General features: G+C 72.4%; 88 protein-coding genes, 2 pseudogenes and 1 riboswitch. Of the genes and pseudogenes, 53 read left to right on the top strand and 37 right to left on the bottom strand.

Annotation, left to right across the window (positions count from 1 at the left end; all coding sequences use genetic code 11):
- A pseudogene (locus RWK90_RS16115) lies at positions 1 to 305 on the bottom strand (hypothetical protein); the annotation flags it as partial.
- A gap of 157 nt (positions 306 to 462) precedes the next feature.
- On the opposite strand from RWK90_RS16115, the gene RWK90_RS16110 reads away from it, so the two are divergent.
- On the top strand, positions 463 to 1035 hold the full coding sequence (locus RWK90_RS16110; RefSeq protein ID WP_314038634.1) for a DUF6512 family protein: 573 nt from the start codon (positions 463 to 465) through the stop codon (positions 1033 to 1035).
- An 89-nt stretch (positions 1036 to 1124) separates the two neighbouring features.
- On the opposite strand, the gene RWK90_RS16105 is transcribed toward RWK90_RS16110, so the two are convergent.
- Both RWK90_RS16105 and RWK90_RS16100 read right to left on the bottom strand, forming a co-directional pair.
- Positions 1125 to 2282 (bottom strand): acyl-CoA dehydrogenase family protein, encoded by a 1158-nt coding sequence (locus RWK90_RS16105; RefSeq protein WP_314038633.1) that lies wholly within the window; start codon positions 2280 to 2282, stop codon positions 1125 to 1127.
- A gap of 133 nt (positions 2283 to 2415) precedes the next feature.
- A complete protein-coding gene (locus tag RWK90_RS16100) occupies positions 2416 to 2958 on the bottom strand; it encodes a DUF3253 domain-containing protein (protein ID WP_314038632.1) in 543 nt (180 codons plus the stop codon).
- A gap of 150 nt (positions 2959 to 3108) precedes the next feature.
- Here RWK90_RS16100 and RWK90_RS16095 point away from each other — a divergent pair, with 150 nt between their 5' ends.
- A complete protein-coding gene (locus RWK90_RS16095) occupies positions 3109 to 4677 on the top strand; it encodes an FAD-dependent oxidoreductase (RefSeq protein WP_314038631.1) in 1569 nt (522 codons plus the stop codon).
- 58 nt (positions 4678 to 4735) lie between these two features.
- Here RWK90_RS16095 and RWK90_RS16090 read toward each other — a convergent pair whose 3' ends face one another.
- From RWK90_RS16090 to RWK90_RS16070, 5 genes are all read right to left on the bottom strand, one after another.
- Positions 4736 to 7180 carry an AAA family ATPase gene (locus RWK90_RS16090; protein WP_314038630.1) on the bottom strand — a complete coding sequence of 815 codons (2445 nt, stop codon included), beginning with the start codon at positions 7178 to 7180 and terminating at the stop codon, positions 4736 to 4738.
- 93 nt (positions 7181 to 7273) lie between these two features.
- Positions 7274 to 8896, bottom strand: coding sequence for a cytochrome bc complex cytochrome b subunit (locus RWK90_RS16085; RefSeq protein WP_314038629.1), 1623 nt, complete (start codon positions 8894 to 8896; stop codon positions 7274 to 7276).
- Positions 8893 to 10083 carry a ubiquinol-cytochrome c reductase iron-sulfur subunit gene (locus RWK90_RS16080; RefSeq protein WP_314038628.1) on the bottom strand — a complete coding sequence of 397 codons (1191 nt, stop codon included), beginning with the start codon at positions 10081 to 10083 and terminating at the stop codon, positions 8893 to 8895. Before RWK90_RS16080 ends, RWK90_RS16085 begins: the two co-directional genes overlap by 4 nt.
- Complete coding sequence (locus tag RWK90_RS16075; protein ID WP_314038627.1) at positions 10080 to 10964, bottom strand: cytochrome c; 885 nt, start codon at positions 10962 to 10964, stop codon at positions 10080 to 10082. The genes RWK90_RS16080 and RWK90_RS16075 overlap by 4 nt, the downstream gene beginning before the upstream one ends.
- Positions 10965 to 11020: 56 nt before the next feature.
- Positions 11021 to 11632 (bottom strand): heme-copper oxidase subunit III, encoded by a 612-nt coding sequence (locus tag RWK90_RS16070; RefSeq protein WP_314038626.1) that lies wholly within the window; start codon positions 11630 to 11632, stop codon positions 11021 to 11023.
- Positions 11633 to 11926: 294 nt separating this feature from the next.
- On the opposite strand from RWK90_RS16070, the gene trpD reads away from it, so the two are divergent.
- Positions 11927 to 12988 carry an anthranilate phosphoribosyltransferase gene (gene trpD, locus RWK90_RS16065; protein ID WP_314038625.1) on the top strand — a complete coding sequence of 354 codons (1062 nt, stop codon included), beginning with the start codon at positions 11927 to 11929 and terminating at the stop codon, positions 12986 to 12988.
- Here the strand turns inward: trpD and RWK90_RS16060 are convergent, their stop codons facing one another.
- On the bottom strand, positions 12989 to 14596 hold the full coding sequence (locus tag RWK90_RS16060) for a DEDD exonuclease domain-containing protein (RefSeq protein WP_314038624.1): 1608 nt from the start codon (positions 14594 to 14596) through the stop codon (positions 12989 to 12991).
- 178 nt (positions 14597 to 14774) lie between these two features.
- On the opposite strand from RWK90_RS16060, the gene RWK90_RS16055 reads away from it, so the two are divergent.
- From RWK90_RS16055 to RWK90_RS16040, 4 genes are all read left to right on the top strand, one after another.
- Positions 14775 to 14993 (top strand): hypothetical protein, encoded by a 219-nt coding sequence (locus RWK90_RS16055; RefSeq protein ID WP_314038623.1) that lies wholly within the window; start codon positions 14775 to 14777, stop codon positions 14991 to 14993.
- 79 nt (positions 14994 to 15072) lie between these two features.
- Positions 15073 to 15222, top strand: a riboswitch (cyclic di-AMP (ydaO/yuaA leader).
- A gap of 12 nt (positions 15223 to 15234) precedes the next feature.
- On the top strand, positions 15235 to 15849 hold the full coding sequence (locus RWK90_RS16050; protein WP_314038622.1) for a C40 family peptidase: 615 nt from the start codon (positions 15235 to 15237) through the stop codon (positions 15847 to 15849).
- Positions 15850 to 16018: 169 nt separating this feature from the next.
- Entirely contained in the window at positions 16019 to 17158 is a 1140-nt protein-coding gene (locus RWK90_RS16045) for an NlpC/P60 family protein (RefSeq protein ID WP_314038621.1), read from the top strand.
- A 99-nt stretch (positions 17159 to 17257) separates the two neighbouring features.
- Positions 17258 to 18391: a glycosyltransferase family 4 protein gene (locus RWK90_RS16040; RefSeq protein WP_314038620.1), complete on the top strand. Its 1134-nt coding sequence runs from the start codon at positions 17258 to 17260 to the stop codon at positions 18389 to 18391.
- A gap of 48 nt (positions 18392 to 18439) precedes the next feature.
- Here RWK90_RS16040 and RWK90_RS16035 read toward each other — a convergent pair whose 3' ends face one another.
- Positions 18440 to 20239 (bottom strand): long-chain fatty acid--CoA ligase, encoded by a 1800-nt coding sequence (locus RWK90_RS16035; RefSeq protein ID WP_314038619.1) that lies wholly within the window; start codon positions 20237 to 20239, stop codon positions 18440 to 18442.
- A 138-nt stretch (positions 20240 to 20377) separates the two neighbouring features.
- Between RWK90_RS16035 and RWK90_RS16030 the strand changes: the two genes are divergently transcribed.
- Genes RWK90_RS16030 through RWK90_RS16010 form a run of 5 tightly spaced genes read left to right on the top strand, consistent with a single transcriptional unit; the run spans position 20378 to position 24454 of the window.
- The gene (locus RWK90_RS16030; RefSeq protein WP_314038618.1) at positions 20378 to 20839 is read left to right on the top strand and encodes an SRPBCC family protein; all 462 of its coding nucleotides are present in this window, start codon (positions 20378 to 20380) and stop codon (positions 20837 to 20839) included.
- Positions 20836 to 21723 (top strand): hypothetical protein, encoded by an 888-nt coding sequence (locus tag RWK90_RS16025; protein ID WP_314038617.1) that lies wholly within the window; start codon positions 20836 to 20838, stop codon positions 21721 to 21723. The genes RWK90_RS16030 and RWK90_RS16025 overlap by 4 nt, the downstream gene beginning before the upstream one ends.
- Before the next feature lie 45 nt (positions 21724 to 21768).
- The gene (locus RWK90_RS16020; RefSeq protein WP_314038616.1) at positions 21769 to 22509 is read left to right on the top strand and encodes a lysophospholipid acyltransferase family protein; all 741 of its coding nucleotides are present in this window, start codon (positions 21769 to 21771) and stop codon (positions 22507 to 22509) included.
- 4 nt (positions 22510 to 22513) lie between these two features.
- Positions 22514 to 23011 (top strand): polyadenylate-specific 3'-exoribonuclease AS, encoded by a 498-nt coding sequence (locus RWK90_RS16015; protein WP_314038615.1) that lies wholly within the window; start codon positions 22514 to 22516, stop codon positions 23009 to 23011.
- A 36-nt stretch (positions 23012 to 23047) separates the two neighbouring features.
- Positions 23048 to 24454 carry a class II 3-deoxy-7-phosphoheptulonate synthase gene (locus RWK90_RS16010; RefSeq protein WP_314038614.1) on the top strand — a complete coding sequence of 469 codons (1407 nt, stop codon included), beginning with the start codon at positions 23048 to 23050 and terminating at the stop codon, positions 24452 to 24454.
- 91 nt (positions 24455 to 24545) lie between these two features.
- Here RWK90_RS16010 and pknB read toward each other — a convergent pair whose 3' ends face one another.
- Positions 24546 to 26735 carry a Stk1 family PASTA domain-containing Ser/Thr kinase gene (gene pknB / locus RWK90_RS16005; RefSeq protein ID WP_314038613.1) on the bottom strand — a complete coding sequence of 730 codons (2190 nt, stop codon included), beginning with the start codon at positions 26733 to 26735 and terminating at the stop codon, positions 24546 to 24548.
- A 71-nt stretch (positions 26736 to 26806) separates the two neighbouring features.
- On the opposite strand from pknB, the gene RWK90_RS16000 reads away from it, so the two are divergent.
- A complete protein-coding gene (locus tag RWK90_RS16000) occupies positions 26807 to 27172 on the top strand; it encodes an Rv2175c family DNA-binding protein (protein ID WP_314038612.1) in 366 nt (121 codons plus the stop codon).
- Here RWK90_RS16000 and mptB read toward each other — a convergent pair.
- Both mptB and RWK90_RS15990 read right to left on the bottom strand, forming a co-directional pair.
- Positions 27141 to 28655, bottom strand: coding sequence for a polyprenol phosphomannose-dependent alpha 1,6 mannosyltransferase MptB (gene mptB, locus RWK90_RS15995; protein ID WP_314038611.1), 1515 nt, complete (start codon positions 28653 to 28655; stop codon positions 27141 to 27143). The two genes, RWK90_RS16000 and mptB, sit on opposite strands and share 32 nt — an antisense overlap.
- 81 nt (positions 28656 to 28736) lie before the next feature.
- Entirely contained in the window at positions 28737 to 29816 is a 1080-nt protein-coding gene (locus RWK90_RS15990; RefSeq protein ID WP_396230351.1) for a polyprenyl synthetase family protein, read from the bottom strand.
- Between the two features lie 95 nt (positions 29817 to 29911).
- Here RWK90_RS15990 and metF point away from each other — a divergent pair, with 95 nt between their 5' ends.
- Positions 29912 to 30889, top strand: coding sequence for a methylenetetrahydrofolate reductase [NAD(P)H] (gene metF, locus RWK90_RS15985; protein WP_314038609.1), 978 nt, complete (start codon positions 29912 to 29914; stop codon positions 30887 to 30889).
- 54 nt (positions 30890 to 30943) lie between these two features.
- On the opposite strand, the gene RWK90_RS15980 is transcribed toward metF, so the two are convergent.
- Genes RWK90_RS15980 through RWK90_RS15970 form a run of 3 tightly spaced genes read right to left on the bottom strand, consistent with a single transcriptional unit; the run spans position 30944 to position 33860 of the window.
- Positions 30944 to 31693, bottom strand: a complete 750-nt coding sequence (locus tag RWK90_RS15980; RefSeq protein ID WP_314038608.1) for an LppM family (lipo)protein — start codon at positions 31691 to 31693, stop codon at positions 30944 to 30946.
- On the bottom strand, positions 31690 to 33276 hold the full coding sequence (locus RWK90_RS15975) for an NAD(P)/FAD-dependent oxidoreductase (RefSeq protein ID WP_314038607.1): 1587 nt from the start codon (positions 33274 to 33276) through the stop codon (positions 31690 to 31692). The genes RWK90_RS15980 and RWK90_RS15975 overlap by 4 nt, the downstream gene beginning before the upstream one ends.
- Positions 33273 to 33860, bottom strand: a complete 588-nt coding sequence (locus RWK90_RS15970; protein ID WP_314038606.1) for a GNAT family N-acetyltransferase — start codon at positions 33858 to 33860, stop codon at positions 33273 to 33275. Before RWK90_RS15970 ends, RWK90_RS15975 begins: the two co-directional genes overlap by 4 nt.
- Before the next feature lie 63 nt (positions 33861 to 33923).
- Between RWK90_RS15970 and RWK90_RS15965 the strand changes: the two genes are divergently transcribed.
- The 23 genes from RWK90_RS15965 to RWK90_RS15855 all read left to right on the top strand — a co-directional run bounded on the left by RWK90_RS15965 (position 33924) and on the right by RWK90_RS15855 (position 61899).
- Positions 33924 to 34385, top strand: a complete 462-nt coding sequence (locus tag RWK90_RS15965) for an SAV_6107 family HEPN domain-containing protein (protein ID WP_314038605.1) — start codon at positions 33924 to 33926, stop codon at positions 34383 to 34385.
- A 176-nt stretch (positions 34386 to 34561) separates the two neighbouring features.
- On the top strand, positions 34562 to 34978 hold the full coding sequence (locus RWK90_RS15960; RefSeq protein ID WP_314038604.1) for a DUF3040 domain-containing protein: 417 nt from the start codon (positions 34562 to 34564) through the stop codon (positions 34976 to 34978).
- Positions 34979 to 35805: 827 nt separating this feature from the next.
- Positions 35806 to 36282: a division/cell wall cluster transcriptional repressor MraZ gene (gene mraZ / locus RWK90_RS15955; protein ID WP_007629002.1), complete on the top strand. Its 477-nt coding sequence runs from the start codon at positions 35806 to 35808 to the stop codon at positions 36280 to 36282.
- Between the two features lie 172 nt (positions 36283 to 36454).
- Complete coding sequence (rsmH, locus tag RWK90_RS15950; RefSeq protein ID WP_314038603.1) at positions 36455 to 37477, top strand: 16S rRNA (cytosine(1402)-N(4))-methyltransferase RsmH; 1023 nt, start codon at positions 36455 to 36457, stop codon at positions 37475 to 37477.
- A complete protein-coding gene (locus RWK90_RS15945) occupies positions 37474 to 38274 on the top strand; it encodes a hypothetical protein (RefSeq protein ID WP_314038602.1) in 801 nt (266 codons plus the stop codon). Before rsmH ends, RWK90_RS15945 begins: the two co-directional genes overlap by 4 nt.
- Positions 38275 to 38298: 24 nt before the next feature.
- A complete protein-coding gene (locus tag RWK90_RS15940; protein WP_314038601.1) occupies positions 38299 to 40212 on the top strand; it encodes a penicillin-binding protein 2 in 1914 nt (637 codons plus the stop codon).
- Positions 40213 to 40286: 74 nt separating this feature from the next.
- Positions 40287 to 41858: a UDP-N-acetylmuramoyl-L-alanyl-D-glutamate--2,6-diaminopimelate ligase gene (locus RWK90_RS15935; RefSeq protein WP_314038600.1), complete on the top strand. Its 1572-nt coding sequence runs from the start codon at positions 40287 to 40289 to the stop codon at positions 41856 to 41858.
- The gene (gene murF, locus RWK90_RS15930) at positions 41855 to 43357 is read left to right on the top strand and encodes a UDP-N-acetylmuramoyl-tripeptide--D-alanyl-D-alanine ligase (protein WP_314038599.1); all 1503 of its coding nucleotides are present in this window, start codon (positions 41855 to 41857) and stop codon (positions 43355 to 43357) included. The genes RWK90_RS15935 and murF overlap by 4 nt, the downstream gene beginning before the upstream one ends.
- A 3-nt stretch (positions 43358 to 43360) precedes the next feature.
- Complete coding sequence (mraY, locus tag RWK90_RS15925; protein ID WP_314038598.1) at positions 43361 to 44455, top strand: phospho-N-acetylmuramoyl-pentapeptide-transferase; 1095 nt, start codon at positions 43361 to 43363, stop codon at positions 44453 to 44455.
- 23 nt (positions 44456 to 44478) lie between these two features.
- On the top strand, positions 44479 to 46059 hold the full coding sequence (gene murD, locus RWK90_RS15920; RefSeq protein WP_314038638.1) for a UDP-N-acetylmuramoyl-L-alanine--D-glutamate ligase: 1581 nt from the start codon (positions 44479 to 44481) through the stop codon (positions 46057 to 46059).
- A gap of 5 nt (positions 46060 to 46064) precedes the next feature.
- Positions 46065 to 47747 carry a putative lipid II flippase FtsW gene (gene ftsW, locus RWK90_RS15915; protein WP_314038597.1) on the top strand — a complete coding sequence of 561 codons (1683 nt, stop codon included), beginning with the start codon at positions 46065 to 46067 and terminating at the stop codon, positions 47745 to 47747.
- Positions 47744 to 48886, top strand: a complete 1143-nt coding sequence (murG, locus tag RWK90_RS15910) for an undecaprenyldiphospho-muramoylpentapeptide beta-N-acetylglucosaminyltransferase (RefSeq protein ID WP_314038596.1) — start codon at positions 47744 to 47746, stop codon at positions 48884 to 48886. The genes ftsW and murG overlap by 4 nt, the downstream gene beginning before the upstream one ends.
- A gap of 56 nt (positions 48887 to 48942) precedes the next feature.
- Entirely contained in the window at positions 48943 to 50349 is a 1407-nt protein-coding gene (murC, locus tag RWK90_RS15905) for a UDP-N-acetylmuramate--L-alanine ligase (protein WP_314038637.1), read from the top strand.
- Between the two features lie 13 nt (positions 50350 to 50362).
- Complete coding sequence (locus RWK90_RS15900; RefSeq protein ID WP_314038595.1) at positions 50363 to 51352, top strand: FtsQ-type POTRA domain-containing protein; 990 nt, start codon at positions 50363 to 50365, stop codon at positions 51350 to 51352.
- 212 nt (positions 51353 to 51564) lie between these two features.
- Positions 51565 to 52761: a cell division protein FtsZ gene (gene ftsZ / locus RWK90_RS15895; protein WP_314038594.1), complete on the top strand. Its 1197-nt coding sequence runs from the start codon at positions 51565 to 51567 to the stop codon at positions 52759 to 52761.
- 11 nt (positions 52762 to 52772) lie between these two features.
- Positions 52773 to 53495, top strand: coding sequence for a peptidoglycan editing factor PgeF (gene pgeF, locus RWK90_RS15890; protein WP_314038593.1), 723 nt, complete (start codon positions 52773 to 52775; stop codon positions 53493 to 53495).
- Between the two features lie 48 nt (positions 53496 to 53543).
- Entirely contained in the window at positions 53544 to 54272 is a 729-nt protein-coding gene (locus tag RWK90_RS15885) for a YggS family pyridoxal phosphate-dependent enzyme (RefSeq protein ID WP_314038592.1), read from the top strand.
- Positions 54273 to 54347: 75 nt separating this feature from the next.
- Entirely contained in the window at positions 54348 to 55040 is a 693-nt protein-coding gene (locus RWK90_RS15880) for a cell division protein SepF (RefSeq protein WP_314038591.1), read from the top strand.
- 70 nt (positions 55041 to 55110) lie between these two features.
- Positions 55111 to 55398 carry a YggT family protein gene (locus RWK90_RS15875; protein ID WP_314038590.1) on the top strand — a complete coding sequence of 96 codons (288 nt, stop codon included), beginning with the start codon at positions 55111 to 55113 and terminating at the stop codon, positions 55396 to 55398.
- Positions 55399 to 55576: 178 nt separating this feature from the next.
- Positions 55577 to 56527, top strand: coding sequence for a DivIVA domain-containing protein (locus RWK90_RS15870; RefSeq protein ID WP_314038589.1), 951 nt, complete (start codon positions 55577 to 55579; stop codon positions 56525 to 56527).
- Positions 56528 to 56679: 152 nt separating this feature from the next.
- Entirely contained in the window at positions 56680 to 56892 is a 213-nt protein-coding gene (locus RWK90_RS15865; protein WP_314038588.1) for a hypothetical protein, read from the top strand.
- A gap of 287 nt (positions 56893 to 57179) precedes the next feature.
- A complete protein-coding gene (ileS, locus tag RWK90_RS15860; RefSeq protein WP_314038587.1) occupies positions 57180 to 60401 on the top strand; it encodes an isoleucine--tRNA ligase in 3222 nt (1073 codons plus the stop codon).
- 37 nt (positions 60402 to 60438) lie between these two features.
- Positions 60439 to 61899: a DNA polymerase IV gene (locus RWK90_RS15855; protein WP_314038586.1), complete on the top strand. Its 1461-nt coding sequence runs from the start codon at positions 60439 to 60441 to the stop codon at positions 61897 to 61899.
- A 411-nt stretch (positions 61900 to 62310) separates the two neighbouring features.
- On the opposite strand, the gene RWK90_RS15850 is transcribed toward RWK90_RS15855, so the two are convergent.
- Complete coding sequence (locus RWK90_RS15850) at positions 62311 to 63342, bottom strand: asparaginase (RefSeq protein WP_314038585.1); 1032 nt, start codon at positions 63340 to 63342, stop codon at positions 62311 to 62313.
- Between the two features lie 164 nt (positions 63343 to 63506).
- Here RWK90_RS15850 and RWK90_RS15845 point away from each other — a divergent pair, with 164 nt between their 5' ends.
- Positions 63507 to 63998 (top strand): hypothetical protein, encoded by a 492-nt coding sequence (locus RWK90_RS15845; RefSeq protein ID WP_314038584.1) that lies wholly within the window; start codon positions 63507 to 63509, stop codon positions 63996 to 63998.
- Between the two features lie 65 nt (positions 63999 to 64063).
- Here the strand turns inward: RWK90_RS15845 and RWK90_RS15840 are convergent, their stop codons facing one another.
- Complete coding sequence (locus RWK90_RS15840; protein WP_314038583.1) at positions 64064 to 65182, bottom strand: DUF6263 family protein; 1119 nt, start codon at positions 65180 to 65182, stop codon at positions 64064 to 64066.
- Between the two features lie 116 nt (positions 65183 to 65298).
- Between RWK90_RS15840 and lspA the strand changes: the two genes are divergently transcribed.
- From lspA to ilvA, 6 genes are all read left to right on the top strand, one after another.
- Positions 65299 to 65901: a signal peptidase II gene (lspA, locus tag RWK90_RS15835; RefSeq protein ID WP_314038582.1), complete on the top strand. Its 603-nt coding sequence runs from the start codon at positions 65299 to 65301 to the stop codon at positions 65899 to 65901.
- On the top strand, positions 65894 to 66820 hold the full coding sequence (locus RWK90_RS15830) for an RluA family pseudouridine synthase (protein WP_314038581.1): 927 nt from the start codon (positions 65894 to 65896) through the stop codon (positions 66818 to 66820). The genes lspA and RWK90_RS15830 overlap by 8 nt, the downstream gene beginning before the upstream one ends.
- A complete protein-coding gene (locus RWK90_RS15825; RefSeq protein ID WP_314038580.1) occupies positions 66817 to 67689 on the top strand; it encodes a hypothetical protein in 873 nt (290 codons plus the stop codon). Before RWK90_RS15830 ends, RWK90_RS15825 begins: the two co-directional genes overlap by 4 nt.
- A gap of 169 nt (positions 67690 to 67858) precedes the next feature.
- Positions 67859 to 68791, top strand: a complete 933-nt coding sequence (rarD, locus tag RWK90_RS15820) for an EamA family transporter RarD (RefSeq protein ID WP_314038579.1) — start codon at positions 67859 to 67861, stop codon at positions 68789 to 68791.
- A 35-nt stretch (positions 68792 to 68826) separates the two neighbouring features.
- Positions 68827 to 72372, top strand: a complete 3546-nt coding sequence (gene dnaE / locus RWK90_RS15815) for a DNA polymerase III subunit alpha (protein ID WP_314038577.1) — start codon at positions 68827 to 68829, stop codon at positions 72370 to 72372.
- Positions 72373 to 73437: 1065 nt separating this feature from the next.
- Positions 73438 to 74712 (top strand): threonine ammonia-lyase IlvA, encoded by a 1275-nt coding sequence (ilvA, locus tag RWK90_RS15810; RefSeq protein WP_314038576.1) that lies wholly within the window; start codon positions 73438 to 73440, stop codon positions 74710 to 74712.
- Positions 74713 to 74850: 138 nt separating this feature from the next.
- Here ilvA and RWK90_RS15805 read toward each other — a convergent pair whose 3' ends face one another.
- Entirely contained in the window at positions 74851 to 75324 is a 474-nt protein-coding gene (locus tag RWK90_RS15805) for a hypothetical protein (RefSeq protein WP_314038575.1), read from the bottom strand.
- A 287-nt stretch (positions 75325 to 75611) separates the two neighbouring features.
- A complete protein-coding gene (gene treZ / locus RWK90_RS15800) occupies positions 75612 to 77357 on the bottom strand; it encodes a malto-oligosyltrehalose trehalohydrolase (protein ID WP_314038636.1) in 1746 nt (581 codons plus the stop codon).
- 185 nt (positions 77358 to 77542) lie between these two features.
- On the opposite strand from treZ, the gene RWK90_RS15795 reads away from it, so the two are divergent.
- Together RWK90_RS15795 and RWK90_RS15790 are read left to right on the top strand one after the other, a co-directional pair.
- A complete protein-coding gene (locus tag RWK90_RS15795) occupies positions 77543 to 78217 on the top strand; it encodes a YigZ family protein (RefSeq protein ID WP_314038574.1) in 675 nt (224 codons plus the stop codon).
- Positions 78218 to 78221: 4 nt separating this feature from the next.
- A complete protein-coding gene (locus tag RWK90_RS15790) occupies positions 78222 to 78461 on the top strand; it encodes a hypothetical protein (RefSeq protein WP_063973324.1) in 240 nt (79 codons plus the stop codon).
- Between the two features lie 31 nt (positions 78462 to 78492).
- Here RWK90_RS15790 and RWK90_RS15785 read toward each other — a convergent pair whose 3' ends face one another.
- Positions 78493 to 79200: a nitroreductase gene (locus RWK90_RS15785; RefSeq protein ID WP_314038573.1), complete on the bottom strand. Its 708-nt coding sequence runs from the start codon at positions 79198 to 79200 to the stop codon at positions 78493 to 78495.
- A gap of 389 nt (positions 79201 to 79589) precedes the next feature.
- On the opposite strand from RWK90_RS15785, the gene RWK90_RS15780 reads away from it, so the two are divergent.
- Complete coding sequence (locus RWK90_RS15780; protein WP_314038572.1) at positions 79590 to 80519, top strand: type IV toxin-antitoxin system AbiEi family antitoxin domain-containing protein; 930 nt, start codon at positions 79590 to 79592, stop codon at positions 80517 to 80519.
- 202 nt (positions 80520 to 80721) lie between these two features.
- Positions 80722 to 81087: an RNA-binding S4 domain-containing protein gene (locus RWK90_RS15775; protein ID WP_108847143.1), complete on the top strand. Its 366-nt coding sequence runs from the start codon at positions 80722 to 80724 to the stop codon at positions 81085 to 81087.
- A 123-nt stretch (positions 81088 to 81210) separates the two neighbouring features.
- On the opposite strand, the gene treY is transcribed toward RWK90_RS15775, so the two are convergent.
- From treY to RWK90_RS15760, 3 genes are read right to left on the bottom strand one after another with little or no spacing between them, the layout of a single operon-like run.
- Entirely contained in the window at positions 81211 to 83607 is a 2397-nt protein-coding gene (treY, locus tag RWK90_RS15770; RefSeq protein WP_314038571.1) for a malto-oligosyltrehalose synthase, read from the bottom strand.
- A 1-nt stretch (position 83608) separates the two neighbouring features.
- Entirely contained in the window at positions 83609 to 85753 is a 2145-nt protein-coding gene (glgX, locus tag RWK90_RS15765) for a glycogen debranching protein GlgX (protein WP_314038570.1), read from the bottom strand.
- Between the two features lie 58 nt (positions 85754 to 85811).
- A complete protein-coding gene (locus tag RWK90_RS15760) occupies positions 85812 to 87971 on the bottom strand; it encodes an acyltransferase family protein (RefSeq protein ID WP_314038569.1) in 2160 nt (719 codons plus the stop codon).
- A gap of 141 nt (positions 87972 to 88112) precedes the next feature.
- Here RWK90_RS15760 and RWK90_RS15755 point away from each other — a divergent pair, with 141 nt between their 5' ends.
- Entirely contained in the window at positions 88113 to 88718 is a 606-nt protein-coding gene (locus tag RWK90_RS15755) for a hypothetical protein (RefSeq protein WP_314038568.1), read from the top strand.
- A gap of 6 nt (positions 88719 to 88724) precedes the next feature.
- On the opposite strand, the gene RWK90_RS15750 is transcribed toward RWK90_RS15755, so the two are convergent.
- Positions 88725 to 89432, bottom strand: coding sequence for an NrtR DNA-binding winged helix domain-containing protein (locus tag RWK90_RS15750; protein ID WP_314038567.1), 708 nt, complete (start codon positions 89430 to 89432; stop codon positions 88725 to 88727).
- A 141-nt stretch (positions 89433 to 89573) separates the two neighbouring features.
- On the opposite strand from RWK90_RS15750, the gene nadA reads away from it, so the two are divergent.
- The 3 genes from nadA (at position 89574) to RWK90_RS15735 (ending at position 92159) form a co-directional block, all read left to right on the top strand.
- Positions 89574 to 90596, top strand: a complete 1023-nt coding sequence (gene nadA, locus RWK90_RS15745) for a quinolinate synthase NadA (protein ID WP_314038635.1) — start codon at positions 89574 to 89576, stop codon at positions 90594 to 90596.
- Complete coding sequence (gene nadC, locus RWK90_RS15740) at positions 90593 to 91528, top strand: carboxylating nicotinate-nucleotide diphosphorylase (protein ID WP_314038566.1); 936 nt, start codon at positions 90593 to 90595, stop codon at positions 91526 to 91528. Before nadA ends, nadC begins: the two co-directional genes overlap by 4 nt.
- Before the next feature lie 109 nt (positions 91529 to 91637).
- A complete protein-coding gene (locus RWK90_RS15735; RefSeq protein WP_314038565.1) occupies positions 91638 to 92159 on the top strand; it encodes a hypothetical protein in 522 nt (173 codons plus the stop codon).
- A gap of 65 nt (positions 92160 to 92224) precedes the next feature.
- On the opposite strand, the gene RWK90_RS15730 is transcribed toward RWK90_RS15735, so the two are convergent.
- From RWK90_RS15730 to RWK90_RS15685, 10 genes are all read right to left on the bottom strand, one after another.
- A complete protein-coding gene (locus RWK90_RS15730; protein WP_314038564.1) occupies positions 92225 to 92725 on the bottom strand; it encodes a hypothetical protein in 501 nt (166 codons plus the stop codon).
- Between the two features lie 82 nt (positions 92726 to 92807).
- Complete coding sequence (locus tag RWK90_RS15725; RefSeq protein ID WP_314038563.1) at positions 92808 to 93782, bottom strand: cation transporter; 975 nt, start codon at positions 93780 to 93782, stop codon at positions 92808 to 92810.
- Positions 93779 to 94321, bottom strand: a complete 543-nt coding sequence (locus tag RWK90_RS15720) for a transporter substrate-binding domain-containing protein (protein WP_314038562.1) — start codon at positions 94319 to 94321, stop codon at positions 93779 to 93781. The genes RWK90_RS15725 and RWK90_RS15720 overlap by 4 nt, the downstream gene beginning before the upstream one ends.
- 25 nt (positions 94322 to 94346) lie before the next feature.
- Positions 94347 to 95249, bottom strand: a complete 903-nt coding sequence (locus RWK90_RS15715; RefSeq protein ID WP_314038561.1) for an NAD(P)H-hydrate dehydratase — start codon at positions 95247 to 95249, stop codon at positions 94347 to 94349.
- Positions 95246 to 96034: a histidine phosphatase family protein gene (locus tag RWK90_RS15710; protein ID WP_314038560.1), complete on the bottom strand. Its 789-nt coding sequence runs from the start codon at positions 96032 to 96034 to the stop codon at positions 95246 to 95248. The genes RWK90_RS15715 and RWK90_RS15710 overlap by 4 nt, the downstream gene beginning before the upstream one ends.
- Positions 96031 to 97212: a zinc-dependent alcohol dehydrogenase gene (locus RWK90_RS15705; protein ID WP_314038559.1), complete on the bottom strand. Its 1182-nt coding sequence runs from the start codon at positions 97210 to 97212 to the stop codon at positions 96031 to 96033. Before RWK90_RS15705 ends, RWK90_RS15710 begins: the two co-directional genes overlap by 4 nt.
- A 91-nt stretch (positions 97213 to 97303) precedes the next feature.
- Positions 97304 to 97789: a hypothetical protein gene (locus RWK90_RS15700; RefSeq protein ID WP_314038558.1), complete on the bottom strand. Its 486-nt coding sequence runs from the start codon at positions 97787 to 97789 to the stop codon at positions 97304 to 97306.
- Positions 97786 to 98766, bottom strand: a complete 981-nt coding sequence (locus RWK90_RS15695) for a hypothetical protein (protein ID WP_314038557.1) — start codon at positions 98764 to 98766, stop codon at positions 97786 to 97788. The genes RWK90_RS15700 and RWK90_RS15695 overlap by 4 nt, the downstream gene beginning before the upstream one ends.
- A gap of 5 nt (positions 98767 to 98771) precedes the next feature.
- Positions 98772 to 99674 (bottom strand): hypothetical protein, encoded by a 903-nt coding sequence (locus tag RWK90_RS15690; protein WP_314038555.1) that lies wholly within the window; start codon positions 99672 to 99674, stop codon positions 98772 to 98774.
- 4 nt (positions 99675 to 99678) lie between these two features.
- Entirely contained in the window at positions 99679 to 99972 is a 294-nt protein-coding gene (locus RWK90_RS15685; RefSeq protein WP_314038554.1) for a hypothetical protein, read from the bottom strand.
- Between the two features lie 304 nt (positions 99973 to 100276).
- On the opposite strand from RWK90_RS15685, the gene RWK90_RS15680 reads away from it, so the two are divergent.
- Positions 100277 to 100489 carry a hypothetical protein gene (locus tag RWK90_RS15680; protein WP_314038553.1) on the top strand — a complete coding sequence of 71 codons (213 nt, stop codon included), beginning with the start codon at positions 100277 to 100279 and terminating at the stop codon, positions 100487 to 100489.
- A 16-nt stretch (positions 100490 to 100505) separates the two neighbouring features.
- On the opposite strand, the gene RWK90_RS15675 is transcribed toward RWK90_RS15680, so the two are convergent.
- Both RWK90_RS15675 and RWK90_RS15670 read right to left on the bottom strand, forming a co-directional pair.
- Positions 100506 to 101651, bottom strand: coding sequence for an alkaline phosphatase family protein (locus RWK90_RS15675; RefSeq protein WP_314038552.1), 1146 nt, complete (start codon positions 101649 to 101651; stop codon positions 100506 to 100508).
- A gap of 91 nt (positions 101652 to 101742) precedes the next feature.
- Positions 101743 to 101978 (bottom strand): annotated as a pseudogene (locus tag RWK90_RS15670) (HNH endonuclease); the annotation flags it as partial.

The following is a 101978-nucleotide window of genomic DNA, read 5'->3' as shown; positions in this document are numbered from 1 at the left end:
ACGCCGTAGGCGGCGACGATCTCGGCGCAGGCGATGTGGAAGGGGTCGATGACGGCGTGTTCGGGGCGTTGGTCCAGGCCGGGGCCGTAGCCGGCGGCGATGTCGCGGCGTAGTTGTTCCTCGCGGCAGATGTCCCAGAATCGGTGGCAGGCGCGGATCCGGGCCGCTGCCGCCCGGTTCTCGGCGTGCAGTGCCTGCAGCGCGGCCGAGCTGGCGGCCCGCAGGTCGGCGCAGGGATCGCCGGCCCGCAGGTCAGCGGTGGCATCGCCAGTGGGGGAGCTGTCCTCGCCGCGTGACCCTCGCATCCCGGCCCCCCTTTTTTTCGGTCGGAGGTCGCATTCCCGCGCTCCACCCGATAATCGCTCGTGCGTTCGATACGGAACCCGCTAGCAACGGGGTACGACACGGACCCTCCACCAGCGCAAACGGGCCGAATCGCCGAATCGGTGGGAGGATGACCCCGTGCTGGACATCGATGCGTTGGTCTCGGTCAGTTGGTGGGCGGTTATTCCGCTGATCGCCGTCGGTTCGGTGCTGCACTTCGCCTTCGACTGGACAGGCCAGAACAGGCTCGTGGCCGTGTTCAGCGCGGTCAACGAGAGCTACTGGGAACACATCAAGATCGCCGCCTGGCCGACCATGGCGCTGTACGCGGGACTGTTCGTTCTCGGCGGCCACGAGTACCCCTCGTTCGTTCCCGCGGCCACGGTCGCCCTCTACTCACTCCCGGTGACGATGATCGGGGCGGTATTCGCATACAAGGCAGTCATCGGACGCAATGTCCTATGGCTCGACATCGCCGTGTTCGCGCTGTGTATCGCACTGGCCCAGGCGATATTCGTGAGCCTGCTGCGGGGGCTGGAGGCCGGTTTCCTCGTCGTCGTCCTCTCGATCTTCTACCTGGCCGGCATCATCGTGGCCTACATGGTCTTCACGCTTCGGCCGCCAGCCGAGCCCGACGTCTTCGTCGACCCCATCACCAACCGGTACGGGCTCGAGGGGCACGCGGACTATGGGGGCGGGAGCACGGACTGAGCGGTGCCCTGGTCGCACGACAGGCGAACGCAACGGGCCCCGTCCGCGGTGCGCGGTCGGGGCCCGTTCGATGCGGCGCGGGGCGCGGGTTACAGGCCCATGTCCTTGGCGATGATGGTCTTCATGACCTCGTTGGTGCCGCCGTAGATCCGGTTCACGCGGTTGTCGGAGTAGAGGCGCGCGATCGGGTACTCGTTGATGAAGCCGTAGCCGCCGTGCAGCTGGAGGCACCGGTCGATGACCTCGGCCGCGACCTCGGTGCAGAACAGCTTGGCGGAGGCGGCCTCGGCCGCCGTGAGCTCGCCCGCGTCGAGGGCCTCGAGGGCGCGATCGGCGACGGCCTGGGCGGCGTCGACCTTCGCCTGGCACGCGGCGAGCTCGAACTTGGTGTTCTGGAACGCGGCGACGGGCTGGCCGAAGACCTCGCGCTGCTGGGTGTATTCCTTGGCGAAACGCACCGCGGCCGCGGCCTGGGCGTAGGCGCCGAAGGCGATGCCCCACCGCTCGGACGGCAGGTTCTGGCCGAGGTAGGAGAAGCCCTTGTTCTCCTCGCCGAGCAGATCCTCGACGGGCACCTTCACGTCCGTGAAGGACAGCTCGGCGGTATCGGACGTCTTGAGGCCGACCTTGTCCAACTTCCGGCCCACGGAATAGCCCTCGAGGGAGGTCTGGACGGCGAGAAGGGAGATGCCGAAACGGCGGTCGTCCTCACGCGGGGGAGCGGTCCGGGCGCAGACGATGACACGGTCCGCCTGGACGCCTCCGGTGATGAAGGTCTTGGCTCCGTTGAGGATGTAGTGCGTGCCGTCCTCGGAGAGCTTGGCGGTGGTCTTCATGCCCGCCAGGTCGGACCCGGTGCCAGGCTCGGTCATGGCGATCGCCCACATCTCCTCACCGGAGACGAACTTGGGGTAGTACCGGGCCTTCTGCTCGTCGGTGGCGAGCATCTTGAGGTACGGCAGGCAGAGCCCGACGTGGACGTTGGAGCCGCCGAAGCTCACGCCCGCTCGCATGACCTCCTCGGACTGGATGGCCTCGAACTTGTGTGAATCGATCCCGGCGCCGCCGTACTCCTCGTCCACCGGGATGCCGAACAGGCCGAGGTCCGCGAGCTTGTAGTAGAAGTCGCGGGGGACGATCCCCGCTGCGTACCACTCGTCGTAGTGCGGGACGACCTCCGTCTCGATGAAGTCGCGGAGGGTCTGGCGGAAGGCTTCGTGGTCGTCGTTGAACACAGTGCGGCGCAAGAGGGTGCCTTTCCATCGGGTGCCCGCCCTGGTCGGCGGAGCGATCGTGCCGGAGGGGAGCGGACATCGGGTAGTGGTGCGTTACTGGTGAGTAGCTTACTGGAAACCGACTGCGCTCCGCGGCGTCTACGACTCATCCATCGGCATTATCGGACTGTTCGCCGGGGACGAATTCCAGGCCGTCGTCCGCGATGACCCGGATCGGACCACGAACGTCGGATCCGGCGACCCGCCGGCCCTTCTGCGTCACCGCGACCTGGCCCCGGTCACGGAGTTCGAACGCGACCTCCCGGGCTGTCGCCATATGGTCGCGCCAGCGCTCACCGCCGACCACCCGAGCCGCGTCCGAGGGGCAGATCGACCCGGGGGCGCGGGAGCGGAGAAGCGTTCTTATCGTCGCCACGAGCCGGTTCCGGGTTCCCTCGTCGGTCGGAGCCCACCAGGGGTCGCCACGCTCCCCGAGGGCGACTTTCGCGTCGTGCACCATCACCCGCGCTGCGTCCCCGTGCGCCTTGACCTCTCGACGCCCGGTCATCAAGGCACGTACCAGTTCGGTGCGCAGGGCCTCGGGGATCGCCGGATCGGTGGCCCGCCACCGTCTGCCGCCGACCACGATGTAGCGGCCGTCGTCCGTGTGCTCCACACCGGGGTCCGAACCGTGTCGCTTGTCGCTCACCCCGTCGATCATGCCCGTCCGGATCGGTCGGCGTCGTGCGGTTCACGTCGTGGATCGCATCCCTCGGGCCGGTGTCCGAGTCCGGTGTTATCGTCACGGCAGGGAACTGAAACGTGTTCCAGAACTTGAGACGGAAGACGAGGGACTGCCGTGGCGGCGCAGGACAACACATTCGATGAACAGTTCGACGTGGTCGTGGTCGGATCGGGGGTGGCCGCACTCTTCGGCGCCGCCGCCGCGGCATCTCGGGGCCTGTCGACCTGCCTGATCGAGAAGACCGACCGGTTCGGCGGCACCTCGGCGTACTCGGGTGGCGCGGTGTGGCTGCCCGGGAACTCCGTGCTCCTCAGGGACGGCGTCGAGGATTCGGTCGAGAAGGGGCGGACCTACTTCCGCGCGGTAGTCGGCGAGCGGACTGACCGGGATGTCCAGGACGCCTTCCTCAACACCGGCCCGGCGGTCGTCGACTTCCTGCAGGAGCGGCTGGGCATCTCCACCCGTTTCCAGGCGTTCCCGGACTACTTCGACGCGCCCGGCCGGCAGGAGCTGGGGCGCAGCATCTACCCGAAGCCCATCAAGGGCGAGGAGGTCGGTGCCCGGGTGTCCGACGTCAGGCCACCCGTACCGGCGGACCAGTTCGGCGCGCCCGAGGACACCGGCCGTCTCGAGGGCGGGCGGGCGTGGGTGGCCCGGCTGGTCCTGGCCCTCGACTCGATGGAGTGCGCCGAGACTCGCCTGAACACGGGGGCGAGCGAGCTGGTGCGTGACAGCGACGGGCGCGTGACCGGCGTCGTGGCAGAGGGGCCGGACGGCCGACGGGTGATCGGCGCCCGCCGGGGTGTCCTGGTCGCCGCCGGTGGATTCGAACGCTCAGGGGACCTCCGCCGCCGGTGGCAGCAGATGCCCACCGCCGACTGGTCGTCCTCGCACCCCGATACGGGCTCGGGCGACGCGGTACGGATGTTCGAGCAGGTGGGGGCGAAGCTGGACCTGCTCGACCAGTCCTGGTGGTGTCCCGCCACCCTGTTCCCGAACGGCCACGCGGCGTTCACACTGGGATTCCGCGCCGGGTTCATGGTCGACGGAACCGGCCGCCGGTTCGCCAACGAGCTCCTGCCCTACGACCAGATGGGTCGGCAGATGCACGCGCGGATGGTAGCAGGCGCCGGCGACGACTTCTGGCTGATCTTCGACGACGCCGAGGCCGGCGCGTTCCCGGCGATCTGCATCCCCGCACCCGATCCCGACGAGCTGCGCGAGGCGGGGCTGTGGCACACCGCGGGGTCCGTTGAGGAGCTGGCGGCCGCGACCGGACTGGACCCGGCCGCGCTGCAGGAGAGCCTGGAGCGCTTCAACGGCTTCGCAGACCAGGGGAGGGACGCTGATTTCGCGCGAGGGGAGGACCCGTACGGCCGGTTCTTCCTGGGCGCCTCGACGGCCGAGCAGTGCCTGCGACCGGTGGGCGGCGAGCGTCTCCACGCGGTCCGCCTCGTCCTCGGCGACCTCGGCACCAAGGGCGGCGCCGTGATCGACGCCAACGGTGCCGTCCTCGGCACGGACGGCGAGCCGATCCCCGGCCTGTACGCGGCGGGCAACTCGTCGGCGTCCGTGTCCGGGGAGGCCTACCCGGGCCCGGGCGTCCCGCTGGGATCGGGCATGACCATGGCGTTCCGGGCCGTGGCCGACATGGCCGGGCACCCGATGCCGATCGCACCCTGAGCTCGGGACACCCAGAGCCCGTGACCTCCTGAGCCCGTGACCCGCTGGGCCGGCGCGATCAGCGACCGGCCCAGCGGAGGAACTCCGCGACAGGGATGACGGGGGTACCCCACTTCCGCGCCGCGCGTGACTTCGTCGACTGACTGCCGGGGTCCGCCAGCACGAGGACGTCGCACCGGGACCGGGTCACCGCCGCGACCGCGACCAGCCCGTGCCGCGACGCGAGCGACTCCAGCTCCGGCCTCCCGAGTTCGTCGCCGTCGGCGTCGACCGCGTTCCCGCTGAAACACACCCGCGCCCCGGGCTGCAGAACCCCGGCGACGTCGACCGCCGGCGGGGCCTGAAGCCCCCGGGTGAGATCCGACCCCACCACCTCCGAGGCCCGCCGCAGCCGGTCCAGCAGCACTGCGGTCACCGGTGCGGCCCCAGCCGTGCGACGGATCTCCTCGGCCACGAGCGCTCGCGCCCCCACCACGAGATCGTGATCGCCGGCGGTGACCACCTCGTCGTCGTCACCCCGACCCGGGAGACCACCGCGGCGCGGGAGGTCGAGCAGCACCGCCGACACGTCCAGACTCACCCGCAGCAACGCCGACAGCTGGGGCAGGGCGGCGGGGGACGGTGGGCGGACGTCCCCGTCGCGGGTGAGGAGATACCCGCCCGCAGGGTTCCCCACCGGGTCGCCACCGAACGTCCCGGCCGCGGCCTCGTCGGTCCACAGACGCTCCCGGGCCTCGAGTGCCACGCGCGCCCGGCGGAGGGCCGAACCCGCGCGGTGGCGGGCCCGCTCCCCGGGGATGAGGGCCGCGGAGGGGATGTCGACCCCCGGGGGCATCGGCTCGGCCGCGCCCAACCGTTCGAGCTCCGTCTCGAGACACCCCAGGGTCGCATCCAGATTCACGCCGATCGGCGTGTGCCCGTCGACCAACGGGGCGAGCAGAGTCCACGCCTCGGCGAGCGTCGGCGCGAGGAGCACGTCGGAGGCGGTGATCCCGTAGTCGGCCCGGGCCTCACCCACGTCACGTTGCGGGTTGACGAGAGTCGTCACGGCCGTGCCGTCCGGGAACGCGACCGCGATCTCGACCGGGCGGGGGCGGGAGCGGGGCCCGCGCTCGCCGACGGTGAGAGCGGCAATCGCACAGTAGCGGCGTCGGTGGACGTCGCCGTCGGTGTCGCGGAGAAACCTCAGGATGCGTCGGTCGGTGCCGAGGTCGCGCGCCCTGACGGGCCTGGTGAGGACGAGACCGTCCAGGGTCCGCGCGCGGCTCAACGCGACGTACAACTGGCCGGGCGCGAACGTGCCACCGCCGAGGTCCACCACGAGCCTGTCCAGGGTCTGCCCCTGACTTTTGTGGATCGTGATCGCCCACGCGAGCGTGAAGGGGAACTGGGTGAAGGTGCCGACCACCTCGTGCCGGACGGAGCCGTCCGAGCCGACGGGACGGGTGACGTCCCAGGTGTGGGGCGAGACCTCCGCCGCCTCGCCCCCGGGGAATCCGACGACGACGACGGGGGACCGCCCGCCCCGGTCGTCGACTCCTCCCGGGGTCACCTCGAGTACGCGCCCGATGGAGCCGTTGACCCAGCGGTCCGCCGGGTCGTTGGTGAGCATCATGACCTGGGCGCCCACCTTGAACGTGAGTCGCGCCTCGGTGGGTGGTTCGAATCCGGTGAGGTCCCCCGTGGCGGTCGCCTCCATCGACGTCTCCGCCCCGGGCAGGCGATCCAGACGGCGCCGGTTGTGGGATGTGGCCATCCGGTTGGTCGTGGTGAGAGTCAGCCAGGGCTCGTCGGACGGGGGCTCGAAGTGCGGGTCGGTGCGGGAGTTGAGACGGTCGAGCGCCCGGCCGGCGAGCGAGCCCTCGCGGATGGAGTTGAGGATGGCGGTGAGTTCGGGGTCGCCGGACTGACGGAAGACGTGGGTGAGGTCGACGGTGGGGAAGTGGTCGCGGTCGAACCGGTGCGCGGAGAAGAAGTAGGGGGTCGCGTACTCCCCGTCGAAGGCCGGTCGCTCCGCCTCGGTGACGACCGGCGGCAGTTGGAAGAGGTCTCCCACGAGCACGAGTTGAACGCCGCCGAACGGCAGCGTCGGGTCGGGCCCGAATCGCTCGAGTGCGACGGCCATCATGTCGAACAGATCGGCGCGGATCATCGACGCCTCGTCCACGATCAGCGTGCGGAGGCCGGCGAGCGTCGCGGCGAATCTCCCCGGTCGGTATGAGGGACCCCGGATGTGCTCGACGGTGTGGCCGGGGTGGAATCCGAAGAGCCGGTGGATCGTGAGGCCGCCCACGTTGAGGGCGGCGATCCCGGTCGGCGCGGCCACCAGTGTTGGTCGGCGGGTCTCGTCGAGGAAGCGTCGCACGAGGGTCGACTTGCCGGTGCCGGCGCGACCGGTCAGGAACAGGTCGTGTCCGGAGTGGAGGAGATCCAGGGCCCGGTCGAACTCGTCGGTGAGGATGATCCCGCGGTCGGTGGCGGGGACGGGTGCCTGGTCGCTCATTGCCGCCTCGCGGGTCGATGGTGGGGGGACGACGAACGCGGGCCGGATCTCCTTGTCAGGGGATCCGGCCCGCGTCGCGGTGCTACCGGGAGATCAGTGCTCGTCGTTGTGACGGGCGCGGTTCTCCTCCTGCAGCGTCGTGAGCATCGAGTGCTCGCGGTGGTGCTTGTCGTGATCGGCGTCGTCGAGCAGACGGGCCTCCTCGACCGGGTCCGGGCTGAGCGCGCCCCGCGGGGGACGACCCGCGACACCGAGCTGGTTCATCTTGCTGGGCACCTTGGCCCCGGCGTACTCGAGCGGGACGGCGTGGCCGTGCTCGTCGATCTCGCCGAGAGGCTGGTGGACCTCGATGAACTCGCCCTGCGGCATCCGCATGATGATGCCGGTCTCGATGCCGTGCTCGAGCACCTCGCGGTCCGCACGCTGGAGGCCCAGGCACAGGCGGTAGGTGAAGAAGTACACCAGCGGCGGGAGCAGGATGAGCCCGATGCGTCCGGCCCACGTGGTCGCGTTGAGCGAGATGTCGAAGTGGTACGCGATGAGGTCGTTGGACCCCATCAGGACCAGGATCACGTAGAAGGTGATCGCCATCATGCCGGAGGCGGTGCGCACCGGCACGTCACGCGGACGCTGGAGCAGGTTGTGGTGCGCCTTGTCGCCGGTGAGCTTGGCCTCGATCTGCGGGTACAGGAACATCAGCGCGACCATGCCGCCGAGCATCACGGCCACCCAGGTGGTCGCCGGGATCGTGTACGGGCCGAGGTAGAGCTCCCAGGCCGGCATCACACGGGCGCCGCCCTCCGTCCACAGCATGTACCAGTCGGGCTGCGAGCCGGCGGAGATGTGTGACGGGTTGTAGGGCCCGAGGTTCCATATCGCGTTGATGGTGAACAATCCCGAGAACAGCATCAGCATGCCGACCGTGATGGCACCGAAGGCGATCGACTTCACCGCGAAGACCGGCAGGATCCGGACGCCGACGACGTTGTTCTCCGTGCGACCGGGCCCGGGGAACTGGGTGTGCTTCTGGTACCAGACGAGCGCCAGGTGCGCGGCGATCAGCGCGAGGATGATGGCCGGGATGATCAGCACGTGCAGGACGTAGAACCGCGGGATCATGATCTCGCCCGGGAAGTCCCCGCCGAAGATCATCCAGTGCATCCAGGTCCCGATCACCGGCAGACCCACGATGATCGCCGAGGTGATGCGGAGGCCGGTGCCCGAGAGGACGTCGTCCGGCAGACCGTAGCCGAGGAAGCCCTCGACGATGCCCAGGAGCAGCAGCACGCAACCGATGGTCCAGTTGGCCTCACGCGGGCGTCGGAACGCACCCGTGAAGAAGATGCGGATCATGTGCACGACCATCGAGGCCACGAACAGCAGGGCGGCCCAGTGGTGGATCTGACGCACGAAGAGCCCGCCGCGCACCTCGAAGGAGATGTCCAGCGCGGTCTCGTAGGCCCGCGACATCTCGATACCGTTGAGCGGCGCGTAGGCACCCTGGTAGATCACCTTCGACATGGAGGGGTCGAAGAACAGGGTGAGGTACACACCCGAGATCAGCAGGATGATGAAGCTGTACAGGGCGATCTCGCCCAGCAGGAAGGACCAGTGGGTCGGGAAGACCTTGTTGATCTGCCGACGCAGGCCCTTGGCCATGGTGTACCGCGCGTCGAGGCCGTCGCCCAGAGACGCGAGTCTTGTGTTGTTGCTCATGAACGACGCTCCCAGAAGGCAGGTCCGACCGGCTCGATGAAGTCACCGTTGGCGACGAGGTAACCCTCGCTGTCCACGGCGATGGGCAGCTGCGGAAGCGCGCGGGCGGCGGGGCCGAAGACCGGCTTCGCGTACTCGAGCGCGTCGAACTGCGACTGGTGGCACGGGCAGAGGAATCGATGGGTCTGCTGCTCGTACAGCGAGGTGGGGCAGCCGAGGTGGGTGCAGATCTTCGAGTAGGCGTACAGGTCGCCGTAGTTGAAGTTCTCCTGGCCCTTGCGCTTGACGACGCGAGCGGAGTCCTCGGGACGGAAGCGGATCAGCATGACCGAGTTCCGCGACCCGTGGATCGAGTGCATGTGCTCCTCGAAGTTGCCCAGCGCGCTCTCGGGGAGCGGGAAGACGGACTCGAGGCCACCGGCCGCGAGATCGTCGACACGGATGCGCTCCAGGCGGCCCTCACCGGCCGGCGGGTGGCCGTCCGGGTAGACCTTGCCGGTGTCCCGGCCGAGGTAGACCTTCTCGGGCGGCAGGCCGTCGGGGCGGTTCTCCGAGGCGAGCGTCCACCCGGTGGTGTGCAGCGTCCCGTCGCCGGACAGGGTCATCTCGCCGCGCTTCCACGGGTTCTTGATCATGCCGCCGAGGGGGAGGATCGCGGACAGGCCGATGAGCCCCACGCCCGCACCCAGGAAGCCGCCCATGACCTTGCGACGACCGATGGTGGAGGTCTTCCACGAGTCGTTGAGCTCGGCGACGATGGTGCGCCGGTCGAGATCATCGGACGGGCCGTCGTGGCGCGTCTGGACCGAGATCTCCTCGGGGACGAACTTCTTGGTGAACTGCACGGCGCCGAATCCGAGGAACAGGATCGACAGACCGATCGTGCCGCCCAGGAGCGGCGTGTACGCCATGTACAGCCAGTAGCCGTCCTCGCCCTCGCCGCGGTACTCCCACGGCCAGAAGATGTAGACGACGGCGAACGCGAGCGCGAACAGAGCCGACAGCGCGAACCAGGTCGTGACGGTCCGGGCGGCACGCTTCTCGGCGCGCGTGGTCACTCCCTCGGGCCAGCGGCTCTCGCGGTGGCGGACCTCCACCTCGTCCAGCTCGGTGCCCAGGCGGACGAGCTCGGCCTCGCTCATGCGGTCGAGGTCCGCCTGCGACGGGTTCTTCGGGGTCTCACTCATGAACGGGATCCGATCCACAGGGTCGCACCGATGAGGGCGACGATGCCGACAAGCCAGATTGCCACGCCCTCGGTGACGGGGCCCAGGCCGCCGAGGCCGTAACCACCGGGCGAGACCTTGCTGTCCGAGGCCTTGATGTAGGCGATGATGTCCTTCTTCTCGTCAGGCGTGAGCTGGCGGTCCGAGAACTTGGGCATGTTCTGGGGGCCGGTGAGCATGGCCTGGTAGATCTCCTGCTCGTTGGCAGGGTCGAGAACCGGCGCGTACTTACCGCCGGACAGCGCGCCGCCGCGGCCGGTGAAGTTGTGGCAGGAGGCGCAGTTCAGGCGGAACAGCTCGGAACCGCGGGCGATCTCCTCGGCGCGGCTCTCGCCGGAGGCGCCGCGCAGCGACTCCTGGGAGATGGTGCCGTCGGCGTCGGTGATGATGCCCGGCCCGCCGCCGTGGAGGTCGACGTAGGCGGCGAGCGCCATGATCTGGTGCTCGCTGTAGCGCGGCTTCTTCCGCTCGGCCTGCGCCTCGTTGTCGGCCGCCGGCATACGTCCCGAGTGCACCTGGAAGTAGGTGGACCCGGCGCCCACGCCCACCAGGGAGGGACCACGGTCCTCGACCCCCTGGAGGTTCTGGCCGTGGCAGGTGATGCAGGCGATGTCGTAGATCGACTTGCCCTCGGCGATGAGTGCGGCCTGATCCTGCTGGGCCGTCGCCACCTGCGGCTCCGGGACGACGGCGGTGGCGATGGCTCCCGCTCCGAGGAGGCCGGCAGCGATGACGAGCGCGCCGGTCGCCTTACGACGCCGCTTGGTGGAGGCCGGCCGCGACGGGGTCGGCGCCGTGTCCGGCGACGGCGTGTCCGCAGCGGGTGGGTGAGGTGAGTTCATTGTGAGTTCCCTTTGGTGTTGGGACCTGCTGGACACAGCGTCCTGCGGCCAGCTGACTACTGAATGAAGTAGATGGTGACGAAGAGGCCGATCCAGACCACGTCGACGAAGTGCCAGTAGTAGGACACCACGATGGCGGCGGTCGCCTGCGCCGGGGTGAAGCGCGACATCGTCGTGCGCATCACGAGGATGACGAAGGCGATGACACCCGCCGCGACGTGGAGGCCGTGGAAGCCGGTGGTGATGAAGAAGACGGACCCGTACACGCTGGAGGAGATGGTGGTCCCCTCCAGGTACAGGAGCACGTACTCGTACACCTGGCCGATGAGGAATACCGTGCCCATGACCGCGGAGATGACGTACCACCGCCGCAGACCGAAGACGTCGCCCTGCTCGGCGGCGAAGACGCCCATCTGACAGGTGAACGACGACGCCACGAGGATGACGGTGATCGTCAGGGCGAACGGCACGTTCAGGTGCACCGGGTAAGAGGGCCAGTCACCTCCCGAGTTCGCCTTGGAGACGAAGTACATCGCGAACAGACCCGCGAAGAACATCAGCTCCTGGGACAGCCAGATGATGGTGCCCACACTGACCATGTTCGGCCGGTTCAGCGAATGAACGCGCTGGGCCATGGCCGATCCTGAGTTATCTACTGCGCTCGTCACGTGGCCAAGTATGACCCCTGAGGTGGGTCGAGTTCGCATGGACCCCCGAAATCGGCGTGTCTGCTCAGCGTTTCCGCAGGTCGACTCAGAAACGCCACGTTCCAGGGTCGAAAATCGCCCCCCTTGCAGGGGCTATCAGCACGCTCTCAGGCTGACTCGCCGCGGGCGGTCACTCCCGCCGGGACAGGGGAGGGGTTCGGGCGGCGGGGCCCCAGGGGTGGCACGATTGACCCGTGCGGCCGGTCCCCGTGGGGTGCCGGCTCCGTTCTATGACACCAGAGGAGGTCGGGACACGTGGGCAGTTCGGCGGTGATCGACGGGGGCCGGTCCTGGCCCGGGGTACTCGGCACCCTGACGGCGGGGGAGGACCTCGATCCGGCGGACGCCCGGTGGGCGATGTCCCGGATCATGGAGGGTGTCGCCACCGACGCGCAGATCGCCGCGTTCGGGGTGGCGTTGAAGATGAAAGGCGTCACCGGACACGAGCTCGAGGCGCTCGCCTCGACGATGCTCGACTACTCGCGTCGGGTGCCCACCGACCGGGCGTGCGTGGACATCGTCGGCACCGGGGGTGACCGGCAGGGCACGGTGAACATCTCCACGATGTCGTCGTTGGTCGTGAGCGCGTGCGGGGTGCCGGTGGTCAAGCACGGCAACCGCGCGGCGTCCTCGAAGAGCGGTGGGGCCGACGTGCTCGAGGCGCTCGGTGTGGCCATCGACCTCGGTCCCGAGGACGTGGGACGGTGTCTCGACGAGGTGGGGGTGGCGTTCTGCTTCGCGCCGGTCTTCCATCCCGCCCTGCGGTTCGCCGCGACGCCGCGGCGGGAGATCGGCATCCCGACCGTGTTCAACATCCTGGGGCCCCTGACGAACCCCGCGGCACCCACCGCGAACCTCATCGGGTGCGCCTTCGAACACCTCATCACGGTGATGGCCGAGGTGTTCGCGTTGCGGGGCCGGTCCGCTCTGGTCGTCCGTGGCTCGGACGGTCTGGACGAGATCACGATGACCGGTCCCACGCGGGTCCTGCGGGTGGCGGACGGTCACGTCGACGAGGACCGGATCGAACCGGCGGACTTCGGGATGAGCACCTGTTCGATCGAGGAGCTGCGTGGGGGGGACGGAGAGCACAACGCCGGCGTCGCACGGGACCTCCTGGCGGGAGCGACCGGGCCGGTGCGTGACGCGGTGCTGTTGAACTCCGCGGCGGCGCTGGTGGCGTTCGAGGGACTGGAGCGGGGCGCGGACCTCGTGACGGCGATGCGGGCTGCGGTGGACCGGGCTGCCGCGGTGATCGATGACGGCGGGGCGGCGCGCCTCCTCGAGCGGTGGGTCGGTTTCAGCGCGAACAGGTGATCAGGGGCCGCGGTCGGCGGCAGCGCGTTCAGCCCGGTCCGCCCAGTCGGTCAGGGTGTGCGCGCCCTTCACGGGCAAGGTCCAACAGCCCTCGATCGAGACGATGCGGGTGGGGGTGGAGTCGATCCACCGGTGGACGTTGCGGATCTGAGCCCGGGTCGCGCCGGCGAACGGGCCCGGCTCGGGTCGCACGGTCGACGCGGCGGCCCGCAGCCCGTCGATGACCGGTATCGGAGCGGCCCCCGGCGGAACCGTGCCGGATCCCGCGAGCCGTCCGTGGCGGATCACGGCGACCGTCCACGCCCGCCGGGGAGCCGGCTGGACCAGGACGAGCTCGGCGAGCGCGGCCGTCGAGGCCAGCTCCTGACGGTCGGCCAGGACCCGGACGAGCGCAGCGGTCCGGTCGCGCAGCCTGGCGGCGCGCTCGAAGGCGCCGTCCGCGGCGAGCCGGTCGATCTGCGCCACCAGGGTGTGCAGAGGTGCCGAGTCGCGCCCGTCCGCCAGTGCCTCCCAACGGTCGGGCGTGAGCCCGCCGTCGAACGCGCCGACGAGGTCCTCCCACGCGACGCGGGCGTCCTCGGACCTCCGGAAGGGCCCGATCGCCGCGTGGTCGTCCGCGACCCTGACGATCCGGGGTCGACGCGCGCGGCCGACGGGCGGGGAGAGCCACCACCCGCGCCGGGGGTTCCGGGAGCGCCTGTTGAACGGGGGCTGCAGGGAGTCGATGAGCTGTTCCTCGACCGTCCACGCCTCGAGGAGGTGGGAGCACGGTACCGAGTCCACCGAGGCCGCCAGCCCGACCATGGTGCGCATCCGTCCGCGCGAATCCCCTCCGGAGTAATAGGAGCGCGCCCGACGCCGCACCGAGCCCGACGAACCGACATACAGCGGACCGCCGGCCTCGTCCCGGAACACGTAGACCCCGGGCCCGTCGGTGAGCGACTCGGTGAGGCGGGCGCGCCGCCGGACCTCCGGGGCGAGGCGCCCGTCGTACGACAACAGTTCGGAGAGGGTGGAGACCCCGCAGTCGCCCACCCGGGAGATGAGGGCGTGCAACACGTCGACCGTGGCGCGCGCGTCCTGCAACGCCCGGTGGTTGGGCTCGACCGTGGCGCCCAGATGGGCCGCGAGCACCCCGAGCCGGTGTCCCCGGGTCTCGCCGCGGTGGAGCACTCGCCGGGCGAGCGCGAGGGTGCAGACCGACGGTGGGTCCGGCCACCGGTGGCCCGTCGCTGCGGCGGCCGCGCGGAGGAAGCCGAGGTCGAAGCGCGCGTTGTGCGCCACGAGGACGGCTCCCCGGGAGAACTCGAGGAAGGTCGCCATCACCTCGCCGAGGGACGGGGCACCGACGAGATCCTCGGGTGCGATGCCCGTCAGCCGGCTGATGTGGCCGGGAAGCGACCCCGTGATGGCGACGAAGGTGGACAGTTCGGACTGGACCTCGCCGCCGCGCACCCGGACGGCCCCGATCTCGGTGATCTCGTCGCCGCCGGGCCTGGTGCCCGTGGTCTCGAGATCGACCACGACGAACGTCAACTCGGAGAGCAGCGGTTCGAGTTCGTCGAACGCGGCCTGCACGCCGGGCGCGAGCGAGGTGGGACGGGGCATGGCGCAGACGGTAGCCCCGGGGTCCGACACCGCGGCGCGGGGGCGATGGCCGGAGGGTGGACGTCGATGTGTGTCGTACCCGGCTCCTACAGTGCCGGCCAGGCGGGCCGCCGAGGGGAGCGGATCGCAGGTCGATAACGAACGGGCAACACGCCCAGGACGAAATGTGAGGTAGATCATGGTCTCGATGGACTGCGCCTGGTGCCCGGCGAGCCCGGCGACCTGCGAGGGCTGCATCGTCTCCGTGCTCTGGGGAGAAAACCCGCTGGTAGATGACCTGTCTCCAGAGTCGTGCGGCTATGTTCTGGACCCGGAGGTCCGGTCGGCGATCGATGTCCTGAGGGCCGCCGGGATGGTGTCCTCGATCGAGATTCTGGCCGCGGACACCGCCGCGTGAGCACGGAACTGGACTTCGACGAGACGGTTTCGTAACCTTTTCGAGACCTCGGAAGTCATTCCCCGCCCGCCGGTGGGGAGCCGGGGTCACGCCTAAGCGCCCTGAGGCGCGCCGGGGAACCACGTTCCACTGGGGTGAATCGCTCGCCGACTCGGAGGTCGGGGAGCGTAGGACAGACTTCCGTGTCCGAACCCGTCAGCTAACCCGGTCGGTGACGCAGGAAGAAAGAGGAAAGTCTCTCGTGGGAGCCCACAGCATCAAGACCAGCTCGACCGGCCGCCGCGTGGCCGCCGCCGGACTGCTCGCCGCCGGAGCCGCTGTCGCCGGCTCCGGAACCGCGTCCGCCGCGCCCGTGACCGTCGACGTCCCCGTCGAGCTGCGTCTGCCTGGTGTGCCGGCCCAGGTCACCATCGACGTCCCGGAGGGCATCGCGCTGCCGGCGGGTCTCCAGGCCCAGGTCGAGGCCCAGGCGGCCCCGGTCGAGTTCGCCGCCCCGGCACCGCAGATCTCCACCGGACAGCGGATCCTCGACGCCGCCACCACCCGTGTGGGCTCGCCCTACGCCTGGGGCGCCACCGGGCCCAGCTCGTTCGACTGCTCCGGCCTGACCTCGTGGGCCTACAAGGAGGCGGGCATCTCGATCCCGCGCACCAGCCAGGCCCAGATCGGCGGCGGCACCCAGGTCGCCAAGTCGGACCTGCAGCCCGGTGACATCGTCGCCTTCTACAGCGGCGCGAGCCACGTCGGCATCTACGCCGGTAACGGCCAGGTCGTCCACGCCCCGTACTCCGGCACCACCGTGAGCTACGCGCCGCTGGACTCCATGCCGTTCTACGGAGCCACCCGCTACTACTGAGCCGGGTCGCACCCCCTCCCACCCACCCCGTCGCTGACCGGTCACGAACCGGTCACCGGCGGGGTGTGTCGTCTGTAACATCCCGTCTCGGGTGCCCGATTCCGTTGAGAGGCGTCGGGCTCGACGCCGATCCAGGTGCACCCCGGAATCGAGAGACCGACGACAGCAGATGAGGCCCTGTACCCGCGCGACCACGATCGCCGCCGTCGCGGCCGCGTCCGTGCTGCTGTGCCTCCCGGCGGTCGCCCAGCCGCACGGCGACGAGCCCGCGGCGGTGACCGCGACGCCACCCGCCACGACCGCGCCGCCCGCCGTCACTCCTTCCGCCGCGGACACCGCGGTGCCCGCGGACGCCGAGGTGCCTGCGGACGCCGAGGTGGCCGCGGCACGGGAGGATCTGGCGGAGCTCGCGCGGTTGGCCGAGGAGGCGGGGGCTCTCGGCGAGGAGCTCCACCTGGCGCGGGAGGAACTCGCAACGGCGGTCCGCGAGCGGGACCGCCTCGAGCGCGACGCCGGCGTGGCCGCCGGCCGCGCCGCGGTGGCCGACGGGGTCGCGGTGCGGGATCAGTCCCTCGTCGACCGCCTCGCGGCCATGCGGTACCGGGGTGGGGATCCGGGGGCCACACGAGCCGCGGTGCTCGCCGAGAGCCCCGACGACCTCCTCCGCAGACTCGACGCACTGAGGCGCCTGTCCGGCGCCACCACGAACGCGCTGGACGCCTCCCGTGAGGCCTCCGAGACGGCGAGACGTCTACGCGATGACGCCGACCGGGCTGCGGCGCAGGCCCGCGACTCGGCGCGTGAGGCGCAGGAGCGCGCCGATTCCCTCGACCGGCGCACCGCCGAGATGCGGGAACGGATGGCCGAGGTCAGCCGCCGCGTCGACGCACTCTCGGCCGAGCAGCGTGCCCGGTGGGTCGGCGGGCCGCTCGTGCCCGCCGGGTACGTCGCGCCCCCCGGGGACGACACGAACGCGGCCGCGCTACGGGTGGCGCTGACCCGGCTCGGGGCACCGTACTCGTGGGGCGCCACGGGCCCGGAGGAGTTCGACTGCTCAGGGCTCATGGTGTGGGCGTACGCCCGCGAGGGCAAGACCCTGCCCCGGTCCAGCCAGGCCCAGGCCACCTCGGGGTCGCCGGTGGCGATGCGGGACGTCAGGCCCGGTGATCTCGTCATCTACTACCCGGAGGCGACCCACGTGGGGATGTACGCCGGCGACGGACTGGTTCTCCACGCGCCCACGTACGGCATCCCGGTGCGTCTCGAGCGGGTCGACGCGATGCCGGTGCACTCGATCCGTCGGTACTGACTCCGCACCGCCACCCGCACCGCCACTCCGCACCGCCACCCGGGCTGTCGCGCCGGGTGGCGGGGGCCCGCGCCGGTCGCTGTGGCAGGCTCGGAGCCGATGACCAAGACCCTGCTGATCACCAACGACTACCCGCCCCGCCCCGGCGGTATCCAGTCCTACCTCGAGACGTACCTGAGCCACCTCGACCCGTCCGATGTCGCGGTGCTCGCGTCGACGTTCCGTGGCGCCGAGTCCGCCGAGTACGACGCGTCGAAGCCCTACCTGGTCGAGCGGGTGCCCACCGAGATGCTGCTGCCGACGCCGGACGTCGCCGCCCGCGCGCGACGCCTCGCCTCCGACTTCGGGGCGACGACGATCTGGTTCGGCGCCGCGGCGCCGCTCGCGGCCATGGCGCCGGTCCTGCGTGACGGCCCCGTCGAGCGGATCGTCGCCAGCACCCACGGGCACGAGGTGGGATGGTCGATGCTCCCCGGCTCCCGGCAGGTCCTCCGGGTGATCGGGGAGTCCACGGACGCGATCACCTACGTCAGCGACTACACGCGCAGGCGCGTGGCCGCGGCCTTCGGCCCCCGCGCCCGCCTGGTCCACCAACCCGGCGGGGTCGACACGGAGAGGTTCCGCCCCGACCCCGTCAGGCGACGGGCCATCCGTGACCGCTACGGGGTGGCGGACCGCGCGGTGATCGTGTGTCTGTCCCGGCTCGTGCCCAGGAAGGGCCAGGATGCGCTCATCCGTGCGATGCCGGAGATCGCACGACGCGTGCCGGGGGCGGTCCTCGTCGTCGTCGGCGGGGGTCCCTACAGGAAGACGCTGGAGGGGCTGGCCCGTCGGCACGCAGTGGCGGACAGGGTCATCTTCACCGGCCGGATCCCGGCGGACGAGATCGTCGACCACCACCGCATGGCCGACGTGTTCGCGATGCCGTGCCGTACGCGCGGCGGCGGGCTGGACGTCGAGGGCCTGGGGATCGTCTATCTCGAGGCGTCGGCATGCGGGGTGCCGGTCGTGGCCGGGCGCAGCGGGGGAGCCCCGGAGACGGTGCGCGACGGACGGACCGGCCTCGTCGTGGACGGGACATCGCGGGGCGAGATCGTCGACGCGGTCGCCGGCCTGCTCGAGGACCGGCCGCGTGCGTCGGCGATGGGGCACCGGGGTCGGCGCTGGGTCCTGGAGAACTGGCGCTGGGAGGACCTCGCGCGAGACATGGAACGCGTGCTCTCGGGGGAGTGACCCGCGAGAGCACGCGTTCAGGTGGGCGTCACCCGCCCCTCCGCGCCGTCAGGCGTAGAGCGCCTCGATCTGATCGGCGTACTTCTCGTGCACCACGTTGCGCTTGACCTTGAGCGACGCGGTGAGCTCACCGGTCTCCTCGGTGAACTGGTCCGGCAGGACGTGGTACTTCTTGATGGACTCCGAGTGCGAGACGCTGCGGTTGGCCCGGGCCAGAGCCTGGTCCAGGTGCTGGATCATGTCGGCGTCCTTGAGGAGCTCGTACAGCGAGCCGGACTTACCGTGGTTGGTCTTCCACCGCTCCAGCGCCTCCGGGTCCAGGGTGAGCAGGACGGAGACGAACGGCTTGCCGTCGCCCACGCAGACCGCCTCCGCGACCAGCGGATCGGCGCGCAGTGCGTCCTCGAGCTGGTTGGGCGCCACGTTCTTGCCGCCCGCCGTGACGATGATCTCCTTCTTGCGCCCGGTGATCGACAGGTAGCCGTCCTCGTCCAGTGAACCGAGGTCACCCGTGCGGAACCACCCGTCCACGAAGGACTCGGCGGTCGCCTCCTCGTTCTGCCAGTAGCCGGTGGCCACGACGGGGCCGCTCACCTCGACCTCGCCGTCCTTGGCGATCCGGACGGCACACCCGGGCAGCGGCTGACCGACGCTGCCGATCCGCATGTGGCCGGGGGTGTTGACCGTGATCGCGGCGCAGGTCTCGGTGAGGCCGTAGCCCTCGAAGATGTTGACCCCGATGCCGTCGAAGAAGTGGGTGAGCCGATCGCCGAGGGCCGCGCCGCCGGAGATGGCGACCTCGCAACGACCACCGAGGGCGTTGACGAGTTTGGCGTAGACGAGCTTGGAGAACAGGGCGTGGCGCAGCTTCAGGAGCGGCCCGACCCGCCCGTCGCCCCGGTTGGCCTTGGAGTACGCCACAGCGGTGTCCGCGGCCTTGTCGAACATCCAGGCCTTGACCGCGCCGCCGTCCTGAGCGGTCGCCTGGGCCTTGTTGAACACCTTCTGGAAGACCCGCGGCACCGCGAGGATGTAGTGCGGCTTCATCTCCCCGAAGGTGTCGACCAGGTTGGTCAGGTCGGCGGAGTGCGCGATCGTCACCCCGGCGTGGAAACCGGCGTAGGTGATCGCGCGGGCCAGCACATGCGCCAGCGGCAGGAACATCACGGAGGTGGCGTCGTCGCGCAGGATCCGGCTGAACGGGGTCTCGAGCACGGCGAGCGTCTCGGACATGAAGTTGTGGTGGCTGAGCATGACGCCCTTGGGGCGACCCGTCGTGCCGGACGTGTAGATGAGGGTGGCGGGGGAGTCCGCTCGCACCGACGCGCGTCGCTCGTCCAGGACCGAGACGTCGACGGGTCCGGCCTTCGCCGCCAGGGTCTCCAGGACCGGCTCCGCGCCGTCGATCACCATGACGTCGGAGACGCCGAGCCCCTCGATGCCCTCCCGCGCGGTGGCCGCGTGGGTGTCGTTCTCGACGATGATCAGCGTGGCGCCGGAGTCCTCCATGATCCACCGGATCTGGTCGGCGCTGGAGCTGTCGTAGACCGGGACCGTGACGGCGCCGACCGCCCAGATGGCGAAGTCGATCAGGTTCCACTCGTACCGGGTGGCGCTGAGCAGGGCGACCCTGTCACCGGCCTCGACCCCCAGGGCGACGAGGCCACGGGCGGCCGTGCGGACCTCCTCGGCGAACTCACTATTGGTGACATCCGTCCACCGACCGTCGACGGGCCGGAGGAACGCCACGTTGTCCGGGGTCTGATCCGCCCGGTCATAGGCCGACTGTACGCAGGACCAGTCGTCCGGAACGGTGAAGGTGGCGGGTGCCGCGACGTATTCGCGCAAAGGGTCCTCCCGGTGTGACTGTCGTCGTATGTCGTCGACCACACACTATCGCCGGGCCCCGGCCGCGGCCACGGCGACCGGCACCGACGGGACTCGGCCCGGGCGCATCGCCGGTCGGGATGTGTGAAGCTTGAGGGTATGAGCGAGCACGACGGTGCCCCCGAGGTGTGGCCGACCAGAGACTCCACGGTTGTCGACGCGCCGGTGGACGACGTCATGGCGGTCATCGCGGATTTCGCCGCCTACCCGCGGTGGTCGGCGTCGATCCACGCCGCCGAGGTCCTGTCGACGGGTGCGGACGGACGCCCGGACAGGGTGCGGTTCGAGCTCCGGGCGGGCGCGATCGCGGACGAGTACGTCCTCGCCTACTCCTGGTCGGCCGACCACCGCGCGGTGGAGTGGCGGCTCGAGAGCTCGAACCTCCAGCGCGACCAGCGGGGGTCCTACCGTCTGGAACCCGTGGAGGACGGGACCCGGGTGGACTACGAACTCGAGATCGAGTTGACGGTGCCGGTGATCGGCAGCCTGCGCAGTCGCGCCCAGCGGCGGATCCTCGGAGACGCACTCAGTGAACTGAAGCGACGGGCCGAGTCCCGGTGACCCGGACCCGAGTGGCCGTCGTCCTCGGTGGCGACCCGGCCGACCGCGCGGCGATCACGTCCGGCCTGCTCGCCGACGCCGGGCTCACCGCTCTCGTGCTCACCGGCCACCCCGAGGCCGTCGATCCGCGCCTCGACACCTCGGACGCGGGCCCGGTCGAGGTCCGCCCCGACGACCCGGCGGCCCGGGTGGAGGCCTACCGGTCCGGGGCCGCCGATCCGGACGACGACGTCCTGGCCGCCCTCTCCGCCGGGGGAGACTCGCCCCTGGCGGCCGTACTGGGCTGGGAGTACGCCCGGCGCGCCGCGGCGTCCGGTTACTGGGACCTCGTGGTGGTGGAGGTGGACGGCGACCTGGCCGCGGTGCGCCGGATCGCGGCGGCGGGGGAGCTCGCCGCCTTCGTCGAGACGCGGTGGCCGGCCAACGTGCGCTTCGCGTCCATGGCCGCCGGGACCCGGGCGGATTCCCGGGTCCGTGAGGCGCACCGGCTGGCCCTGCTCGCCGGCGACGTGGCCGACTTCCTCGCGGGGCCGCTCGAGGTGATCGTGGCGGGTCGCTCGTCGGAGCGGACGGCCGCGATGGCGGCGCTGGCGCGCGGCGCGGTCCGTCCCGAGGTGGTGGCCGACGGACACGGCGGTTACCGCGTCGAGTACCCGGTCCCGACCGCGCCGTCCGCCCCGCCCTCGGTGGAGGGGGACCGGCTCCGCCTCGAGCACGACGGGTTCCGTGCCGTCCTGGGCCTGCCGTCGCTGCTGACGCGGTGCGTTCTCGTGGACTCGGCTTTCGACGCGGGTGCGGGCCTCGTCCGGCTGCGTTTCCTCCCGGACCCCGATCTGTGGCCGGAGAACCTCGTGCCGACCGGCTCCGCGGGCGGCGCCGGGTAGTATCCGCATTCGTCGAGTGCCACCACGAGAGGACCGGGGACCGCGTTGCTGTACTACCTGTTCAAATACGTGCTGATCGGCCCGTTCCTCCGGGCCACGAGTCGGCACGTCGTGACGGGGCGTGAGCATTTCCCGGACCGGGGTGCCGCGCTGCTCGTCGGCAACCACCAGTCCGTCGCGGACTGGCTGTTCACCCCGCTGCTCCTGCCCCGGCGGGTGACGTTCCTGGCCAAGAGCGACTACTTCACCGGCACCGGCATCCGCGGGATGCTCAGCCGGTGGTTCTTCGCCGGCTCCGGGCAGTACCCCATCGACCGCACCAACGCCGACACCGCCCAGGCGGCCCTCGACGCCGGTCTGGAGGTCCTGTCGTCCGGGCAGATCCTGTGCATCTACCCGGAGGGCACCCGCTCCCCGGACGGGCGGCTCTACCGGGGCAAGACCGGTCCCGCCCGGCTGGCGCTTCGCGCCGGCGTGCCGATCATCCCGGTGGGGGTGACGGGTACCGCCGAGTACGTCCGCAGACTCGCCCGGTTCCGGCCCTTCCCGCGGACCCGGATCAGGGTCATGCTCGGCGAGCCGCTCGACCTGACCCCCTGGGCCGGGCGGGAGAACGACCGTGCGGCCGAGCGGGAGATCACCGACGAGCTGATGCGGCGTATCCAGGCCCTCACCGGGCAGGAGTACGTCCACGACATCTACGGGGCGGACATGAAGAAGCGCTACCAGGCGGTGAGGGAGTCCGGGCACAACCTGCTCGACCAGCCCGTCGACGGGCAGCGCTGACCAGGTGCGGTACTTCTACGACTGCGAGTTCATCGAGGACGGCACGACCATCGACCTGGTGTCGGTGGGGGTCGTCGCCGAGGACGGTCGCGAGTTCTACGCGGTCTCCACGGAGTTCGACTCGTCGACCGCCGGACCGTGGGTGCGGCGCAACGTCCTGCCGAAACTGCCCAACCCGTCCTCGAGTGCGTGGATGTCGAGGGCCCGGATCCGCGACGAGCTCTACGACTTCGTCACCGCCCCGCCCACCGGCCCGGTGGAGATGTGGGCCTGGATCGGCGCCTACGACCACGTCGCCGTGTGCCAGCTGTGGGGCGACATGACCAAGCTGCCGGCGGCGATGCCCAAGTTCACCCGGGACGTCCGTCAGCTCTGGGAGCTCGCCGGCCGTCCGGAGCTCCCGACACATCCCGGGGGAGCGCACGATGCGCTCGGTGACGCCCGGCACGCCCTGATGCGGTTCCGTGCCATCGCCGCGCAGGCGCCCCACCTGGGTCTCTGACGGCCCGCCCGCCCACGGTGGCGTATCGTCGCCGGGGTGAGCAACTGGACAGTCGACGTCGACATCGCGCATCTCCCCGACCTGCCGCCGCTCTCCGCGGATCTCGACCGGCAGCTGACCGATGCCCTCTCCCGGCCGGCGCTGCAGCAGCCGTCGTGGGACCCGCAGCACGCCGCCGCGATGCGCAAGGTCCTCGAGAGCGTCCCGCCCATCTGCGTGGCCTCCGAGGTCGAGCACCTTTCGGACCGTCTCGCCGACGTGGCGCACGGTCGGGCGTTCCTCCTGCAGGGCGGTGACTGCGCCGAGACCTTCGAGGCCAACACCGAGCCCCACATCAAGGGCGTCATCCGCACCCTGCTGCAGATGTCGGTCGTGCTGACCTACGGCGCGTCGATGCCCGTGGTCAAGGTCGGTCGCATCGCCGGCCAGTACGCCAAGCCCCGCTCGGCCGACCGCGACGGCACCGGCCTGCTGTCCTACCGCGGTGACATGGTCAACAGCCTCGAGGCGGACGAGTCCGCCCGCGAGCACGACCCCTCGCGTCTGGTGCGCGCCTACGCCAACGCCGCCGCGGCGATGAACCTGGTCCGCTCCCTGACCGCGTCGGGAACCGCGGACCTGCACCGGGTCCACGAGTGGAACATGGAGTTCGTCGCCGGGTCCCCGGCCGGGGCCCGCTACGAGGCGCTGGCCGCGGAGGTCGACCGCGGCCTGCGCTTCATGGACGCCTGTGGTGTCTCCGACGCCAACCTGCGCTCCGCCGACATCTTCTCCTCGCACGAGGCGCTCGTGCTGGACTACGAACGAGCGATGCTGCGGCTCGCCGACGACGGCACCGGGCTCACCGGCGACGCCGAGCCGGGGCTGTACGACCTGTCCGCGCACTTCCTGTGGATCGGGGAGCGCACGCGGGGGATCGACGACGCCCACGTGGCGTTCGCCTCGCTCATCCAGAACCCGATCGGGCTGAAGATCGGCCCCACCACGACGCCCGAGCTGGCGGTCGAGTACGTGAAGAAGCTGGACCCGAACAACCGTCCGGGCCGCCTCACCCTGGTCTCCCGCATGGGTAACGACAAGGTCCGCGAGGCACTGCCCCCGATCGTGCGCGCGGTCGAGGAGACCGGGCACAAGGTCATCTGGCAGTGCGATCCGATGCACGGCAACACGCACTCGACGTCCAACGGGTACAAGACCCGCCACTTCGACCGGATCATCGACGAGGTCCAGGGCTTCTTCGAGGTCCACCACGCCCTCGGCTCGCACCCGGGCGGCATCCACATCGAGCTGACCGGCGAGGACGTCACCGAGTGTCTCGGGGGCGCGCAGGACATCTCCGACCTGGACCTGGCGGGTCGGTACGAGACGGCGTGCGACCCGCGGCTCAACACGCAGCAGTCGCTGGAGCTCGCCTACCTGGTCGCGGAGATGCTGCGCCACTGACGGACAGCGCCGGCGCGCCACTGACGCACGGCGCCGGCTGCGCCACTGACGTACAGCGCCGGCGCGCCACCACCGGCGCGCCGGCCCCACGTCAGCCCAGGGCGTCGATCTCGACCTCGCTGCCCCGCGCCACCACCCGGCCGGGCAGCGGGTTCTGGCCGTAGACGATGCCGCTCGCCGTCCCCGCGTCGATCGTGGCGCGCAGTCCGGCCTCCTGCAGCCGCTGGCGGGCGTCCGACGCCCGCGACCCCAACACCACGGGGACGGTCACCGCATCGGACGGGACGATCCGCAGCACGGCGCCCGCCGGGTCGAGACGGGTCCCCGCCGGGGGCTCGGTGCGGACGACCCGACCGTCCGCGATCTGCCGGTCGGTCACGGGCGGTTCGCGGACGATCGTGAACCCGGCCTCCTCGAGGACGTCGGTCGCCTCGTCGACGGGGACGTCCCGGATGTCGGGCACGGTCAGCGCGTTGGAGACGAGCAGGGTCACGCCGTCACCGCGGGACACGTCCGTTCCGCCCGCCGGGTCGGTGCCCACGGCCAGACCGCCGTCCACCTCGTCGTCGTACACCCTCCTGACCTGCGACACGGCCAGCCCCGCACCTTCCAGGGCGGCCCGCGCCTGGTCCTCCTCCAGCCCCACCACGTCGGGCACGGCCACCGGTGCCGGCCCCGAGCTCGTGACCATGGCCACCCGCGTACCCACGTCGACCGTCGTGCCCGCGCCCGGCTGCAGCGACACCACCTGACCCACCGGCACCGAGTCGGAGTACTCGGTGCCGCCGCGGACCGGCTCCAGGGAGTGCTCGCGCAGGGCGGCCGAGACCGCGTCGACCGACCGGTCGGCCCCCACCTCGGGCACCACCGGGCGTCCCACCGAGACCAACACCGCGACGGTGTCGCCCCGCGGCACCTTCTCGCCGGCGCCCGGGTCCGTCCCCACCAGCCCGGACGGGGGGACGTCGTCGCTGAAGGCGTCGCGCGTGGCGGCGGCGAGACCCACGGCGTTGACCGCGTCGGTGGCCTGCCCCACGGACATGCCCTGCACCGACGGCACCTCCACGAACCGACCCGACCCGAGCCACCACCCGGCCACGGCCAGGCCGATCGCGGCGGCGAGCACCACGATGAGCCATAACATGCCGCGCTGACGGCGAGGACGGATGAGGTCGCGGTCCGGGGCGGCCTCCACCTCACCGCGCGGTGCGTGCGCGGGCCCGTCCGGGCCGGGGGGAGGGGGCGCCGGGGCGAGGTCGGAGCGGGTCTGCACCCGGGTGGGCATCGGGCCGTCGCCGCGGCGCAGCGCCTCCCCGCTCTCGCGGTCCGCGGCGTCGAACTCGGACTCCCCGCCGGGCGTGGCGCGCGCGGCGTTGGCCCGGGCGCGCGCCCACGAGGACTGACGCGGAGCGGGGACGACGTAGTCGGGGAACCGGCCGATCTTGGCGGCCCGGTCCAGGTCGCGCAGCATCTCGTCGGCGTCGGTGTAGCGGTCCTCGCGGCTGCGGCGGGTCGCGCGCAACACGAGGTGGTCGAGGTCCTCGGCGACGGTGTCGGACTGGTCGGAGGGCGCGGGGACGTCGGTGTCGAGGCGACGGTAGGCCACCGCGATGTTGTTGTCACCGCTGAACGGGGGCTCCCCGGTGAGCATCTCGTAGGTCAGCACGCCCAGCGAGTACAGGTCCGAACGCGCGTCGGTGTCCGCGCCGGAGATCTGCTCGGGGGACAGGTAGGCGGCCGTGCCCATCACCACGCTGCTGGACGTGGCGCGGGACTCCGCCACCGCGCGGACCAGGCCGAAGTCGGCGAGCTTGACCGCGCCGGTCGTGGAGATCAGCACGTTCTCCGGCTTGATGTCCCGGTGGACGAGCCCGGCGGCGTGCGCCTCGCGCAGCGCGCCGAGCAGGGGGCGCAGTACGGCGGCGACGGCGTACGGCGGCATCGGCCCGCGCTCGTCGAGCAGCTCGCGCAGCGTGCCGCCGGGCACCAGCTCCATGACGAGGAACGCCGTCCCGGACTCGACTCCCTGGTCGAAGACCTGGACGATCCCCGGGTCGGACAGGCGTGCCGCGGACCGGGCCTCGAGGGTGAACCGGTCGACGAACGCGCGGTCCCCCGCGAGCGTGGGGTCGAGCAGCTTGACGGCGACGTGACGGTCGAGCCGCTCGTCGGTGGCCAGGTGGACCGTGGACATGCCGCCGCGGGCGATCACGGCGTCGAGCCGATAACGCCCGTCGAGCAGGGTGCCTGGTCCGGGGGGCTTCCCGTCGTAAGTGCTCATATCGTCCATTCTGCCCCTCCCGCCCCGTCCGCGGTACGTCCGAACGCGGCCCGGGGACTAACGTGTCAGGGGTGAGTACCGTTCCGCACTGCGACGACGTCCTGCCCGCCGGGGTCGAGACCATCAATCTGCCCGAGGTGTCCGAGCGTCTCGGCATCCCCGTCACCCGCGTGCACGATCTGCTGCGCGAGGGGGCCCTGCTCGCCGTGCGCCGCGCGGGCGTCGTGGTGGTGCCGGGCGTGTTCCTCGACGACGACGAGGTGGTGCGCTTCCTCCCGGGACTGGTGTCGGTCCTGCGGGACGGGGGTTACTCGGACGAGGAGATCCTGCGGTGGCTGTTCACCGAGGACGACACCCTGCCCGGCCGCCCGGCGGACGCCCTCCACGGCCACCGCGCGCGCGAGGTCATGCGTCGCGCGCAGGCGATGGCGTTCTGACGGCGGTCGCGCCGGCGCGAGTCGCCGCGGTCGACCGCCACCACCACCAGGCCACCGCGACCGAGGCCACGACGGCGGTGCCGACGAGGACGGGGCTGTAGAGGCTCGTCGACCCGTTGGGGCCGATGCCCATGATGAGGAAGACGGTCACGCCCACCGCGGCCGTCGTGGCGCGCGGGCCGGGGCGGGCGAGGAACCAGAACGCCGCCACCCACACGTGGTACCAGGGCCACGACAGTGAGTTGAGCACCACGAACACCAACAGCGCGACCATGACGCCCCGCAGCGCCGACGCGGTGTGGTGGCGGTGGCGCCACCACACCGCCACGAGGGCCAGCGCCAGGACGACGCGCCCCACGCGCCGCGCGACGGCGAGAACGTCCTCGAAACCCGGGGTGTCGAACGCGGCGTGGACGAGGTGGGCCACGGCGGTCGGCGCGCTGAGGTAGTTGATCACCCGGTCGGAGACGGAGATGGCGTCGACCCACCCGAGGCCCGTGCCCGCGGCCAGGGTGGCCAGCGTGAACACGGCGAGCGCCGCGCCGGCGGCGACCGCCGTGTCGAGGACCGCCCCCGCCAGGGGCCGACGCGTGCGTCCCGGGTGGGGCCCGGTGGGGGCCGACCGACGGCGTCGGTCCAGGGCGATCCACAACAGGAACGGGGCGACGATCACGGCGGTGGCCTTGAACGCCACCGCGAGCCCGATCGCCCCGCCCGCCCACGCGTAGCGGCGGTCGAGAGTCAGCACGACCGCCGCCAGGCAGGCCACGAGGGGGAAGATCTCGTTGTGCAGGCCGCCGGCCAGGTGGATGATCGTCAGCGGCGACGCGCCGGCCATCCACACCGCGGCGCCCGGGTGGACCCCGGCACGGCGGGCGGCCGCCGCGACGAGCGCGACGAGCCCGGCCAGCGCCACCAGCACGACCACGCGCAGGAGGAGCACGCCCACGTCGGGGTTACCGCCCGAGAGGGCGACGAGGCCGCGCATGAGCAGCAGGTGCAGGGGGCCGTAGGGGGTCGCGGTGGACTGCCAGTCCGCGCTGACCTCGGCGGTGAAGGCACCGGGGTTGGCCTCGGGGCCGTACCGGTAGGGATCGACCCCGGCGGCGGTCATGGCGCCCTGGGCCAGGTAGGACCAGGCGTCGCGGCTGAACATCGGGACCGCGGGCAGCAGCGGCAGGGACCACAGGGCCGTGGCCCACGCGGCGTCGCGGGTGGGGAGCCGGCCGGCGACGGCGCGGGGGCCGAGCGCGAGCCACGAGGTGAGCAGCAGCGCGACGCCGATCCAGCACAGGCCCAGCGCGAGGAGCTCACCGTGGCCGAAGGTGGCGCCGGGCAGGCCGAGGGCGACCGCGGGACCGCCGTCGACCGGTAGCGCCCCGGCGCCGAAGCCGGAGACGGTGAGCAGCACGGAACCGAGGACGCCCCGCCACAGGGCGGGGCCGGACGGGCCGGTGAGGGCGGCGCGGGCGGACGCCGTCACCGCGGGGACGGTCCGGGCGGGTGGGGGCGACGACGACGAGGGGTTCTCCTCCGGACGCCGGCCCGTGTCCGCGGGCACGGATCAGGCCCGTCGGCGGGTCGCGGCCTCCGCCAAGTCCCGCAGCGTGTCCCGCCCGTGGTCGCTGATCGCGTCCGAGGCGATCGCGTCCAGGGCGCAGGAGGTCAGCGTCTCGATCTCGGTCTCCACGGAGGCGACCGCCCCGGAGTCCTCGAGGACGGCCCGGGCACGGGCGAGGGTGCGCTCGTCGGGTTCGGAGCCCAGGATGTCGGCGAGGAACCGCGCGTCCCCGGCGGGCGCGAGGGTCATGGCGCGGGCCAGTAGGAGCGTGCGCTTGCCCTCGCGCAGGTCGTCGCCGGACGGCTTGCCGGTGACCTCGGGGTCGCCGAACACCCCGAGCAGGTCGTCGCGCAGCTGGAACGCCTGGCCCACGGCCACCCCGAACTCCCGCAACGCGGCGACCGTCTCCGGGCCCGCCCCGGCGAGCGCGGCGCCGATGTGCAGGGGCCGCTCGACGGTGTAGGCCGCGGTCTTGAAGCGGTTGACGCGGGCGGGGGTCAGCTCGTCCGTGGCCCCGGACGCCTCGGCGAGGATGTCGAGCATCTGCCCGGACAGCACCTCGGTCTTCATGGCGTGCCACGGGACCAGAGCGCGCACCAGCGCGGCCGGGTCCACCCCGGAGGTCACGAACATCTCGTCGGCCCAGCTCAACGCCAGGTCGCCGACGAGGATCGCCTGCGAGACCCCGTAGCGGGCCGGGTCGCCCTCCCACCCGTCCGCGCGGTGGGCGGCCTCGATCGCGCGGTGCACGGTGGGCCGGCCGCGGCGGGTGTCGGAGGCGTCGACGATGTCGTCGTGCACCAGGGCGCACGCCTGGATGAGTTCGAGGGCGGCACAGGCGGACACGACCTCGTCCGGTGCCGGTGCGGCCTCGGGGCGGGAGGCGGCCCACCCGGCCAGGGCGAAGCGGGGCCGCATCCGCTTGCCGCCGTCCATCACGAAGTCCGACAGCAGACCGGCGAGCCGGTCGACCCGCTCGTCGACCGACGAGACGACCGTCCGGCGTCCGTCGATGTGGCGGCGGAGTGCGGCGAGGACGCGTTCTCCGTCGTCGGGGCGGGTCGCCATGACCACGGGCACCATCCCTTCCGGGCGCCCGGTCCGGCCGCCCTCGTCGCCGACGATCCTAGTCGTCGGGCGGCGGTGGGACCGGACGCGTGTCGGGCTACCCTGGTCGGGTGACCCAGCTATCCGACTCCGACCAGACGGGCGGTGGCCGGCACCCCAGCATCGTGGAGCGGATCGAGACGTCCACCACCCCGAGGGTGCCGTTCTCCGTCGAGTTCTACCCGCCGCGCGACGAGGCCGCCGAGGAGCGTCTCTGGCGTGCGGCCTCCGTGTTCTCCGAGCTCGGTGCGGCGTTCGTCTCCGTGACCTACGGGGCGGGCGGGTCGACGCGGGACCGGACCGTGCGGGTCGTGGAGCGCATCGTCCGCGAGACCGATCTCGTCCCCATCGCCCACCTCACGGCGGTCGGTCACACGGTGGCCGAGCTCACCGAGATGGTCCGGATGTACGGCGAGGCGGGGGTCTCCAACATCCTCGCGCTCCGCGGTGACCCGCCCGGGGACCCGCTGGGTGAGTGGACGGCCCACCCGGAGGGGCTGCACTACGCCGAGGAACTCGTCCGGCTGATCCACGAGGTGGGTGAGTACCACGTGGGCGTGGCCTCCTTCCCCGAGGGGCACTACCGGGCCCGCGACCTCGACCACGACACGGAGGTGCTGGTCGGCAAGCTGCGTGCGGGCGCCGAGTACTCCATCACGCAGATGTTCTGGGACGTGGAGCACTACCTGCGGCTGCGGGACCGCGCCGTCGCCGCCGATCCGGAGCAGGGCGCCAAGCCCATCATCCCCGGTCTCATGCCGGTCACCAGCCTTCGTCAGGTCAAGCGGATGGTCGAGCTGTCGGGTTGCGCGTTGCCCGACGACCTGGCCGAGCGGCTGCGGGCCGCCGCCGGCGACGGACCGGAGGAGAACCGGGAGGCCGTCCGCGAGGTCGGGATCGACCTGACCACCCGGATGTGTGAGCGGCTCATCTCCGAAGGCGTGCCGTGTCTGCACTTCAACACGCTGAACTTCTCGCGGGCCACGCGTGAGGTCCTCACCAACCTGTCGATGGCGCCCGCGCCCGGGATCGCGGCGACGAGGATCTGACCGACCGCCGGGCGGCCCCGCGTCCCGATCGCGGGCAGCCCGGCCTGACGCGCGTCAGCGCACCAGGCGGTCCGCGCGGGCCCGGGAGGTCCGCGCGGCGAGGATCGTCCCGATGGACACGAGCAGGGCGGCGCCGATCCCCACGATCATCCACACGGCGAAGCCGCGTGCGGCCGGGTCGGGGTAGGAGGAGGCCGCCTGCATCCGGGTGATGGACCCGGGGGCGGGCGTCCAGCTCACGGTGTTGCCCGCGCCGACCGTGCCGTTGGTCTCGGAGATGCGGTTGGGGAAGGTCAGGTCGACCCGGGTCGTGGTGTTCCCGGCGCGGTCGGCGGGGAGCATGGACAGGTCCACCGATCCGCTGAACGACACGGTGTCGCCGCTGCGCCGGAACCCGAGTGTGTAGGGGCGGGCGCCCTCGATGTCGACCGCCAGCGACAGCGCGTCCATCTCGGCGAACGTCAGCTGGGTGAAGTAGATCTCGCGGCCGGTGAACCCGTCCGCCGAATAGGGCGTGATCCGGACCTTCTGCTCCAGCCCGGACGGGACGCCGAGCCGCTCGAGCGCCGCGGCCTGCTCGGGCTGGTCCCCGGCCACGAGGATGCGCCCGGAGACGGTGTCGTCCTTGCGGACGCTCATCTGTGCGTTGAGCTGCAGGCAGCCGGTGAGCACGACCAGCAGGGCCGCCAGAGCAGTGAGGCCGGCCAGCCGCCGCGGCGGCAGCGGACGACGTGCCGGGGCGGGCGGGGCCGCCGACGGGCGGGGCCGCAGGGGGCGGGTCACGGTCGCGGTCACGGCGGTCATTCTGCCCGGGACCCCCGACGCAGGAGCGTCGACCTGCCGAGCCCGCGTCCGACGAGGCGGGCGACGGTCCGGCCGCTGGCGCCGATGACGCCGCCACCGGGATGGGTGGACGCCCCCGCCAGGTAGACCCCGTCCGCGCCCGGGACGGCGTGGCCGCGCAGATCGGGGTGCGGCCGCATGGGCAGCATCTGGTCCAGCGACATCTCGACGTGCATGACGTTGCCGCCGAGGAGCCCGAGCTCGGTCTCGAGGTCCTCCGGGGTCTGCACGTGCCGGTGGACGATCGAGTCCGCCAGCCCCGGTGCGAACCGGTCGGCGGCGGCGATGATGCGGTCGGCCTCGTCGTCGCCCGCTTCGGCCCAGGTGCGCCCGTCGGCGAGGTGGCGCGGGTGCCACTGAGACCACAGAGTCAGTTCGTGCCGCCCCTCCGGGGCGAGCGAGGGGTCCAGCGAGCTGAAACTCATCGCCAGCACCGCGGGGTCGGCGTCGAGACCGCCCGCCGCGGCCACCCCGTAGCGGCGGTCGAGGTGGCGCCGGTCCGTCACGAGCAGTTGGAGGCCGTGGGCGCTGGTCTCCGTCGGCACCCCCGGGTAGCGGGGCAGGTCGGTCGTGCCGAGCCGGACGACCATGCCGAGGCCGAACCCCGGCCGGATCCGTCGCCGCCACCCGTCGAGCGTCGCGGCCGGCAGTTCGTGCTCGAGCAGGTCCAGTGTGGTGTGGACGTGGCAGGCCGCCACCACGGCGGAGCAGTGGAGCGAGCCGCCGCCCTCGGTGTCCACGCGCCACCCGGAGCCGGAGCGGCGGATCGCGGTGGCCCCCGCTCCCGCGGTGACCGTGCCGCCGTGCGCGCGGATCGTCGACGTCAGCGCGTCCGCGAGCGCGCCGGACCCGCCGACCGCCCGTCCGGGCGGGATCCGGTGCATCAGGGCCGCGAAGCCGATCATCGGCGCCGTGGCGGGATGCGACATCGGCGGGCCCGACTGCGCCCCGAACCACGACAGCGCGGCCTTGAGCCGCTCGGAGTCGAACAGCGAGTCCAGCAGCGCGTCGCCGGAGGACAGGAAGGTCTGGACCGCACCGAACGGGTCGCGCAGATCCTCCGCGCCGAGGAACGCCGATCCGAGGCCCGGCGCGGTCGGCCGCACCGAGAAGCCCTTCATCATCCGGCCCGCGAGGACGTCCCACCGCGTGACGAACCGGCGGTAGGCGTCGGCGTCGGCCTCGCCGCAGGCGGTGGCGATGCTCGCGCACGTCGCGTCGAGGTCGCGACGGAAGACGATCGGCGGTTCACCCGAACCGGGCGGGGCGGGGGCGAAGCCCCAGGGGTCGCAGTCGAGGTAGCGCAGACCGTGGGCCGCGAGATCCAGTTCCTCGGGGATGCCGGTGTGCCGGATCATGAGGTGGGCGGACGACCCGCGATCGGTCCGGTGCCCGGGGTACCGCTCGACCGTCGAGGTGGCGCCGCCGATCACCGTGTCCTTCTCCACCACGTGGACGTCGTGTCCCGCGCGGGCGAGGTAGGCGGCGCAGACCAGCCCGTTGTGGCCGGAGCCGATCACCACCACGTCGTGACGGCGGCTCACGCGTCCGCCTCCGCGGTGGGCAGCGGCAGCGAGCGGGACAGCACCGCGAACGGCCGGGCGTCGCCCTCGAAGCGGTACGACCGCAGCACGTCGGTGAAGCCCAGCGACCGGTACAGGCGCCACGCGCTGTTGTCCTCGCCCTCGACCTCGGGCGTGGACAGCAGCACGGTGCTCTCCGGGCGGTCCGCGAGGAACCTGCGCAGGAGCGTGCCCCCGATCCCGCGCCCCTGGTGGGTGGGGGAGACGTGCAGCTCGGTCAGTTCCACGTAGTCGGACGGCAGCGCGAGGTCGCGGTCGCGCAACCCCCGCGAGACCTGCTCGTACCACCACTGTCCGGGTGCTCCGTGGTAGCCGTAACAGATCGCCACGAGCGGACCGCGGGACTGGCCGAGCAGGCGTCGGCGCGGGGCCTCGAACGCGGCCACCCCGGACCAGCCCTCCCGGTAGCTGTGCTCCATCCAGGCGGCCGCCCGGGAGCGGACCACCTGCGGCGGGTAGCCCATGGCGTCGACGTAGACCCCCAGAGCCTCGGGCAGTCGGTCTCGGAAGTCGGCGGCGTCCAGCCGGGTGATCACGGTGTCCATCCACCCCATTTGACCACGGGCGCGGATCCGGGGCGCCGGGATGTGTCGTACCCCGGCGATACCGTGCGCGCAGACGCGGAGATGCAGGAGCCGGAGGTGCAGCAGATGGACACGAGCAGGACACGCAGGGGGAGCGGGTCACGGACGTCTCGCGGGGGCGCGGCCGGGTCCCTGGGGCGGGCCGGGCGGGCCGAGCTGCACCGCGGACTCGCGGTCGCGGCGCCCGACCCGTCGGAGCGTTTCCTCGAGGCGTACCGCGCCGCGAGGTACGCCGCCGGTGCGCTGCTCGCCCCGGGCCCGCGGAGGCGCGGGCCGGGTGACGTGTGGCACCGACTCGCGGCGGAGGTCCCCGACCTGGGGGAGTGGGCGTCCGCCCTCGGCGGGTACTCCGCTCTCGCCGCGGCCGTCGAGGACGGTCTGCCGCGCACGATCCCGCCCCGGATGGCGGACGATTTCCTGTGGGCGGTCGGTCGGTTCATGGACCTGGTGGACGAGCGCCTGGGCGTCCTCGGGCCCGCCGCCTGACCCGGGTGGGGCCCGGCCCGTGGGGCGCCCCGCCCGTCCAGGGGAATCCCGGTGGTCCCGGCCGCGTTGCCCTCGTATGATGGGGAGAACCCTGACCGGCTGATCACCGCCCGCGGTCGGTGCGAACCGACCGAGCCGGCCGCGCTCGTCATCGCGAGCATCTGAAGGAGGTCGAAGTGCCCCTGTCCGAGCACGAGCAGCGCATGCTCAAGGAGATCGAGAGCGCGCTCTACGCCGACGACCCCAAGTTCGCGTCGTCCGTCCGCAAGACCGGCGCGACCGGAGCGCGTCGTCCGGCGGGCCTTGTCGTGGCACTCGCCGTGCTCGGTGTGGCTCTTCTCATCGGTGGTCTCGCCCTCGACTTCAAGCCGGGCGGTTTCCCGGTCCTGAGCCTCGTCGGCTTCTTGGTCATGTTCGCCGCCGGGGTGCTCGCGTTGCGCTCGACGCCGTCCGCGGGAGCGCCCGGGCTCAAGGGCGCCGGCGGACCGCGGGTCCCGGGAACGGGACGGGGCGCCTCGAAGCCGTCGGGCGGGGGGTCGTATTCGTCGCGGATGGAGGACCGGTTCCGTCGACGCTTCGAGCAGGGGCCGTAGCGGCCCGCCGGCCTCAGGGCGGGCAAGGACACTTCTGACGAAGGGGTGAGCGCACCAGCGCTCGCCCCTTCCTCCATTTCCGGAGTGCCCGACTCCGCCCGCCCCGCCCTCGCCGCCCACTCCGCGGCCCGCGGCCCACTCCGCGGCCCCTGCGTGTCCCACTCCGCCCACCTCGCTCCCGCCGCCCACTCCGCGGCCCGCCGGCCCGCGGCCTTGTGATGACGGCGTCCCGCTCGCGCGGCTGTCGCCGAGCCCGCAGCCGCAGCCGCAGCCGCTTCCGTCCCTGGCGTCTCGCTCGCGCGGCTGCCGCCGAGCCCGCAGCCGCTCCCGGTGATGGCGTCTCGCACCCCCCGCGGTGCGCGCGAGACGCCATGTTGGCGTGCGGCTGTGGCTGGGGCTGCGATCGGGCGGGGCCGGGGGCTGCGGCTGCGGGCTGCGAGCGGGCGGGGCCGGGTGCTGGGGCTGCGAGCGGGCCGGGGCTGCAGTTGCAATCGGCCGGGGCTGCCGCAGGCGCCGCCCGACGCAGTCGTGGCGCGAGGTGCCCCACCACGCCCCACCCCGAGGCCCCACCATCCCCCACCGCGCGCACGGCGGGCCGCCACAGGAGCTACTTCAGTCACAGCAGCCCCAGAAGTTGGCTGAAAGTGGGGCTCGGGAGGGCGCCTCGGTGGCCGGGCGTCGGCCGTGTTGACGATGAGCCCACCCTCTGACGTGCGGTGATTTGGGACGGTGGGGAGAAGTGGGGCGCAAGCCTTGTGTGTGGGGCGTTGTGGGGTACAGTGGGGCACGCAAGGAGCTCGATGGGCCTGGACCCCAGGAGGTGGCGGGTGACCGACACCGATCCCGTCGACTCCGGACGCGAACGAGCCTTTGTCGGGTACGGGACGCACCGTCCCAAGCTCGACGACAAGGGGCGACTGACGATCCCCGCCAGATTCAGGCCCGGCCTGGCGGACGGGGTGGTGGTGTGTGGGTGGTTCACCAACACGCTCTCGGTCTTCCCGGAAGACGAGTTCGACGCGCTGGTCAGGAAGGTCCGGCCGACCGCCAACCTCAGCGAGAGGCACATGGCGTTCTTCCGGCTCCTCGTGAGCGGCGCGGAAGTCCAGCAACTGGACTCGCAGGGACGGATCTCCATCCCCGCGAGTCAGCGGAACTACGCCGGTCTGGACAAGGACTGCGTCGTCAACGGACTCGGGGAGCGCCTCGAGGTCTGGGACGCGGAGGCGTGGGATCGCTACAGCGCGGAGAACCTACCCGTGTTCTCCGAGATGGAGGGCACCTCCCTCGGGATCGAGTTCTGACCCCGGGAGAGGAACGACGACAACGCACACGAGAGCACGACGGACGGAGCCCCCCGGCCCCTGCCCGGCATCACCCTGACGTACTTCCCCAACGCCAGGTGGGTACCGGACGGGGACCAGGGGGCTCCACCACAACCGCCGGAGCCCCGACGACCGGACGCGAGGAGGCGAGATGGCAGAACGGTCCGATGCCGACCACGACGCCGCGCGCTCCGGGCACATCCCGGTCTTCCTCGAGCGGACGATCGAGCTCTTCCGGCCCGTCGTCGAGGCCGCGGCCGCGGAGGGGCGCGCGCCGGTCATCGTGGACGGCACCCTCGGACTGGGTGGACACTCCTCCCATCTGCTCGCAGAGTTCGGCGAACTCCGCGTGCTCGGCGTGGACCGTGACCCCGAGGCGCTCGACATGGCGACCCGCCGGCTCACCGCCTACCGCGATCGCTTCACCCCCGTCCACGCCCGGTTCGACGACTTCAACGCCGTGACCGCGGCGCTGCCCGCCGACGCCCGCGACGAGGCCGGCCCGGCGATCGACGGCATCCTCCTCGACTTCGGCGTCTCCTCCATGCAGCTCGACGTGGCCGAGCGCGGCTTCGCGTACTCGGTCGACGCCCCGCTCGACATGCGGATGGACCCGACCACCGGACAGACCGCCGCGGACATCCTCGCCGAGTACCCGCGCGACGAGCTCGCCCGGATCCTGCGGGTGTACGGCGAGGAGCGGTTCGCCCGTCAGATCGCGGCGGCGATCGTCCGTCGCCGCGAGACCGACCCCGTCGTGACCAGCTCCCAGCTGGTGGAACTCCTCTACGACACCATCCCCCAGGGCGCCCGGCGCACCGGCGGGCATCCCGGCAAGCGTGTGTTCCAGGCCCTGCGCATCGAGGTCAACGCGGAGCTGGAGGCCGTCGAGAACGCGGTCCCCGGCTACCTCGACCTCCTGCGGCTCGGCGGGCGCGCGGTCTTCATGGCGTACCACTCGCTCGAGGACAAGATCGTCAAGCGCGAGCTCACCACCCGCACCGCGTCCCGCACCCCGCCGGGTCTGCCGGTGGAACTGCCCGGCCACGGCCCCGAGTTCGAGGCCGTCACCCGGGGAGCGGAGAAGGCCTCACAGGAGGAGATCGACCACAACCCGCGCTCGGCCTCGGTCCGGGTGCGCTGCGTCCGGCGTATCGACGGGAGAACCCCATGACGAGCACGATCGACACGCCCACCGGCGCGGGCGGGCTCGACACCCGCCCCGCCCCGGGCGGCGCCGACGTCGACGCCCCCGCCCGCGCGGGACGGGCCGTCGGCCTCCGACGCAAGCCCGTCACCCGCTCCGTGCGCGGACGCCGCACCGTCGTCGTCCCGGCGGAACGTCTGAGCCCGGCAGAAGTGGCCGCCAGGGTTCCCTTCGTCGTCGTCCTCCTCCTGCTCATCGGCGCCGGCGTCGGCGGCACCCTCCTGCTGTCCGCGCAGACCACCCAGGACACCTATAACCTCAAGAACGCGCGCGACGCCAACGTGGAGCTCGTCGAGCGGATGGAGGCCCTGCGCGCGTCCAACGAACGCGCCCGGTCCGCCGAGGTGCTCGCGCAGCGCGCCGAGACGCTCGGCATGGTCGGCGTCGCCAGCGCGCCCATCCTGACGAGGGGCTCCGACGGCGTCATCGAGATCGTCGGCGAGCCCGTGCCCGAGCTCGGCGCGCCGATCAAGCCCCTCCAGCCCGCTCCGGTAGCGTCCGAGCCGTCGAGGTCGTCCGACCGGGACGCGTTCGACGCGCCGCCCGCGCAGGCCCCACAGGACCGCAGCCCCCGCGGCGTCGCCCCCGTCCCGTACCCGCCGATCGCCGGCCCGCCCACCCCGGTGGCGCCGCCGTCGCCCATGGTCGAGACGGCCCCGCCCGCCCCCGCCCCCGAGCCGGCGCCACCGGCCGCCCCGCCCGCCCCGCTGGCACCCGGTGACGGCGCCGCGACGCTCGCCCCGGTGCCCGGACAACCCTTCTAGCACCCCACCCGAAAGGCCCCCGAGATGACCGAACGACGCACCCCGGAAGCGGGACGCCGGGCTCCCTCGGGTGATCCGCGCACCACCGCCCCGGGCGTCGGTCGGCCACCGAACCGTTTCGGCCGGGTCCTCACCGCCCACTCGACCGAACGCCGCTTCACCTTCATGCGGTCCATGTTCGCCGTCATCATGGTGATCGCCCTGGTCAAACTGTTCTGGGTGCAGACGATCGGCGGGACCGAGCTCGCCGCCCGCGCCGAGAGCCAGCGGCAGGTCCACCAGGTCCTGCCCGCCACGCGAGGCGCGATAGTGGACTGGCACGGCGACCCGATCGCGTTCACCCGCGAGGCCCGCGACCTGTCGATCCAGCCGCTCGTCGAGCAGCAGAACGCCGAGGCGCGCCGCGAGCTCGACAGCACCAAGCCCACGTGGGACGAGCTCGTCGTGGAGATCGCCGACGAGTTCGAGGCCGTGCTCGGGGACGCGGTCGAGCGCGACGAGATCGAGGCCAAGCTCTCCTCCGGCGGCGGGTTCACCTACCTCGTCCGCAACGTCGACGTCACCCAGGCCAACGCCATCACCCGGAAGTTCCCGATGATCGGCGCCGAGCGCGTCGACATCCGCGAGTACCCGGGCGGCGCGCTCGCCGCCAACGTCGTCGGCGCCACCACCAAGAGCGACGAGGGCAAGCTGATCGGCCTCCAGGGCATCGAGGCCCAGTTCAACGACCAGCTCGACGGCGAGGACGGCCGACAGACCTTCGACCGCGCCCAGGACAACACCGTCATCCCCGGCACCCTGCGCAACGTCACCGAACCCCGCGACGGCGACACCGTCCGCCTCACGCTCGACGCCGACCTGCAGTGGCACGTCCAGAAGGCCATCCAGTCGGCCAAGGACACCTCCGGGGCCAAGACCGCCTCGGCCGTCGTGCTGGACGCGAAGACCGGCGAGGTCCGCGCGATGGCCAACGACAACACGTTCAACCCGGCCGTCGGCGTCGGCGCCGAGCTCGAACGCGGCGCCGACCTCGGCAACCCCGCCATCACCTCGCCGTTCGAACCGGGCTCGGTGCAGAAGATCATCACGGCGGCCGCCGCGATCGAGGCGGGACTGACCCATCCGAACGAGGTGCACTCCGTCGACGGCAGCATCCGCATGGAGGGGGTCACCGTCTCCGACGCGTGGCAGCACGGTCCCACGCCGTACACCACCACCGGCATCTTCGGGAAGTCCTCCAACGTCGGCACCCTGATGCTCGCCCAGCGGGTCGGCAAGCAACCGTTCTCGGAGTACCTGGAGAAGTTCGGCCTCGGCCAGCGCTCCGGGATCGAGCTCGCGGGTGAGTCCGAGGGCCTCGTGCCCGACCTGCAGAACTGGCAGGGCGGGACGTTCGCCAACCTGCCGATCGGGCAGGGCCTGTCCATGACCACCCTGCAGATGGCCGGGATCTACCAGACCATCGCCAACGACGGCGTCCGCGTGCCGCCGCGGATCGTCGCCGAGCGCGTGGGACCGGACGGGGAGAGCCACCCCACCGAGCGCCCGGAGGGCGAGCGGGTCATCAGCACCGAGACGGCCCGCACGGTCCGCGACATGTTCCGCGCCGTCGTCCAGTCCGGCCCGGGTGCGCAGGCCGGCACCGGCCCCCAGGCCGCGCTCGCCGGGTACCAGATCAGCGGCAAGACCGGCACCGCCCAGCAGATCGACCCGGGCTGCGCGTGCTACTCGAACTCGCGGTACTGGATCACCTTCGCGGGCATCCTGCCGGCCGACGATCCGCGCTACGTGATCGCCATCATGCTCGACGCCCCCTCGCGCGGCGTGCTCGGCGCGTCCGCCGCGCCGCTGTTCCACGACATCGCCTCGTGGCTGGTCAACAGGGACAACATCCCCCCGTCCGCGCCCGCACCGGAACTGGTCCTGCAGGCGCGGTGACCGGCGCCCGGCAGGGTAGCGTGTAGCGGGTTCGCGGGAGGTTCAAAGCGAGGAAGGCGGGGCGAGGACAGGCGATGACAACGGCGCGACAGCTGGCAGATGCGGTGGGGGCCGGACTCCTCGGCGACACGGCCGGGGCGGACGTCGCCCTGTCCGGAGCGACCATCCGGGCCCAGGACTGCGGACCCGGCGTGCTCTTCGCCGCCCTGCCCGGCACCCGCGTCCACGGCGCCTCCTTCGCCGCGACCGCCGTCGAGGCCGGCGCCTCCGCCGTGCTCACCGACCCCGCGGGCGTGGAACTGATGGCGCCCGTCGCCGACCGCGTGCCCGTCCTCGTCCATCCCGCCCCGCGCCGGGTCCTCGGCGCGGTGTCGGCGGCGGTGGCCGGGGACCCGTCCGCCGACCTCGACGTCGTGGGCATCACCGGCACCTCCGGCAAGACCACCACCACCTACCTCGTCGAGGCCGCCCTCGAGGGGTGCGGCCACGTCGCGGGTCTCATCGGCACCACCGGCAGCCGTGTCGCCGGCCGTGCCCTGCCGAGCAGACTCACCACCCCCGAGGCCCCCGAGTTCCAGGCCCTGCTCTCCCGGATGCGCGCCGAGGGCGCGCGCGCCGTGGCGGCCGAGGTCTCCAGCCACGCGCTGCGGCTCGGCCGCGTGGACGGCGTCCGCTTCGCGGTGGGCGCGTTCCTCAACCTGTCGCAGGACCACCTCGACTTCCACCCGAGCATGGACGACTACTTCCGCGCCAAGGCGCGGCTGTTCGACATGGAGGCCGACCCCGGTTCCGCGGTCTGGCCCGCCGAGCGCGCGGTCGTCGTCGTCGACGACGAGTGGGGTCGCCGCCTGGCGGGGATGCGGCCGGATGCCGTCACCGTCTCCGCCGAACCCGACGCCCGGCCCGGGGTCGACGCCGACTGGACCGCCGGGCCGTCCACGGCCACCGACCGGGACACCCAGGAGTTCACCGTCGCCGGGCCGCGGGGGACGTCCCTGGACGTCGAGCTCCCGCTGATGGGCCGGTTCAACGTCGCCAACGCACTGGTGGCGTTGGCGATCGTGGACGCCCTGGGCGGGGACGTCGCCGCCGCCGCGGCCGGTCTCATGCGCGTGCGGGTGCCGGGGCGACTCGAGCCCGTCGTGCGGGGCCAGGACTTCCGGGTCCTCGTCGACTACGCCCACAAGCCGGGCGCGGTCGCGGCGGTGCTGCGCTCGGTCCGGGCGCAGACCGCGGGCCGTGTCGCCGTGGTGCTGGGGGCCGGCGGGGACCGCGACGCGGGTAAGCGCCCCATGATGGGGGCCGCCGCCGCCGAGATCGCCGACCTGGTGGTGGTCACCGACGACAACCCGCGCGGCGAGGACCCGGCGGCGATCCGGGCCGCCGTGCTCGCGGGGGCCGAACAGGCCGCCGGGCCGGACACCCGCGTCGAGGAGGTGGGGGACCGGGGTGAGGCCATCGCCCACGCGATCGACTGGGCCCGCACCGGTGACGTGGTGGTGATCGCCGGCAAGGGCCACGAGACCGGTCAGGAGGTCGCAGGCGTCGTGCACCCGTTCGACGACCGGGCCCGGGCCGCGGAAGAACTCGCCAGACGACTCGGACACCGCGCCCCCACGGGCGAGACGGAGGACAGCGCACCATGATCGACCTCACCCTCGGCGAGATCGCGGGGATAGTCGGCGGTCGGTTGGTCGGTGGTGACCCGTCGACGGCCGTGACCGGCACCGTGGAGTTCGACTCCCGGCGCCTCACCCCGGGCGGGTTGTTCCTCGCCCTTCCCGGCGAACGCGTCGACGGCCACGACTTCGTCGCCCGGGCCCTCGAGTCCGGGGCGGCCGCCGCGCTGGTGGCCCGCGAGGTCGACGGGGCGGGTGGCGCCCAGATCGTCGTGCCGGCCGTCGACCGCCGCGAGACCAACGCCATGGCGCTGGCCGCCGACACCGACGGTTCCGGTGCGGCGGTCCTGACCGCGCTCGGCGCCCTGGCGCGCGTCAGCGTCGACCGGCTGGTCGCCGATCACGGCCTCGTCGTGGTGGGCGTGACCGGCTCGTCGGGCAAGACGAGCACCAAGGACCTCATCGGCGCCGTGCTGTCGGACGCCGGCACGGTCGTCGCGCCGCCGGGCTCGTTCAACAACGAGATCGGCCACCCGTGGACCGCGTTGCGCGCCGACGAGCACACCGATTTCCTCGTGCTCGAACTCAGCGCGCGAGCCCCGGGCAACATCCGTGAGCTCGCGGCCCTCGCGCCGCCGCGCGTCGGCGTGGTCCTCAACGTCGGGACCGCGCACCTGGGCGAGTTCGGCTCGCGCGAGGTCATCGCCGCCACCAAGGGTGAGCTCGTCGAGGCGCTGCCGGACGCCGCGCACGGCGGGGTCGCCGTCCTCAACGTCGACGACGAGCGGGTCGCCGCGATGGCCGGCCGGACCGCCGCCGAGGTGGTCACCGTGGGGTTGGCCGCGTCCGCGGACGTCCGCGCGGAGGGGATCCGGCTCGACGACGAGGTCCGCGCCTCCTTCACGTTGGTCACCCCGCGGGGTGAGGCGGAGGTGTCGCTCCGTGTGCACGGGGAACACCAGGTGGGCAACGCCCTGTCGGCGGCCGCGGTGGGCCTCGCGTGCGGGATGGAGGTCGGGCGGGTCGCGGCGGCGCTGGGTACCGCCGAGGCCGCCTCCGAGCGCCGGATGGACGTGCGCGTCACGGCCGACGGGATCACCGTCATCAACGACTCCTACAACGCGAACCCCGATTCGATGCGGGCGGCGCTGAAGTCCCTCGCCGTGATGGCCCGGTCGGGTGGCGGCAGGCCGCGTCGGACGTGGGCGGTCCTGGGGGAGATGGCCGAGCTCGGCGAGGACGCGGTGATCGAGCACGACCTCATCGGGCGGTACCTCGTCCGACTGGACGTGACCCAGCTGGTGGTCGTGGGGCTGGGCAGGCCCCAGCGCGCGATGTTCCAGGGGGCTGTCCAGGAGGGGTCGTGGGGGTCCGAGGCGGGGCACGTCGCCACCGCCGAGGAGGCGGTGGCGATCCTCGAGGAGCACGCCGAGCCCGGCGACATCGTGCTGGTCAAGGCCTCGGCGGCCGTCGGTCTGTGGAGCGTCGCGGAGCATCTGCTCGCGACGCGTGGTGAGGAGAAGTAGTCAATGACCCAGATCATGGTCGCGGGCATCGTCGCCTTCGTCGTGAGCATCTTCCTCACGCCGCTGCTCATCATCTACTTCCGCCGCCACGGCTACGGGCAGGAGATCCGGCTCGAGGGCCCGCAGTCCCACATGAGCAAGCGCGGCACGCCCAACATGGGCGGCCTCGCGATCCTGGCCGCCGTGTGGCTCGGTTACATCGCCGCCGGGGTCCTGGGCCAGGTCACGGCGGGCGGTGGCGGGTTCACCGCCTCGGGCCTGCTCATCCTCGGCCTGGCGACCGTGCTGGCGGTGGTCGGGATGATCGACGACGGCCTCAAGGTGTTCAAACGCCAGAACAAGGGTCTGGGCATCCTGTCGAAGACGGTCGGGCAGGTCCTCGCGGCCGTCGCGTTCGGCATCCTCGTCCTGCAGTTCCGCAACGCGGACGGGCTCACCCCGGCCAGTCGGTCGTTGAGCTATGTGCGGGACTTCGTCGCGGTGACCTTCCCCGTCGTCGTCTTCATCATCTTCATCGTCGTGCTCGTCTACGGCTGGTCCAACGCGGTGAACTTCACCGACGGTCTCGACGGCCTCGCCGCGGGGTCCATGGCCATGGTGATGGGCACGTACGTCGTCTTCAGCTTCTGGCAGTTCCGCTACTCATGTTTCTCCGACGCGGAGGGCGTCAACCTGTCGGGCTGCTACCAGGTCCGCGACCCGCTGGACATCGCGGTCGTGTGTTCGGCGGCCCTCGGCGCGTGCCTGGGCTTCCTGTGGTGGAACGCCGCCCCGGCGAAGATCTTCATGGGGGACACCGGCTCGATGTTCCTCGGCGGCATCGTCGCGGGCGTGTCCGTGGTGTCGCGGACCGAGCTGCTCATGGTGGTTGTGGGCGCGGTGTTCGTGATCGAGTTCGTCTCCGTGCTCATCCAGGTGGCGGCGTTCCGCACCACCGGACGTCGCCCGTTCCGCATGACCCCCATCCATCACCACTTCGAGAACGGCGGATGGGCCGAGACGACCGTGACGATCCGGTTCTGGCTGCTGGTGGCCATCTCGTGTGGTCTGGCGATCGCCCTGTTCTACGGCGACTGGCTCGCGAGCTCGACGGGATGACCGACATGACCGGGACGACCGACATGACCGGAGCGGCCGACGCGACCGGCGGGCACGACGCCCCCGCGGGTGAGCTCGACGTGCGCGCTCTCGCCGGGCTTCGTGTGCTCGTGTTGGGCGCGGGCGTGTCCGGGCCGGGCGCCGTGCGCATCCTCGACGCGCTGGGCGCCGAGCCGGTGGTCGCCGACTCCCGTCCCGAGGCGATCGCCCGGCTGCGGGAGGCGCTGCCGGACGGCGTCGGGTGCGAGGGCGTCGACCTCGACCGCGCGGCGGAACTGATGGCCGCACCGCGCGGCGGGTCGGGTGAGGCCGGGTCGGCCGGTGCGCGCGAGCGGATCGGGATCGACCTCGTGGTCACCAGCCCGGGGTGGCGGCCCGATTCGCCGCTGCTGGTGGCCGCCGCGCGCTCCGGGGTGCCGGTGTGGGGCGACGTCGAGCTGGCCTGGCGCGCCGATACCGCCGAGCTGTTCGGCCCGCGGCGCACGTGGCTGGCCGTGACCGGTACCAACGGCAAGACCACCACGACCTCGATGCTCGAGGCGATCTGCCTCGAGGCGGGGATGGCGGCGCGCGCGTGCGGCAACATCGGCCTGCCGGTGACCGACGTCCTGCTCGCCGAGCCGCGCGTGGACGTGCTCGCCGCGGAGCTGTCGAGCTTCCAGCTGCACTGGGCGCCGAGTTGTCGACCCGACGTGGGGGTGGTGCTCAACGTCGCCGAGGACCACCTCGACTGGCACGGGTCCATGGAGGCCTACGCCGCGGCCAAGGCGCAGGTCCTCGCCGGCCGGGTCGCGGTGGCCGGCGCCGACGACGAGATCGCCGCGCGCCTGCTCGCCGACGCGCCCGCCGCCACGCGGATCGGGGTGCGCCTCGGGGCGCCCGGCGCGGGGGAGTGCGGCGTGGTCGACGGCGTGCTCACCGCGCGGATCGGCGTGGCCGGCGACGGACCGGGTGGTGCCGGTGCCGTCGACGGGGGCGACGACGACGGGGTGGCGCTGCTGCCGGCCGTGGACGTCCGCCCGGCGGGTCCCGCGGGCGTCCTCGACGCGCTCGCCGCCGCGGCGGTGGCCCTGTCCGTGGGCGCGCGGCCCGAGCACGTCGCCGCGGCCCTGCGGTCGTTCACGGTGGGCGCCCACCGCGCCGAGCCGGTCGGAGTCGTCGACGGGGTCACCTACGTCGACGACTCCAAGGCCACCAACCCGCACGCCGCGCGCACCTCGTTGCTGGCGGGCGGGTCGATGGTGTGGATCGCCGGCGGTCTGCTCAAGGGCGCCGACGTCGAGCCGCTCGTGGCCGAGGTGGCACCCGTCCTGCGCGGGGTCGTCCTGATCGGGCGGGACCGCGCGCGGATCGCCGGTGCATTGGCACGACACGCGCCGTCGGTGCCCGTGGTGGAGCTGGCGTCGGGAGACGATGACGACGTTGCGGCTCCCGACGAGCCGCAGCAGACGATGGACCGGGCGGTCGCCGAGGCCGCTCGGATGGCCACCGGAGGCGACACCGTGTTGCTCGCCCCGGCTGCCGCGTCGATGGACATGTTCACCGACTACGGCCACCGGGGGCGCAGCTTCGTCCTCGCCGTGGGCCGCGTGGCCGGGAGGTAGGGGCTATGGCACTGCGAGATACGGCACCGCACGACGGGTCCGAGGGGCCCGGCCGCGCCGAGCGGCCCGACCTGCTCGGGCGGATCGCCGCGCCGCTGGCCGCCATCAGCCGAGCACCCCTGACCTCGTATCACGTGGTCATGGTGGTCACCGCGCTGCTCACCGTCATCGGACTGGGCATGGTGCTCTCCAGCTCCAACGTGCTCGCCTTCTCCGGAGGCGGCACCCCGTTCGACATCTTCCTGCGTCAGGCCATGTTCGTCCTCATCGGGTGGATCGGCTTCGTCGTGGCGCTGCGTATGCGCATCGAACTGCTGCGCGCGGCGGCGTTCCCGCTGCTGCTCGTGGCCATCGGGCTGCTCGTCGCGGTGCTCATCCCGGGCATCGGCTCCGAGATCAACGGCTCCCGCGGCTGGATCGACCTCGGCATCTTCTCGATCCAGCCCGCCGAGATCGCCAAGTTCGCCCTCATCATCTGGGCGTCGTCCGTGGTCGCCAAGCGGGTGCGGACGGGGTACTGGCTGGATCTGCTCTTCCCGGCGGTCGTCGGCTACCTGGTGGTGGCGGGCCTCGTCGTCGTCGCCCCCGACCTGGGCATGGCCACGGCGGTGACCATCGCGTTCCTGTGCGTGCTGTGGTTCTCCGGCTACCCGGCCCGGCACTTCGCGTGGGTGATGGCCGTCGGCGCGGTCGTGTTCGGCGTCCTCGCCGTGGCCTTCGCCTACCGCTTCGAGCGGATCCGCACCTACTTCGATACCTTCCGCGGCGACTTCTCCAACCCCCAGGGCGCGGCCTACCAGTCGTACCAGGGCATGCTCTCGCTCGCCGACGGCGGACTGTTCGGCGTCGGCCTCGGTCAGTCCAGCGCCAAGTGGTTCTACCTCCCCGAGGCCACCAACGACTTCATCTTCGCGATCATCGGCGAGGAGCTCGGGTGGTTCGGCGCCGCGGTGGTCGTCTCGCTGTACGTCACGCTCGGCTGGGTCGGCATGCGGATCGCCATGCGGTCGGTCGACCCGTTCCGGCGCCTGCTCGCCGGCACCATCTCCGCGACGATCGTGCTCCAGGCGTTCATCAACATCGGCTACGTCGTGGGCCTGCTGCCGGTCACCGGGCTGCAGCTGCCGCTGATCTCCAACGGCGGCACCTCCGCCGTCGTCACCCTCACCTCGCTCGGGCTGCTCGCCAACTGCGCCCGACACGAGCCCGAGGCGATCTCCGCGATCCTCAGCTCCCCGACCCGCCGCCGGCACCGCTGGTTCTCGCTGCCCGACCCGCGGCCCTACGCCCCCGAACGTCCGGTGCCCGCCTCGTCGGCGCCCGGCCGGTCGAGCGAGGGCGCGCGACGCTACGGCGAGCCCGTCACCCGTCGCCGGCCGGCGGACCCCGCCGGCCCCGCGCCCCGCGACCGGGCCGCCGGCGCCCGCCGCACGGCCCAGCCCGCGCCCGTGCCGCGCCCCCCGCGTGGTTCCACGCGGCCGGCCGCGTACGAGACCGTGCCCGTCCCCGCCGACGTCGCCCGCGAGCGTCGCCGCGGTGCGACCGCCATGACCGGCCGCACCGCCCGTCCCGTCCGCGGACGCGAGGCCGACCGTCGGCAGCCGCGCCGCCCGGCGCCCGACACCGCGACCCGGCAGAGCCCCGGCACCGCTCGGCCCAGCCCGATCCACCGGGGGCGCGAGCGATGAGCACCGCACGCACCGGCGGCCCCTCCGTCCTCGTGGTCGGCGGCGGCACCGCCGGACACATCGAACCCGCGCTCGCCGTGGGCGAGGCCGTCACCGCCCTCGACCCGACCGCCCGCGTCACCGCCGTCGGCACCCCGCGCGGACTGGAGACCGACCTCGTCCCGCGCCGGGGGGTGCCGCTCGAGCTCGTCGACCCCGTCCCGCTGCCGCGCAGCATCGGCGGGGACCTCCTGCGCCTGCCCGGTCGGCTCGTCCGCGCCGTGCGCGGCGCGCGGGACGTGCTGCGGCGCACGGAGGCGGACGTCGTCGTGGGGTTCGGGGGCTACGCGTGCGTGCCCGTCTACCTCGCCGCGGCCGCCCCGCTGCGCCCCGCGGGCGGCGGGCCGCGCCGCCGCGTCCCGATCGTGGTCCACGAGGCCAACTCCCGTGCGGGGATCGCCAACAAGCTCGGCGCCCGGTTCGCCGTCGCGACCCTGGCCGCCGTCACCGGTTCCGGCCTCGACGCCCGCGTCGTGGGCAACCCGGTACGCCGCACCGTCGCCACCCTCGACCGCGCGGCCCTGCGCGCCGAGGCCCGCGCGGCCTTCGGGCTCGACCCGGACGCCCCGGTCCTGCTCGTCGTGGGCGGCTCCCAGGGCGCCCGCTCGCTCAACAGCGCGATGGCCGCGGTCGCCGAGGAGTTCTCGCGCGCGGGCGTGGGCGTCCTCCACGCGGTCGGCCCCAGGAACCTCGACGACGCGCCGGTCGTGCCGGCCGGGGGCGCGCCGTACGTCACCGTGCCCTACCTCGACCGCATGGACCTCGCGTACGCGGCGGCCGACCTCGTCCTGTGCCGGTCGGGCGCCATCACGGTCGCCGAGGTCTCCGCCGTCGGCCTGCCCGCCGTGTTCGTCCCCCTTCCGCACGGCAACGGGGAACAGGCCCTCAACGCCCGTGACCTCGTCGCCGGTGGCGCCGCCCTGCTGGTGGAGGACACCGACCTGACACCCACCTACCTCCGCTCGGAGGTCCTGCCGCTGGCGCTGGACCCCGACCGGCTCCAGTCCATGTCCGCGGCCGCCGTCCGCGGTGGTTCCCGAGACGCGGCGGAGGTCGTGGCGCGCATCGCGCTCGACGCCGTCGGAAAGGCCCCCCGTTGACCGACACCACCGAACCCGGCCACGACACCGTGCCGGCCACGCTCGAGCGCGTCCACATGATCGGCATCGGCGGCGCGGGCATGTCCGGCGTCGCGCGCATCCTGCTCGACCACGGGGTGGCGGTGTCCGGCAGCGACGCCCGCGACTCGGCCGACCTGCGCGCGCTGGCCGACCGCGGCGCCGCCGTGCGGGTGGGCCATCACGCCGACGCGCTCGACGCCCTCTCCGCGCCCCCGCAGATCGTCGTGGTGTCCAAGGCGGCGATCCCGGCCGACAACCCCGAGCTCGTTGCGGCGCGGTCGGCGGGCATCCCGGTCGTCACTCGGTCCCGGATCCTCGGGCACCTCGCCCGGGCCGGTCGCTCGATCATGGTGTGCGGCACCCACGGCAAGACCTCCACCACCTCGATGCTCATCGCGGGCATGCTCTCCGCCGGATCCGACCCCTCCTTCGCGGTGGGCGGCACCGTCCTGCAGTTCGGCACCAACGCCCGCGGCGGGGCCGACCCCGTGTTCGTGGCCGAGGCCGACGAGTCCGACGGCTCGCTCGTGCACTACGAACCCGACGTGGTGATCCTCACCAACGCCGAGCCCGACCACCTCGACCACTTCGGAACCGCCGAGGCCTACTACGAGGTGTTCGACACCTTCCTCGCCCGCATCCCGTCGTCCGGCGCGCTCGTGGTGTGCCTCGACGACCCCGGCGCGGCCGAGCGGGCGCGTCGGGCCGCCGCCGCGGGGGTCCGCGTCGTCGGCTACCGCACCGCCGACGGCCCGGCGACCGACCTGCCGGTCGTGGGCGAGCTCGCGGAGATCGCCGTCGACTCCGGCGGGACCCGGGCCCGGCTCTCGCTCGACGGCCGCCCGCGGGGCGACCTGCACGTGGGGACACCGGGGGAGCACATGGCGCTCAACGCCCTCGCCGCCCTGCTCGCCGCGCGAGAGGTCGCCGGACCCGGTGCGTTCGACGCGGACGGCTTCCTGTCCGGGTTGTCCGGCTTCGGGGGAGTGGGACGCCGCTTCGAACCCAAGGGGGAGGCCGTCGTGGGCGACGGGCGCGCCCGCGTCTACGACGACTACGCCCACCACCCCACGGAGGTCGCCGCGGTCCTCGGCGCCGCGCGCGAGATCGTCGAGGCGGACGGGGGCCGGCTCGTCGCCGTCTTCCAGCCCCACCTGTACTCGCGGACGCGGATCTTCGCCGAGGAGTTCGGCCGCGCGCTGTCGCTGGCCGACGAGGTCTTGGTGCTCGACGTCTACGGCGCGCGCGAGCAGCCCGAACCCGGTGTGGACGGCGGTCTGATCGCCCGGAACGTCAGTGCGTCCGTCCATCACGTCCCCGACCTCGACGCGGCCCTGGAGACGGTCGCCGAGATCCTCCGTCCCGGGGACGTGGTGTTCACCCTCGGCGCCGGTGACATCACCACCCTCGGCCCGCGGATCGTCGCCGGCCGCGGGGCGTGAGGAGGGCCGCACCGTGACAGACGAGTCCGGCGACCCCGCCCGTCGGGACGAGCCGACCCCCGGTCCGTCCGGGGTGGACCCCGCCGGGGAGCGGTCGTTCTCCGCGCCCCGGTCCGCGGGGTCGGACGATCCACCGTCGGAGGCGTTCCCGGCTGACGCGTTCCCGACTGACGCGCCTTCGACGGGCGACGGGCCACCGTCGACCGGTGCGTCGCCCGATCTCCCGCCCACCGACGACCCCGACCGCCGGCGCGCCGCGGCCGACCTGCGGCGGTCCGACGAGCGGGTCCGGCACTCCGACCCGGCCGTCCGCGCGCGGCTGCGGCGTCGGCGCCGACGGACCAACCGGATCTACGCCGGGCTCGGGATCGCCCTGGTCGTGGCCCTGCTCGGCTACATCGCGCTGTACTTCCTGCCGGTCTTCTCCGTGCGGGAGGTCAGCGTCGAGGGCATCCGGACCATCCCCGCCGAGGTCGTCACCGAGCGGGCCGCCGTCGCCCCCGGCACGCCGCTGCTGCAGGTCGACACCCACTCCGTCGCCCGCCGCGTGGCGGGCATCCCCCGCGTCGACCAGGTGACGGTCAGGCGGGACTACCCCTCCGGACTGCTCATCGAGCTGGTCGAACGCACCGCCCTGGTGACGGTGGAGGTCGACGGCGAGCAGCACCTCGTGGACGCGCAGGGAATCGATTTCGGTCCCGGCGAGGTGCCCCCCGGCACGCCGCTGCTCACGGTCGGCGACGCGGCGCGGGAACATCTGCCGGAGGTCGTCCGGGACCTGGCGACGGTGTTCGGCGAGGTCCGCGACACCGCGGGGCAGGAGATCGCCGCGGTGGAGGTCGGGACCCGGGCCTCGATCGTGCTCACCCTCGCCGACGGTCGGGTCGTCGAGTGGGGCGCCGCGGGCCGCGACCACGAGAAGGCCGTGGCGCTGCAGATGGTGCTCGAGCAGCCCGGGCAGACCTGGAACGTGTCGAACCCGGCCCTGCCGACCTCGCGGTAGCGCCCGACGGGGAGCCGGTACGCACGACACGCCCGCGAGCCTCGTGGACGCGCGGGGCCGGTACACCTACCGTGGTGTTCCGACGGCCGAAACCGCCTCTGACCAGCAAGTTTAACCCTCAACTAGAGGGTGAGACTTCAGGGTCGACGGACGGTTTCGTCGAGACAGCACGCAAACCGAGCACGACACCCCCATAGGAAGGCCGGGCCTCGATGAGCTCACCTCACAACTACCTCGCAGTCATCAAGGTCGTCGGCATCGGCGGCGGTGGCGTCAACGCGGTCAACCGCATGATCGACGAGGGGCTCAAGGGCGTCGAGTTCATCGCGGTGAACACCGACGCACAGGCCCTCCTCATGTCCGACGCGGACGTCAAGCTCGACGTGGGTCGCGAGCTCACCCGCGGCCTCGGCGCCGGCGCCGACCCGGAGGTGGGGCGCAAGGCCGCCGAGGACCACAAGGACGAGATCGAGGAGGTCCTCAAGGGGGCCGACATGGTCTTCGTCACGGCCGGCGAGGGCGGCGGCACCGGCACCGGCGGCGCGCCCGTCGTGGCGGCGATCGCCCGCAAGCTCGGCGCGCTGACCGTCGGCGTGGTCACCCGCCCGTTCTCGTTCGAGGGCAAGCGCCGCGGCGGCCAGGCCGACGCCGGCATCGACGCCCTGCGCGAGGCCTGCGACACGCTCATCGTGATCCCCAACGACCGCCTCCTGCAGCTGGGCGACGCGGGGGTGTCGATGATGGAGGCGTTCAAGACCGCCGACGAGGTGCTGCTCAACGGCGTGCAGGGCATCACCGACCTCATCACCACGCCCGGCGTCATCAACGTCGACTTCGCCGACGTCAAGGGCGTCATGTCCGGCGCCGGCAGCGCGCTCATGGGGATCGGTTCCTCCCGCGGGGAGGGCCGCGCGTTCAAGGCCGCCGAGGCCGCCATCAACTCGCCGCTGCTCGAGACCACGATGGAGGGCGCCAAGGGCGTCCTGATGTCGATCGCCGGCGGCAGCGACCTCGGACTGTTCGAGATCAACGAGGCCGCCTCCCTCGTCCAGGAGGAGGCGCACCCCGACGCCAACATCATCTTCGGCACGGTCGTCGACGACTCGCTCGGCGACGAGGTCCGCGTGACCGTCATCGCCGCCGGGTTCGAGGGCGGCTCCCGCCCGGTCACCGCCGGCGCGGGCCAGCCCCGCCGCGGTCGCCATCACCTCGACGACGACGACTCCGTCCCCGGCGCCTCCGGCGACACCGGCGGTGCCTCCGAGCTCGGATCCACCCCGCTCGGCGGTGGCCGTCGCGAGGAGACGGGCTACCCGGGCGCCGGCTCGCCCGGCAGCCCGGCGTCCCCGGCCCCGCGTCGCCGCGACGAGGACGACGACATCGACGTCCCGCCCTTCATGCGGCACTGAGCCGGCACCGGATGACGCCCACGGCATCAGGACGCGTCCGCCGCGTGGTCACCGACCGCCGCGGCGGCGCGTCCACCGGGGATTTCGACTCGTTCAACCTCGGTGACCACGTCGGCGACGCCCCCGCCGCCGTGGCGGCGAACCGCGCCCGCCTGGCCCGCCGGCTCGGCCTGCCCGCCACCGACATCGTGTGGATGGACCAGGTCCACGGCACCCGGATCGCCCGCGTCACCCGCCCGACCGGCGGGCCCGTCCCCGCCACGGACGGTCTCGTGACCGACCGGCCCGGACTCGCACTGGCCGTGCTCACCGCGGACTGCGTCCCGGTTCTCGCGGCCGACGAGACCGCCGGCGTGATCGGCGCCGTGCACGCCGGACGGGTCGGCGCGGTCGGCGGTATCGTCCCCCACCTCATCGGCGCGATGACCTCGCTCGGGGCGCGCCCGGAGCGCATCACCGTGCTGCTGGGCCCCGCGGCGGCGGGGGAGCACTACGAGTTGCCCGAGGAGATGGTCGACGAGGTCGAGGCCGCCCTGCCCGGCAGCCGCACCCGGACGGTCGCCGGCACCGCCGGGGTGGACCTGCGCGCGGGCATCACCCGCCAACTCGCCGGACTCGGTGTGACGCGCGTCGACTCCGACCCCCGCTGCACGATCGCCGAGGAGTCCCTGTTCTCCTATCGTCGACAGGGGCGGACCGGGCGCCAGGCCAGCGTGATCTGGCGACAGATCTAGCGACGACGGCCGGCCGTCCCGCCGGGATCCCGAGACGAAAGGGCGGACATGACCGACACCAGGGCCACCGAACTCGCCAGCCGGCTGGCCGAGACCCGCGAACGCGTGGACGCGGCGCGGGCGGCGGCGGGCCGGACCGATGCGGTCGACCTCGTCGTCGTCACCAAATTCCACCCCGTCACCGACGTCGTCCACCTCGCGCGCCTCGGGGTGCGCGACGTCGGCGAGAACCGCGTCCAGGAGGCCGCCGCGAAGGTGGCCGACCTCGCCGCCACCGACCCCGCGCTCGCCGCCGACGTGCGCTGGAACATGGTCGGCCACATCCAGTCCAACAAGGCCGCGGCCGTGGCCGGGTGGGCCGACCGCGTCCACTCGGTCGACTCCGCCAGGGTCGCCGACGGACTCCAGAAGGGGCGCGCCCGCGCCGCCGACGAGCGCGACGGCGTCACGCCCCTGCCCGTCCTGCTCCAACTCAGCCTCGACGGCGACACCGCGCGCGGCGGCGTCACCCGCGAGGACCTGCCGGCCCTGGCCGACCACGTCGCCGGACTCGACCACCTCCGCCTGGCCGGACTCATGGTGGTACCCCCGCTCACCGGCGAGGCCGCCGCCCACTTCGCCGACGCGGCCGACATCGCCGCCGACCTGCGCCGCCGACACCCCGGCGCGATCGAGTTCTCCGCCGGCATGTCGGGAGACATCGAGGAGGCGATCGCGGCAGGTTCGACCTGCGTGCGTGTCGGAACGGCCATCCTCGGGCCACGACCAGTAGTTTGAGATCCAGCCTCGCGGGGACACCCGCCCGCGAAGAACACGCCCGCGACGACCCCGTTACCAGGAAGGTCCCGGAAGATGAGCGCAATCGCCCGGTTCAAGGAGTACTTCGGAATGGCGCCCGTCGCGGCGTACGAGGACGAGTACCTGGACGACTACGACCGCCCCGTCCACCACGACGCCCGCGCCCCGCGCGGCGTGCACGACACGGACGACCTCGGTCCGGTCTCCCGCGACCGCAGGGACGACTACGGCTACGCCGCCGACCGCTACCTCGACGAGCCCGCCCCCCGGTCGCGCGTCGCCGACCTCGACGCCGCCGACGAGCGCGCCGCCGCCCGACGCGCACCCGTCGAGGAGCCCGCCCCCCGCCCGCGCCGCTACCACGCCGCCGAGGCCGGGGCCCGCGCCGCCCTGCGCGGCGTGCCCGCCACCCGCGGTGCGGTCGCGCTCGCGCCCGAGGAGGACTTCGTCGAGGACGGCCTGGTGACCGTGCCCGAGACCGTCGTCGAGAGGCCGCGCGGCTTCGGTGACGGCAAGAGCCTCGGCGAGCACTTCCGCGCCGGCCGCGCGGTGGTCCTGGACCTGTCCACCATGGCCTCGGGCGACGCCCGCCGCATGGTCGACTTCGCCGCCGGACTGGTGTTCGGCCTCGACGGCCGCATGGAGAAGGTCGCGGACCGCGAGCGCACCTTCCTGCTCCAGCCCGCCGGCATGGACCTCACCGAGGCCGAGGTCCGCGACGCCGTCAACGGCGCCTTCCGGCGCTGAGCGGCCGGCGCGACACCGCCCCCGGGGTGCCCACGGGCGCCCCGGGGGCCGGGGACAGTAGGGTTGAAGCGTGACGTTGATACTGCTGATCCTCTATTACGTGGTCGAGGTCTTCTGGTTCCTCCTGCTCGCCCGGATCGTGGTGGAGATGATCGCCTCGTTCTCCCGCAGCTGGACACCGCGCGGCGTGCTCGCGGTGGTCCTGGAGTGGCTGTTCACCATCACGGACCCGCCGGTCAAGGCCCTGCGCAAGGTGATCAAGCCCGTTCGTCTGGGTCAGGTGTCCCTGGACCTGTCGGTCCTGGTCCTGTTCATCATCCTCATGGTTCTGCGCGTCGTGATCCTGGCGTTCATCTGACGCCACCGGGCCACGCCCCGGCCCCGGCCGGCGGGTGTGCGGCCCGCCGCCGAACACGGCCGCTGGTGACGCGCGGGCCGGTTGGGACTAGATTGGCCACCGTTAAGGTAGTAATGAAGTCGTGGGTCCGGTGCGAGAACGCCGGGCCGGCACCCGAGACGACCACGAGGGGTATCCCATGCCGTTGACTCCAGCCGATGTGCACAACGTCGCGTTCTCCAAGCCACCGATCGGCAAGCGTGGCTACAACGAGGACGAGGTCGACCAGTTCCTCGACCTGGTCGAGACGGAGCTCGCGGATCTCGTCTCGGACAACGAGGACCTGCGCCAGCGGGTCGAGGAGCTGACCCGCGACCTCGAGAAGGCGCGCAAGGCCGCCGACGAGGCCGCCAAGTCCTCCGGCGCCACGCCGGCCGCCGCCCCGGCACCGACGCCCGCGCCCACCCCGGCGCCGACTCCGGCTCCGGCCGCCGCGCCCACCACCCCCGCGCCCGCCGCCGCGACCCCTTCGCTCGGCAAGAGCGAGGACGACGGCGCGGCCAACAACGAGACCCACCTGCGCGCCGCCCGCGTCCTGGCCATGGCCCAGGAGATGGCGGACCGGCTGACCGGCGAGGCCAAGAAGGAGTCCGACGGACTCATGGCCAAGGCCCGCAGCGAGTCGGACCGCCTCGTCGGCGACGCGCGGACCCAGTCCGAGAAGCTGGTCGCCGACGCCAAGTCGCAGTCCGAGAAGATGGTCGGCGACGCCCGTCGCGAGGCCGACAAGCTCCTGGCCGAGGCCAAGACCAAGTCCGACGGCATCGTCAAGGACGCCCAGGCCCGCTCCGAGCAGCAGGTCAAGGAGGCGCAGGCCAAGGCCGACGCCCTGCAGGCCGACGCCGAGCGTAAGCACACCGAGATCATGGCGACCATCAACCAGCAGCGTGGCGTGCTGGAGAGCCGGATCGACCAGCTGCGCACCTTCGAGAAGGACTACCGCAGCCGCCTCACCAGCTACCTCGAGAACCAGCTCGCCGAGCTCGGCAAGACCGGATCAGCCGCCCCGGCCGCTCCCGCGGAGAGCGGCGGCGCCGGCGGCACGGCCGACCAGTCGGGCAAGAAGGACGGCGGCCACCGCGCCGACTGACCCGTCCCGCGTGACGCGCCCGACCCCCGCGGCGCCGACGGTCCCCGCCCCCTCCCCGGGTGCGGGGACCGACGTATATTCGACACCAGGGAGCTGCGTCACCGCCGGTGGTGCACCGCCCCTCTCACCACGCACCGCACCAGGAGGCACGGATGCTCGTCGCCGCTCTCGGACTGACCATCCTCGGCTTCGGCTTCCTCGTGGCCGCCGTCGCGACCGGTCAGATCGGGTGGGCGTGGGCGTGCATCGCCGTGGGCGCCCTGGGGCTCCTGCTGCTGGTGGTGGATCTCATCCGGGGGCGCGGTCACCGCGACACGGCGCCGCAGGGGGCCTCGGAGGAGGCGCACACCCGGGCCGACGGGTAATATCGGACACCGTCCGGCCCCGAGCCGGACGCGCTGTGATCCGGCCATCACCGGGGAGCGCTCGGAAGAACGGCTACGCCCCGCCACGGGGAGGCGCTCAGTAGAACCGAACGGGGGAGCCCGTCACAGCCCGACCCACGAGTGGGCGTCGTACACCGGCGCCAAACGGGGTGGTACCGCGGACGGAGGCGCGCTGGTCGCGCTCCCGGATCGTCCCCGAGCGCAGGCCTGACCGGCCCCACGGATGCGAACTCGTGCGGGCCCCGTGAGCGAGGAGTCCGCCCCAGATGAGCACCGAGTCCGTGAACCGCGAACCCGCCGAGCCGGCGTCCGACGTCGAGGCCGGCGCCACCGGCAGCGCGTACCCGATCGTGGACCTCACCGGCGGCGCCACGTCACAGACCCCCTCCTTCCCCGCGCTCGAGGAGACCGTCCTCGCCCGCTGGGACGAGCGCGGCACCTTCCGCGAGTCCATCCGCAACCGGGCGGACGCCGAGGAGTACGTCTTCTACGACGGCCCGCCCTTCGCCAACGGCCTGCCCCACTACGGGCACCTGCTCACCGGGTACGTCAAGGACGTCATCCCGCGCTACCGCACCATGCGCGGTTACAAGGTCGAGCGCCGGTTCGGCTGGGACTGCCACGGCCTGCCCGCCGAGCTCGAGGCCGAGAAGCAACTGGGTATCACCGAGAAGTCCCAGATCCTCGAGATGGGGCTGGCCGAGTTCAATGCCGCCTGCGAGAAGTCGGTGCTGCAGTACACCGACGAGTGGGAGGAGTACGTGCACCGCCAGGCCCGGTGGGTGGACTTCGAGAACGACTACAAGACCCTGGACATCGACTTCACCGAGTCGGTCCTGTGGGCCTTCAAGCAGCTGTACGACAAGGGCCTCGTCTACAAGGGCTTCCGCGTCCTGCCGTACTCCTGGTACGAGCAGACGCCGCTGTCCAACCAGGAGACCCGCCTCGACGACGCCTACAAGATGCGGCAGGACCCGGCCTTGACCGTGGGCCTTCCGCTCGAGGCGCCGCAGGACAGCCCGTTCCACGGGGCCGAGGCCCTGGTGTGGACCACCACGCCGTGGACCCTGCCGTCCAACCTCGCCGCCGCCGTGCACCCGGAGATCGACTACTCGGTCGTCCGCGTGAACTCGGGGACCTTCGCCGGCCGCACCTTCGTCCTGGCCGAGGCGCGCCGCGGCGTCTACGCCGCCGAGTTCGGGGAGGACGCCGAGGTCGTGGCCACCGTCAAGGGCGGCGAGCTGGTGGGCCTGCGCTACACCCCGCCGTTCGACTTCTTCGCCGGCCACCCCAACTCCCACGTGGTGCTCTCGGCCGACTACGTCACCACCGAATCCGGCACCGGGGTCGTGCATCTCGCGCCCGCGTTCGGTGAGGAGGACAAGGACGCCTGCGACGCCGCGGGCATCGAGCTCGTGATCCCGGTGGGCCCGGACGGCAAGTTCACCTCCGAGGTGCCGCCGTACGCCGGCCAGCTGGTGTTCGACGCGAACGCCCCCATCTCGCGCGACCTGCGGGCCGCGGGCCGGCTGCTGCGCCACGAGACCATCGAGCACTCGTACCCGCACTCGTGGCGCTCGGGCCAGCCGCTCATCTACATGGCGCTGCCGGCGTGGTTCGTCAAGGTCTCCGCGTTCCGCGACCGGATGGTCGAGCTCAACCGCGAGCACATCACCTGGATGCCCGAGCACGTGCGTGACGGGCAGTTCGGCAAGTGGCTCGAGGGCGCGCGCGACTGGAACATCAACCGCAACCGCTACTGGGGCGCCCCGATCCCGGTGTGGGAGTCCGACGATCCCGCCTACCCGCGCGTGGACGTCTACGGGTCGCTGGACGAGCTCGAGCGCGACTTCGGCGTCCGCCCCACGGATCTGCACCGCCCGTACATCGACGAGCTGACCCGCCCCAACCCGGACGACCCGACCGGCAAGTCCACCATGCGGCGCGTCGCGGACGTCTTCGACTGCTGGTTCGAGTCCGGATCCATGCCGTTCGCGCAGGTCCACTACCCGTTCGAGAACAAGGAGTGGTTCGACTCCCACTTCCCGGGCGACTTCATCGTGGAGTACAACGGCCAGACCCGCGGCTGGTTCTACACCCTGCACGTGTTGGCCACCGCGTTGTTCGACCGCCCGGCGTTCACGCACGTCGCGGCGCACGGCATCGTCCTGGGCAACGACGGGCTCAAGATGAGCAAGTCCAAGGGCAACTACCCGGACGTCAACGAGGTGTTCTCCCGCGACGGCTCGGACGCCATGCGCTGGTTCCTCATGAGCTCGCCGATCCTGCGGGGCGGCAACCTGGTGGTGACCGAGCAGGGCATCCGCGAGGGCGTCCGCCAGGCCATGCTGCCGCTGTGGAACTCGTACAGCTTCTTCCAGCTGTACGCCTCCCGCCGGGCGACGTGGCGCACGGACTCGCAGCACGTGCTGGACCGCTACATCCTGTCCCGGCTGGCGTCGACGCGCGACGCGATGACCGCGGCCCTCGACGCCACCGACATCGCCGCCGCGTGCGACGAGCTGCGGCTGTTCGCCGACGCGCTGACCAACTGGTACGTGCGACGCTCGCGGTCGCGGTTCTGGGCGGGCGAGGACAGCGGTCAGGACTCCCGCGACGCGTTCGACACGCTGTACACGGTCCTCGAGACGACCATGCGCCTGGCCTCCCCGCTGCTGCCGCTGATGAGCGAGGTCGTGTGGACCGGGCTCACCGGCGAGGAGTCGGTGCATCTGGCGGACTGGCCGGCCGAGGACGAGCTGCCGCGCGACGCCGCGCTGGTCGAGGCGATGGAGGCCGTCCGCGACGTGTGCTCCACGGTGTCCTCGATCCGCAAGGCCAAGCACCTGCGCGTGCGCCTGCCGCTGAACTCGCTGACCGTGGCGATGCCGGACGTCGAGCGGCTCGAACCGTTCACCGGCATCATCGCCGACGAGGTCAACGTCCGTGAGGTCCGCCTGACCAGCGACGTGGCCGCGCACGGTCGGATGGAGCTGGCCGTCAACGCCCGCGCCGCCGGCCCGCGGCTGGGCAAGCAGGTCCAGGCGTGCATCAAGGCGGCCAAGACGGGCGACTGGACGGAGACCGACGGCGTCGTGGTGGCCGGCGGCGTCGAGCTGCAGGAGGGCGAGTACGAGCACCGCCTGGTCGCGGCCGACCCCGAGTCCACCGCGGCGCTGCCCGGCGGCGCCGGCCTGGTGGTGCTGGACCTGACGGTCACGGAGGAGCTCGAGGCGGAGGGCTGGGCCAAGGACCGGATCCGCGAGATCCAGGAGGCCCGCCGCGCCGCCGGGTTCGACATCTCCGACCGCATCCGCGTGCGGATGGCGGTGCCGGCCGATCGCCGTGAGTGGGCCGACCGCCACGCGCAGCTCATCGCCGGTGAGGTCCTGGCGACCGACTTCGCGCTGGTCGACGGCCTCGACTCGGCCGAGGGGGAGGCGCTGGAGCTCGCCGAGGGTGTGCGGATGACGCTGGCCCGGATCTGATCCTGGAGCGAGCGGTCGTGATCCCCGGGAGCCGGCGGTGACCGACGCGCAGGACCGGTGGGTCCTGCACGTGGACATGGACGCGTTCTTCGCGTCGTGCGAGCAGCTCACCCGGCCGACCCTGCGGGGTCGGCCGGTGCTCGTGGGCGGCCAGGGCGGCCGCGGTGTGGTGGCGGGGTGTTCGTACGAGGCGCGGGCGTTCGGGGCGCGGTCGGCGATGCCGTCGCACCAGGCGCGTCGCCTCGTGGGTCCGTCGGCGGTGTTCGTCTCCCCGCGGATGCCGGTGTACCGCGCGCTGAGCCGGCGGGTGTTCGAGGTCTTCGCGGAGCACGCGCCGGTGGTGGAGCAGGTGTCGGTGGACGAGGCGTTCCTCGAGCCGCCGGAGTTGCGCGGCGCGGACGTGGAGGGCACGCGGCGGTGGGCGCAGGACCTGCGTGCGGCCATCCGTGAGGCCACGGGGCTCCCGGCCTCGGTGGGGGCGGGGGCGGGCAAGCAGTACGCCAAGATCGCCTCGGAGCTGGCCAAACCGGACGGGGTGGCGGTGGTCGCGCGTCGCGATCACGAGCGGGTTCTGCACCCGCTGCCGGTCCGCAGCCTGTGGGGTGTGGGCCCGGTGGCGGGGGAGCGGCTCGCCCAGTTCGGGGTGACGACGATCGGTGAGCTGGCCGCGATGGACGACGACGACGTGGCGCAGGCTCTCGGCCGGACCGTGGGCCCGGCGATCGCCCGCATCGCGCGCGGGTATGACGACCGGCCGGTGCACGAGCGGGCCGAGGCCAAGCAGATCAGCGCGGAGAGCACGTTCGCGGCCGACCTCACGACGCCCGGGCAGGTGACGGCGGCGGTGCGGCGGGCGGCGGAGGCGGCGCACCGGCGGCTGCTGTCCGACGGTCGCGCCGCGCGCACGGTGACGGTGAAGGTCAAGCGGTCGGACTTCACCTCCATCACGCGGTCGTACACGCTGCCGGAGGGCACCACCTCGCTGGAGACGATCATCGCGGTGGCGCGTTCACTGGCGCCGGATCCGGTGGATTTCGGCGCGATCCGGCTGTTGGGCGTGGGGGTGGCGGGCCTGACGGACTTCCAACAGGACGCGTTGTTCGAGCAGGAGTTCACCCTCGGGGCACGCTCGACCGACGGGGTCGACGACGACGAGGACCTGCCCGACATCGTCGGCGTGGGCACCACCGTGACGACGGAGGAGTCCGAGGCGGCCGGAGCCGGGTCGGGGCCCGCGGGTGCGGGGGCGGCCGCGGGTCCGGGGGCGACGGACCCGCCGGAGATCGGGGCGTGGCGTCAGGGCGACGACAAGCGGTTCGAGACCGGGGCGGATGTCCGGCACCCGGAGTTCGGTCACGGCTGGGTGCAGGGCTCGGGGCACGGGCGGGTGTCGGTGAGGTTCGAGACGGCGGCGACGGGCCCGGGCCGGATGCGGACCTTCGCGGAGGACGACCCGGACCTCGAGCCCGCGGACCCGCTCGGCTCCCTGGGGTGGTGAGGCCCGCCCCGGGCCGATGCGCGCCCCCGCCGGTGCCCGTCCCCGCCGGTGCCCGGCCTTTGCTGCAGCCGCTCCTCGGGATGGCGTCTCGCCCCCGCCGGTGCCCGGCCTTTTCTGCAGCCGCTCCTCGGGATGGCGTCTCGCCCCCGCTGACGCCCGGCCTTTCTTGCAGCCGCTCCTCGGGATGGCGTCTCGCCCCCGCCGCGGGGCACGCGAGACGCCATGGGCGCGTGCGGCTGCGGCGGGGCGGGCAGGGCCCCAGCACATCCCCGGCCGACCGCGCTGCCTCTCTGCCCTGCGCTGCAGGAATGCCCGCCGAAGGCCCGCCAGCCCCGCAATCGCCAGCCCGCCAGCCCGCCAGCACGCGCAGGCCCCGCAATCGCCGGCCCGGCGACCGGCGACGCCTGCTCGTCAGCTGTAGAGGTGGTACCGATCCCACTGCCGGCGGACGTCGGCCGCGGCGTCGGCGCCGGCCCCGTCCGTCGTGGACAGCAGCGCGGCCAGCAGGACCCGCGCCTGTCCGGAGCGCAGGTATCCGGCACTGAGCACTCCGCGCGTGGCGAGCTCAGCGCCCCCGCCGTGACCGCCGTAGGTCGCCGTGGCCTCACCCCGCGGGACCCGGCTGGTGGCCACCACGACGAGGTCCGGTCGCTCCTCGGCGAGCTGCGCGACCGCCCCGGCGACCTCGGGCGGGAGGTTGCCCGAGCCCGAGCCCTCCAGCACGAGCCCGCGCGCACCCGCGGAGACGCAGGCGTGCAGGGCGGTGGCGTCTGAGCCCGGCGGGCACGCGACCACGTCGACCCGGACGTCGGCGAAGCGGGCCCGGCCGGTCAGGGTGGGGCGTTCGAGTTCGGGCGGCAGCCCCTCGACGGGGTGGTCCGGGGAGTTGCGGGCGAAGGCGACGGGGTCGGTCGTGTGCCACTTGCGCACGCCCCGGGCCTGGAGGATCGCCCGACCGAGCACCACCAGGACCCCGAGGTCGCGGGAGACCGGGTCGGCAGCCAGCAGGACCGCGTCGAGCAGATTGGCGGGCCCGTCGGCCTCCGGGTGGTCGGCGGGTCGCTGCGCGCCGGTCAGGGCCACGGGCCGGGGGTCGTCGTGGTGCAGGTCCAGTGCGATCGCGGTCTCCTCGAGCGTGTCCGTGCCGTGGGTGACCACGACACCGGTGACGTCCGGATCGGCCAGCACGTCCGACACGGCGTCGACGAGCAGGTCCCACTCGGCGGGGCCGAAGGTGGAGGAGTCGGCGTCGAGCACGGCCCGGGCACTGACCCGGATCTCGCCCGGCAGCACCGACCGCAGCTGGTCGAGCATGGCGGCGGTGGCGGGGTCGGAGTCCCCGGCGATCACCGCGCCGTCGGACGTCGTGGAGGCGGTGATCGTGCCCCCGGTGGTGCAGATCACGATGTGGGGGGTATCCGTGCTGGTCTCGGCGCTGGTCACCCGCTCCACAGTGCTGTGCGTGCGCCTCGTCGTCAAACACCCCGGCCGCCGACGATGGAACAATGACCCACCAGTGTTCGTTGGGCCGGTGACCCCGGCCCGGAGCCATGGACGGCCAGGCACCGAAAGGACCGGTGCCGTACAACTCGACGAAAGGACCCCGCGTGAGTCTTCGACGGACCATCGCCGCTCTGTCCCTGTCCGCGTTCGCCCTGGGCGGCCTCGCCGCCTGCGGGGGCGAGGACGATACGCGCGAGACCGCGCCCGCGCCCACCACGAGCGCGCAGGAGACCGCGAGCGTGCCGACCGCTGAGGAGCTGACCGGGCTGCTCGACCGCGCGTCGGACCCGGCCGTGCCGGTCGCGGAGAAGGTGGACCTCGTCGAGGGCGGCGCGGAGGCGCCGGAGATCTTCGACCAGATCGCCGCCCTCAAGGCCGAGCAGGGTGCGGGCGTGGTCATCACCGGTGTCGCGGAGGGCGACATCCCGGGCACGCTTATCGCTAACGCGGTGATCACGCAGCCGGGCCAGGAGGACATCAACGTCCAGGCGCAGTTCATCAACCAGGGCGGTCAGTGGCAGCTGCAGAAGTCGTTCGCCTGCGCGCTCATCACCAACGCCGGCCTCCAGCCGCCGGCCACCTGCGCGGCGCCCTGATTCGTCGCAACGCGCTGAGACTCCGCAGCGCCTGACCCGGTGGGCGCCCTGAACCCCCGGGCGCGTCAGCCCTCGCTGCGGAAGCGCAGCACCGAGTCCTCGTCGTAGGTCGTCCGTCGTCCCGATTGCGGGTCGACGTACACGGCCCGCGTCGAGGACTCGGTCGTCCCGCCCACCGGCAGAGCCGCCCGCAGGTCGATCGTCAGCTCGCCGGAGCCGGAGACCTCGTAGGACTCCACGTCGAGGGTGACGCCGGGGCCGCCGTCGGGCGCGGGGGCGGTGAGGGTGTCCGCCGGCTCGGGGGCCCCGGTGCGGGAGCTGATGGTGGCCACGTCGCCGTCGAGGTCGACGAGTTCGTACGTGGTGACCCGGGTGGGGGCGACGGCGTCGTCGACCTGCCGGGTGACCGTCCACCGGGCGCCGACCCCGATCTCGTCGGTGGGGAAGACGACGGTCGCGTCCGAGACGGCGCCGGCGGTGATCTCGACGCCGGCGCGGGCGGCGTCGGTCGCTCCCGCCGGCGCGGCCAGCGCCAGCTCGCGGATGACGCCGTCGGCGCCGCGGGTCCAGGTGACGGTGAAGCCGGGGGCGGTGGCGAACTGCGCGGCGCGACGCTCGTCGACCGAGGTGAACTCGCGCGCGGTGACGGTGGCCCGCTGCGCTCCGTCGACGTCCGGCTCGGACCGCCCCTCCAGGGTGAGCGTCTGCTCCGGGGTCTCGTCGAGACGCGGGTCGGCGCCGGGGACCTCGGTGCGTGCGGTCGCGGCGCGGGTGACGGCCACGACCGCGGGCTCGCGCGAGGGCCCGTAGGTCAGGACCCGCCGTTCCCCCTGCCCGGCGTCGAGCAGCTCCACGGTGGGGGCCGGGCCGGGATCCACCGTGACCTCGGGTTCGAGTGCCGGCGACCCCTCTGCCGCCCCGGAGGCGCCGCCCGCGGAGGTGCCCGGTCCCGCGGCGGGATCGGCGGCGTCGTCGTCGGCGCACGCGGCGGCGCCGGCCACGAGCGCGGCGGCCAGGGTCGCGGCGAGCACCCGCCGCCCGCGCCCTCCGAAGACGCCACCGCCGGGCACGCCGACGGCGCCACCGCCGGGCACGCCGACGGCGCCACCGCCGCGGAGCGGACCGCGCCGGGCGCGCGGGCGGGGACGGGAGAGGCCGGGGGTGTCGGTCGATCGCGGGTCCACGGCCCCGAGCCTAGAGGGTCGGCGCGCGAGGGCCGTCGGCGTCGCGGATCCGCCGCCGCCGGAAGTGGCCACCCACGGTCGCCGGGCCTGCGGCCGCATCAGGGATACTGGTGGCCATGACGGACACCGACGGCACGCGGCCCGACGCCGCGGGAGCGAGCACACCCGCACCCCGGGGTGCGCTGCCCGGATACTTCCGCGCCGGGCCGGTGGTCATGGTGGGGATCGGGGCGGTGGTCGTCCTGATCGATCAGATCACCAAGGTCCTCGCGGTGGCCCGCCTCGAGGGCGCGGACCCGATCGACCTCATCGGTGACACGGTGCGGTTGGTCCTGCTCCGCAACCCGGGCGCGGCCTTCTCGATGGGCACGGAGTCGACCGTGGTGCTGAGCGTCCTGGCCACGGCCGTGGTGCTGGGTCTGCTGTGGTTCTCGCGGCGGGTCCACTCGACGTGGTGGGCGTGGGGGCTGGGTCTCATCCTCGGCGGCGCCGCCGGCAACCTGGCGGACCGCTACTTCCGCTCTCCGGGGATCCTGCGGGGCCACGTCGTGGACTTCATGTCCGTGGGCTGGTGGCCGGTGTTCAACGTGGCGGACTCGTGCCTGGTCGCCGGTGTGATCGTGGTGGCGGTGGCGGTGCTGCGCAACATCGACTTCGACGGGTCGCGGGTCTCGGACGAGTCCGCCCCCGCCGCCAAGGGGGGCCCCGCCGATGGGTGAGGTCCGCACGTTCCCGGTCCCCGACGGGCTCGACGGGATGCGTGTCGACGCCGGGGTGTCCCGGCTGTTGGGCATCTCGCGCACGGCGGTGGCGGACCTCGCCGGTGAGGGCAAGGTCCTGCTCGACGGCCGGACGGTCGGCAAGTCCGACAAGCTCACGGGGATGAGCTGGATCGAGGTCGAGATGCCGGAGCCGCGGGCCGAGCCGGCGGTGGTCGCAGAGCCGGTCGAGGGGATGGCGGTCGTCTACTCGGACGCGGACATCGTCGTCGTCGACAAACCGGTCGGCGTCGCCGCGCACGCCTCGGTCGGTTGGACCGGCCCCACGGTGATCGGCGGCCTCGCGGCGGCCGGGTACCGCATCTCCACCTCGGGCCCGCCGGAGCGCAAGGGGATCGTGCACCGCCTCGACGTGGGCACCTCGGGGCTCATGGTGGTGGCGGCGTCGGAGCGGGCGTACACGCTGCTCAAGCGGGCGTTCCGCGACCGGACGGTCGACAAGACCTATCACGCGCTGGTTCAGGGCCACCCCGATCCGCTGTCGGGGACGATCGACGCGCCCATCGGGCGGCACACCTCGAACGACTGGCGGTTCGCGGTGACCTCGGACGGCAAGCCGTCGATCACGCACTACGACACGCTCGAGGCGCATCAGGCGGCGACGCTCGTGGAGGTCAAGCTCGAGACGGGCCGCACGCACCAGATCCGCGTGCACTTCTCCGCGCTGCACCACCCGTGCGCGGGGGACCTCACGTACGGCGCCGACCCGGTCCTGGCCCGGCGGTTGGGGCTGGAGCGGCAGTGGCTGCACGCGGTGGGCCTGGGCTTCGAGCATCCGGGCACCGGGGCGCGGGTGGACTTCACCAGCAGCTACCCGGACGACCTCCAGCACGCGATCGACGTCCTGCGCGAGGCGTGACCGTCGCGGCGCGGGCGCTCAGGGCGGCCGGGGTGGGGGTGGTGATCGTCCTGGCGCTGGTGACGATCCTCACCGCGTTGCGCACCGAGCTCCCGCGCTCGCCGGGGGTGATGAGCGACGCCCTGGGGCCCGACCCCGGCGAGCGGGTGGGTGACTACCTCGACCGCGCGGCCGCCTCGCTGGTCACCGCGGGCGGCGGGGCGGACCCCGTACGGGGCCCGGGTGTCGACGGCGACGACGACGAGGGCCTCGGCACCGATCCCGGGGCCCACCGCTGGGCCCTCGTGAGCGCGGGCCAGGCGTGGTCGGTCGCCGAGGCCGCCGGCGCGGTGCGGGGACTGCCGCGCGTCTCGGGGCTGTACGTGCAGGTGCCGGTCGAGGGGGTCGCGATGCCCGTCACGGCGGTGAGCGTCGTCGAGCCGGCCGCGGGGGAGAGCGGGCGCGTGCCGGTCTTCGAACGGGGTCTCCAGCGGGCGGCCGCCGGTCCCGTCGGCGGTGCCCCGGGGGTGCCGGGCCCGTCCGGCGCCGTGCCCGCACCCGCCGTGCCGGCCCCGTCCGGCGCCGTGCCGGCACCCGCCTCGCCGCCCCCGGCCGGTGGGTCGCCCGTCCCCGCGGGCACGGACCGGGCCGCCGCGGCCGCCGCGCTGACCGCCGCCCGCATCCGGGCGGGCGAGCCCGCGGTCGTCGGCCTGCTGGTCCGTGGCACCACCGACCAGCTGCGCATGGTGGCGGAGCAGCCGGGAGTGCGGGCCGTGGACGCGCTGGCCCCCGACGCGGTGTACGGGCGCTTCGCCGTCCGACCACTGCTACCGCAGCAGCGCGACGCGGTCGGGCCGCTGCCCGACGACGCCCCGGTGCCCGCGGCCTGACGAGCGCGCGGTGCCCGCTGCGTGGTGAGCCTGCGGTGCCCGCGGCCTGACGAGCCTGCAGCGTCGGCGGCCTGAGCCGCCCCCGTGCCCCCGTCCGCCGGGCCGCCCCCGTGCCCCCGTGCCCCCGTCCGCCGGGCCGCCCCCGACGGGCGGGGCTAGGGTGGCGCCGGTGAGCGGTGAGGCGGCAGGGGAGAAGGACAGGGCGGTCGCCGTCGGCATGACGGCGGGCGTCGCGGCATACGTTCTCTGGGGGTTCTTCCCCGCGTTCTTCCCGCTGCTCGAGCCCGCCGGGGCGGTCGAGATCCTCGCGCACCGGATCGTGTGGTCGTTCGTCGTCATGACGGTCGTGGTGACGGTGCTCCGCGGCTGGGGGCGGGTCCGCGCCGTGGACCGCTCCTCGTGGGCGCGCATCGGGGGCGCGGCGGTCTTCATCTCGGTCAACTGGGGCGTCTACGTGTACGCCGTCAATTCCGAGCGGGTCACCGAGGCGGCCCTCGGGTACACCATCAACCCGCTGGTCAGCGTGCTGCTGGGCGTGATCGTGTTCCGCGAACGCCTCGCCCGCCCACAGTGGCTCGCGGTGGCCCTCGCCGTCGTCGCGGTCGGGGTCCTCACCGCCGGGTACGGTCACTTCCCGTCCCTGTCGGTCATCCTCGCGGTGAGCTTCGGCCTCTACGGCGTGTTCAAGAAGAAGCTCCGCGTCGACCCGGTGACCGGGATGCTCGGCGAGGTCGCGGTCACCACCCCCGTCGCCCTGGCGTTCCTCGTCTGGCTGGGCGCCACCGGGGCGGGTACGTTCACCGGCCACGGCGCCGGGCATGCCGCCCTGCTCGCCTCGTCCGGCCTGGTCACGGTGATCCCGCTGCTGCTGTTCGCCGTCGCCGCGCAACGCATCCCGCTGGCCACCGTCGGGATGCTGCAGTACATCGTCCCGGTGCTGCAGATGGCGTGGGGACTGCTCGTCGTGGGTGAACGACTCGACGCCGTCCAGTGGGTGGGCTTCGCCCTCATCTGGGCCGCGGTAATCGCGTTCACCGTGGCCGGACGTCAGCCGCGCCGCGCCCGTGCTGGGGGTTCGAGGACTGTCGGTGATCCGACCTAGACTGTGGCGGACGAGTCCGTAGGAGGAATGCTTTCGTGGGCGATCAGTTCGTGCATCTGCACAATCACACCGAGTTCTCGATGCTCGACGGGATGGCGCAGATCGACCCGCTGTTCGCGGAGGCGTCGCGGCTCGGCATGCCCGCCGTCGGGATGACCGACCACGGCAACATGTACGGCGCCTCGGACTTCTACAAGCAGGCCAAGAAGACCGGGGTCAAGCCCATCATCGGCATCGAGGCGTACGTCGCCCCGGAGTCGCGGTTCGAGAAGAAGCGCATCCTGTGGGGCGAGAAGCACCAGAAGAGCGACGACGTCGCGGGTTCCGGCGCCTACACGCACATGACGATGGTCGCCGAGAACGCGACCGGCCTGCGCAACCTGTTCCGGCTGTCCTCGCTGGCCTCCTACGAGGGCCAGCTGGGCAAGTGGGCGCGCATGGACGCCGAGATCCTCGCGGAGTACTCGGAGGGGATCATCGCCACCTCCGGGTGTCCCTCGGGCGAGATCCAGACCCGCCTGCGCCTCGGGCACCTCAAGGAGGCCTACGAGGCGGCCGAGAAGTGGCAGTCGATCTTCGGCAAGGACAACTTCTTCCTCGAGCTCATGGACCACGGGATCGACATCGAGCGTCGGGTCCGGGAAGACCTGCTCAAGCTCGGTCAGGACCTGGGCATGCCGCCGCTCGTGACGAACGACTGTCACTACGTCACCCGCGAGCAGGCCCACGCCCACGAGGCCATGCTCTGCGTCCAGACCGGCAAGACCCTCGCCGACGAGAACCGCTTCAAGTTCGACGGGGACGGTTACTTCCTCAAGTCCGCCCAGGAGATGCGGGCCCAGTGGGACTCCGAGGTCCCCGGTGCCTGCGACAACACCCTGTGGATCGCCGAGCGCGTCCAGCCGTACGACGACATCTGGACCCCGCGCGACCGGATGCCCAAGTTCCCCGTGCCCGAGGGCGAGACGGAGGACACCTGGCTGGCCAAGGAGGTCCACAAGGGCCTGCAGTGGCGTTTCCCCGACGGGGTGCCGCAGGAGTACATCGAGCGCGCGAACTTCGAGCTCGAGGTCATCAAGGGCAAGGGCTACCCCGGCTACTTCCTCGTGGTCGGCGACCTCATCGAGCACGCCCGCTCGATCGGCATCAAGGTCGGCCCCGGCCGAGGCTCCGCCGCCGGTGCCCTGGTCGCGTACGCCCTGAAGATCACCAACATCGACCCCATCGAGCACGGCCTGCTGTTCGAGAGGTTCCTCAACCCCGAGCGGCCGTCCGCGCCCGATATCGATATCGACTTCGACGACCGCCGTCGCGGCGAGATGATCCGCTACGCCTCGGACAAGTGGGGCGCCGACAAGATCGCCCAGGTCATCACCTTCGGCACCATCAAGACCAAGGCCGCCATCAAGGACGCCGCCCGCGTCAACTTCGGCCAGCCCGGCTACGCGATCGCCGACCGCATCACCAAGGCGCTGCCGCCGGCGATCATGGCCAAGGACATCCCGCTGTCCGGCATCACCGACCCCACGCACGAGCGGTACGGCGAGGCCGCCGAGGTGCGCCAGCTCCTCGAGACCGACCCTGACGTCAAGCGGATCTACGACACGGCCCGCGGCCTGGAGGGCATGGTCCGCCAGGCCGGCGTCCACGCCTGCGCGGTGATCATGTCCTCCGAGCCGCTGCTCGACGTGATCCCCATGTGGAAGCGAGCGCAGGACGGCGCCCTCATCACCGGCTGGGACTACCCGTCGTGCGAGGACATCGGCCTGCTCAAGATGGACTTCCTGGGCCTGCGCAACCTCACGGTGATCGGCGACTGCCTGGAGAACATCAAGCTCAACCGTGGCGAGGAGATCGACCTCGACACGCTGAGCACCGACGACCAGGCGACGTACGACCTGCTCGCCCGCGGCGACACCCTGGGCGTGTTCCAGCTCGACTCCGGCGGCATGCGCGAGCTGCTCAAGCGGATGAAGCCCACCGGCTTCAACGACATCGTCGCCGCCCTCGCCCTGTACCGGCCCGGCCCTATGGGCATGGGTACGCACTGGAACTACGCCGACCGCAAGAACGGCAAGCAGGAACTGGTGCCCATCCACCCCGAGCTGGAGGAGCCGCTCAAGGAGATCCTCGGGGAGACCCACGGCCTGATCGTCTACCAGGAGCAGATCATGGCCATCTCCCGCGAGCTCGCGGGATACACGGCCGGTGAGGCCGACGGCTTCCGTAAGGCCATGGGCAAGAAGAAGGCCGAGGTCCTGGCCGCGGAGTACGAGAAGTTCTCCGGCGGCATGTTCGAGCGCGGGTTCTCCAAGGAGGCCGTCGACGCGCTGTGGGGCACCATCGAGCCGTTCGCCTCGTACGCGTTCAACAAGTCGCACGCCGCCGGCTACGGCCTGGTGTCCTTCTGGACGGGGTACCTCAAGGCGAACTACCCGGCCGAGTACATGGCGGCGCTACTCACCTCCGTCGGTGACGACAAGGACAAGGCCGCGCTGTACCTGTCCAACTGCCGCCAGATGGGAATCCGGGTCCTGCCGCCGTCGGTCAACGAGTCGCTGACCAACTTCGCCTCCGTCGGCAAGGACATCCGCTTCGGCCTCGGCGCCGTGCGCAACGTCGGCGCGCAGGTCGTGGACTCGATCGTCGCCGCGCGCGAGGCCAAGGGCGAGTTCACCGACTTCTCCGACTACCTCGCCAAGATCGATCAGGCGGCGTGCACCAAGAAGGTCACCGAGTCGCTCATCAAGGCCGGAGCCTTCGACTCGCTCGGCCACCCGCGCAAGGGTCTGTTCCTCGTCCACGCCGACGCCGTCGAATCGGTGATGTCCACCAAGAAGGCCGAGGCCGTGGGGCAGTTCGACCTCTTCGGCGGGGGAGACGACACGGCGGAGGACACCGGGTTCGGCGACGTGTTCGCCGTCCGGGTGCCCGACGAGGAGTGGGACACCAAGCAGAAACTCGCCCTGGAGCGGGAGATGCTGGGTCTGTACGTCTCCGGACACCCGCTCGACGGGCTCGAGGCGGCGCTCGCGGCCAAGACGGACACGTCCATCGCGACGATCCACGAGGGCGAACTCGCCCACGGCACCGCGGTGACCATCGGCGGGATCATCTCGGGCGTCGACCGGCGGGTGAATAAGAACGGTGAGCCGTGGGCGATCGTGACGATCGAGGACTTCCACGGCAGCGTCGAGGTGCTGTTCTTCCCCAAGACCTATCGCATCGCCGCGCTGGACATCGCCGAGGACGCGGTGGTGCTGGTCAAGGCGCGCATCAACATCCGCGAGGACCGCGTCTCCGTGTTCGGCGACACCCTCGAGGTGCCGGACCTGGTGGTGGGCGGGAACGGCGCTCCGCTGGCGCTGACGCTGCAGACTCGCATGTGCACCATCGAGACCGTCACCGCGCTCAAGCAGGTCCTTGTTCGTCATCCCGGCCCGTCGGACGTGCACCTGCGGCTGGTCAACGGCAGCAACTCGACAGTCCTGCGTCTCGACGACCAGCTGAGAGTGGAGACGTCGTCCTCGCTCATGGGGGACCTCAAGGCGCTGCTCGGCGCCGGCTGCCTCGCGGGCTGACCTGCGCGCGCCGGGCCCCCGCGAGCGCGGGCTCGGCGGTGCGCGTCGCGGGCGTGTCGCGTGTGCGCGCCGCAGCATCCTCCCCGGCCGGCCTCGGGTGGGGCTGCGCGGCGGTCGGCGGGCGGGCGGGGGGCAGCGATCCACAGCTAGCCGNCGTGTGCGCGCCGCAGCATCCTCCCCGGCCGGCCTCGGGTGGGGCTGCGCGGCGGTCGGCGGGCGGGCGGGGGGCAGCGATCCACAGCTAGCCGTCGCATGTGCACGCTTCGGCCGACCCCGCCCTGGGCAGACGTTGACCAAAGTGACGGCTGACGGAAGAGGGCCGGCGCGGCGTCCGGGTGAGACACCACTCCGGGGCGCGGCTGGGCATCGGAGGGCGGTGGCGCCGATCCGAAGTTAGCCGTCGCGTGTGCACGCTTCGGCCGATCCCGCCCTGGGCAGACGCTGACCGAAGTGACGGCTGGCGGAAGAGGGCCGGCGCGGCGTCCGGGTGAGACACCACTCCGGGGCGCGGCTGGGCATCGGAGGGCGGTGGCGCCGATCCGAAGTTAGCCGTCGCGTGTGCACGCTTCGGCCGATCCCGCCCTGGGCAGACGCTGACCGAAGTGACGGCTGGCGGAACAGGGCCGGCGCGGCGTCCGGGTGAAACACCACTCCGGGGCGCGGCCGTGCATCGGTTGGGCGGGGGCTTCGATCCGAAGCTAGCCGTCGCCTGTGCACGCTTCGGCCGGCCCCGCCCTGGGCAGACGCTGACCGAAGCGACGGCTGACGGAATAGGGCGGGCGCGGGGTCCGGGTGAAACACCGCTCCGGGGCGCGGCTGGGCATCGGGCGGCGCCAGGTTCGGCCGCCCCGCCTGCCCGTCGGTGGCCCTTGGGTGCGTCCGACGAACGCGGGGGCGGACGCGAGGTCGCCGACCGGCCGGCTGCTCCCCGGATTCCGTCGGTGATGATCGTCCGTTGTGCCGGGCGTCGCACGGGCGAGCACGACGTCGTGGCCTCCACAGGCCCCGCCCGTGTCCAGGTGACCGGTTGGCGGTGATCGCGGGCACGGTGGGACACTGGTGGTCGTGACCGCCACCGAACCCGCGCGTACCCAGGTCGTGACCACCGACGACATCGACGCCGCAGCGCGTCGGATCGGCGATGTCATCCGGTCGACCGACCTCCACGTCAGCGAGCGGCTCAGCGAGCAGACCGGGGCCCGGATCCTGCTCAAGCGGGAGGACCAGCAGGCGGTCCGTTCCTACAAGATCCGCGGCGCCTACAACCTCATGGCGCAGCTGACCGGCGACGAGCGCAGTGCGGGCGTCGTCACCGCCAGTGCCGGCAACCACGCCCAGGGAGTGGCGTTCGCGTGCCGCGTGCTGGGCATCAACGGCCGCATCTACGTCCCGACCAACACTCCCAAGCAGAAGCGCGACCGCATCCTGGCGCACGGCCGCAGCTGGGTCGAGCTCGTGGTGACCGGCACGAACTTCGACGCCGCCCAGGCCGCCGCGCGCGCTGATGCGGCGCGCACCGGGGCGACCATGGTCCCGCCGTTCGACCACCCCGACACGATGGCCGGGCAGGGGACGATCGCCGCCGAGATCCTGGCGCAGCTCGACGAGACCCCCGACGCCGTGGTGGTGCCCGTCGGCGGCGGCGGGCTGGCGGGCGGCATCGCCACCTACCTGGCCGAGTACGCCCCGGACTGCAAGATCATCGCCGTCGAGCCCGCCGGCGCACCGTCGCTGACGCGGGCGCTGGAGATGGGGGAGCCCGTCACCCTCGACACGGTCGACACGTTCGTCGACGGGGCGTCCGTCGCGCGGCTCGGCGACTTCCCGTTCGGCGTCATCTCCTCGATGACCGAGCGCATCCAGGTCCTCACCGTGGACGAGGGCGCGGTGTGCACGGAGATGCTGGAGCTGTACCAGAACGAGGGGATCATCTGCGAGCCCGCGGGCGCGCTGGCGGTGACGGCCCTGCACCAGCTCGACATCGACGAGGGCGCCACGGTCGTCTGCATCATCTCGGGTGGGAACAACGACGTCTCGCGGTACAGCGAGATCATCGAGCGGTCCCTGGTCCACAAGGGTCTCAAGCACTACTTCCTGGTGAAGTTCCCGCAGGAGCCGGGCCAGCTGCGTCGCTTCCTCGACGAGGTCCTGGGGCCCGAGGACGACATCACCCTGTTCGAGTACCTCAAGCGCAACAACCGCGAGTTCGGTGCGGCGCTGGTGGGTATCGAGCTGGGCTCGGCCACCGGCCTGCACTCCCTGCTCGAGCGGATGGACGCCTCCCGGATCGACTGCGAGCGCCTGGAGCCCGGGACCGCGGCCTATGAGTACCTGACCTGACCGGACCCTGCCCGGTGGCCCGGCCCCCACACGGCGGCGGCCCTACCGGACGGGTGCTCGTCCGGTAGGGCCGCTGCCGGAACAGGTCCCCCCTGTGGTCCCGGCGATGTCGTCAGAGGCGCAGGCGCGCCGTCGGGATCACTCCGCGGGCGCGGCGGAGCCCCCGGCCCCGCCGATGGTCTCGAAGAGACCCGCGATCGAGCCCTCCGGGATCTCGCCCAGCGAGCCGGTGAGCCCGCCGCCCTCCTCGGCGGACGCGGACTCGATCGATCCGGCGATCACCTCGCCGAACCCGTCCGGGTCGATGACACCGGCGAGATCCCCGATCGACCCGGTGGACCCCTGGGCGACCTCGACCGCCGCCGCGATGGAACCCGGGTCCAGGAGACCAACGACCGACCCGACGCTGCCGGCGTCGGCGCCGCCCTCGCCGGCCAGGGAACCCTCCACCGAACCGGCGAGCTCCTGGAGATCGAAGATCGTGAGCAGTGAGCCGGCGTCGAGGCTCCCCTCTTGGGCGGTGGCGGCGGGCGCGCCGAAGGCGACGGCGAGGCCGAGCGCACCGGCGACCGCGGCTGACCTGGTGAGTGTGCGAGCAGAGATGGTAGCCATCTAGTTCCCCCTAGGTGTGGCGTACGGAGCCCCCGCCCCTCGCGAGGGCCTGTGCCCCGTGTTCGGAGCGGCGCCAACATTACAATCCGGTCGAGTGATTGCCAACACATTTCCGCCTACTTGAGCGGAAGTGGAAAACTAGCTCTACCAGGCTAAATACCCCCGCGTCGGGAACGGGGGTTCGACGCTCCGTCACGCGGCTCGGCACTTTGCCACGAAAATCGTCACGCGCCACGCGCCACGCGACTTGCTACGCGGCCCGCCACGCGCCCCGCCCCCGCCGCGCGTCAGCCGGTCCGCACCACCGCGAACCCGAACGCCTGACAGAACACCGACTCGGCGTCGGCCACCGCGCCCGAGGAGAACTCCGCCTCGCCGGCGAGCGGGACCCGGCACGGCTCGGTGCCCAGATTCACCACCAGCGCCAACGACCCGCGGTGCACCACCAGCCACCGGTCGTCGTCGGCCTCGACCCCGCAGTCCACCCGCACGGAGCCGAGCCACGGGTCGCTGAGCTCGGGCTCGGCCTTGCGCAGCGCGATCAACGCCCGGTAGGTCCGCAGGATCTCGGCGTGCTCGTCGGCGGCCTGCTCCGAGCGGTCGAGCACCGAACGGCGGAAGGTCTCGGGATCCTGTGGATCCGCCACCGTGTCCGGGTCCCAGCCCATCGCCGCGAACTCCCGGGTCCGCCCCTGCCGCACCGCCTCCGCCAACTCCAGCTCGGGATGCGAGGTGAAGAAGCAGAACGGGGTTCGCGCGCCCCACTCCTCACCCTGGAACAGCATCGGCGTGAACGGCGAACACAGCACGATGGCGGCCTTGGCCAGCTGCTGCTGCGGCGTGAGGTTCATGGAGGGCCGGTCCCCGGCCGCGCGGTTGCCCACCTGGTCGTGGGTCAGTGTGTACGCCACGAACCGCGACCCCGGCACCCGGCCCACGTCCAGCGGCCGACCGTGCACGCGGCCGCGGAACGTCGAGTACGTGCCCGCGTGCAGGAACGCGCCCGTGAGCACCTGCCTAAGCGATTCCAGCGACCCGTAGTCCACGTAGTAGCCCTGCCGCTCCCCCGAGACCGCCGCGTGCACGGCGTGGTGGACGTCGTCGTCCCACTGCCCGTCCAGGCCGTACCCGCCCGCCTCGCGCGCGGTGACCAGACGCGGATCGTTCTGGTCCGACTCGGCGATCAGCGACAGCGGCCGCCCGAGATGCGTCGAGAGCGCTTCCACCTCCACAGCCAGCTGCTCCAGCAAATGCACGGCGGAGGCGTCGTGCAGCGCGTGCACGGCGTCCAGACGCAGGGCGTCGACGTGGAACTCGTCGAACCACCGCAGCGCGTTGTCGATGATGAACCGCCGCACCTCGCCCGAGTGTTCGCCGTCGAGGTTCAGCCCCGACCCCCACGGCCCGTCCGCCGCCGAGAGGTACGGGCCGAACTCCGGCAGGTAGTTCCCCGACGGGCCCAGATGGTTGTAGACCACGTCCAGGCACACCGCCAGCCCCCGCGCGTGGCAGGCGTCCACGAACTGCTGGAACGCGTCCGGCCCGCCGTACGGCTCGTGCACCGCGAACCACGCCACCCCGTCGTATCCCCAGCCGTACTCGCCGTTGAAGGCGTTCACCGGCATGACCTCGACCATGTCCACGCCCAACTCGACCAGCTCGTCGAGATGCTCGATCGCACTGGTCAGCGTCCCGCCGGCCGAGAAGGTGCCCACGTGCATCTCGTAGATCACCGACCCGGCCAGCTGCCGGCCGGTCCATGCCCGGTCCGTCCAGCGGGACCAGTCCAGGCGGTGCACCCGCGACAGCCCGTGCACCCCGTTCGGCTGACGCGTCGACCGCGGGTCGGGCCTGGGCGGGCCGGCCTCGTCGTCGTCGCCGGTCACCACGAACCCGTAGTCCCTGCCCTGTTCCCGGGGGACGCCGCACGTCCACCACCCGCCCGGGGCGCGGCGCATGGGGACCGGCTCGGCGTCGGGGGAGTCCAGGACCAACCCCACGGCGCGGGCCCCGGGCGCCCACACCGAGAACATCTCGGCGCGTGGGTCGGTGGAGACGGCGGTCGGGGTCGCTTGGCTGGGTGAGGTCACGCCGCCCAGCGTAGGGAAAACCCCGGCCCGCGGGGAGAGGTCGGGGCGGACCGCCGCGCCGCCCCACCGTGCCGCCCCTCGTGCCGCCCCACCGCGCCGCCACCGCGACGGGGCGCGATACTGGGGGCATGACCGCATCGCCGCCCGTGCTCAGGCTCTCCGCCGGACCGGACGTCACCGGGGAATACGAGGAGAAGCGCTCCCGGTTCGTGGCGGTACTGAGACGGTGCGACGACGAGGAGGGCGCCCGCGCCCTGATCGCCGGACTCCGGGCCGCGCACCCCACGGCTCGGCACCACTGCAGTGCCTTCACCGTGGACGTCCCCGGGGCCGGGCCGATCGAGCGGAGCAACGACGACGGCGAACCCTCCGGCACCGCCGGGACGCCCATGCTGGAGGCCCTGCGCGGAAGCGGACTGACCGGCGTGTGCGCCGTGGTCGTCCGCTGGTTCGGCGGCACCAAACTCGGCACCGGCGGTCTCGCGCGCGCCTACTCCGCCGCGGTGAACGAGGCGGTCGAGCAGGCGTGGCGCGACGGCCGGGTGGTGGAGGTGACCCGCACCCCCGCGTGGGCGACCTCGGTGGATCACGCGGTCGCCGGCGGGCTCGAGGCGGCGCTGCGCTCGGCCGGGGCGCGCATCCTGGACGTGGACTACGGCCGCCGCGTCGGGTTCACGGTGGCGGGGCGGTTCGACGTGATCGCGCCGATCCTCGCCACCCGCACGTCCGGCGGAGCGGAGTGGGCGGAGGCGGGGGTCGCGACCACCGAGACCGCGGCGACCCGCCCGGATATGGAATCCTGAACACATGAGCATGCAGCCCTACCAGCCGAACTCGATCGAGCTCCAGAAGCAGCAGGTCCGCAAGGACGCGCGGAACACGGCGATCGCGCTGGGTGTGACTGTGGTGTCGTTGCCGATCGCGCTGTTCGCGAGCTCGTTCTTCACCCTGGTGGCGATCATCGCCGGGATCCTGACCATCTATCACGGCAACAAGGTCCGCAAGGCCATCTCCGGCAAGCCCGACCAGAAGCGCGAGCTGTACTGAGCCGTCTCAGCCGGAACGGCTGGCAGGCAGATCAGCCGTGGCGGCGCACGACGTCGCCGAGGTCCGCGCGCTCGGTGCGGAAGGTGTTGGCCGGATGGTTCTCGTCCGCGTAGCCGAAGGCGATCCCGCACACGATGAGCCGGTCCTCCGGGATCGACAGGTGCTCGCGGACCGCGTCCGAGTACAGGGCGATCGCGGCCTGCGCGCACGTCGCCACACCCAGAGAGGTGGCCGCGGCCAGGAACGTCGACACGTACCCGCCACAGTCGACCGCCCCGTAGGTGCCCAGCCCCGCGTCAGAGGTGATCACCGCGACGTGCGGGGCGCCGAAGAAGCGGTAGTTCTCCAACATCTGCCGCATCCGGGCCTCCTGGTCCGACCGCTCGATGCCCAGGGCGGTGTAGAGACCGTAGCCACTGGCCCGGCGCCGCTCGCCGTACACGCCGTCGTACCGCTCCGGAGCCGGGAAATCCGAGCGCATGCCGTTGGCCAGCACGTGCTCGGTGAGGTGCGTGCTGAACGCGTCCGTCGCGTCCCCGCTCACCAGCTCGACCTGCCAGGCCTGGGAGTTGCACCACGACGCCGTGCGCTGCGCCATCCGCAGGATCTGCTCGATCGTCTCCTCCGGCACCGGCTCCGCGGTGAACCCGCGGCAGCTGTGGCGCTCGTCGAGGATCCGCTCGAGCGTGGCGGCGGCGTCGATCGTGTCGGTGACGTACGGGGCGGCGGCGTCGGTCATGCGTCCTCCAGGGGCTGCGGGGTGGTGTGACCCCAGTCTCCCACGGTGCCCCGGCCGGCGGTGCGGGCCGACCGGGGCCTTCCGACGATCTGCCCCTCGGATCGTCAGCTGCCCTAGGAACTCCCGGGGCAACTCGCAATCCGAGGGGCAGAACGCCGACGGCCACGGCTGGGTGCCCACGCTGGTAGGACTTCCGCTCGCCGTGGACCGACTCGTGAGGTTCCTGCTCGCCCGGCGCGAACTCGTCCACTCGCCGCCCCGCCCGCGGTGATCGGGCAGGTCACGAGGGCTGTCCCAGCCAGTCACAGGTGCCGTCGCGATCCACAGGAGAACGAGGCGAGCACCGGGATGCGCCGGAAGCGGCTTGGTGAGCACCCGAGGATCTGACCATGGCTACTTTCGATGACCTTCGAGCACTTCTCCATACGACTGAGCAGTTGACGGCGGCCGGCTTCAGCACGCAGTCGCTCGGTAGAGCGGTCGCCTCGGGCGATCTCATACGGCTGCGGCCCGGCTTCTACGTGGAGCGGTCGACGCGAGAGCTCGGGCGAGAGGAGCGGCACCTGCTCATGGTGCTGGCGGCGGACCGCGCCCTCGGGGGTCCGGTGTTCACCCACTGGTCAGCCGCTCTCGTCCTGGGGTTGCCGGGCTGGGATCTGCCACTCGGAACCGTGTCGTTGTCCCGCGCCGGGCACGCCCAGAGATCCCGGACCACGAGGCTGACCAAGCATGACGTGACCCCGCTGGCGGAGGACGACGTCGACGTGGTCGATGGACTGCACGTGACCCGCGCAGAACGGACCATCGTGGACGTGGCCAGGTCGTGCGCACTACCGGCGAGCGTGGCTGTCGCGGACGCGGCCTTCAAGGCGGAGGCGGTCACCGCGACCTCGGTGGACGACGCGCTGAGCCGCGCGGCCGGTAGGTCCGGCGTCAAACGCGCGCGGGCCGCGCTGGCCCGAGTCGATGCCCGCAGCGAGAGCGTCGCGGAGACCCGCAGTCGCCTCATCTTCGAGGACTTCGGTCTTCCTGAGCCTCAGACACAAGTCGACATCTTCGATGCTCACGGCAACTTCGTGGCTCGCGTGGATTTTCTCTGGCCAGAGCTCGGTCTGATCGGCGAATGCGACGGTTTCGGCAAGTATCTCGATGGCGCGGATGCGGCGGAGGCCCGGCGCCGACTGGGGGTGGAGAAGGACCGCGATGCCGCGCTCATGGCTCTGGGCTACCGGGTGCTCCACTGGCGCTGGGCGGATCTCGACAGGCCTCGGCTGCTGGTGCAGCGTCTTCGGAGCGTGATGTACCCGGCTGTCGCCTGACTACGGCGGCTGGCCGTCACGATCCGCCCTCCGAGCCTCGATCCGCCCATTGATCCTCGATTCGCCCTCCGGAAATCGATCCGCCCTAGGAACTCCGAGGGCAGATCATCATCCGAGGGGCGGATCACAAAGCGAAGGGCGGATCGCCGTGATGACGCTGCGCGGGACGCGTGGAGACTCCGGGCGCGGTTATCCTCAGGCCATGGGTGTGCGGGTGGACGCGTGGACGTGGTCGGTGCGACTGTTCCCGTCGCGGACCAAGGCGGCGGCCGCCTGCCGGGGTGGGCACGTCAAGGTCAACGGCGAGGCGGTGCAGCCGTCGAAGAACGTCGTGCCGGGCGACCGCGTGCAGGTCACGGGTGCGCTCGGCCGGATCCGCATCCTCGAGGTGGTCGAGACGGTGAGCAAGCGGGTAGGCGCCCCGGTGGCCGCGACGTGTTACATCGACCACTCGCCCCCGCCGCCGCCCAAGGAGGTCCTGGCCTCCCAACCGCGACGGGACCGCGGCGCGGGGCGGCCCACCAAGCGCGAGCGGCGCGAGACCGACCGGCTGCTGGGCCGCGGCTGACCCGGGGACCGCGATCGGACCGCGGCTGGTCGCAAGACCGCGGCCCGAGCCCGACCGGCCGAGCCCGACCCGGCTCAGGCCCGACCGCGCGGCCCGAGCCCGATCCCGCCGGGGCCGCCCGGTTCAGTCCTCCCGGACGATCACCACGACCGCCGACTCGCTGAGCAACTCGCCCAGGTCGACGCGGCCGGAGATCGGAGCCCCGACGGGCCGCACCGCCCACGTCCCCTCCGGCAGCAGGGCGGTGGTGCCTCCGAGATCGCCGGCGCTGAGCACCGCCGTCCGTCGCCGGGCGAGCAGGCCGACCGCCGGGCGACCGTCGACCGACCGGGTGAACGCGACCACGTCGGCGGCGGCGGGACCGTGCACGGGGACGGGCACGTGCGCCCCGCCGACGAGGTCCGCCGGGTGTGCGCGGCGGATCCTCAGCAGCTCGCGGACCAGCGTGAACTTCGGGTGGCCGGCACGGGCGACGGCGCCCGATCGCAGCGGACCGAAGTCGACGAACCGCCGGTTGTCCGGGTCGACGAGGGAGTCCTCCCACACCTCGGTGCCCTGGTAGACGTCCGGCACGCCGGGGGAGAGCAGTTGCACGGCCTTGGCGAGCAGGGCGTTGTCCCGGCCGGCCGGGGCGATGCGTTCGACGAACGGGCCGATGAGGCCGGCGCCGGAGTCGAGGAGGGTGTCGATCCACCGGTGCGCGGCGGACTCGAACTCCGCGTCCTGATCAGTCCACGTGGTGTGGACCGCGGCCTCCCGCAGCGCCTTGTCGGCGTAGTCGTGCAGGCGCGTGCGCAGCTGATCGGTCGGGCCGCCCAGCTCCGGCCACACGCCCACGATCACCTGCAGGAGGAAGTACCCGGCGTCCTCAGCCGGCGGCGGGTGGGCCTCGAAGACGCGCTCGACGAGGTCCGCCCACTCGTCGGGGATCTGGGACAGCACCGAGATCCGGGCGCGGACGTCCTCGCCGCGCTTGGTGTCGTGCGTGCTCAGCGCGGTCATGGTCAGCGGGGTGGCGCGGGCGCGTTCGGCCATCGTCAGGTGGAACGCCTCGGCGGGCAGCCCCATCCGCCCGGGTGAGCCGCCGACCTCGTTGAGTGAGACCAGGCGCCCGAGTCGGTAGAAGAGCCGGTCCTCCTCGGCCTTGGCGGTGGCGGCGCCGGTGACCTGGGCGAGCCGCGTGGAGGCCTCGCCGCCGCGGGTGAGGGCCGCCCCGACGAGGCGCAGCGCGGGTGCGAGCCCGGGTCGGTCCCGGCGCAGCCCGTCGAGAATGGCGGGCAGGGTGCCCCGCAGGACGGGGTAGTCGGCGCGGTAGAACGGCGTGCGCGCGATCACCGAGATCAGGGCCTCGCGGAGGTCGCCGTCCCCGACGTCGTCGGTCGTCGAGCCGTCGTGCCCGGTGGCGGCCTCGCGGCGCACGACGCGGGCGAGGCGCGCGAGCTCGGGGGCCAGGTCCTCGGTGACGATCTGCCGTTTGAGCTCGGCGGACTGCGCGTGCACGCTGTCCTCGCCGCCGGGGTCGCCCCCGTGGCGTGCCGCCAGTTCGGACAGCCGCTCCTCGCCGGTGGCGTCGACGAGCAGGTGGTCGATCAGGCGCAGCGCGTCGTAACCGGTGGTGCCGTCCACCGGCATGGCCGGTTCCAGCACCTCGTCCGGCGCGAGGATCTTCTCCACCAGCACGAGGCGCTCGGGCCCGACGAGGTCCCGCAGTCGGTGCGCGTAGCCCACCGGGTCGGACAGCCCGTCCGGGTGGTCGACGCGGATCCCGTCGACGAGGTCCTCCTCGCACCAGCGGCGCACCTCGGCGTGGGTGGCGTCGAAGACGTGGGGGTCCTCCTGCCGGAGGCCGGCCAGGCCGGTGACGGTGAAGAAGCGCCGGTAGCCGAGCAGCGGTTCGCGCCAGTGGACGAGCCGGTAGTGCTGACGGTCGTGGACCTGGCGCGCCGTGCCGCCGTCGGTGCCGGGCGCCACCGGGAACCGGTGGTCGTAGAAGTGCAGCTCGGCCTCGCCGCTCTCCGAGTCCCCGGGGGCGACGACGACGAGGTCGGCCACGTCCTCCGGTGAGCCGAGCACCGGGATCGCGATCCGGCCGTCGGCTCCGTTGGCCGCCTCGGTGTCGAAGTCGAAGAACCGGTGGTACGGCGACCCGGGGCCCCGTTTCAGGGCGTCCCACCACCAGGGGTTGGCGGCCGGCTCGTCCACCCCGAGGTGGTTGGGCACGATGTCGGCGATCAGGCCCAGATCGTGGCGACGGCACGCCGTGCGCAGGGAGCGCAGCGCCTCGATCCCGCCCAGCTCCGGCGAGACTTCGGTGGGGTCCACGACGTCGTAGCCGTGGGTCGACCCGGGCGTCGCGGTGAGGACGGGGGAGAGGTAGACCGCACCCACGCCGAGGTCGGCGAGGTAGGGCACGAGCTCCTCGGCGTCGGCCAGGGTGAACCCGCGACCGTCGGGGTCGGAGGCCGGGGTCCGCAGTTGGAGGCGGTACGTGCTGGATACCCGGTCGACGCGTCCGCGCATGTCAGCGCAGCTTCCGCAGGACGGCGCAGCCGCGGCCGTCCACGACGAGGGTGCCGTCGGAGGGCAGCTCCCCGTTGTGTTCGCCGGCGGGCCGGGTGGTGTCCAGGACGATTTCCCAGGCCTCGGCGTACCCGGTTCCCAGGAGTGAGAAGTGGATGGGCTCGTGGTGGGCGTTGAACAGCATGAGGAAGGAGTCGTCGATGATCCGCTGGCCCCGCTCGTCGGGCTCGCGGATGCCCTCGCCGTTGAGGTAGACGGCCAGGGACTTGCCGAATCCGGAGTCCCAGTCCTTGCTCGTCATCTCGGAACCGTCGGGGGCGAACCAGGCGATGTCCTGGGGGTCCTCCTCGCCGCGCACAGGGGTGCCGAAGAAGCGGCGGCGCCGGAAGACGGGGTGGTCCTTGCGCAGCCGGAGGAGTTCGCGGGTGAAGGCGAGCAGGTCCTGCTGCTCCTCGTCGAGCTCCCAATTCATCCAGGACGTCTCGTTGTCCTGGCAGTACACGTTGTTGTTGCCGTGCTGGGTGCGGGCGACCTCGTCGCCGTGGGCGATCATCGGGGTCCCCTGGGAGAGGATGAGCGTGGTGAGCAGGTTGCGCTTCTGCCGCCCCCGCAGCGCACGGATCTCCGGGTCGTCGGTGGGGCCCTCGACGCCGCAGTTCCAGGAGCGGTTGTGGCTCTCGCCGTCGTTGCCGTCCTCGCCGTTGGCCTCGTTGTGTTTCTCGTTGTAGGTCACGAGGTCGTTGAGGGTGAAGCCGTCGTGGGCGGTGACGAAGTTGATCGACGCGGTGGGGCGCCGCCCGGTGGCCTCGTAGAGGTCGGAGGAGCCGGTGAGGCGGGAGGCGAACTCGCCGAGGGTGGCGGGTTCGCCGCGCCAGAAGTCGCGGACGGTGTCGCGGAACTGCCCGTTCCACTCGGTCCACAGGGGCGGGAAGTTGCCCACCTGGTAGCCGCCCTCGCCGACGTCCCACGGTTCGGCGATGAGTTTGACCTGGCTGACCACCGGGTCCTGCTGGACCAGGTCGAAGAACGAGGACAGTCGGTCGACCTCGTGCAGGCCGCGGGCCAGGGCGGAGGCGAGGTCGAACCGGAAGCCGTCGACGTGCATGTCGAGGATCCAGTACCGCAGCGAGTCCATGATGAGCTGCAGCGAGTGCGGGTGCCGGACGTTGAGGGTGTTCCCGGTGCCCGTGTAGTCCATGTAGAACTGCTCGTCGCCCTCGACGAGCCGGTAGTAGGCCTGGTTGTCGATCCCGCGGAAGCCGATCGTGGGTCCGAGGTGGTTGCCCTCGGCGGTGTGGTTGTAGACCACGTCGAGGATCACCTCGATGTTCGCCTCGTGGAACGCCTTGACCATGGCCTTGAACTCGCTGACGGCGTCGCCGGGCTGCCTGGCGAACGCGTACTCGTTGTGGGGCGCGAGGAACCCGAAGCTGTTGTAGCCCCAGTAGTTGCGCAGGCCCTTGTCGATGAGCGGCTGGTCGTGCATGAACTGGTGCACCGGCATGAGCTCGATCGCGGTGACGCCGAGGTCGGTGAGGTAGTCGATGATCGCCGGGTGGGCCATCCCCGCGTAGGTGCCACGCATCTCGACGGGGATGTCGGGGTGGGTGGCGGTCATGCCCTTGACGTGGGCCTCGTAGATGACGGTGTTGTGGTACTCGTGGCCGGGCGCGCGGTCGTTGCCCCAGTCGAAGTAGGGGTTGATCACGACGGTGGTCATGGTGTGCCCGAGCGAGTCCTCGGTGTTGCGCTGCTCCGGGTCCTCGAGGTCGTAGCTGTGGAGGCTGGGGTGCCCGTCGAAGGTGCCGTCGAACGCCTTGCCGTAGGGGTCCATGAGGAGCTTGGACGGGTCGCAGCGCAGGCCGCTGGCCGGGTCGTACGGCCCGTGGACGCGGAACCCGTACCGCTGCCCGGGCGTCACGCCGAACAGGTAGCAGTGCCAGATGTGGTAGTCGACCTCGGTGAGTTCGATCCGCTGCTCGCCGCCGTCCTCGTCGATGAGGCAGAGCTCGACCCGCTCGGCGACTTCCGAGAACAGGGAGAAGTTGGTGCCCGTTCCGTCGTAGGTGGCCCCCAGCGGGTAGGGCGTTCCCGGCCAGGCGCGGATGAGCTCCGGGGCGGCTTGCGTCACGTCGTCTTGGGTCACGCTGCCCAAGGGTAGTGCCTTTCGGGCCCGGCGCGGTCGACGTCGAGGGAGGGCTCGGTCACCACCAGCCGGTGGCGGGTCCCATCTGGCGGGCCAGCTCGCCGGACGCGGAGCGCACCCAGGAGCCGGACAGGTGGTGGGAGTCGTGGTAGACGATCACGTTGCCCACCACGGCGGGGCAGACCTCGGGGTCGCACAGTCCGTCGGTGAGGTCGAGCAGGCGCACGTTGTCGAGGCCGGCCCCGGCCAGCGAGGCGGGGTTGATCGGGGAGATGGACCGTTCGCGCGGCATGCCGCACTCGGCGGGGGTGCCGCCGTCCCCGAGGCAGTCGCCGGCGCGGATGGGGCCGCGGCCGCGGTTGAGCCACGGGGTGTCGCGGATGGCGATGACCCCGATGCCCTGCTCGCCGAGTGCGCGCCACAGGTCGACGTACTGGCGGGGGGTGACGTCGGGTCCCACGACGCCGACCGGGCGGGTGGCGGTGGTGAAGACGAAGTCGGGGCCGAGGCCGACGAGCGCGGCGAGGGCCTCGGGGGTCCACTGCGCGCAGCTCTCGTACAGCGGTTCGTCACCGTCGGAGACCGAGGCGTCCAGGGTCAGGGGGCAGCCCATCTTGAGGACGGTGACGACGCGGAACCCGTAGTGCCGGCCGACCTCGTCGAGTCCACTGATCCAGTGCTCGGCGTGGGAGCCGCCGGTCAGGGCGATGGTGCGGGGCGAGGTGATGTCCCCGTAGACGCAGAGCCTGACCTCGGTGGACTCGAAGTCGGAGATGCAGCCGTCCATGGTGCTGGCGGGCAGGTCGTTGCCGACCTGGAGCAGTGAGGGGACGTAGCGGACGTCGTCGGGTGCGGGGACGCCCTCGAAGAACGCCCGCGCGCCGGGGTGGTCGGGGTCGGTGAGGGAGTCGACGTAGGGCACGGCGGAGCGGGAACCGGAGGTGGCGCCCCACCAGCCGACGGTGGCGACGCTGGCGACGGCGGCGACGACGACGAGGACACCGGCGCGGACGAAGAGCCTCTGCTCACGGGCCGAACGGGCGGGGCGGCCCCGCAACCGGTCACGTCGGGCGGCGGCCGGGGTGGCGCCCCCGCGGGCGCGGCTGGCCATCCGCACGGGCCGTTCGACGTACTTCTCGGTGATCAGCGCCAGCACGATCGACACGGCGATGATCGTCAGGCCGGACACGAGCGTGATCTCGGCGTCCCGGTCGTGGGAGAGCCACAGGATGAGCAGGGGCCAGTGCCACAGGTACAGCGAGTAGGAGATGTCGCCGAGCCGCCGGAAGAGCCGGCCGGACAGCAGCCAGGTGACGGGGTCCTTCCACGGGGTGGCACGCTGGCCGGCCGGCAGGTTGCCGCCGAGCACGATGAGCAGGGCGCCGCCGATGGGGTACCAGGCCAGGGGACCGGGGAAGTGGGCGGCGCCGTCGAAGAAGAAGCCGGTGCTCACGACCAGGAACAGACCCGCGGCGGTGGTGAGCAGGCGCAGGGGCCAGGGCAGGACGACGCCGGCCAGGACGATCGCGACGAGCCCGCCGACGAGCAGCTCCCACATGCGGGCGCCGGTGTCGTAGTAGTTCCACGCCTGGTTGGCCTCGCGGCCGAGGACGGCCCACCAGGCGGAGGCGGCGGTGCCGGCGGCCACGACCGCCACGAGGAACCACTTGGGGGTGCCGCGGCGCACGACCAGGCGCCACAGGGCGCTGACGCCGAGGATCACCGCGAGCGCCACGAGGTAGAACTGGCCCTGCACGGACATCGACCACAGGTGCTGGAGCGGCGAGATGGTCGCGTCGGCGGCCGCGTAGTCCGACGCGGTGATCGCCAGTTCCCAGTTCTGGTAGTACAGCAGCGAGGCGATGGTCTGCTCGAAGATCGCCGACCACTGGGTGGGCGGTTTGATGAGCACGGTGCCGGCCACCGTGGCGGCGATCGTCACCACGAGTGCCGGGTAGAGCCGGCGGACCAGCCGCGTGAGGTGCGGCAGCGGGTCGAGGGACGTGGTCCGGTCGCCGGCCCCGCGCAGCAGCGAGCCGAGGAAGAAGAACCCGGACAGGGTGAGGAACACGTCGACGCCGCCGGAGACGCGGCCCATCCAGATGTGGAACACCACCACGAGGGCGATCGCGAGGCCGCGCAGCCCGTCGATGTCGTGCCGGTAGGCCATCTTCCCGCGGCGCCGGGGGGCGGGCGCGGGAGAAGGGATGGTGGCCACTGGCGGGTACTTCCTGACGTCTCGTCCGGTCGGTCGCGAACGGCCCGGCCCGGTGCCCGGGCACCACGCCTGACGAGGCGGAGCCGGGTCCGATTACACCACAACGGGTCGGCGTCACCGTCGTTGGTAGTGTCGGGCCGCATGACCGGCCCGTCGTCGCCACCTGTCGCGCGTTCACATGACGCGCTCCCGCGTGCGGCGGTCACGGCGCTCGCCGTACCGGCTCCCTATCTGGTGGCCCTCGTGCTGTGGGTGGTCGGGGCGCCGCGCGCCGAGTTGTTGTCCGTGGGCGGGGGCCGGGGCCTGCGGTTGGACGACTCGGGGGCGGACGGCGGTAGCCAGTTGCTCACGCTGGTCGTCCTCACCGGTGCCGCGACGGTGTGCGCGGTGCTCGTGATGTGGCACCGGCACCCGGACCTGAGGCGCCCCGGCGGCGTGCCGGCGCTCACCCTGGTGCCCGGGCTGGCGGCGGCCCTCGCGGCGATGGCGGCGACCCCGCTGGCCGGGGTGCTGGCCGCGCCGCCGCGGGACGCGGCGTACGGGCAGGTGGTGCGTCAGGCACCGGCGGCGGGTGAGCTCTTCTACGACCGGATGGTCTACGGCCTCTCGGGTCCGGCGTGGGAGTGGTTCCCGCCGGGGCTGGGCTGGCTGGTCCTGGGGGCGATGATCGCGGCGTTCACCACGGCCGCGCTGGCCCATCTCGCCCCGTCGCCCGACCTGTGCGCGGACGGGCCGGACCCGGCCTGACCGTTCTCACCACCCGCTGCCGGTCGGTGGCCGCAGGGTGGCGAACTGGTCGGTGATGCGCAGGCGTCGCTCGGCGAAGCGGTACAGCGCGGCCGGCCGGCCCCCGGTCGGGCCCGGGGGAGCGTTGCGTCCGCACGCCACGAGCTCGCCCCGGCGGGTGAGGACGCGTTGGAGGTTGGTCGGGTCCACCGGGTGGCCGAGCGCGGCGGCGTAGAGCTGGGAGAGGAACGACAGGGTGAACTCCTCGGGCGCCAGGGCGAACCCGAGATTGGAGTAGGACAGCTTGGCCGCCAGGCGGTCGCGGGCCAGGGCGACGATGCCCGCGTGGTCGTAGACCGTGTCGGGCAGCCGGTCGACGGGGAACCACGCGGTGTCATCGGGCAGGGCCGGGGCGGCGTCGCAGGGCAGCACGCCGAGGAAGCCGGAGGCGAACACCCGCCGGCCGGGCACGCGGGCGGGGTCGGAGAACTCGGCGACCGGTTCGAGGTGGCTCAGTGAGCGGACGTCGACCTTCTCGGCGAGCTGCCGGGTGGCGGAGGCGCGCAGGTCCTCGTCGTCGCGGACCCCGCCGCCCGGGAGCGCCCACCGGCCGGCGGCGGGCCCCAGGGAGTGTTGCCAGAGCAGCACGTGGAGGGCGGGCGGGGCCACCTCGCCGACCGGCCGCACCTGGCTCACCACGACGAGCACCTCGTGACCGGTGTTACACTCCCTCATGTTTTCGATTATAAGTCGAAAACGCCCCCGGGCGGTTGCCGGAGGGCGCCGTGAGACTTCACCCGGGAGGGGGCAGCGTTGAGCACTGCCACAGGACACACCACCACGGTCGCGCCGCGGCCGGGCACCCCGGTCGGGCGGCTGCACTCGCCGCTGGCCGACCGGATCCGCCACGACGGGACCGTCTACACGGGCGTCGAGCCCGACGCGGAGTGGGCCTCGGAGATCCGCCGCCTCGCCGCCGAGCGCGACGCGGTGATCCTCGCGCACAACTACGAGATCCCCGCGATCCAGGACATCGCGCACCACGTGGGCGACTCGCTGGCCCTGTCGCGGGTCGCCGCGGCGGCTGAGCAGTCCACCATCGTCTTCTGCGGCGTGCACTTCATGGCCGAGACCGCCAAGATCCTCTCGCCCGAGAAGACCGTCCTCATCCCCGACGAGGCCGCGGGCTGCTCGCTGGCCGACTCCATCACGGCCGAGCAGCTCGCCGAGTGGCGATCCGAGCATCCCGACGCCGTGGTGGTCTCGTACGTCAACACCACCGCCGCGGTGAAGGCCCTCACCGACATCTGCTGTACGAGTTCCAACGCCGTGGACGTGGTGGCCTCGATCGACCCGGACCGCGAGGTGCTCTTCCTTCCCGACCAGTTCCTCGGCGCGCACGTGCGCCGCAAGACCGGTCGCGAGAACGTCCTGGTGTGGGCGGGCGAGTGCCACGTCCACGCGGCGATCAACGGCGACCAGCTCACCGCCAAGTCGCAGGCCCACCCGGGGGCCGAGCTCTTCGTCCACCCGGAGTGCGGCTGCGCGACGAGCGCGCTGCACCTGGCGACCGAGGGTGCGGTGCCCGCGGATCAGGTGAAGATCCTGTCCACCGGCGGCATGGTCGACGCCGCCCGCGCGTCGGGCGCCCGTGAGGTGCTGGTGGCCACCGAGGTGGGCATGATCCACCAGCTGCGCAAGGCCGCGCCGGAGATCGACTTCCTGCCGGTCAACGACCAGGCCAGCTGCCCCTACATGAAGATGATCACCCCCGCCGCGCTGCTGCGCGCCCTCGTCGAGGGTGCCGACGAGGTCCACGTGGACCCCGCGACCGCCGACGCCGCGCGCGGGTCGGTCGAGCGGATGATCGCCATCGGGAACCCGGGGTCGGGGGAGTGAGCGGGGACCGGGCCGCGCGCGGCGCCGGGTCGGGCGCCGGGTCGGGGACCGGGTACGACGACGAGTTCCTCGACCCCGACACCCGCGCGGATGCGGCCCTTGCGCTCCGGCGCGCCCTCGAGGAGGACCTGCGATACGGCCCGGACGCCACCTCGCTGGCCACCGTGCCGGCGGACGCCCGGGCCACCGCGCGGCTGGCGACGCGGTCCGACGGCGTCGTGGCCGGGCTGCCGCTGGTGGAGATGGTGCTGGCCGAGGTGCTGGGCCGGGACCACCCGGGCGAGGCGTTCTCCGTGACCCTGCACGCCCGCGACGGCGACCGGGTCGCGGCCGGGGACGTCGTCGCCGAGATCAGCGCGCCGACCCGCGGGCTGCTCACGGCCGAGCGCACACTGCTCAACCTCGTGTGCCACCTGTCCGGGGTCGCCACGGCCACGCGGGCGTGGGCCGACGAGCTCGCCGGCACCCGGTGCGCCGTGCGGGACACCCGCAAGACGATGCCCGGCATGCGACTGCTGCAGAAGTACGCGGTCCGCTGCGGTGGCGGGGTCAACCACCGTCTGGGCCTGGGCGACGCGGTCCTCGTGAAGGACAACCACGTCGTCGCGGCCGGCGGGGTCCTCCCGGCGCTGGCGGCCGTCCGCGAGCGTTTCCCGGACCTGCCGTGCGAGGTCGAGGTGGACTCCCTGGAGCAGCTCGACGAGATGCTGGCCGCGGGCGTGGACCTGGTCCTGCTCGACAACTTCCCGGTGTGGCAGACGCAGATCGCGGTGCAGCGCCGCGACAAGGTCTCACCCGCCACCCGGCTGGAATCCAGTGGCGGGCTGACCCTCGACGTGGCGGCCGACTACGCGCGCTGCGGCGTCGACTACCTGGCGGTGGGGGGCCTGACCCATTCGGTCGCGGTCCTCGACCTCGGACTGGATATGTGAGACCCCGCCATGTGAGGCCCCGGCACTTCGAACTGACGCGTGTGAGGTCCACCCCACGGGGGCGTTCGGGCTCGGGCGGCGGACCCCGGGCCGCGTAAAGTCGACTGCCATGACGGGGTTCTGGGACTCAGGCGAGAAGAGCACGGCGGCGGAACGACGACTGCAGCGGATGGAGGAGGCCCGGCGCCGGGTCGAGGCCGGCGAGAACACCTCGCCGCCCCCGCCCCCGCCGCCCGCCAGGACCACCCGTGCCAAGACCGCCCGGTCGCCAAGGGCCGCGACCGTCGACCCGCACGCCGTGTCCGGCGCGCAGTTCGCCGTGTGGCGCAGTGTCCAGCATTTCTGCAGCACCGACTCCACGCCCGACGCCCGCGGCGGGAACCTCGACCTGCTGGTCGCCTGGTCCGACTCCATCCAGCCGTTCCGCCTGCGTCAGCGGATCGTCGCCCGCCTGGACGACGAGGGCGCCTGGCTGCCGGTCTGCTACGCCAAGGACGGCTCCCGCGAGCCCATCACCCAGGCGCAGGCCGAGCGCTACCGGGAGGCCCGCCTCGGGGAGACGACCCTGTCCGGCGGGGCGCAGAAGCCGCTCAAGGACACCGACCACCCGGACGAGACCGTCACCCTCTGACCGGCGCCTTTCGACCGCACCCTCTCACCGGCGCCGACGGCCGGCGGCGCCCCGCCGGCCCGGCCTCAGCGCTCCGAGAGTGCGAATCGCCGCCCCTCCGGCTGCGGGCCCGTCGACACGACGATCTCGTCGACGCCGGCCTTCGCGGCCGCCGCGTCGGTGGTCTCCTTGGCGGCGGTGACCTCGTCGTCGTCGTCCCCGCCGGCCGGGTCCCCCTCGCCGGTGGCGCGGACCATCTCCCCGTCGCCCGGCAGCGGCTCCACGGCCACGATCGTCCCCTCCTCGAGCAGCGCGATGACCGCCGTGCGCGCGGCGCGGGCGTAGCGCAGGTTCCGCAGGGCCGGCGTGTCGGTGTCGGGGGCGGCGGGATCCACGTCGGCCAGTCGCAGCGGCTCGCCCGAGTGGGCCTCGTACGCCTCGCACACCGACTCGATCAGCTCGTCGAGCCCCAGGCTGTCGCGCTCGCCGAGCTTGTCCACGATGATCATGCGGGCCCGCTCCAGCGCGGGCTGCTCGGGCTCGGTGGCGGCGTCGATGGCGGTGCGGATGTCGTCGAGAGTGGTCATGCCCCGAGGGTGCCAGCCCGCGGGCCGACTCGCAGCCGGTGCGCCGCGCCCGCGTCCGCCGCGCCCGCCGCGCCCTCCTCGCTCAGCACGGCCGGTGCGCGTCGAGTACCTCCGGCACCACCGTCACCACCACGTCCTCGATCTTCCAGCTCAGCTGCGACAGTTGCCGCCGGACCTCCGCCAGCCGCGCCACGGTGACCTCCTGCCCGTCCGCGGGGACGAGGAACGCCTCCACGTGGAAGACGTGGCCCTCGTCACGCACGCGCGCGCCCCGGTCGACGGCCCAGTCCACGCCGGCGAGCAGGTCGTCGATCCGGTGGACCAGCGGGTGGGGGTCGGTGCCGTCGTAGCGGGTGGGGCGGGCGTCGGCCAGGCCCTCGATCGCGCCGCGCACGTTCGACCAGCCGTCCCGGACGATCGACACGCTCACCACGAGCGCCGCGACCGCGTCCGCCCACCACAGGCCCATGCCGATCCCCAGCACGCCGACGATCGTGGCCAGGCCGGTCTTCCAGTCGGCGCGGTTCATGTCAGCGTCGGCGTAGAGCACCTTGTCGTGCAGCGCCTCGGCCGGGGCGGCCTTCATGCGGCCGAGGATGAACGGCCCGACGACCGAGGCCGCCATCACCGCGACCATCAACCAGCCCACCCAGACGACGCGCCCGCCGATCTCCACCACGCCCATCGGCGGCCGCTCGCCGGCGACGAGACCGGTGCCCGAGTCGACGATGAGGAACGCGCCCATGACCAGCAGGGACACCCCCGCCACGAGGTGCCCGATGCCCACCGCCCGGTGGCGGCCGTACGGGAAGCGCGCGCTCGGCGGGATCCTCGACACCCGTAGTGCCACCAGGAAGGCGATCGGCGGCAGGAAGGACAGTGAGTCCTCGATCCACGCCGCCTTCATCGCCTGCGACTGCCCCGACACGGCGTACACCGCGGCGACCGTCCCCGCGAGCACGGCGATCGTGATCCACTCCAGGCGCACCGCCCGGCGCAGGGCGGCCCGCTGCTCGTCGGGCAGGTCCCGGCCGCCCAGCGCGGTCTCCGGGCTCATGACGCCTCCCCGGTCCCGGCGAGGTACGTCTCCAGCGCCACGAGTAGGGCGTTCTCCCCGAGCGGGGTGGCCATCACCATCTGCTCGGTGTCGCCGTCGGGGGTGACCTCGTCGGCGTAGGGCCTGGTCAGCGCGACCTCGGACTCCCACGGCGAGTCCGACGTCAGCCCGCCCACGAGCACGTCGAGGTCGCCCCGGACCATCGCCCCCACGAGCTCGCTCTCCGCGCCCGGTGTCCACTCGACGTCGGCGTCGTGCCGGGCCGCGAACCCGGACAGGAGGTCGACCTCGCGACCCGCGACGCGCCCGTCGTCGTACACCTGCGTCCACGGCGGGTTCTCCGACACCCCCACCCGCAGCACACCGCCGGTGATCCGGTCGAGGCTGCCGTCGGTGTCCCTGGGGAACGGTCCGCCGCACCCGGCGGTGAGGGCGGCGAGGAGGGCACCCACGGCACCGACCACGACGACGACGAGCGCCCTGCGCACACCGGGCCGGCGCGGTGGGCCCGGTCGTACCGCCTCTCGCGGAACCTGCATGACCGTTCTCCTCCTGACACTCTGCTCAGGACGCGATTCCCACGAGGATCCGGGGGACTTCGGGGAGCAGCTCGCGCGCGAGGAAGCCCGTCGGACCCACCCGGGCGGACAGGTGCTCGCCGGCCCGACCGTGGCAGTAGGTCGCCCACGCGGCGGCCTGCGCGGGTTCGGCGCCGCGGGCGAGCAGGCCGGCGACGATGCCGGCCTTGACGTCGCCGGAGCCGGAGATCCCGAGCCCGTACGAGCCGGACTCGTCGCGCCAGAGGCCTCCGTCCGGGGTGGCGACCCACGAGGTGGCCGTGCCGGACACCACGACCGCCCCGACGCGGCGCGCGAGTTCGGTCGCGTGTCCGGGGGTGTCGGCCTCCACGTCCTGCTCGTCGACGTCGAGCGTGCGGGCGAGCTCCTTGGGGTTGGGGCTGAGGACCACCCGGCCGCCGAGATGGCGCAGCCCGTCGGGGTTCTCGGTGACGTAGGCCAGGCCCAGCGCGTCCAGCACGAGGGTGGTCTCCAGCCGGGGGATCACCTCTGCGAGCAGGTCCGTCGCGGCGGTCTTGTCCCCGATCCCCGGGCCCAGCACCACCGCGTCGCACGCCCGGGCGAGCCCGACGATCGTGTCCGCTCCCGCCACGGCGAGCTCGCCGTCCTCGCGTTCCGCCAGTCCGACGGTCTTGGACTCCGGGATGTGGATCGCCAGGCCGGGCGCGACGCTCCCGGCCGTCGCGATCTGCAGCTTGCCCGCCCCGCTGCGCAACGCGGCCTCGGCGGCGAGGCGCACGGCGCCCGGGGTGGCCCGGCTCCCGCCCACGACGATCACCCGCCCCCGGCCCTCCTTGCCCCCGCCAGGCGAGGGCAGCGACCAGTCACGCAGCAGGTGCGGGGTGAGGACCGGTTCGCGCCCCGGGCCACCGGTGTCTCCGCCGGTCATCTGGTCGCCTCCTCCTGCGTCGTGGGCGTCTCGCGCGTGGTCGGCGCGTCGGCCCTCTCCACCGCCGTCGTGTCGGCGTACCGCTCGAGCTGGAGCCTCTCGCCCGCGCCGCTCCCGGTCGGCCCTTCCGCGGCGAGCCGATAGGTCGTCACCGAGCAGTTGGGTAGCGGGTCCTCCCGGTCGACCGTCAGGACGTCCTTCTCGGCCATCTGCTCGAGCGCCACGCGGAAGCACATGATCACGGCCTGGTGGCTGAACACGCAGACCCGCTCGCCGGCGTACTGCTGGCGCAGGTCGGTGAGCAGGTAGCGGACGCGCAGCAGTACGTCGGTCCAGCTCTCGCCGCCGGGCGGGCGGTAGTAGAACTTGCCGATCCGGTCCCGTCGCTCGGCCTCCTCCGGGTAGCGCTCCCGGATCCCGCGGCCGGTGTACCCGTCGAGGATCCCCAGGTCGCGCTCGCGCAGCCGTTCGTCGGTGAGCAGGGTCGCCCCGCCCCCCGCCCCACCCCCCGCCCCGCCCGCGGCCTCGAGCGCGAGCGAGGCGGTGTCGGCCGCCCGGCGGTACGGCGAGGTCAGCCACACGGTGGGCCGGACCTCCTCGGGTAGTTCGCCGAGCCAGCGGCCCACCGCCCGCGCCTGGTCCGTTCCGGCCTCCGACAGCGGGGTGTCGGCGTCGCGGTGATCCAGGTCGAGGCGGTGGGCGCCGGCTGCGCGGGCGCGGTCGTCGGCGACGTTGCCGATGCTCTGCCCGTGGCGGATCAGCGTGAGCCGCGCGAGTTCGGTCACGGTTCGAGGACCACCTTCACGGCGCCGTCCTCCTTCTTCTGGAACATCTCGTATGCGCGCGGGGCGTCCGCCAGCGGGAGCCGGTGCGTGGCGAAGTCGTCGACGCCCAGCGGGTCGTCGTCGGTGAGCAGGGGCATGATGTCCGGCACCCAGCGCTTGACGTTGGCCTGGCCCATCTTCAGGGTGATCTGCTTGTCGAACAGGGTGAGCATGGGCAGCGGGTCCGCGCTGCCGCCGTAGACGCCGGAGAGCGAGATGGTCCCGCCGCGGCGCACGATGTCGATCGCCGAATAGAACGCGTCGAGCCGGTCCACGCCGGCGTTCTCCATCATCTTCTTGCCGAGGAACTTCGGCAGCATGCCCACGGCCGCATGCGCGGCACTGGCGGCGGGGGAGCCGTGGGCCTCCATCCCGACCGCGTCGATCACCGAGTCGGGTCCGCGGCCGCCGGTCATGTCGCGGATGACCTCGCCCAGCTCGCCGGGGACGTCGGTCGGGTCGACGACCTCGACGCCCCGGTGCGCCTGGCGGGCCCTCCGCTCCGGAACGGGGTCCACGCCGATGACGCGGTGCCCGTGGTGGGCGGCGATCCGGGCCGCCATGTCACCGATGGGACCCAGGCCCAGCACGACGACCGTGCCGCCGTCGGGGATCTCGGCGTAGTCCACCGCCTGCCACGCCGTGGGCAGGACATCGGACAGGTAGAGGTAGCGGTCGTCGGCGTGCTCGTGCGGGACCTTGATGGTCGTGTTCTGCGCCTGCGGCACCCGCAGGTACTCGGCCTGGCCGCCGGAGACGCTGCCGTAGAGCTCGGAGTAGCCGAACAGCATCGCGCCCATGCCCTGGTCGCGGACCTGGGTCGTCTCGCACTGGGTGTTGAGCCCCTTGTCGCACATGTAGCAGTGCCCGCAGGAGATCTGGAACGGCATCACGACCCTGTCGCCGGGCTTGAGGTCGGGTACCTCGGCGCCGACCTCCTCCACGATGCCCATCGGCTCGTGGCCCAGGATGTCGCCTTCCTTCATGAATGGCCCGAGCACCTCGTACAGGTGGAGATCGGAGCCGCAGATGTTGGTGCTGGTGATCTTGACGATCGCGTCGGTGGGCTCCTGGACCCTGGGATCGGGGACGTCCTCGACGCGGACGTCGCGCTTGCCGTGCCAGGTGACTGCCTTCATGTTCGGGCTCCTCTCTGGTCGTGCTATGCGCCTTCACGCATGGTTCCGACCGTAATGACGAGGCCGCCCGCCCGCATCCGGTCGCGCCCGGTCAACCCACCGCGCGCAGGACGCCCGCGTGCGCGGACATCTGGTCGGAGAAGGTCGTGACCACCACCTGACGCAGCACCGTCGCGCCGTCCTCCTGCCATACGGTCGCGATCGTCGACGCGGTGAGCTCGTGAGGGCCCACGCGGAACTCGCCGAGGGTGTCCGAGATCATTCGGCCGCGGCCGTCCTCCACCCGGTGGGATGTGCGTACCCGCCACTTCTCGAGCGTCGCGGCCGTGTCGTCGAGCCGGTCCAGCAGCGTCCCGAGGTCCACCGCGGGTCTGATCCGCGCGAGCGAGAGGACGACGGTCGGTTGGAACCCCTCGCGATGGAGCTCGGGGTGTGCCCAGATCGCGACGTTCGGAACCGTTTCGTTCTGGTCCAGCAGCCGCCACCCGTCGCCGGGGTCGAGTCGGGCGAAGGAGGAGTCGTCCAGTGGTTCGAGAACCCTGGCGCCGTCGTCGAGAAACTCCGCGAGCGTCGTCATGGCGTGTCCCTTCCGTCGGCGCGGACGATCTCACCCGTGGTCCGATCCCACCGGTCGCCGACGCGCATCGTCCGACGCGTGCTCCAGTCCGGGCCCGTGAAGAACTCGGCGCACTCGGGAGTGTCCAGCAGTGGCCGGAGCGCGGGGTTCTCCACGAGGAGGTAGATGGCGTTGATGAGGGTGTTCGGCTCGATCTTGTAACCGGAGCAGTCCACCCCGATGACATCCTGATCGTCGATGCGGAAGAGCATGGTCCTCCTTCTGGTCTCCACTCCCTCACGCACGAACATCTGGACCCCGGCGCGGACATTGCGGGGGGAGGGCCGGTGAATCTCGCCGGGGCCCCCGTTCTTGATGTTGGCGTCGCACACGGGTCGGAGTGTGGTGACGGAGTCCCAGGGGATGGTGGCCCGGAAGTGCCCGCGGGTGTAATGCAGCGCCTCGGGTGTGAAGACGAGCGCGCGACGGTGACCCGCGGAGACGAAGGACCAGCCGATAAAAGCGATGCTCGCCCACCCGGCGGCCAGGGCCATGTAGGCCGACATCTGGGACCAGAGGTTGTCGTAGTCGGGATCGGAGAACCAGCGGATCAGCATCCATGAGGCCAGCGTCCACCCGACCACGAGAGGAATGTGGACGCGCCAGAGCCCGTATGCGGGAATCGGTGTCCGGGGTTCATCGATTCGGGGTGGAGTCCTGAGGTAGACGAAACCTGTGACGGTCGGAACGAGCACGGCGATCATCGCATTGGACCCGAGATACGCGAGGTCCGCCAGCTCGGGCCGCTCGGCATACGCGGCGCGCACCGGGTCGATGACACCGAGAAACCACCAGACGTCGATCGACGTGGCAGCCCATATGACCTGTGCGGCGTACCAACACAGCGCCAGGAAGGCCAGCAGCCAACGAGGGTTCTGGGCGACGCGGTAGGTCCACTCGATGGTCCGGGCGGCAGAGTCCGGTGCCGGTTGGGACATCACCCTCACCCGCCTTGCCGCTGGTCGTCGAATCGGTCGCGGACGTGCGTGGACGCCCTGGCGCTCGCGAACGTGCCGAGGACGATGCCCCCGAGTACTCCGGCCACAGTCCCCGCGCCGGGAATGATGCTTCCGGCCAGGCCACCCGCTACGGCGGAACCGACGATGCTCGCCGCAAGCCCCGCTCCGAGACCGGCGCCCTCGGCGGCGAGCGTCTCCGTCAACGGCTCGTCCTCCGGCGCGCCGTACACCCCGGCCACGAAGCTCAGCGCCGACCCGAACGGGCCGAGCCCCTTGGCGACGACTCGGGTGCTGCGTAGCCCGTCGTCGCTGGCCGCGATCGCGGCGGCCAGCGGTTCCGTCATCACCGAGTTCACCACGCCGACGGTGATCGTCTTGAAGTCGGTGTTGTTGCTGTGGTCGGCGATGGTCTCGTAGAGGCGGGTGAGCTTGTCCGCCGTCTCGACGTCTAGGGAGTCGATCGCTCGGAGCGCGTCCTTGATGGTCTCTTCGAGCTCGCGGAGTTCTCGCACCCGGGTCGCCTCCATGTCGGGAGGACACACCACGCTCCCGTCCTCCGCGACGGTCGCCCCCTGTCGGAACACCGCCTCGACTCCCGCCCGCAGCCGATCCCGGTGGATGGCGACGGATCGTGCGAACGACGACAGGGGATTCGCGGTGCTGCGCAGGTCGTCGCCGAGTGCGAACGCGCGCCTACGCAGATCCTGAACTGATGAGCGCGCCGCGTCGACGGACAGACCCTCCATCCCGTCCAGCACCCTCTCGGCATCGTCCCGCAGCCGGTCCGCGACGTCATTCGTCGCGGTGATACCCGCGCGGACCGCGCTCAGAAGCGATTCGGCGTCGTCCACCTGCCATGCGAGTGCGTCGCTGACCCGTATCGGCACCGGTTCACCTCCCGCCGAACATCGCGGCGTTGTCGGCGTCCGTCGTGACGATGACGCCGGTCGCGGTCCGGAGGCCGTCCGCCTCCTCCGACAAATCGGAGCTCAGTCTGTCGGCCGACTGACTCAGCCGCGCGCCGAGCGTGCCCGCGATGGCCGCGACCCTGCTGCCCCTCAGAGCATTCGCCAGCGTGGTGAGGTCGCCCTCCGGGGTGATCCCGCCGATCTGGTCGCCGTATCCGTCCACGCGCCGGGCGAGATCTGTCAGCGTGACCGGCGTGACGTCGAGAGGCCCGGTCATCGTGGCCCCACCGTGGGTCCGATCCTCGGACGCGCCGATTGCCCCTGCCGGTCCCGCGCATCTCGGTGGAAGCACCCCGGTGCCCGGGCGGCGCTCGTCGTCGTCGTTCTCATACCCGCGCTTTCATATCCGCCTCGCTGTCCGTGGCGCATCGCTGTCGTTGCTGGTCACGTGTCATCTATCCGGCACCGTATTTCCGGTGCACCCCGTACGACGCGTGGGCCGGCCGATTCGGTTCCACACTTTCCGGCCTCGATTCGCTTCACGGGCGGCGCCGGGGGCGTCGGCCGCGCCGGAGCCCGCCGTGACCGTCGGCGATCGGGGACTCGACACGCCCATGGCCCGACCGGCGTGTGACGGTCGGGAGATCGTCGTCCTCCATTCGTCAGTCACCCCGGGCGCCTACGCCCAGGAGATCTCCTCGGCTCTGGCCAGGGACCCGGGGGCGTCCTACCTGCGGCCGGACATGGCGTGCCCGACGCTGCGCCCGCGCGACGAGAACGGCAACGTCATCTAGGCCGCCGTCGCCGGCATCACCGGAGGATGAGCGGGATGCGTTGTTCCGCCGCGGTGTTGGCGCCGTGGTGGCCCAGAAGGGACGACTCCATCGGCTCGTGCTCCGACCGCGCGAGGATGACGCCGCCGGTCGCGATGGCGATGACATCACCGAGCCGGTCGGCGTAGGCGCGATCGGGACCGAAGAGCCGCTCGTCGAGGGCCTGCTCACGGCTGATGACACGGGCAAGCCCGTCGAGTTCGTGCTGCCAGGTGAGGAGGACATCTTGTTCCGACCCGCGTCGGACGTACGCGTGTCGAACCCTGGCTTCACCGGCGATCGTCTCCACGTCGGCGAGGAGGGCAGGGGTCGTGTCGAGGTCGATGACGGTGTCGGCGCGGACCATCCCGTGGTCCGCGGTGAGGAGGAGTCGGCAGTCGCGGGGGAGATCGGTGGCGAGGTCCGCGACGAACGCGTCGACACTGCGGAGTGACTCCAGCCATTCGGGAGAACCCGGGCCGTGGATATGGCCGATGAGGTCGAGGTCGCCGTAGTAGGCGTACACGAAACGGCGACGTCGGGAGGGTTCGCCGACGGTGTCGAGCACTCCCTGTTTCACCTCGTCGAGCGAGACGGCGGGTCGGAAGACGCCGTCGGCGCGGAAGGCCGCCCGGGTCAACCCCGAGTCGCGGAATTCCTCGCGCATCACGTATGTGACCTCGACGCCGTCCGCGGCGAGGAGTTCGATCTGACTCGGTTGCTGTTGGAACCGCTGGGGTGGGAAGCGATCCAGTGCCGACGGACCCTCCGCCGAGCCGAGTGTCCACCGCAGCGGGTTGAACGCCACGGGGGAGTCGTCGGCGTCATCCGAGACGCGGAAGCTGTACCCCACGATCCCGTGTCTGGAGCAGGGCGCGCCGACCGCGAGACTGGTGAGGCTGGTGGCAGTCGTGGCGGGGAAGCCGGCGGTGATCATCTGGGTGGTCAGTGCGGCGAGCGTCGGGGAATCTGCGGCATGAGTCCGGATGAGCTCGGCGCCGAGCCCGTCGATCAGGACGAGGACCGCGTCCGACGCCGGCACAATGCCGAGCGGGTTGTGGGGACCGGAGCCCAGCGCGGAGACAACAGACGGCATGACATCGGCCAACGAATGGGCGGACGGATCACGTGGAATGCCTGACATCACTTCACCATCCCCCATTCAACGCCGGAGAGGGCTGTAACCGGCGTCCATTACCGACGAGGCACCCGGCGGGTCGATACCGACCACTCGATCAGAAGGGTGGTGGTGGTTGGAGTTGTTGGTCGAGTTGCTTGTCGAGGTGGTCGAGCAGGGCTTGGCGGATGGCGTGTTCGAGGGTGCTGTGGTGGGGTTTGTTGCGTTGCCACCAGCGGCTGTCGTCGGCCGGGCTGAACCCGCGCGGCGCGGGCGTGGTCCTGGGCGTGGTCGCGCGGTCGGCGTCTGCGGCGGCTGCTTGGGTGCGTTCGCGGTTGAGGCGTTGGGCGCGGC

This window comes from Dietzia sp. CH92 (genome assembly GCF_032248695.1).
Taxonomy (GTDB): Bacteria; Actinomycetota; Actinomycetes; order Mycobacteriales; family Mycobacteriaceae; genus Dietzia.
Note: the sequence above shows the minus strand (reverse complement) of the source record. Positions and strands in the feature narration are given on the sequence as shown.

Coding starts and splice junctions, on each gene's coding strand:
- RWK90_RS15885 (WP_314038592.1), top strand. CDS start 53,544: ATGACCGACACCAGGGCCACCGAACTCGCCAGCCGGCTGGCCGAGACC.
- RWK90_RS15935 (WP_314038600.1), top strand. CDS start 40,287: ATGACAACGGCGCGACAGCTGGCAGATGCGGTGGGGGCCGGACTCCTC.
- RWK90_RS15785 (WP_314038573.1), bottom strand. CDS start 79,200: ATGACCGACGCCGCCGCCCCGTACGTCACCGACACGATCGACGCCGCC.
- RWK90_RS16030 (WP_314038618.1), top strand. CDS start 20,378: ATGAGCGAGCACGACGGTGCCCCCGAGGTGTGGCCGACCAGAGACTCC.
- RWK90_RS16085 (WP_314038629.1), bottom strand. CDS start 8,896: ATGAGCAACAACACAAGACTCGCGTCTCTGGGCGACGGCCTCGACGCG.
- RWK90_RS15730 (WP_314038564.1), bottom strand. CDS start 92,725: ATGACCACTCTCGACGACATCCGCACCGCCATCGACGCCGCCACCGAG.
- RWK90_RS15720 (WP_314038562.1), bottom strand. CDS start 94,321: ATGCAGGTTCCGCGAGAGGCGGTACGACCGGGCCCACCGCGCCGGCCC.
- ileS (WP_314038587.1), top strand. CDS start 57,180: ATGAGCACCGAGTCCGTGAACCGCGAACCCGCCGAGCCGGCGTCCGAC.
- RWK90_RS15805 (WP_314038575.1), bottom strand. CDS start 75,324: ATGGCTACCATCTCTGCTCGCACACTCACCAGGTCAGCCGCGGTCGCC.
- RWK90_RS16080 (WP_314038628.1), bottom strand. CDS start 10,083: ATGAGTGAGACCCCGAAGAACCCGTCGCAGGCGGACCTCGACCGCATG.
- RWK90_RS15945 (WP_314038602.1), top strand. CDS start 37,474: ATGACGAGCACGATCGACACGCCCACCGGCGCGGGCGGGCTCGACACC.
- murG (WP_314038596.1), top strand. CDS start 47,744: ATGAGCACCGCACGCACCGGCGGCCCCTCCGTCCTCGTGGTCGGCGGC.
- RWK90_RS15750 (WP_314038567.1), bottom strand. CDS start 89,432: ATGAGGGAGTGTAACACCGGTCACGAGGTGCTCGTCGTGGTGAGCCAG.
- RWK90_RS15990 (WP_396230351.1), bottom strand. CDS start 29,816: ATGGTGCCCGTGGTCATGGCGACCCGCCCCGACGACGGAGAACGCGTC.
- RWK90_RS15795 (WP_314038574.1), top strand. CDS start 77,543: ATGACCGCATCGCCGCCCGTGCTCAGGCTCTCCGCCGGACCGGACGTC.
- murD (WP_314038638.1), top strand. CDS start 44,479: ATGACCGGAGCGGCCGACGCGACCGGCGGGCACGACGCCCCCGCGGGT.
- RWK90_RS15830 (WP_314038581.1), top strand. CDS start 65,894: ATGGGTGAGGTCCGCACGTTCCCGGTCCCCGACGGGCTCGACGGGATG.
- RWK90_RS16045 (WP_314038621.1), top strand. CDS start 16,019: ATGAGGCCCTGTACCCGCGCGACCACGATCGCCGCCGTCGCGGCCGCG.
- ftsZ (WP_314038594.1), top strand. CDS start 51,565: ATGAGCTCACCTCACAACTACCTCGCAGTCATCAAGGTCGTCGGCATC.
- RWK90_RS15780 (WP_314038572.1), top strand. CDS start 79,590: ATGGCTACTTTCGATGACCTTCGAGCACTTCTCCATACGACTGAGCAG.
- RWK90_RS15940 (WP_314038601.1), top strand. CDS start 38,299: ATGACCGAACGACGCACCCCGGAAGCGGGACGCCGGGCTCCCTCGGGT.
- mraY (WP_314038598.1), top strand. CDS start 43,361: ATGACCCAGATCATGGTCGCGGGCATCGTCGCCTTCGTCGTGAGCATC.
- RWK90_RS15705 (WP_314038559.1), bottom strand. CDS start 97,212: ATGAAGGCAGTCACCTGGCACGGCAAGCGCGACGTCCGCGTCGAGGAC.
- murC (WP_314038637.1), top strand. CDS start 48,943: ATGATCGGCATCGGCGGCGCGGGCATGTCCGGCGTCGCGCGCATCCTG.
- RWK90_RS15870 (WP_314038589.1), top strand. CDS start 55,577: ATGCCGTTGACTCCAGCCGATGTGCACAACGTCGCGTTCTCCAAGCCA.
- RWK90_RS15700 (WP_314038558.1), bottom strand. CDS start 97,789: ATGACGACGCTCGCGGAGTTTCTCGACGACGGCGCCAGGGTTCTCGAA.
- pknB (WP_314038613.1), bottom strand. CDS start 26,735: ATGAGCACTTACGACGGGAAGCCCCCCGGACCAGGCACCCTGCTCGAC.
- RWK90_RS15980 (WP_314038608.1), bottom strand. CDS start 31,693: ATGACCGCCGTGACCGCGACCGTGACCCGCCCCCTGCGGCCCCGCCCG.
- ftsW (WP_314038597.1), top strand. CDS start 46,065: ATGGCACTGCGAGATACGGCACCGCACGACGGGTCCGAGGGGCCCGGC.
- RWK90_RS16075 (WP_314038627.1), bottom strand. CDS start 10,964: ATGAACTCACCTCACCCACCCGCTGCGGACACGCCGTCGCCGGACACG.
- RWK90_RS15725 (WP_314038563.1), bottom strand. CDS start 93,782: ATGAGCCCGGAGACCGCGCTGGGCGGCCGGGACCTGCCCGACGAGCAG.
- RWK90_RS16060 (WP_314038624.1), bottom strand. CDS start 14,596: ATGCCCCGTCCCACCTCGCTCGCGCCCGGCGTGCAGGCCGCGTTCGAC.
- treZ (WP_314038636.1), bottom strand. CDS start 77,357: ATGTTCTCGGTGTGGGCGCCCGGGGCCCGCGCCGTGGGGTTGGTCCTG.
- RWK90_RS15865 (WP_314038588.1), top strand. CDS start 56,680: ATGCTCGTCGCCGCTCTCGGACTGACCATCCTCGGCTTCGGCTTCCTC.
- RWK90_RS15880 (WP_314038591.1), top strand. CDS start 54,348: ATGAGCGCAATCGCCCGGTTCAAGGAGTACTTCGGAATGGCGCCCGTC.
- RWK90_RS15790 (WP_063973324.1), top strand. CDS start 78,222: ATGAGCATGCAGCCCTACCAGCCGAACTCGATCGAGCTCCAGAAGCAG.
- RWK90_RS15695 (WP_314038557.1), bottom strand. CDS start 98,766: ATGTCCCAACCGGCACCGGACTCTGCCGCCCGGACCATCGAGTGGACC.
- RWK90_RS15970 (WP_314038606.1), bottom strand. CDS start 33,860: ATGGACACCGTGATCACCCGGCTGGACGCCGCCGACTTCCGAGACCGA.
- RWK90_RS16040 (WP_314038620.1), top strand. CDS start 17,258: ATGACCAAGACCCTGCTGATCACCAACGACTACCCGCCCCGCCCCGGC.
- RWK90_RS15685 (WP_314038554.1), bottom strand. CDS start 99,972: ATGACCGGGCCTCTCGACGTCACGCCGGTCACGCTGACAGATCTCGCC.
- RWK90_RS15715 (WP_314038561.1), bottom strand. CDS start 95,249: ATGACCGGCGGAGACACCGGTGGCCCGGGGCGCGAACCGGTCCTCACC.
- RWK90_RS16090 (WP_314038630.1), bottom strand. CDS start 7,180: ATGAGCGACCAGGCACCCGTCCCCGCCACCGACCGCGGGATCATCCTC.
- RWK90_RS15755 (WP_314038568.1), top strand. CDS start 88,113: ATGACCGGCCCGTCGTCGCCACCTGTCGCGCGTTCACATGACGCGCTC.
- murF (WP_314038599.1), top strand. CDS start 41,855: ATGATCGACCTCACCCTCGGCGAGATCGCGGGGATAGTCGGCGGTCGG.
- RWK90_RS15775 (WP_108847143.1), top strand. CDS start 80,722: ATGGGTGTGCGGGTGGACGCGTGGACGTGGTCGGTGCGACTGTTCCCG.
- RWK90_RS16055 (WP_314038623.1), top strand. CDS start 14,775: ATGGTCTCGATGGACTGCGCCTGGTGCCCGGCGAGCCCGGCGACCTGC.
- pgeF (WP_314038593.1), top strand. CDS start 52,773: ATGACGCCCACGGCATCAGGACGCGTCCGCCGCGTGGTCACCGACCGC.
- lspA (WP_314038582.1), top strand. CDS start 65,299: ATGACGGACACCGACGGCACGCGGCCCGACGCCGCGGGAGCGAGCACA.
- RWK90_RS15675 (WP_314038552.1), bottom strand. CDS start 101,651: ATGTCAGGCATTCCACGTGATCCGTCCGCCCATTCGTTGGCCGATGTC.
- RWK90_RS15735 (WP_314038565.1), top strand. CDS start 91,638: ATGACGGGGTTCTGGGACTCAGGCGAGAAGAGCACGGCGGCGGAACGA.
- rsmH (WP_314038603.1), top strand. CDS start 36,455: ATGGCAGAACGGTCCGATGCCGACCACGACGCCGCGCGCTCCGGGCAC.
- treY (WP_314038571.1), bottom strand. CDS start 83,607: ATGCGCGGACGCGTCGACCGGGTATCCAGCACGTACCGCCTCCAACTG.